Below are 112441 nucleotides of genomic sequence, written 5' to 3' on the forward strand. Positions count from 1 at the left end.
CGATGTTCTTGATGAAGGCCGACAGCACGGCGACGACGATAAGCAGCAGCGCGAGCTGGGTGTGCAGCGTATCGAGATTGGGAAAGAAGCGCTTGATCGCGGTATCGACGATGCCGGAGCGGGCGACGCCGGCGCTGACGACGAGCGCGCTGCCTACGATGATGACGATATCATCGCTGAAGCCGGAGAAGGCTTTGTCGAAGGGCACGAGGCCGACGGCAATCGCCAACACCAGCGCGCAGCAGGCGACGAGATCGTAGCGAAAGCGGTCCCAGATGAAGACCGCCATCATCAGGCCAATGACGCCGAAGGCGAGAATCTGCTGTGTTGTCATGCGTTTCCGGGAACTGGATCGGAAGCCGGGAGATTTCCCGGCCTTCGCGGATAACTGTGCCGCGCGCGATGTACTTCAATGGCTTAGGGCGCGCAAAAATTCATGCGCCGCGCAGCCGCTGGGTATCCTTCGCATTGAGATTTCGGTCGCGGCCGGTATATGGACGCTGATGGGCGGATCGCCCCGCCGAGGAGTGAGCATGGGCAATGAGACGCGCAAGGGCGCTGCGGGTAACAAGCGTCCGGATGAGAAGACACCCGATACGCTCGCGCTCCTGAAGGCGATCGCCGACAGCCCGCGACGCGATAACTCCAGCTATCATGACGCCATGGCGCAGGCGCGCCAGGCATTCGAGGCGGCGGAGGCAGCAATCGGTGGTCCCGTCAGGGTCAAGACTAAGATCAAGACCAAGCGCAACGGCGATTATGTCGTGAAGTGGACTTTCAAGCCGGCTAAATGATAGCCGTCAGGCAGAGCCTGGCGTGAAGCCGAAATAATAGACCACGGCCATGATCACGGCGACGGTGAAGATGATGGCGACGAACCGCGTCATGCCGCGGCGGGCTTTCTTTTCTGTGCTCTTCATACGGACCAAACCGATCGAGCAGCGATATGGTTCCGCATCTGGTTGTCGTCAGCGCTGAAGTTCGGCCAGCGCCCGGCGCAGCGGCAGGTCGGAAATCTGGATGAGACCGTTGAAGGGGATGTCCATGTCGAGCACCAGATAGATCGAGGCCGAGATCAGGAAGGCGGCGATGACGAACATCGAGACGACGATGATGTTTTTCGGCGCGCGGTAGCCGAAGCTCGCGAAGATCAGGATCAGCCATGTCGCCAGCATGGCGATCAGCGGCCGTGGGATAACGCCTTCGGATTGCTCGACGAGGACCCAGCGCTGCTCGACGATCCGCTGGTATTGCTGGCGCGCATTGTTCAGCAGCGCGATATGGCCGGGATCGTCGGGGGTGAGGAGGGACAGGCTGTTTCCCACTTCGTTGAGGGCGAACTCGGCGGCGGGGTCGCCCTTGACTAGCGGGTCGCTGGATGGGGGCACGTTGCCGAGCGCGATTTCGACATAGGTGGAAAGCCTGTGCTTGGTTTCGTTGGCTTCCAGCCCGTAGGTTCGAAGCGTCTGGTCGAAGAGGATGATCTCGGTGGCGAAGGCGTGGACGTTGCTGTCGATGCCCTCGAAGGTGTTCTTCGCCGAGTTGATCATCAGGCTGAAGACCAGCGAGGTCATGACCACGAAGATGTTGGCCACCAGCCGCACGACGGCGTTGGTCTCCTCCTGCCGATGGTGGCTCGGCAGCTTGTGATAGCTGAGCATGGTGCCGATAGAGGCGGCGATCAGGCAGGCGCAGATGAAGGCTGCCAAAAACACTTCCCGAGACATCCAGATCCTCCCGCCCGATCCTCTGCATGGGGCCGCGCCTTTCCGTCCAGACTAGATGGTTTGCGCGAATTTGCCAGCGGGCGATTTCCGCGCTGGACAAACGGGCGCGCGGGTATAGCTTCCGCGTCGGTATTTCATGTTGGAGATTGATTATGACCGATATCTTGAGCGTGCCGGTAAAGCTCGCCGATGGCCGCGAGACCACGCTGAACGAATACAAGGGCAAGGTCGTGCTTGTCGTCAACGTTGCCTCGAAATGCGGGCTGACGGCGCAGTATGAAGGGTTGGAGAAGCTCTACGAAGGCAAGCGCGAACGCGGCTTCGTGATCGCCGCCTTCCCGGCCAACAACTTCAAGGGCCAGGAACCGGGCACCGACGCCGAGATCGTCGAGTTCTGCACGCTGACCTATGATGTGAAGTTTCCGATCTTCTCGAAGATCTCGGTCAAGGGCGACGACCAGCATCCGCTCTACAAGCTGCTGACGGGCATGGACCTGCCGGCAACGGGCGAAGGCCCGATGCGCGAGAAGCTGGTCGATCGCGGTCTCGCGGAGGCCGGCGACAAGGGCGTTCTCTGGAACTTCGAGAAGTTCCTGGTCGGTCGCGACGGCAAGGTCGTCGCCCGCTTCGCACCTGACGTGACCGCAGACGACCAGCGGCTGGTGCAGGCGATCGACAAGGAACTGGCGGCCGGCTGATCTGATCAGGCGCGGCGGTGCCGGCGGCGAAATTCGCTCGGCGAGCACCGTTCGCGATCCTGGAACAGCCGCGAGAAATAAAAGGCGTCGTCGAGACCGATTGTGTGCGAGATCGCCTCGATCGCGAGGTCCGACGTCGTCAGCAGCTGCTTGGCATGGTCGATGCGCAGGCGCAGCTGGAAGGCCTTGGGCGAAAGCCCGTTCGCGGTCGCGAAGCGGCGGCGCAGCGTCGCCGGTGACAGGCCGAATTCAGAGGCGAGGGCGGTCATGTCGACCGGCTCGAACGCTCGCTGCTCCAGCGCTTCCACTACCCTCTCAATCGTCGCGTCCGTCTTGGTACTTGCGGCCGCGCGGGACGCCTGGCGGGCGGCCTCGATGACGATCCGATGAAGCGTCGCGGCCGATGCGGCGAGGCCGAGCGGATTGTCTTCGGCGAACTCGTCCTGCAGCGTGGTGAAGAGGTGTCGCATCTCGCGCGGGTTTTCGAGCGGCACCATTGGCGCTGCCTCGTCGATCAGGCGCTGGCGGAGCCACTCGTCGGCGAGGGTGCCTGAAAACAGCGCCCAGCGCTCGTCCCAGCTTTCGCCCGGATCGGGCCCATAGCCGTGCGTCATTCCAGCAGGGAGCCAGAAGAGTGCCGGGCCCGATATCTCAATCGTTCCCGCCTTGTCGCTCAGCAGCCAACCGTGCCCGCGCTCCACCATCACGACGGCATGTGTTGGCAGCCTGCGGTTCTTGAGCCGGCTGGTGACGCGCTGGCGGCCGAAGCCTGTCACGGCCAGGCTGGTGGCGCCTGATGGAGGCGAGCGATAGAGCGCGATCGTGGCGTCGATCATGAGCGAAAAGTCCAGCTTGTTCTTCCGTCCATGGTCTTCCTCCTCGGTGCAGGCGATAAAGCGTCAGGCTATTCGCTTGGGAGGTGATCGAAATGTCAAGTCTTGCTGTTCAATCCTGCAGTGCGCCGGCGATAGAGCTGTTTGCCGACGGCAAGCGCCTGTCGACCGCACCGAACCGCATGGGGCGGCTGGAGGCGACGGATCCCGGTATCGGGCTTGAGGCGATCCGCGAGCGCTATGAGCGGGACGGCTATGTCTGGCTGAAAGGGTTCCTGAAGCGGGATGACGTGCTGGCGTTTCGCGGCTGGGTGTTCTCGCATCTGGCGCGATCCGGGCTGATCGAGGCGGGGTCCGACCCGGCACTCGGGCTGGCGTCAAGCGTCGAGCCCGAGAAGCAGTTGGCCGACCGCATCCTGATGGCGCTGGTGCGCTCGGCGGCCTATGAGGGGTTTTGCGCGCAGCCTCGGCTGACCCGCTTCATGGACCAGTTCCTTGCCGGCATCTCTTATCTCCACAAGCGCAAGATCATGCGCTTCACGCGCCCCGGCACGCCGACGGCGACACCGGCGCATTACGATCTCGTCTATCTGCGCGGCGGAACGAGCCGGATCGTCACGGCCTGGATTCCGCTTGGCGATACGCCGGTCGACATGGGCGGGCTGGTCTATCTCGAGGGCTCGCATGCGATCGGCAAGCGGATGGAGGAGGCGTTTGCGGAAAAAAGCGCTGCGCTCACCGCGGAAGAGCGGATCAGCGCCTATAACAGGAACATGAGCGAGGGCGGCTGGGTGTCGAAGGATCTGCCTGGGATGGCCGAGCGCTTCGATACGCGCTGGCTGATCGCCGACTACGAGGCGGGCGACGTGGTACTGCACAGCCCCTACATGATCCACGCGGCGACCACCAACCGCAGCGCCGAACAACTGATCCGGCTTTCGACCGATATCCGCTTTCAAAACGTCGAGGACGAGATCGATGCGCGCTGGGCGAACCACTGGACGCTCGGCGACATGCTCTGAACGACGGCTTTGATGCGAAACGGGCGCGGCCTGGTGGCCGCGCCCGTTTTGTTTTTTAGTGCAGGGTGTTCTGCTTGTTTGCCTCGCGCTTTCGCTTTTTGGCGTTGCGGGCCAGCATGTTGAGCACCTCGACGAGCGCCGAGAAGGCCATGGCGGCGTAGACGTAGCCCTTGGGGACGTGGAAGCCCATGCCTTCGGCGATCAGCGTCGTGCCGATCATCATCAGGAAGCCGAGCGCCAGCATGACGATGGTCGGGTTCTTCTCGATGAAGTTGGCAAGCGGGGTCGCGGCAACCAGCATGACCGTGACGGCGGCGACAACCGCGATCACCATGATCGGCAGGTGCGGCGTCATGCCGACGGCGGTGATGATGCTGTCGACGGAGAAGACGAGGTCGAGAACCAGGATCTGGCCGATGACGGCGGTGAAACTGGCGACGACAGCAGCGGATGCCGCGTCGTTCTCATGGTCGACGGGGTCCACGGTGTGGTGGATTTCCTTGGTCGCCTTCCAGAGCAGGAAGAGACCACCGGCGATCAGGATCATGTCCTTCCACGAGAAGCCGTGGCCGAAGACTTCGAAGACCGGCGTCGTCAGCTTGACGATCCAGGCGACGGTGCCGAGCAGCGCCAGGCGCATGATCAGAGCCAGACCGATGCCGAGCTTGCGGGCCTTTTCGCGGGTTTCAGGTGGAAGCTTGTTGGTGAGGATGGAAATGAAGATGAGATTGTCGATCCCGAGGACCACTTCCATCACCACCAGGGTGACGAGGGCCACCCAGGCGGCCGGGTCCTGCACGAGCATCATGATGTCTTGCATCTATGTATATCCCTTTGCGCCACATTAGCGGTCGCTCGAATGTAACCGCGCGCCTCTGCTTGGCAAGCATGTCTTGGAAAGCGCGCAAGGGAGTATACGAAAGTCGGCGGGGTTTTATTCCATGGCCCAGGTCGTTTAAGCGGGACCGCTCCTGTGCCGGAACGGTCCTGATCCGGGGATGTCAGGCGTAGATCAGCCTTTGTTCGAGACCCCATAGGTCGCCATGAACATGCGCACGGCGCCATTGATGACGCGCTCGGCTTCCTGTTTCGATGGCGGCTTTTCCATGCTGCCGAAAAGCCTGAACTTGAAGAAGCTGCCGCTGGAGAGATCGAGGAACTGGGCGGCCGCAAGTTCGATGTCGCCGATATGAAGCTGGCCGGCCTCGACATAGCGAATGAGATAGTCGCGCAGGATGGTGCGCAGGTTTTCCGGGCCGTTGAAGAAGCGCTGACAGAGCGCCGGCATCCGGTCGCGCACACCGAGCACGGTGCGCATGGCGCTGATGACCTTCTCATCGGTCATATGGGCTATGAAATCCATGCCGAAATCATGGAGACCGGTTTCCACGTCCTCGCGCTCGGCAAGCGTGGAGCGCATAGCGGCAACGAAGGCGGCGCGTTCGCTCTCGATCATTGCGGCGAACAGCTCTTCCTTGTTGGCGAAGTATACGTAGAGCGTACCCTTCGAAACGCCGGCCTCGCGCGTGATGTCGTTCATGCTGGCGGCATCGAAGCCGTATTTCATGAACGCGCGGCGGGCACCGTCGAGAATTTGTTTGCGTTTTGCGGGGTCTTCACCCGCCGCCCATCTGCCTCCTGCAGATGTCGATTCCTCCACGGAAACGTCGGAAAAGTCTGTCATAGCTCCTTAACCATATTCGCACATGCGAATGTTTCGTTAACAAAATCGAACCGGGTGGTTCGATACATCTTGATATGAACGTAAAAAGGCTCTATGTCAACTAAACCGAACCGTTCAGTTCGATCAGTTTTACTCGATTTACCGGTATTCTCTCATGTCGTCCAGCCAGAACGCCAATGTCACCAGGATTGTCAGCAAGCCTGCGGAAGATGAGGCTCAAGAAGCAGCCGTAACCGCTGAAGCGCCGCGCACGCCGCAGACCGTGGCCGCCCCGGTCGAGACAGCGCCTGAGCAGAAGAAAAAGAAGCGCAGCCCCGTGCTCCCGATCCTCGGGCTCGCACTTCTGGCCGGCGCTGCCTATTTCGGCTACCAATGGTTCACGGTCGGTCGCTTCATGATCTCGACGGATGACGCCTATATCGAAGGCGATATCGCCACGATCTCTCCCAAGGTTACCGGCTACGTCGCCAAGGTGAACGTCGTCGCCAACCAGCAGGTCAAGGTCGGCGATACCTTGGCCACGCTCGACGACGGCGACTACAAGCTGGCGCTGGAGCAGGCGCAGGCCTCGCTCGACACCGAGAAGCTGTCGCTGCAGCGCATCGACGCGCAGATCGCCGGCGGCGAGGCTAGCCTCGACCAGGCCAAGGCGCAGAAGGTAGCGCTCGATGCCACCGTTCGCGGCGCGCAGATCACCCAGACCCGCGCCAGCGAGCTGCAGGCGAAGTCGGTCGGCACGACCGCATCGCTCGACACCGCCAATATCGCGCTCGACCAGGCAAAGGCCAATCTCGTCGGCGGTGACGCCGCGATCGCATCGGCCGAAGCCAATGTGACGCTGCTGCACGCACAGCGCCGCGAAGCCGAAGGCACGATCCGCCAGCTCGAGCTTGCCCGCGACAAGGCCGCCCGCGACCTGTCCTTCACGGTTCTGAAGGCGCCTTATGACGGCGTCGTCGGCAACCGCTCGGTTCAGGAAGGCGATCTGGTTTCGCCCGGCCAGCGCCTGATGGCGCTCGTTCCGGTCCGCCAGCTCTATATCGACGCGAACTTCAAGGAAACGCAGATCCAGCATCTGGTTCCGGGCTCCAAGGTCAATGTCCATGTGGACGCCTATGACGATCATGCGATCGTCGGCACGGTGGAATCGATCTCGCCGGCATCGGGCTCGGTGTTCTCGCTGCTGCCGCCTGAAAACGCGACGGGCAACTTCACCAAGATCATTCAGCGCGTACCGGTTCGCATTGCCCTGCCGCAGGACGCGCTCGACACGGGTCGCCTGCGCGCCGGCCTCAGCGTCGTTGTCGACGTCGACACGCGCACGGCGCCGGATGCCGCCAAGTAAGACGCCTCGGGCGTAACCTGGCCACGTAATAGACGAGGTAGGCCGATGGCCGCGAGCACAACAGCAGGATCGATGCCGGCCGCGCCGGCAGCCGACGCCATGGACCCCCGCAAACTCATCGCGTTTTTCGCGATGGTCGTGGGGATGTTCATGTCCATCCTGGACATTCAGATCGTGTCGGCGTCGCTGGCCGAAATCCAGGCCGGCCTCAGCGCCGGCACGGATGAAATCGGTTGGGTCCAGACATCGTACCTGATCGCGGAAGTCATCATGATTCCGCTGTCCGGCACGCTCGCGCGCATCATCTCGACGCGCTATCTGTTCGCCTTCTCGGCGGCCGGCTTCACTGCTGCCAGCGCGCTCTGCGCGACCGCGACGAATATCGACCAGATGATCGTCTACCGTGCGATCCAGGGCTTCATCGGCGGCGGCATGATCCCGTCGGTGTTTGCTGCTGCCTTCACCATCTTCCCGCCCTCCAAGCGCAGCATCGTCTCGCCGATCATCGGCCTGATCGCGACGCTGGCGCCGACCATCGGCCCGACGGTCGGTGGCTACCTCAGCCACGCCTTCTCCTGGCACTGGCTGTTCCTCGTCAACATCATTCCCGGCATCATCGTCACGATCGTGACGTGGAATTTCATCGATTTCGACAAGCCGGAATTCTCGCTGTTCAAGAAGTTCGACTGGTGGGGCCTGGTCTCGATGGGCGTCTTCCTCGGCGCGCTGGAATATGTGCTCGAAGAGGGCAACTCGAACGACTGGTTCAATGACCGCAACATCGTTCTTGGCGCCATCGCGTCGGCGATCGGCTGCGTGGTCTTCTTCTACCGCGCCTTCAAGGTGGATTTCCCCGTCGTTGATCTCAGGGCCTTCAGCAACCGAAACTTCGCGGTCGGCTCGCTGTTTTCCTTCGTCATGGGTATCGGCCTCTACGGCCTGACCTATATCTACCCGCTCTATCTCGGGCGCATCCGCGGCTACGATTCGCTGATGATCGGCGAAACCATGTTCGTTTCCGGTCTCGCCATGTTCTTCACCGCGCCGATCGCCGGCAAGCTGTCGGCGAAGATGGATCTACGCCTGATGATGGTGCTCGGCTTCGCGAGCTTCGCCGCCGGCACCTGGATCATGACCGGCGTGACCACGGATTGGGACTTCTACGAGCTCTTCATCCCGCAGATCCTGCGCGGTTTCGGCCTGATGATGTGCATGGTGCCGATCAACAATATCGCGCTCGGCACGATGCCGCCGGCGCGCATGCGCGGCGCTTCGGGCCTGTTCAACCTGACGCGTAACCTCGGTGGCGCCGTCGGTCTCGCGGTCATCAATACCGTGCTGACGAACCGCCAGGACGTGCACTACCAGCGCATCCGCGAGCATCTGGACTGGGGCAACCCTGTCGCGAGCGACCAGATCAACAACATGGCGTCGAAGTTCGACACCTATGGCATGGATGGCGCCTCGGTCGCGATCAAGCAGATGGTCGGTATGGTGACGAAGCAGGCGATGGTGATGTCGTTCAGCGATATCTTCGTCATCCTCACCGGACTTTTCGTGGCGATGATCCTCGGCATCGTGCTGATCGACAAGCCGGCGCCGCCGCAAGGCGGTGGCGGGGGTGGCGGCGGCCACTGACGGTTCACGACAGCTTCGACGAATTCTGGCGCCGGCTTGGGAAACCAAAGCCGGCGTTTTCGCGTATATGCGATGATATCACCGGGATCGACCGCGCTTCATGTTCAAAGCTTCCGCCAGATTCGTTGCACTTCTCACCTTTATGCTGTCCGTTGCCGTGAACCACGTGTTCGCAGCCAGTCCGTCCGCCGACGAGGCGCGCATCGATGTCGGCGGCTACAGGATGAACAGCCTTTATCTCAAGGCGCGGCGGCCGGATCTGCCGCCGATCGTGTTCATCCACGGCGCCAGCGCCAATCTACACGATCCGGTATTCTCGTTTCGCGACCGGCTGGAAGGGCGCGCCGATCTTCTGTTCGTCGATCGTCCCGGCCACGGGCGCTCGGATCGCGGCGATCAGGAAAATGCATTTCCCGACGGGCAGGCCGATGCCATCGCTGATGTCATGACGAAACGCGGTATCAAGAAGGCGATCATCGTCAGCCACTCGTTCGGAGGCGCGGTGGCGGCGAGCTTCGTGCTCAGGCATCCTGACCGGGTGCTCGGTCTCGTCTTTCTATCGCCCGCCGTCTACCCCTGGCCGGGCGGTATCGCCTGGTATTACTGTGCCGCGAAGGTGCCGGTGACAGGCGCGCTGTTCAGCACCATCGTCGTGCCGCCGGTGGGGCTTGCGATGATCGACAGCGCCACGCGCTCGGTTTTCGCGCCCAATCCTCGGCCGCCCGGCTATATCAAGGAGACGCGGGCGCTGCAGGCGCTTGGGCCAAAGGCGTTCCGCGACAACGCCATCGATGTCGCCAATCTCCTGGAATGGACGAAGCGCAATTCACAGCACTACGGCCGCATCCATGCGCCGACGGTGATCATTTCCGGCGATACCGACAGCGTCGTCTCGCCTGATATCCACGCACGCCATCTTGCCCGCGCCATCAAGGGTGCGCGGCTGCTGATGATCCATAACATGGGTCACAAGTCGGATTATGTCGCGCGGGATGTGGCCGTGGCGGCGATCGAAAGCGTCGCCGGCAGGCCGCGTGATCTGAAGCGTGCTGCAGTCAGGCTCGAAACCGAGATCGCCAACGATCACGAAAAATAGCAGTCATTTCAATACGCAGAACACGTCGCCAAAAAATCTGATTTACGTACATCAAAAATGGCGTTAAAGGTCTCGTCAGGAGGAGCGATGAGACCTACGGTTCACGATATTGCCGCAGCTGCGGGCGTCAGCCTTGCGACTGTCGATCGGGTGCTGAACCAGCGCCCCGGCGTCCGGCACGTGACGCGGGAGAAGGTCGAAACCGCCATTCGCGAGATCGGTTATGTGCGCGACGTCGCCGCCGCCAATCTCGCGAAGGGGCGGACTTATTCGTTCGTGTTCATCGTTCCCGCCAGCGACAATTCCTTCATGCACGGGCTGAACGCCGAGGTGATGGCCGCCGTTGCGCGCTCGCCGGTGGAGCGCACCGATATCCGCACGCTGGAGGTTCCGGCCTTCGATCCGGCAGCCCTTGCCGCCGCACTCGATGCGCTGCGCATGGAACGTCCCGCCGGCGTGGCGCTGGTCGCCACCGATGCGCCCGAGGTTCGCGATGCCGTCGATCGGCTGGTGCAGGACGGCATTCCCGTCGTCACCGTCGTGTCCGACCTCACCGGTTCGCAGCGCCATCATTATGCCGGCGTCGACAATATCGCGGCCGGCCGCACGGCGGCGCGGTTGCTCGGCCGTTTTCTCGGCGGTGCCAAGGGCGATGTCGCGGTTCTCGCCGGCTCCATGCTGGTGCGCGACCATCGCGAGCGGCTTGAAGGTTTCGCGGCCGTCATGGCGGAAGAGTTTCCCGGTCTCTCCGTCCTACCCGTCATCGAGGGACGCGACGATCCCGACATGGCGCATATGTTGGTTTCGGATGCGCTCTCCAAGCGTGACGGCATCATCGGCGTCTACAGCCTCGGCGCCGGCAATCGCGGCCTGATCCGGGCGCTGAAGGAGAAATCCGTCGACCGGGCGCTCACCGTCATCGCGCACGAGCTGACTGATCATACGCGCACGGCACTTCTCGACGGTACGATCGACGCAATCTTGAACCAGGATGCGGGCCACGAGGTGCGCAGCGCCATCCGCGTGTTGAAGGCCAAGGCCGACGGGCTTTCGGTCATCGACGCGCAGGAGCGCATCCGTCTCGATATCTTTCTGAAAGACAATCTGCCGTAACGGCAAAGGGAGAAACACATGTATCTGGGTCTCGATCTCGGAACCTCCGGCGTCAAAGCCATGCTGATCGATGGCGATCAGAAGATCATCGGCTCTGCCAATGGTTCGCTCGACGTGTCGCGTCCGCATCACGGCTGGTCGGAGCAGGAGCCTTCGCACTGGGTGCGGGCGACCGAGGAGGCGATCGCTGGGCTGAAGGCGAAGCATCCGAAGGAGCTTGCCGCAGTCAAGGGCATCGGACTTTCCGGCCAGATGCATGGCGCGACGCTGCTCGATGCCGACGACAAGGTGCTGCGGCCCTGCATTCTCTGGAACGACACGCGCAGCTATCTCGAGGCGGCAGCGCTCGATGCCGATCCGAAATTCCGCAAGCTCACCGGCAATATCGTTTTCCCGGGCTTCACCGCGCCGAAGCTCGCCTGGGTCGCCAAGCACGAGCCGGAGATTTTCGCCAAGGTCGCCAAGGTGCTGCTGCCGAAGGATTATCTCCGCCTGTGGCTGACCGGCGAGCACATTTCCGAAATGTCGGATTCGGCCGGCACCTCCTGGCTCGACACCGGCAAGCGCAAGTGGTCGTCCGAGCTCCTGGCCGCGACCGGCCTCGATGAAAAGCATATGCCAACGCTGGTCGAAGGCACGGAAGAGGGCGGCAAGCTGCGCGGCGAGCTGGCCTCGCAATGGGGCATCACCGGTTCCGTCGTCGTTGCCGGCGGGGCGGGCGACAACGCGGCTTCCGCCTGCGGCATGGGCACCGTCAGCCACGGCGCGGCCTTCGTCTCGCTTGGCACGTCGGGCGTGCTCTTCGCCGCCAACGGCTCCTATCTGCCGAAGCCCGAGAGCGCCGTTCACGCCTTCTGCCACGCGCTGCCCAACACCTGGCACCAGATGGGCGTCATCCTGTCCGCCACCGACGCGCTGAACTGGCACTCGCACGTGACGTCCAAGTCGGCGGCGGAGCTGACCGCCGAACTCGGCGAAACGCTGAAGGCGCCATCGGGCGTCACCTTCCTTCCCTATCTCTCCGGCGAGCGCACGCCGCACAACGACGCCGTCATCCGCGGCGCCTTCATCGGGCTCGAACATGAGAGCAGCCGCGCGGTCTTGACCCAGGCGGTGCTCGAAGGCGTGTCGTTTGCGATCCGCGACAATCTCGAGGCACTTCGCTCGGCCGGCACCGATATCGCCCGCGTCACCGCCATCGGCGGTGGCTCGCGCTCGCGCTACTGGCTGGCCTCGATCGCCACCGCGCTGGGCGTCCCCGTCGACCTGCCCGCCGACGGCGACTTCGGCGCCGCCTTCGGTGCCGCGCGTCTTGGGCTGATCGCGGCGACGGGGGCTGATCCGGTCGCGGTGTGCACGCCGCCTGAGACGGATGGGACGATCGAGCCGGTTGCGGCGCTGAGTGGGGCATATGAGGAGGCTTATAGCCGCTATCGTGCGCTCTATCCGGCGATCAAGGCTTTGGCGCATTGAGAGAAAATTCACCGGGAGGTGTCGCAAGGCCCCTCCCCAACCCCTCCCCACAAGGGGGGAGGGGCTTCGCGCCCCGCGCTCCCGCCTTCCGAGGTGAGGGGCGGTGCCACCAGCTTTCTCCCCCCTTGTGGGGGAGATGCCGGCAGGCAGAGGGGGCTTGAGCCACAGGCTCCACGCAACACCATCACCATCGAACCACACCCAAGGAGGAGTACCCCATGAGCACCGGATTTTTCGGCGACATCCAGAAGATCAAGTATGAAGGCCCGGACAGCACCAATCCGCTGGCCTTCCGCTATTACCAGCCGGACGAGATCGTTCTCGGCAAGCGGATGGAAGACCATCTGCGTTTCGCGGTCGCCTACTGGCACACGTTCACATGGCCGGGCGGCGACCCCTTTGGTGGGCAGACGTTCCTGCGTCCGTGGTTCGAAGACACGATGAAGGCTGCGAAGCTGAAGGCCGATGTGGCTTTCGAATTCTTCTCGCTGCTCGGCGCGCCGTACTATTGCTTCCACGATGCCGACGTGCGCCCCGAGGGCAAGAACTTCGCCGAGAACACCAAGAACCTGAACGAGATCGTCGACTACTTCGCCGAGAAGCAGGCCGCGACCGGCACCAAGCTGCTCTGGGGCACGGCGAACCTCTTCTCCAACCGCCGCTTCATGTCGGGTGCCGCAACCAATCCCGATCCCGATGTCTTCGCCTTCTCCGCCGCGACCGTGAAGACCTGCATGGACGCCACGATGAAGCTCGGCGGCGAGAACTACGTTCTGTGGGGCGGCCGCGAAGGCTATGAGACGCTGCTCAACACCGACCTCAAGCGCGAGCTCGACCAGATGGGCCGCTTCCTCAACCTGGTGGTCGAGTACAAGCACAAGATCGGCTTCAAGGGCCAGATCCTGATCGAGCCGAAGCCGCAGGAGCCGACCAAGCACCAGTACGACTACGATGTCGCCACCGTCTACGGCTTCCTGAAGAAGAACGGCCTCGAGAACGAAGTGAAGCTCAACATCGAGCAGGGCCACGCGATCCTCGCCGGCCATTCCTTCGAGCACGAGCTGGCGCTCGCAAACGCGCTCGGCATCTTCGGCTCGATCGACATGAACCGCAACGACTACCAGTCCGGCTGGGATACCGACCAGTTCCCGAACAACGTTCCTGAGATGGCGCTGGCTTACTACCAGGTTCTGGCAGGCGGCGGCTTCACCTCCGGCGGCACCAACTTCGACGCCAAGCTGCGCCGCCAGTCGCTCGATCCGGCCGATCTGCTGATCGGTCACATCGGCGGCATGGATTGCTGCGCCCGTGGCCTGAAGGCTGCCGCCAAGATGATCGAGGACAAGGCGCTGTCGCAGCCGCTGGCTAACCGCTATGCCGGCTGGGATTCTGCCGAAAGCCAGAAGATGCTGCGCGGCGAATATTCGCTGGAGCAGATCACGGCCCGCGTCGAGAGCCAGGACATCAACCCGCAGCCGAAGTCCGGCCAGCAGGAACTGCTCGAAAACGTCGTCAACCGCTACGTCTGATAGTCGGCGGATTGTTGAGACAAAAAGGCCGGGGAGCATTCGCTTCCCGGCTTTTTCCATTGCGCTATCGGCTCAGGCCTCAGAACACCTGGCGCAGGATGATGAACAGAACGAAGGCGATGGCGATGGAGGCGGGTAGCGTCAGGATCCAGGCCATCAGCATGTTGCGCACCGTCGACCATTGCAGGCCGGAGCCGTTCGCGGCCATCGTGCCGGCAACGCCGGACGACAGTACGTGGGTGGTCGAAACCGGCAGACCGAGATGGTCGGCGGCGCCGATGGTGACCATGGCGACGACTTCGGCGGCTGCCCCTTGGCCATAGGTCAGGTGGGTCTTGCCGATCTTTTCGCCGACGGTGATGACGATGCGCTTCCAGCCGACCATGGTGCCGAGGCCGAGTGCGATGGCGACGGCGATCTTGACCCAGAGCGGGATGAACTTGGTCGCGTTGTCGACCGCCTTGTGATAGGCGCTCACCGCCTGCAGATCGGCCGGCTCCATGGCGAGCAGCTTCTGCTTGTCGATCAGCTTCAGGGCCTCGCCGATCAGGTAGATGTCGTTGCGGACGTTGCTGACCAGATGCGTGGGCACGGCTTCGAGCGTCGGGAAGGCGGCGACTTCGGCGCTTGTGGCATGGATGAACTGCTGGAGCGCCGGCGTCGTTGCGTCCGTCCAGACCTTGTTCTTCACGGCATTGCTCACCTCGACGCGGAAATCGCCGGCGGCAGCACCCGGCTTCACATATTTGCCGAGCGCGGTTTCCACCTGGGCGGACGCGCTCTTGTAGGCTTCGAGATAGTTGACGTCAGGGGTGCGGTTGAGCGCGAAGGCGGTGGGAACGAGGCCGATCAGGATCAGCATGATCAGGCCCATGCCCTTCTGGCCGTCGTTCGATCCGTGGGCGAAGCTGACGCCGGTGCAAGTGAAGATCAGCAATCCGCGGATCCAGAGCGGCGGCGGGTTGTTGCCCTTCGGCTCCTCGTAGAGCGCCTTGTTGCGCACCAGCACCTTCATGACCAGAAGCAGGACCGCTGACAGGCCGAAGCCGATCAGCGGCGAGATCAGCAGCGACAGGCCGATATTGGTGGCCTGCGACCAGTCGACACCACTGGTGGCGCTACCCGCCGGCGCAAGAAACTGGTTGGCAAGGCCCACGCCGATGATTGAGCCGACCAGCGTGTGCGAGCTCGACGAGGGCAGGCCGAGGTACCAGGTGCCGAGATTCCAGAGGATGGCGGCGATCAAGAGCGCGAAGACCATGGCGAGGCCGGAACCGGAGCCGACCTGCAGGATGAGCTCGACCGGAAGCAACGCCAGGATGCCGAAGGCGACCGCGCCGCTCGACATCATGACGCCGAGGAAATTGAAGAAGCCCGACCAGATGACGGCGAGTTCGGCCGGCATGGAGCGGGTGTAGATGACTGTCGCGACGGCGTTGGCGGTGTCATGGAAACCGTTGACGAATTCGAAGCCGAGCGCGATGAGCAATGCCAGGCCGAGCATGATCCAGGGAACGGCGGCAACGCTGGTGAGATCGCGCCCGAGCGCGTAACCGACATAGCCGAGACCGGCGACAAGCAGGAGGATGATTGCTGGAAGGAACCACTTTTTCGAAGCCGACCCGTGCAGCGGATGGTTCTCGTGATCCCGGTGAATAGTCTCGTTGGTGATGTCAGCCATCTCAGTTCCTCTCTCAGAAGCCGTCCCTTCGAGTTATGCCTGCTGCGTGAACCTCTCATGACAATCGTCAACTCCCTGTGCCGGCATGGCACGCGATGTCGCATTGCGGCTGACCGCGATCTCGGCTCTATTGCGCATAGAAATCAGCATGCATTATCGGGAGGATTACATGAGCTTGCCTTTCCAACTTGCCGCCTGCGCCGAGATGATCTGGCGCGACCGACCGATCGAATGGCGGGCCTCCAGGCTGAAGGAGATGGGCTTCGGCGTCGGGCTGTGGAACTGGCCGGAGCATGATCTGAGCAAGCTTGAGGCGACGGGTGCTACCTTCAGCATCATGAACGGTTACCTCACCGGGCGGCTGACGGATGACGAGGGGGCGGCGGAGCTTTTGAAGACGGCGCGCGAGACGGCCAAGGTCGGCAAGCGTCTCGGCGTGCAACGCCTCAACCTGCACGGAACCGGGCTGGGCGAAGGCGGCCTGCCGGTGCAGCCGATCGAGGTGGTGACCGGTCAGATGTGGCTGAAGGCGCGCGACACGCTCGCGCGCATCGTCGACATGGCGGAAGAAGAGGGCGTGGTCTTCACGCTCGAAAACCTCAACCTTGATGTCGATCATCCGGGCGTGCCCTTCGGCCGCGCCGAGGACACGCTGGCGCTGGTCTCGAGCATCGATCACCCGCACCTGCGGCTCAATCTCGACCTCTACCACGCGCAGATCGGCGAGGGGAACCTGATCGAACTCTGCCGCAAGAGCCTGCCATGGATCGGCGAAATCCGGGTCGCCGACGTCCCCGGCCGCATGGAGCCGGGAACCGGCGAGGTGAACTGGAAAGGTATCGCGCGGGCCTTGAAGGCGATGGGCTATGCCGGGCCCGTCGGTATGGAGGCGTTTGCGTCGGGTGACCCCGAAGCGGCGCTTGTGGCGTTCCGCGAGGCGTTTACGGTTTAGCGGCGGCCTTTGCCCCTTGATCGGAGCGCGCAGGCACCTTTGCCATCAGGCCGATACCGAGCGCCTTCATGACGGATAGCGTCGTCTTCAGCGTCGGGTTGCCCTCGGCGCTGAAGGAACGATAGAGCTGCTCGCGGGAAAGCCCCGTCTCACTGGCAATCTGGGTCATGCCCTTGGCGCGCGCTACGACGCCCAGCGCATGGGCGATATAGCCGGCGTCCTCGGTCTCGAACGCTTCTTCTATGAAGACGGCAATTGCTTCGTCCGATGTCAGGTCATCGGCCGGATCGTAGTGGGTGAATTTCTCAGCCATTGTTTTCATTCCATTCGCTGAACAGCCGTTTTGCCTCTGCGATATCACGCTTCTGGCTGCCTTTGTCGCCACCGCAAAGCAGGATGATCAGCGTCTTGCCATCCTGTCTGAAGTAGATGCGGTAACCTGGTCCGTAATGTATCCTCAGTTCGCTGATCCCGTCCCCGACCGGATCGGCATCGCCGGCATGTCCAAAAGCCAGCCTATCCAGCCGTGAAGCGATCAACGCCCTGGCGCGCTCGTCTTTCAAGCGCGCCCGCCATTTTCGAAAGGTCTCGGACTGCCGCAGCTCGAACATGAGGCAATGTAGTTTTAGAACTACAATCCGTCAATGATCCGCGTTTGGCGAAGGCGGAGCCTACGGAATCAACCGGTCGGCCCGCAGCTGCTTGAACAGGTCGAAGAACGCGTCGTCGGTGGGCTGGTAGTCGAGGAAGTCCATGCGGCGGCTTTTCGACATGTCGGTGACCACCTCGATCGGCCGGCCGAGGTCGGCGTCGGTGTGCCAGGGCGAGGCCAGGCGGTTGAGATCAGGCTCGGCGAGGCCGTGGCGCTTGGCGATCTCGCGCCAGAGGTCAGCGTCGTCGGCCATCTGCTGTTCGAGCGGGCGGACCACGCCGTCGAAAGCTGCGGGCTCGATGCCGAACCACGCGGCGATCCGGCCCCACATCCAGCTCCAGCGGAAGACGTCGCCGTTGACGACGTTGAAGCCGTGGTTGGCGGCGGCTGGCGCCGTCGATGCCCATTCGATGTGGCGCGCCAGCAGGCGTGCGTCGGTCATATCGGTGAGGCTCTCCCACTGCGCGGCAACGCCGGGGAAGCGGAAGGGGCGGCCGGTTTCCTTGCAGATGCTGGCATAAACGGCGAGCGTGGTGCCCATGTTCATGGCGTTGCCCACCGCCTTGCCGACGATGGTGTGCGGACGGTGAACGCTCCAGGTGAAGCCGTCGCGGGCAGCCGCCGCAAAGACCTCGTCTTCCTGCGCGTAATAGAAATTATCGATGTCGAGACGGCCCTGTTCCTCGCGGAAGGGCGTCTGCGGCAGGCTGCCCTTGCCATAGGCTTCGAAGGGGCCGAGATAGTGCTTGAGGCCGGTGACCAGCGAGACATGGCGCACCGAGCCCGAGGGCCTGACGGCATCAAGCAGATTGCGGACCATGGCCGAATTCACGCGGATGTTCTCCGCTTCCGTCGGCTGCCGCAGCCAGGTGGAGATAACGATATGCGTGGGGGCGACATCGGCAAGTGCTGATTTGAGCGATGCGGATCGAGCAGGTCGGCGGCAAGCGGCTGCACGCCGGGCGCCTGTTGCGGCTTGCGCGCGAGGCCGAAGATTTGCCAGCCCTTGCCACTCAAGAGTTCCGCCGTGGCGCTGCCGACGATGCCGCTTGCGCCTGCGATCAATGCCTTTTTCAAATGCCTGTCTCCTGATGTTCTTCTGGACGTTTCTCGGGCTGTTTTTCCGCATGTAGCCATTTCGATCGTTTGCCGCTAGAAGGCACCCATTCGAGACATAGACACCCTGAGGTAACCACATGCGAGCCGGCTCACCCGATCACGAATGGCGCGAGGATTGCGCGCCGCGCCGCGTGCTGGAGATCTTTTCCAGCAAGTGGACGAGCATGATCCTGCATGTGCTGGACACGCGGCTCGACGGCTGCGCGCGCACCGGCGTGCTGCAACGCAGCCTTCCCGGCATATCGAAGAAGATGCTGACGCAGACGCTGCGCGACATGGAGGCGGACGGGCTGGTAATGCGCCGGGTCTACGGGACGGTGCCGCCGGCCGTGGATTACACGCTGACGCCGCTTGGGAAGCGGTTCGTGGAGCCGATCGAGTTGCTCTACGGCTGGGGGCGGGCCAATGCGGATGCGCTCGACAGCCTCGCTGAACGGCGGGCGGAGAAGGACTGAACCTGTCCTTGCCGCGCGTGGCTGCAGCCAGCTCTATACCAACATATAGGCCATTTCATACGTCGGTTGCCTGTCGGTCCGTTGGGGCCCGCGCTAGCTCTCAGGATGAGCATTCGCGCTCTCCTGCAACCGACAATCGAGAGGCCCCCATGTCCGATGATACCAATCACCAACGCCGCCGCTTCCTTGGCGCAGCCGCCTTCGCTGCTGCCGCTGTCGGCATCGCCGGCACTGTGCGTGCGCAGACTGCGGGAGCGGGAGGTGGCGCGCTTGCGTCGGTCAAGCCGGGTACGAATACGTCCTTTCCGGCGCTGAAGCGGGTCAAGACCGGCGTGCTCGATATCGGCTATGCGGAGCTTGGTCCGGCGACCGGACCCGCCGTGCTGTTGCTGCATGGCTGGCCCTACGACATCTACAGCTTTGTCGATGTCGCGCCGGTTCTTGCCGATGCCGGTTATCGCGTGCTCATTCCCTATCTGCGCGGCTACGGGACGACGCGGTTCCTGTCCTCGAAGACACCGCGCAATGGACAGCAGGCGGCGATCGCCGTCGACATGATCGACTTCATGAACGCGCTGAAGATCGAGCGCGCGGTTATCGGTGGTTATGATTGGGGCGGGCGGACGGCAAATATCATGGCGGCGCTCTGGCCGGAGCGCTGCAAGGCCATGGTCTCAGTCAGCGGCTATCTGATCGGCAGCCAGGCGATCAACGAGAAGCCGCTGCCGCCGAAGGCCGAACTCTCCTGGTGGTATCAGTTCTATTTCGCGACCGAACGCGGGCGCGCCGGCTATGATGCCAACAGGCATGATTTCGCCAAGCTCATCTGGACGCTGGCCTCGCCGCAATGGCATTTCGACGACGCCACCTTCGATCGCACGGCGAAAGCCTTCGAAAATCCGGATCATGTCGCCATCACCATTCATAATTACCGCTGGCGGCTCGATCTCGCCAAGGGCGAGAAAAAATACGATGCGCTGGAGCGCAAGCTCGCCAAGTTGCCCGATATCGGCGTGCCGACGATCACGATGGAAGGTGATGCCAACGGCGCGCCGCATCCCGATCCTGCCTCCTACGCCAAGAAATTCACTGGCAAATATGAGCATCGGACGATTACCGGCGGCATCGGTCACAATCTGCCGCAAGAGGCGCCGGCGGCCTTCGCCCAGGCGATCATCGATGCCGACCGGCTTGCGTGAGTGGCTGTCATGACAGGGAAAATCATGTTGCTTGCCGCCGCCACCGCTGTCGGCGCCACCGTCTTTGCAATCGGCTCGCTCGCCGGTGAAACGCCTGCCGTCAAGCCGGTCTCGCCGATCTACGGCGTCTCCCTTCCCGAGGGCTACCGGCAGTGGGAGTTGATCGCGCCGGCGCTCGAGGATGCGCCGCTGAACGAGCTGCGCGTGGTCGTCGGCAACGACATCGCCGTCAAGGCCTATCGCAATGGCACGCTTCCGTTTCCTGATGGAAGCGTGCTCGTCAAGCTCGCGTGGAAACGCACGCCATCGGCCGAGTTCGCGCCAGCCTCTGTTCCCGGCGCGGCAACCACGGTGCAGGTCATGGTCAAGGATGCGAAGAAATACGCCGCCTCCGGCGGCTGGGGATTTGGCCGGTTCATCAATGGCGTTCCAGCCGACCAGGCCCAGCACGAGACCTGTTTTGCCTGTCACGAGGCGCGCGTGAACAATCACGACTATGTCTTTACGCGCTATGCGCCGTAGCAGATATCGGGTTTTGCGCTAGCGTTTCGACCACTGCTTCGACGGTGCCGACACGGAGTTGCGCACCACCAAATCCGGCTGCAGCAGGATCTCGGTTTCCGCTGGATGGCCGTCGCCCAGAAACTCCAGCAGCAGGGCCATGGCCTGCTTGCCGATCGCGGTGCGCGGCTGGCGCACCGTCGTCAGCGGCGGCGACATGAAGACGGCCTGGGGGACGTCGTCGAAGCCGGTGACGGAGAAGTCGCGGGGGATGTCGTAGCCGCGGGCGTTGAGGCCGATCATCACGCCGATCGCCGTCTGGTCGTTGACGCACATGAAGGCCGTCGGCAGCGTGTCGCGCATGAAGAGCTGCTCGACGGCGTGGCGGCCGCTTTCGAGCGTGCCGTCGCCTTCGAGAATGATGCGCTGGCCTTTCGCGACGCCGGCCGCATCCAGTCCCTCGTCATAGCCCTGGCGGCGCCTGGAATAGGCAAGGCGCGTCTTGCTGTCGCCGATGAAAGCGATCTTTCGGTGGCCCTCGGCGAGCAGCAAGTCGACCGCCTTGCGCGCACCCTCGATATCGTCGACGCCGACATAGGGAATGCCGCCGTTGAAGACCGGCTCGAAGACGCCGACGCTGGGCGGCAATCTTGCCGTCATCGTCTGGTGGCCGAAGGGCAGGATGCCGGTGAAGAGAATCAATCCGGCGGCTTGGTTTGAATTTAGAAATTTGAGATATTCGAGGCCGCGCTGGGCGTCATTCTGCGTATGGCCGATGAGAATGCCGTAGCCATGGGCGCGGGCCTCGTTTTCCAGGCCGATCAGAATGTTGGAAAAGTTGGGGTCGCCGATGTCGGGAGCCACGACCAGGATCATGTTGGAACGGCCGAGACGCAGGCTGCGCGCCATGGCGTTCGTCGTGTATCCCGTGATCGCGATCGCCTGGTTGACCTTCAGCCGCGTCGAGTTGGCGACCTTCTCCGGCGTATGGATCGCCCGCGACACGGTCGCGATCGAAACCTCGGCGATCCGGGCGACATCCTCGATGGTTGCGGGCGTGGAATTCGACACTGCGTCCTGCCTTGGGGCTCAATTCGCGGCGACACTACACAGACTGAAGGATACGTCAAAGGGCGAAGCCAAGAGAACTTCGTGATACGATGATGTAAACCTTTACATCGCACATGTAAAGGTTTACACAAGGGTCAAGCGGGTGGGAGTCCGCAGGGGAGGACATCATGAGTTTGGAGACTGTCGAGGCTGCGCCGGTGGTGTTGTCGGCCCGGCGCATATGCAAATCCTTCAATGGGGTGCAGGTCCTCTTCAGCGTCAATTTCGAGCTGCGCGCCGGTGAAATCCATGCGCTGATGGGCGAAAACGGTGCGGGAAAGTCGACCCTCGTCAAGGTGATGTCCGGCTTCGAACAGCCGACCTCGGGCGAGATCGTTCTCGATGGCCAGCCAGTCGTGCTGCCGCCGAACGGCGCTGCCGAGGCGCTGGGCATCGTCATCATCCACCAGGAATTCAATCTCGCGGATCACCTGACTGTCGCCGAAAGCCTGTTTCTCGGCCGCGAGGTCACGCGCTTCGGCGTGCTCGATCGCAAGTTCATGCGCGCGGAAACCCGCAAGGCGCTCGATCTGCTCGGTTCGCATGTCGACGAGAACGCGCTGATCAGCACGCTCTCGATCGCCGACAAGCAGATGGTGGAGATCGCCAAGGCGATCAGCCGTGATGCGCGCGTCGTGTTCATGGACGAACCGACGGCGGTGCTGTCGCGCGAGGAGACCAACTTCCTGTTCAAGCAGGTGCGCAAGCTGCGCGACAAGGGTACCAGCTTCGTTTTCGTGTCGCACAAGCTCGACGAGGTCATGGAGCTGACCGACCGGGTCACCGTGCTGCGCGACGGGCAGTGGGTGAAGACGGCGCCGACGGCGATGCTCGACGGTGAATCGATCGCCCAGCTGATGGTCGGGCGCGAACTTTCCAGCCTCTATCCGACCAAGAGCGAGCCCGATGTCGACGAAGAGATCGTGTTGAAGGTCGAGGGCATCTCGACCGGCTATGTGCAGGATGCGAGCTTCGAGGTGCGCAAGGGCGAGATCATCGGTTTTTCCGGCATGATCGGCTCCGGCCGCACGGAGCTGATGGAGGCGATCGCCGGGCTGCGCGGCCGTACGGCCGGCGAGGTGGTCATCCGCGGCGAGAGTGTTGCCTCGGGCGATGTGCATTCGGCCAATCGCGCCGGCCTCGCCTACATGACCAAGGATCGCAAGCACAAGGGCCTGCTGCTCGGCTCCAACATGCTGGCCAACCTGACGCTGCAGTCGCTGGGGCAGCATTCGCGGCACGGCTATCTCAGCCCCAGCAGCGAGGCTGCGGCGCTGGCCAAGGCGCGGCGGCGCTTCGATATCCGTGTGCGCGACGCCAATATCGTGGCCGGGCGCATGTCTGGTGGCAACCAGCAGAAGCTGCTGCTTGCCAAGGTCATGGAGACCGACCCGGAAATCATCATCATCGACGAGCCGACGCGCGGCATCGATGTCGGCACCAAGCAGCAGATCTATCATTTCATCTCGGCGCTTGCGCGCGACGGTCGCTCGATCATCGTCGTCTCCTCGGAGATGCCCGAGGTGATCGGGCTGTGCACCCGGGTGGCGGTGATGCGCGAGGGGCGGATCGTCGGCGTGCTCGAGGGCGACGAGATTTCCGAGCAGGAGATTATGCGCTACGCGGCGGGCTTGAAGAAGAAGGCCGCCTGAGGCGGCCGCAAGAGACAAACCGCCGACGCGGCGGATTATCAGACAAAATGCCTGGAGGATGGCTTTGGATATGAGTGCGAACGACGAGACCAGTCAGATCAGACGGCGCTCCTGGCGAGATATCGATCTCAGGGCGGTCGCGCCGTTCGCGGCGCTTGCGTTGCTGCTTGTTGTCGGCGCGTTGGTCAATCCGAATTTCATCGGCATCACCAATCTCGCCAACGTTGCGACGCGCAGTGCCTTCATCGCCATCATCGCCGTCGGCGCCACCTTCGTCATCTCGTCGGGGGATCTCGATCTCTCGGTCGGGTCCATGGTTGCCTTCGTTGCCAGCCTGATGATCCTGTTGATGAATTCCGGCCTTATCGCCGATCCGGCCTTGATGCTGGCGGTTGCCGTCGTCTTCACCATCGTCGCCGGCGCGCTCTGTGGGTTGGCGAACGGGCTGATCACCACCGTCGGCAAGATCGAGCCGTTCATCGCCACGCTCGGCACCATGGGCATCTATCGCGGCCTGACGACCTGGCTCTCCCAGGGTGGGGCGATCACGCTGCGCTCGGCCGAGCAGCAGTCGCTCTATCGACCCGTCTATTTCGGCTCGATCGCCGGCGTGCCGGTGCCTATTATCGTCATCCTCGCGGTCACCGCGGTCGCTGCCTTCATTCTCTATCGCACGCGCTATGGCCGCCATGTCACGGCCGTCGGCTCGAACCGCGACGTGGCGCGCTATTCCGGCATCGCCGTCAACAAGGTGCGCACCATCGCCTTCGTCATTCAGGGGCTTTGCGTGGCGATTGCCGTGCTGCTTTACGTGCCGCGTCTCGGCTCGACCTCTGCGACAACCGGCATCCTGTGGGAGCTGCAAGCGATCACCGCCGTCGTCGTCGGCGGCACGGCGCTGAAAGGCGGGGCAGGGCGCGTCTGGGGCACGATCTGCGGCGCCTTCATTCTCGAGCTCGTCGGCAACATCATGCTGCTCTCGAACTTCATCTCGGAATATCTGATCGGCGCCATCCAGGGCTCGATCATCATCATCGCCATGCTCGTGCAGCGGTCGCTGGCGCGCAGGTAGCAAGGGATTGGCCGGGTCGGCGGGGCGCCCGGTCTGAAGGTTCGCAAGCCCTGGGGTTTAATGGGAGGAAAACAGACATGCGTAAGACACTATTCAGCTTGGCGGTCGTGACGGCGGCGCTGCTCGCCGGCGTCGCTCACTCGGCGGACAAGAAGACCATCGGCGTATCGATCCCGGCGGCCGACCACGGCTGGACCTCCGGCGTGGTGTTCCATGCCGAGCGCGTCGCCAAGCTTCTGATGGCCGAGCACCCTGACCTCACCGTCATCGTCAAGACCTCGCCGGATGCCGCAAGCCAGGCAAACGCCGTGCAGGATCTCGCGACACAGGGCATGGACGCGCTGGTCATCCTGCCGTCCGATCCGGATCCGCTCGTCAACGCCATCAAGGAAGTCAAGGACAAGGGCACCTTCGTGGCGCTGGTCGACCGTGCGCCGAGCACCAACGACGACAGCGTGCGTGACATCTACATCGCCGGCAACAACCCGGCGCTTGGCGAAGTCGCCGGCAAGTACATCAAGGAAACGACGCCGGACGCACAGGTCGTCGTCATCCGCGGTCTGCCGATCCCGATCGACCAGCAGCGCCAGGACGGCTTCGACAAGGGTATCGCCGGCTCCAACGTCAAGGTTCTCGACCGCCAGTTCGGCAACTGGAACCGCGACGACGCCTTCAAGGTGATGCAGGACTATCTCACCAAGTACCCGAAGATCGACGTGGTCTGGTGCCAGGACGACGACATGGCCGTCGGCGTGCTGCAGGCGATCGAGCAGGCCAAGCGCACCGACATCCAGTATGTCGTGGCCGGCGCCGGCTCCAAGGACATGGTCAAGAAGGTCATGGACGGCGACAAGCTGATCCCGGTCGACGTTCTCTATCCGCCGGCAATGGTTGGCACCGCCATGGAACTGACGGCCGCGTCGCTCTACGACCAGGTCCCGGTTCGCGGCACCTATATCCTCGACGCCACGCTGGTGACGAAGGACAATGCCAAGGACTTCTACTTCCCGGATTCGCCGTTCTGATCCTTGTGAACACGAGGCGCCCGCTCGAAAGGGCGGGCGTCTTTCATTGTGGCGGCAAGCCAGCCTTGGCGAGGTCGCCGACAAAGCGCTCGATGAAGGTTTCGCTCATCGCCGGCTTGAGGCCGAAGTAGAATTCACGCCTGGCATCATCAAGCGTCATGCCCGGCCGGAAGCTGTAGAGCTCGTCGATCGTCCGGCGTGCCTCCTCGATCTTGCCCTGCCGCCCCTGGATCGCCACCAGCGCCATCGCCGGCCAGAAGGTGACGTTCGGTGAGCGCATCGATGCGCGGGCGGCGTCGGCTGCCTCGTCAAGCTTGTCCATCTGGTAGTTCGCAAACGCCATCATGCTGTGAAAGGTCCAGAGATGCGGGTCGCGCGGACTGAGACGAAAGGCTTCGCTGAATTCGGGCATGCCCTCCTGCGGCCGGTCGGCGTAGCAGAGCGCCTGGCCGAGCGCGAAATGCGCCTGGGCAAAGCTGTGGTCCAGTTTCACCGCATGACGAAGATGGGCGATCCCGGCCTCCGTGGCGCCGTCGAGCGCAAGCGCCCTGCCGAGTGCGAGATGGGCCGCGGGCTCCTTCTGATCGAGCGTGATTGCGCGTTCGGCGAGTTCGATCGCCTCGCATATGCGCCCGGAACGCTCCTCCAGCGAGCCGTACCAGCCGAGCTGGATGTGGACGTAAGCGAGCCGCGCCTGCGCCTGCGCGAAACTCGGATCGATGGCGATCGCCTGCTCGAACAGCTGCTTTGCGGTGTTCAACTCGTCGATGGTGAAGCGGTAGAGATGCCAGAGGCCCTTCAGATAGATTTCCCAGGCGGTCATGTCGACGATCGAGCGGCCGCGCAGGGCCGCGAATTCGATGGCGCTCAATTCGGGCTCGATGGTTCCGGTGATCTCGGAGGCGATCTCGTCCTGGAGGTCGAAGATATCGGCCAGCATGCGGTCATAGCGTTCGGCCCAGAGCAGCGTACCCTCGCTTCCATCCAGAAGCTGCGCGGTGATGCGGATGCGCGTGTCGGAGCGGCGGACGCTGCCTTCGAGCACGTATTTGACGCCGAGATCCTCGGCGACCCGACGGGCATCGACGGCGCGGCCCTTGAAGCTGAAGGAGGAATTGCGGGCGGCAACCAGCAGCCAGCGACAGCGCGCCAGGGTGGCGATCAGCTCATCGGTGAAACCGTCGGAAAAATGCTCCTGCCCCTCGATGCTCGACATGTTGGCAAAGGGAAGCACGGCGATCGACGGACGCTTGCGCTCAGGCGGCTGCGTGGGGATCGCCCGCTCCGGGATTTCATCGTCGAGACTGTCCGTCTGGCCACCCGGCGGAAACCAGCGCCATACCCGGACGGTCTGCTCGATGTTCTTCAGCTTGCGATTTCCGAAGTCGGTGGCCTCGAAATCGAGCGCCGTGCCGATCTGGTCGCGCACCTGCTGCGACAGGCAGATGCCGCCGGCGGGCGCCAGCGCCTGCAGCCGCGCGGCAATGTTGACGCTCTCGCCGAAGATATCGCCATCCTCGGTCAGGACGTCGCCGACATGGATGCCGATGCGCCAGATCATCCGGCGGTCGGGCACGACATCGTGATTGCCGGCGAGAATGGCCTGTTGTATCTCCATCGCGCAGCGCAACGCGTCGACCACGCTGGAAAATTCCGCCAGCGTGCCGTCTCCGACGAACTTCACGACATGTCCGCGATGCCTGTTGATGGTGGGGACGATGGTTTCGGTGTTGTGGCGTTTCAGCGCCGCGAAGGTGCCCGCTTCGTCGAGGCCCATCAGCCGGGAGAAGCCGACAACATCCGCATCCAAGATTGCCGCCAGCCGCCTCGTCATGGACCACCCTCCTGGTCGACCAAGAGTAGCACGCGGTGGCGGGAAGTCCACAAAGATGCGCTGCCGCATGAGCGCCCGCGGAGCGGCGGTCAAGAAATGCGGTACGTACGTCTTGCGGGCTGGTGCCCGACATGGTTTAGTCGCAACCGCTAAATCTGGCCTGGGAGGGGGAGATTTGCATTCTCGCCAAAATCGGCTTGCAGAGTGCAAATCAAGTGCTAGAACTACACCAGAAACGTTTACGGTCATTATTCAGGGAGGAATTGACATGAAAACGATCAAGGGCCCAGGCTTGTTCCTCGGGCAGTTCGCGGGCGATGCCGCACCTTTCAACTCGTGGGATTCGATCACCAAGTGGGCAGCCGATATCGGCTACAAGGGCGTGCAGGTTCCGACCTGGGCGGGCCAGCTGATCGACCTCAAGAAGGCTGCATCATCCAAGGATTATTGCGACGAGTTCGCCGGTGTTGCGCGCCAGAACGGCGTCGAGATCACCGAACTCTCTACCCACTTGCAGGGCCAGCTGGTTGCCGTGCACCCGGCCTATGACGAAGCCTTCGACGGCTTCGCCGCACCCGAAGTGCGCGGCAATCCGAAGGCACGCCAGGAATGGGCTGTCGAGCAGGTGAAGATGGCGCTGACGGCGTCGAAGCACCTCGGCATCAAGGCGCATGCGACGTTTTCCGGCGCGCTCGCCTGGCCGTTCATCTATCCGTGGCCGCAGCGCCCGGCCGGTCTCGTCGAGACCGCTTTCGATGAACTCGCCAAGCGCTGGACGCCGATCCTCAATCACGCCGACGAAAATGGCGTCGACATCTGCTACGAGATCCATCCCGGCGAAGACCTGCATGACGGCGTCACCTTCGAGATGTTCCTCGAGCGCGTGAAGAACCATCCGCGCGCCAACATGCTCTACGATCCCTCGCACTACGTGCTGCAGTGCCTGGATTACCTCGACAACATCGACGTCTACAAAGACCGGATCAAGATGTTCCACGTCAAGGATGCCGAGTTCAACCCGACAGGTCGCCAGGGCGTCTATGGCGGTTACCAGGGCTGGGTCGAGCGCGCGGGCCGCTTCCGGTCGCTGGGCGACGGCCAGGTCGATTTCGGCGCGGTGTTCTCGAAGATGACGGCCAACAACTTCGATGGTTGGGCCGTGGTCGAATGGGAATGCGCGCTGAAGCATCCCGAGGACGGCGCGCGCGAGGGCGCCGAGTTCGTGAAGTCGCACATCATCCGCGTGACGGAGAAGGCCTTCGACGACTTCGCCGGCAGCGGCACGGACCAGGCGGCCAATCGGCGGATGCTGGGGATTTAAGCTGGGTTTAGTCTGGTAGGAGAGGTGGTGCCGTGTGGCCCCCTCATCCGACCCTTCGGGCCACCTTCTCCCCGCTGGGGAGAAGGGAAGGTCGAGCGAGCGGCCCGCCCCGAGTCTCTTCTCCCCAACGGGGAGAAGGTGCCGGCAGGCGGATGAGGGGGCCACACGGTAGAACCTCAAATCGAGCGCACCCACACACAAAAATTTGGAGGAACACATGGCAATCGAAGCATCAACGGAACACACGCGCGAGCCGCGCATCCGTCTCGGCATGGTCGGCGGTGGCGCCGGCGCTTTTATTGGCGCGGTGCACCGCATCGCGGCGCGTATCGACGACCAGTATGAGCTGATCGCCGGCGCGCTGTCGTCGACGCCGGAAAAGGCGATGGCCTCGGGCGCCGATCTCGGGCTCGATCCGACCCGCACCTATTCCAGCTATCGCGAGATGGCGATCCGCGAGGCGAAGCTGAAGAACGGCATCGAGGCGGTGTCGATCGTCACGCCGAACCACGTGCACTACGACGCCGCCAAGGAGTTCCTGCGTCGTGGCATCCACGTCATCTGCGACAAGCCGCTGACCTCGAACCTCGCGGACGCCAAGAAGCTGAAGAAGGTGGCCGACGAGAGCGGCGCGCTCTTCATCCTCACGCACAATTACACCGGCTATCCGATGGTGCGCCAGGCGCGCGAGATGATCGCCAATGGCGAACTCGGCGATATCCGCCTGGTGCAGGCCGAATATCCGCAGGACTGGCTGACCGAGGCCGTCGAGCAGCAGGGCGCCAAGCAGGCCGTGTGGCGCACCGATCCGGCGCAATCGGGTGCTGGCGGCTCCACCGGCGATATCGGCACGCATGCCTATAACCTCGCCACCTTCGTCTCCGGCCTCGAGCTCGACAGCCTTGCCGCCGATCTCGACAGCTTCGTCGAGGGCCGTCGTCTCGATGACAACGCGCATGTGATGCTGCGCTTCAAGGCCAAGGGCTCGGAAAAGCCGGCCAAGGGCATGCTCTGGTGCAGCCAGGTCGCGCCCGGCCACGAGAACGGCCTGAAGGTCCGCGTTTACGGCACCAAGGGTGGTCTGGAATGGGTGCAGGCCGATCCGAACTACCTCTGGTTCACGCCGTTCGGCGAACCGAAGCGCCTGATCACCCGCAACGGCGCCGGCTCCGGCGCAGCAGCAGCGCGCGTCTCGCGCATTCCATCGGGTCACCCGGAGGGCTATCTCGAGGCGTTTGCGACGATCTACACGGAAGCCGCGCATGCCATCAACGCCCACAAGAAGGGTAAGGCGGTCGACAAGGCCGTGGTCTATCCGACGGTGGATGACGGCGTGAAGGGCGTTGCCTTCGTGGATGCCTGCGTGGCGTCGTCGAAGCGCAATGGGGCTTGGGTTAAGGTGTAAGCCGTTAGGGTTTGGGCGAGGGGGTGTGCCGTGGGGCACCCCCTCTGTCCTGCCGGACATCTCCCCCACAAGGGGGGAGATCGACTCGTTGCGATGTTTACGCCAAACAATGAAGGTGGAACGAGCGGCTGCGCCCAGCCAATCTCCCCACTTGTGGGGGAGATGCCCGGCAGGGCAGAGGGGGGTATCCTCGCTCCGCCGCTCGCTTTTCAACCAATCAAGCCGCAACCACACCCTGCTTGCGCTTCATCATCGCATCGACGCTGAACGGACCAGCACCGGCGGCGACGATGTAGAGGAAGACGAAGCAGAAGAGGATGGCGGCGACGCCGCCGTTTTGGGCGGGGAAGAAGCTCTTCGACGCGTGGCCGATGAAATAGGCGAAGGCCATCAGGCCGGAGAGGACGAAGGCGGCGGCGCGGGTCTGAAAGCCGATCAGCACCAGGAAGCCGAGCGTCAGTTCAAGCAGGCCGGCAATCCAGGACATCGACCCGACATCGGGCACGCGCTCGGCAGCGGGGAAATGCAGGATCTTCTGCGTGCCGTAGCTGAAGAGAACGAGCGCGGAGACGATGCGCAGCAGGCTGAGCAGGGCCGGCTGCAAGAGGTGGATCGAAGCGAACATGGATGACCTTTCTCGTGAGGGAAGACTGTTTCCAGCCTTTAGCCACGGTCCGGGCAATGACAATTCACGAGTTTTGACATCAGCGTTATCGGCCGACTGCCGGCCTTCAGCGGCTCAGATGTAGAGTGCGGCCATCTTGCGCCAGGCGCTGGCGCGGTGGGCGCGGCCGTCCCAGACATGTAGCTGGTGGCCGACCTGCTTGTCCGACAGAAGCCGGCTCAGATAATGGTTGTTGTCGAGAAAGGGATCGGCATTGCCGATCGTCATGACGATCTCGACCTCGCGCAGCTTGTCCAGCTGCCAGCCGTGATGCAGCCCCGGCAGGAAATGCGTCGGGGTGTGGAAATAGACGGCGTTGTCGTAATATCCGTCAAGCAAGTCGCCGAAGGCTTCGACCTTCAGCGTCAGGTCGTAGCGTCCCGAGAATGCAACGAGCTTGCGGAACAGATGCGGGTGGCGGAAGACGAGGCTCGCTGCCTGGAAGGCGCCGAGGCTGCAGCCGTGCACGATGGTGCAGTCGTGCCCGTTTCTTGCGGCCATCAGCGGCAGGACTTCGTGGAGGATATAGTCCTCGAAGGCTTGATGGCGGTGGATGCGGTCGGCCGGATGGCGGTCGACGCCGTAGAAGGTCTCCGTGGCGAGGCCCTCGATGCAATAGAGCTGCAACTGGCCGGCTTCGAGCTTGTGGGCGAGGCTGGCGACAAGGCCGATCCGTTCATATTCCCAGAAACGGCCATCGCGCGTCGGAAACATCAGCACCTTGGCGCCGGCATGGCCGAACACCAACAGCTCCATCTCGCGATGCAGGCGCGGGCTATGCCAGCGCAGATATTCCCGGTTCATGAACCTTCAAAAAACCTCGCAGCTTTTCGCGCAGAGCAAAATTCTGTTCCGTCATTCCAGGATAGTCGAAATGTCCGGCGTCGAGGATGAAGATTTCATTATATTTTGACGGCGGTACCGCGTTGGCCACGGCGAACTGGCAGGGCGGGGCGACGGCCGGATCGAACAGGGCGACGGCCACCAGCATCGGCACCTTGATCCGGGTCGCTGCTGTTGCGGCATCGAACAGGCGCAGATGATCGAGCACGTCGGGATGGGTCTTTTGATAGGTCTGCACGGAATCGGCGCTGCCCACTGTCGGCAGCGTGAGCCACTGCTTACGGTCGCCGAAGGTGGGTACGATCAGGTGGCCGCGATCGATGCGGCTGTCGAAGGGGATCGCCAGCGCGCCCAGCCCGCCGCCGAAGCTGCCGCCGATATAGCCGATGCGGTTTGCGAGCCATGGATAGAGCGCCTGCAGCGTCGAGACGGCGATCCAGAGATCCTCGACGCAGCCGCCGATGACGTAGTCGTCGGGGTTGTCGATATTGTGCAGCACATGGCCGGGAGCCTCCGGCGGGATCGGCGCCTGCGCGCTCCGCGACATGCCGCGGGCGCAGGGGAAGAGGATGGCGGTCTGTTCCACCGGCAGGTCGAAATCCGGCGCATCGCGGCCGCCATATCCATGGCCGACCACCAGCCCGCGCCGCACCGGCGCGTCACGCGGCAGAAGCAGCCAGCCGCCGATCGTGACGTTGTCCGTCGAAGTGTAGGTGATATCGAGCACCTGCCAGGCGGGGTGGGTGAGATTGCTTTGCTTCAGCGTTGGCTGTGGGTCGATGGCGAGCGCGCGTTTGTACCGCTTCTGCCAGAACGCGTCGAAGCCTGGTGGAGCCTCTGGCGGGACGATGGCGCGCAGCGTGTCGAGCGTCATGCCGTAGGTGGGGTCGAAGGGGAAGGGGTGCGTCTTGGGGATGGTCATGGGGGAGTTGTTTCGTGGAAATGGGGGGATTGCAAGGCGGGGTGAGAGGTTGGAGAAAAAGTCCCCTCCCCAACCCCTCCCCACAAGGGGGAGGGGCTTGCTGGGCGCACTCGCGTCGCCGAACCGCAGCCTCTCAACAGCCGCGAGTGATATGAGGAAGCGCAAAGGATGCCACAGGATAGCCCCTCCCCCTTGTGGGGAGGGGTTGGGGAGGGGACTTTTTCTGAGAGGACGTGCGGGGGACTTCTTATGAGATGTCGCTAGGGACTTTACACCCCACCCGCCTTGATTTCACCTCACCACCTGCCTAGATTGCAGCCATCCGCAATACCAACAGGACGGTGCACCATGGATTTCAGCCCGATCGCAATGCCGCTTTGCCTTGCCATACGGGAAACCCATGTCCATGCCTGCATACATTACCCTTTCCAATCTTTCGTGGTCCACGCCTGACGGGCGGCCGCTTTTTTCCAATCTCGATCTGAGCTTCGGGGCTGAACGCGCCGGGCTGGTCGGCCGCAATGGCGTCGGCAAGACGACGCTTCTGAGGCTGATCACCGGTGAGTTTCAGCCGCAATCCGGCAACATCGCCGTCAGCGGGCGTCTCGGTGTTCTCCGCCAGACGGTGCAGGTGGATGCCGATGCCACGGTTGCCGATCTCTTCGGTGTCCGCGATGCGCTCGATGTCGTCGCGCGCGCGGTTCTCGGCGAAGCCTCGGCCGAGGAGGTCGCATCCGCCGACTGGACGCTGGAGACCCGCCTTGCCGATGCGCTTGATCGCATGGGTTTCTCGGCGGAGCCCGATACGCTGCTCACGTCGCTTTCGGGTGGCCAGCGCACGCGGGTCGGGCTGGCGGCGCTGATCTTCGGTGAACCGGATTTCCTCATCCTCGATGAGCCGACGAACAATCTCGATCGCGATGGCCGGGAGGCGGTGATTGCTCTCATCGAGAGCTGGCGCGGCGGCGCGCTTGTGGTCAGCCACGATCGCGCGCTGCTCGAACGGATGGATGCGATCGTCGAGCTGACGACGCTCGGCGCCAAGCGCTATGGCGGCAATTGGAGCGCGTTTCAGGCGCGCAAGGCGGTCGAGCTTGCGGCGGCCGAACATGACCTTGCGGATGCGGAAAAGCGTGTGGCGGATGTCGCCCGCAGCGCGCAACTCTCGGCCGAGCGGCAGGCGCGCAGCGACAAAGTCGGCGCCAAGAAGGCGGCGCGGGGCGATATGCCCCGTATCGTCGCCGGCGGCCTGAAGCGGGCGGCGGAGAACACGAAAGGAGACAAGGTCCGGCTCGGCGAGAAGCGGCGCGAGGAGGCGATGGAGGATGCCAGTGCGGCGCGCGAGCGCATCGAGATCCTGCAGCCCTTTTCGGCGAAGCTGGCGTCGACGCATCTGCCCGCGCCGCGGGTGGTGTTGCGGCTCGATGGCGTGACTGCCGGATACGAGGCGGATAGGCCCGTAATCACCGATCTCTCCTTCGCCATGACTGGGCCGGAGCGGGTGGCGGTCGAGGGGCCGAACGGTTCGGGCAAGACGACGCTGCTGTCGCTCGTCACCGGGCAAATCGCGCCCTGGGCGGGAACGGTCTCGGTGCCCGTGCGCCTTGCGGTCTTCGACCAGAGGGTCAGCCTGCTCGACCGGTCGCTATCGATTGCCGAGAACTTTCGCAGGCTCAATCCCGGTGCGAACGAGAATGCCTGCCGCGCGGCGCTGGCGCGGTTCATGTTCCGGGCCGATGCCGCCCTTCAGCAGGTTTCGACGCTGAGCGGCGGGCAGTTGCTGCGCGCCGGGTTGGCCTGCGTGCTGGGCGGTGCGGAACCGCCGCCGCTGCTTGTCCTCGATGAGCCGACCAACCATCTCGACATCGATTCCATCGCCGCCGTCGAGGCGGGGCTCGCCGCCTATGACGGTGCGCTCCTCGTCGTCAGCCACGACGCGGTGTTTCTCGAGCGGATCGGCATCACGCGGCGGCTGTTGCTGCCATCGGGGGAAAATGTGCTCTGAGAGCGCGCGTTCCTATCTGCAACGTTACAGATTTGACATTTCAAACCTATACGTAGAGTAGAGAGCAGCCGGAAGCGCGACGCAGCCGCCGGCCGAGTTTGGAGGATTTCAGTTTGACGATTGATGCGAAGACCCCCGCCGCGAAGATTGATGCCAAGGCCCTGGCCGCCCGCTTTCCCGGCGATTTCACCTTTGGCGTGGCGACGGCCGCCTTTCAGATCGAGGGCGCTTCGAAGGCCGATGGACGCAAGCCGTCGATCTGGGATGCCTTCTGCAACATGCCGGGCCGGGTCTTCAATCGTGACAATGGCGACGTCGCCTGCGATCACTATAACCGCCTCGACGAGGATCTCGATCTCATCAAGTCGCTCGGCGTCGAGGCCTATCGCTTCTCCATCGCCTGGCCGCGCATCATCCCTGATGGAGCCGGGCCGGTGAACGAGAAGGGGCTCGATTTCTACGATCGCCTCGTCGACGGCTGCAAGGCACGCGGTATCAAGACCTTCGCGACGCTCTATCACTGGGATCTGCCGCTGCTGCTAGCCGGCGATGGCGGCTGGACGGCGCGGTCTACGGCCTATGCCTATCAGCGTTATGCCAAGACGGTGATGTCGCGTCTCGGCGATCGTCTGGACAGCGTCGCGACCTTCAACGAGCCGTGGTGCATCGTCTGGCTCAGCCATCTCTACGGCATCCATGCGCCCGGCGAGCGCAACATGCAGGCAGCACTGCACGCCATGCACTATATGAACCTCGCCCATGGCCTCGGCGTCGAGGCGATCCGCTCGGAAGCGCCGAACGTGCCCGTTGGTCTGGTGCTCAACGCCATGTCGGTCATCCTGGGTTCCGACAGCGCTGCCGACCAGGCCGCCGGCGAGCGGGCGCACCAGCTCCACAACGGCGCCTTCTTCGATCCCGTCTTCAGGGGCGAATATCCGCAGCAGTTCCTGGAGGCGCTCGGCGATCGGATGCCTGTCGTCGAGGAGGGTGATCTTGCTGTTATCAGCCAGAAGCTCGACTGGTGGGGGCTCAATTATTACACGCCGCTGCGCGTCGCCGACGATCCCAAGAAGACCGGCGATTTCCCCTGGACGGTCGAGGCGCCCCGCGTCAGCGACGTCAAGACTGATATCGGCTGGGAGGTCTATGCGCCGGCGCTGAAGCATGTGGTGGAGGATCTCTATCGCCGCTACGATCTGCCGGAATGCTACATCACCGAGAACGGCGCCTGCGACAACACCGGCATCGAAGCGGGCGTGGTCGAGGACGGGATGCGGCTCGATTACTATATCCAGCACCTCGATGTCGTCGCCGACCTCATCAAGGACGGCTATCCGATGCGCGGCTATTTCGCCTGGAGCCTGATGGACAATTTCGAGTGGGCGGAGGGCTATCGCATGCGCTTCGGCCTCGTGCATGTCGATTACGACACGCAGGTGCGCACGGTGAAGACGAGCGGCAAGTGGTACTCGGAGCTCGCCGCGCAGTTCCCGAAGGGCAATCACAAGAGCGCCTGATCGCCTTCGTCATAATTGTCTATGCGGCAGGTAGATTTTTTCCTGCCGCATCGCACAAATAAAAAAACATCCCTGTCGGGTTTCAACCACTGGCGGCATAAGTTGCGGCAACAGGAAAGGCGAAACGTCTTTCTTTCCCGCCCGCAACGAAAGCCGCGTCCATGTCTCGCACCCGTGATTGTCTTCGAATGTGCCGCCCGATTGGCTAATCGGCGCGATAGCGGTTATAGAACCGCCAGTTTTTGAAGACCAACACTTGGCGAGCATGAAATGACACTCCAAAACCAGGCCCAACAAGACGCTGCCCCAGGCGCGTCCGGTGGCCATTCCGGGCGAGAGCGAGAGGGCGCGGCGGGGGCGATCCCGATGGTCGCCTTTGAAGGCGCCGGCAAGCGCTACGGGCCATCAGGCGAGGGCGGTTTCACCGCGGTCGAAAAGGTCGATCTCACCGTGGCGCGGGGCGCCATCACGGGCATCATCGGCCGCTCCGGCGCCGGCAAGTCGACGCTGATCCGCATGGTCAACGGGCTGGAGACGGCAACCTCGGGCAAGGTGCTCGTCGATGGCGTCGATGTCGGCGGGCTCAGCGAAGAGGGGCTTCGCGGCCTGCGCCGTCAGGTTGGCATGATCTTCCAGCACTTCAACCTTCTGTCCTCGCGCACCGCCTTCGACAATGTGGCGCTGCCGCTGGAGATCGCGGGTGTCGACAAGCAGACGATCCGCGCCAAGGTCGGGCCGTTGCTCGATCTCGTCGGTCTCGGTGACAAGGCGGGCAATTATCCCTCGGAGCTGTCGGGTGGACAGAAGCAGCGCGTCGGCATCGCCCGCGCGCTGGCGACCGATCCGAAGCTGCTGCTCTCCGACGAGGCCACCTCGGCGCTCGATCCGGAGACGACGCAGTCGATCCTCGAGCTCCTGAAGCGCATCAATGCCGAGCTCGGCCTTACCGTTCTCCTCATCACCCACGAGATGGAGGTGGTGAAAACCATCGCCAGCCACGTGGCGGTGATCGATGCCGGCCGGATCGTCGAGGCCGGCCGGACCTTCGACGTTTACACCAACCCGCAGCACCAGACGACGCGCACGCTGCTTGCCTCGGCGCTGAAGCTGCCGGAGTGGCTGCGTTCGGGCATCAAGGCGCAGCCATCAGCGGGCGACCGGGCGCTGGTGCGGCTGGTGTTCTTCGGCGAAACCGCCTTCAAGCCCTTGACCGGGCGGCTGGTCGCGGAGCTCGGCTCCGACGTCAATATTCTCGCCGGCGCGATCGAGGAGATCGGGGGCGAGCCCTTCGGTTCGCTCGTCGTTTCCTATTCCGCCGATCCTGACGTGATCGCGCGTGCCGACCGCTTCTATGCGGAAACCGGTCTCAAGACGGAGGTGCTCGGTTATGTCGCCTGATATGATCTATAACCTTCTCTCCAAGGCGCTGATGCAGACGCTGCAGATGGTGTTCGTCGCCGGTATCGTCGGCTCGATCATCGGCCTGCCGATCGGCGTGTTCCTGGCCACTTCGGGCAAGGGCGAGCTGTTTCCGGCGCCGAAGACCAACCGCGTGCTCGGGCTGATCGTCAACGCCGCGCGCTCGACGCCGTTCATCATCCTCGTCGTCGCCATCGTGCCGCTGACGCGCCTTCTGACGGGGACGTCGATCGGCACCTGGGCGGCGATCGTGCCGCTCACCATCGCCACCATCCCGTTCTTCGCCCGCCTGGTCGAATCCGCCATCCGCGAGATCGACAAGGGGCTGATCGAGGCTGCCCGCGCCATGGGCGCCACGCCGTTCCAGATCGTCTTCAAGGTGCTATTGCCGGAGGCGCGGCCGAGCATCCTGATGGCGCTGACGATGACCATCGTCAGCCTGATCGGCTACTCGGCCATGGTCGGCGCCGTCGGCGGCGGCGGGCTGGGCGACCTCGGCATCCGCTACGGCTACCAGCGCTTCAATCCCGAGATGATGGTGATTGTCGTGATCGTTCTGATCGTTCTCGTGCAGCTCGTCCAGAGCGCCGGCGACGGGCTCGCCCGCCGCTTCGACAAGCGCAACCGGAAAAACTGACCCTTTAACAACAAACCATAATTCAACACAGGAGACACCCATGAAGAAGTTCATCATCGCAGCCGCGCTCGCGGCCTTCGCGGCCGGATCGGCACTGGCCGAAGACATCAAGGTCGGCGTCACGCCGGGCGAGCACGCGCAGATCATGGAAAAGGTCGCCGAGATCGCCAAGACCAAGGGTCTCAACATCGAGATCGTCGAGTTCTCTGACTACGTCGTGCCGAACCAGGCTCTCAACGACGGCGACATCCAGGCCAACTCGTTCCAGCACCAGCCCTACCTCGACAACCAGATCGCCGACCGCAAGTTCGATCTCGTCAGCATCGGCACGACGATCACCACCCCGATGGGCGTCTATTCCAAGAAGGTGAAGAGCCTCGACGAGCTGAAGGAAGGCGCAACCGTCGCCATCCCGAACGACCCGACCAATGGCGGCCGCGCCCTGCTCGTTCTCGCCTCCAAGGGCCTGATCAAGTTCAAGGACAATCCTGGCGTCAAGGTCACCGTTGCCGACATCATCGAGAACCCGAAGAAGATCGACTTCGCTGAAATCGACGCCGCGCAGCTGCCGCGCTCGCTCGATGACGTCGATGCCGCCGTCATCAACACCAACTACGCCATGGAAGCCGGCCTGCATCCGAAGACCGACGCCATCGCCATCGAGAGCGAAAAGTCGCCCTACGCCAACGTGATCGTTGTCCGTACCGCCGACAAGGATGCGCCGTGGGCCAAGACGCTGGTCGAATCCTACCACGACGAAAGCATCCGCAAGTTCATCAACGAACAGTTCAAGGGCGCGCTGATCCCGTCCTGGTAAGAGCTGGTCTTATCCTTATTCGAGATGAAGCGGTCCGGCCTTGCCGGGCCGCTTTTTCGTTGGGGCGAATCGTCGGATGCCGTAGACCAGTGGGATGGACGCCAAACCGCTCTTTCTCTATGCGCTCTGCGGCAGCCAGCGGAAGGTCTCGACCAATCGCCGGCTGCTCACGACCATGCGCGATCACGCGCCGGATGGCGTGACGATCGAGATCTGTGATCTCATCGGTGATCTGCCGATTTTCAATCCCGATCTTGAAGGCGAGAACACGCCCGATATCGTCGAGCGGCTGGGCGCGAAGATGCGCGCGGCCGATGGCGTCATCGTCGCCTGTCCGGAATATGCGCACGGGCTGCCGGGCGGGCTGAAGAATGCGCTGGACTGGCTGGTGTCGCGCGACGAGGTGCCCTTCAAGCCCGTGATGATCGCGCATGCATCGCATCGCGGCGACTTCGCGCTGGGCCAGTTGACCGAGGTCTTGAAGACCATGTCGTTCGATATCGTCGAGGAAGCGCATCTGCGGATCGGGCTGCTCGGGAAGGACGATGCGTCGCAGGCGACGGTTCTCGATGCGGCTGTGCGAGACGGCGTTATTTTGAACGCGCTTGCAATATTCTGCACGCACGTTCGTGAGGATGCGCTTTATAAGTAGATTTGAATAATTTTATCCGATTGAAATGAAATGGTTTTTGTCGCTCTTGCGTTCATGCCGCAGATGCGAGAGTGCTTAATCGTTCAATCGCGTTTTAACCGTTTTTTGAAGGCTTCCCGGCAGTATTCGCCCACAGGGAGAATGCATGCCGTCGATCTTCAGCAAACGAAGCGCGATTCTGGGAGCTGGTCGCCACACAACCGTGGCCGGCGTCCTGTTTTCGTTTGCCGTCGTCGTCGCGGTCGTCACGATGATGGTGCTGAATGCGCTGGATCACGTGGCGCAGAAATCCAACGTGCTCGATGACGAGCGCTCGCGCGAAACCGTCTCCGGCGCGCTGCAGAATTTCGTAGCCCAACTCGGCGCCACCCTCAACGACTATGCCGCATGGGACGATGCCGCGACCAATGTCTACGCCACCGATGGCATGGACTGGACCGTGTCGAACTACGGCGAGATGTCGGTCAACAGCGCGCTGTTCGACATGGCAATCGTGATCGACGACGACAAGACGCCGATCATGGTCTATCGCGACGGCAAGCCGATGGACGGCTCGTTGCAGGAGTTCTTCTCGCCGGCACTCTGGGCGCTGTTCGACAAGGTGAAGTCCGCAGGCGCGCAAGAGCTGCCCGAGGCATCTGGCTTCATCAGCACGAAGTCCGGCATCGCCGTCGGCGGCGTGGCGCTGGTGCGCGAAAAGTCCGGCGCGCTCGCGGCCGCGCCCGGCAAGCACCGCTATCTCATCTTCATCCGCCATCTCGACGCCGCCAAGATCGACGATATCGGCAAGACCTATGTCATCGGCGGGCTGCGGCTCGTCCCTGGCGATCAGGCCGCCACCTATTCCGTGCCGATCGAGGATGCGCTTGGCGCGTCGCTCGGCAAGCTGATCTGGACGTCGCGCGCGCCTGGCGATGTCGGCTATGCCGATGTGCGCAGCCAGGTGGTGCGGGCTATCTGCCTTGTCGGCCTGTTCTTCGTCGTGCTTTTGATCATCGGCTGGCTGGCCGGGCGCAGGCTGAAGAGCGAGGAGATCATCGCGCGCGAGGATGCGTTGCGCGACCGGCTGAGCGGACTTCTGAACCGAGACGGCCTGCGCGTCTCCGTCGATGCGATGGTGACGCTTGCCCGGCAGTCTCAGGATAATGTCCAGCTTCTCTATCTCGACCTCGATGGGTTCAAGGAAGTCAACGATTCCTACGGTCACGGCACCGGCGACCAGCTGATCCGCGCGGTCGCGGCGGGGCTCAAGGTGCTTATCCCCGAGGGTGCCGTGCTTGCCCGCATCGGCGGCGACGAGTTCGCCATCGTCTTTGCCTCGCCGCAAGCGGATGCGGCTGCATTGCAGCTCTCGGAGCATATTCTGGATTTCCTGGCCGAACCGCTGGAAATCGGCCGCCGCGTGGTCGTCATCGGCGCCAGCATCGGGATTGCTGTTTCGCCCGCGGGCAGTGTCGATCGCGAGGAGCTGGTGCGGCGTGCCGATCTGGCCATGTACAAGGCCAAGGAAGCCGGCCGCGCCCGCATGACGCTCTACGATCCCGCCATGGATGCCGATCGCGAGGAGCGCAACGCGCTGGAACTCGATCTGCGCCAGGCGATCGAAGGCGGCGACCTGACGCTTGCCTACCAGCCGCTGATCGGCGCCGACAGCAACGAGATGGTCGGCGTGGAAGCTCTTGTACGCTGGAACCGCCCGGGCCATGGGCCGGTCTCGCCCGATGTGTTCATCCCGGTTGCCGAGACCAGCGGTCTCATCGAGGCGCTCGGCCTCTTCGTGCTGCGCAAGGCCTGCGAGACGGCCAAGCAATGGCCGGAGCTCAGGATCGCCGTCAACGTTTCTCCCGGCCAGTTCCGCAACCCCGCCTTCACCGATTACGTGCGCTACGTGCTGCGCCAGACGGAAATCGAGGCCAAGCGGGTGACGCTCGAGGTGACCGAGGGTTACATGATCCAGAACCCGAAGCGGACGCGTCAGGCGATCGAGCAGCTGAAGACGCTGGGCGTGAAGATCGCGCTCGACGATTTCGGCTCGGGCTTCTCGTCGATCGGCTATCTCCGCCAGTTCGGCTTCGACCGCATCAAGATCGACCGTTCGCTGATCATGGATATCGAGCACAGCGAGAGCCAGCGCGAGATGCTGAAGGCGACCGTGGCGCTTGCCAGCTCGCTCGATATTCCCGTCACCGCCGAAGGTATCGAGACGCCGGAGCAGGCCGATATCGCCTCGCAGTTCGGTTGCGATACGCTGCAGGGCTTCTACTTCAGCAAGCCCGTCTCCGCCGAGGACATCACCGAGCGGCTGATGGAAGCGCGTGCGCGCAAGACCAGCGGACGGCGCGTCAGCGCCGCCTGATCAATTCTCTATCCAAGCTTCAGAGCGATCCCGTCAGGTGCCGATGTGCTTCTGGCCGCGTTTCTTGGCCAGCGCGATCTGCAGCTGGCGCTGGCGGTAGCGCAGCCGGTCTTCCTCGGTGCGGCTGTCGTAGCAATGGCTGCAGGACACGCCTTCCTCGTATTTCTCCGAGGTGATCTCTTCCGCGGTGATCGGATTGCGGCAGGCGTGGCAGAGCTTGTGGTCGCCCTCCTTCAAGCCGTGCTCGACCGAGACGCGCTCGTCGAACACGAAGCAGGCGCCTTCCCAGAGGCTCTCTTCCTGCGGCACTTCCTCGAGATATTTCAAGATGCCGCCCTTGAGGTGGTAGACCTCGTCGAAGCCCTGCTCCTTCATGAAGGCGGTGGCCTTCTCGCAGCGTATGCCGCCGGTGCAGTACATGGCGATCTTCGGCTTGTTGTGCAGGCCGGTGTTGTTCTTCACCCAGTCCGGAAATTCGCGGAAGGTCTTGGTGTTCGGGTCGACGGCGCCCTTGAAGATGCCGATCGCGGTCTCGTAATCGTTACGGGTGTCGATGACGATCGTATCGGGATCGGAGATCAGCGCGTTCCAATCCTGCGGCGCGACATAGGTGCCGACGATCTTGTTGGGGTCGATGTTCTCGACGCCCATCGTCACGATCTCTTTCTTCAGCTTCACCTTCATGCGCACGAAAGGCATTTTCGACGCGCGGCTTTCCTTGTGCTCCAGGCGAGCGAATTCCGGCATGGCGCGCAGATAGCCAAGCACCGTCGCGATCCCCGCATCCGGCCCGGCGATGGTGCCGTTGATGCCCTCATGGGCGAGCAGCAGCGTGCCCTTGACGCCATTATCCTCGCACAGCTGTTGCAGCGGCGCGCGCAGGCTTTCGAAGTGCGGCACGGAAACGAAATGATAAAGGGCCGCGACGAGGAAAGGGCTCGTCGCCTGTTGGGTCGATGTGTCGGTCATGCGGCTGGAAATACAGCTTTCGGCGACCAAGCGCAATCGCCCGCAGGTACGGCGAGAGCCTTTCCTGGTTAGCTTGAAGCATTCTGCCGGAGCAGGTTTTCGTCGGGGCAAAGGCGATTGGCGAAGGGCATACCCCGGGTACGGTCGAGCCGATCGCCTTTGATCCTGGCCGAAAGATGCCCGGCCCTGCGGGTTGGCTGAAACGGGCCGCCTGATCGTTCGGCCGGCTTGGCCGTATGCTTTGGCTACGACGCGCGCCGGCCGAACGATCATCCGACTCCGTTTGAGCCAACAGAATGCTTCAATCTAACCAGGAAAGGCTCTGATATTCATCCGCCAAAGGCGATCCAGAGCATCTCGATGCGCATCGCCTCGTCATCCGCATCCGGGCCGAAGATGTGCTCGGCGCGATCCAGCGCATCGTGACGACCCTGCTGCTGGTGGAAGATGATGGCATAGAGCAGATGCGCGAGGTCGTCGGCATTCTCGAAATGGTGATGCTCGGTCTCGACCAGCTCGCACAGCAATTCGAGATCGTTGATGCGCCCGAGCAGATCGACCAGCGTGCTCGCTGCCTCGTATTTCGCGTTCATGGCGGTCGGCCATAGCGGATTGAGCAGCTTGTGATAGGCGCGGTAATCCTGCGTGCGCTTGCGCAGGGTGTGAAAGGCCTCGGCCGAGACATGCCCCTCGCAGGCGGCCAGCGCCTTGCGCGCCTTGCGCACCGTGGTGTCCCACCCATGCGCCAGAAGCCGCCCATGCCTGCGGTAGCCGCCCTTGAGGTTGACGTCTTGAACGGCCGCGATCGCCCGCTTCAGCGCCGAGATGGTGTCGGAGACCACCTTTTCGGGATCGCGGCGGGCGGCAATCAGCCGGTCGCGCCGGGCGGTGAGCGCCACGACGATGCGGCCGAGCGCCTCGGCCTCGTCGCTGTCGCGGGCGCGTTCGTGCAGATAGGTGGCGGTCTCGACGAGGGCCGCCGCATCTCGCAAAGAGGATAGCGAGCGGGCGATGCCGCGTAGCCTGATGTTCTCGCGGGCGGAAAATTTCGGCACGGCGCTGGAGACGAGACGGTAGAGCGAGCGCACCCGCTTCAGCCGCTTGCGCGCCTCATGGATCGCGTGGTCCGTTCCTTGAGGCCGCGTTTCGAGCACGTCGATCGCATGGCGCAGCTGGCGTCGCGCGAGCTTGTGAAACTGTGATTTGAAGGACCGGTCAGGCCGTATGCTGAAGGGCATGCCGGTCGTGCTCAAATTCGGTTGCCAATGCCTGATTTGAGTATCTGAAATCGCCGGTGACCTCGCGGCCGAGCCAGGCGGGAAGCGCTGGCCGTTCGGCTTCCGACCCCATCTCGACCTCGGCGATGACGAGGCCGCGGTGCTGGCCGGCGAAAACGTCGACCTCCCAGACGTAGCCCTCATAGGGCACGCGGTAGCGGGTCTTTTCGATGACGATGCCGATCGCCGCACCAAGCAGCTCTTCGGCGTCAGTGACCGGGATTTCATATTCGAATTCGTCGCGGGTCATCTTGCTGCGGCCGATCTTGGTGGTCAGCCGCGCGCTCTTTTTGTCGATGATGCGCACGCGTACCGAGCGATCGTCCATCGACGCGATATAGCCCTGTCTGAGGACAGACTTCGCCTCTGCGCCGGAGCGCCAGCCATCGCTGCGTACCAGGAACTTCCGCTCGATCTCTTTTGCCATGACCGATGAACCTCTTTGACGACGGCCGGTACGCTAGCGCAATTTAGCTGAGGTTGATACCCATTCCGTTCCAAAGATGGTTGCGGTCTCGACAAACTTTAGCGGTAGGTCTATTCCGTTGCCGGAATTAAATCGTTTCAAAGGAACCACGGCCATGGGCGAAAAGACAGAAAAACTCCTTTCCATCCTGAAACTGCAGCCCGTCGTGCCGGTCCTGATCGTCGACGACGTCAAGTCGGGCGTTTCGCTGGCGCGCGCTCTGGTCGCGGGTGGTTTGAAGGCGATCGAAATCACCATGCGCACGCCTGCAGCGCTGGACACAGTTCGCGCCGTGGCCGACGAGGTCGAGGGTGCCGAGGTCGGCGCCGGCACCATTCTCAATGCCAAGCATTGGGAAGCCGCGGTGGCCGCCGGCTCCAAGTTCATCGTCAGCCCGGGCACCACGCAGGAGCTGCTCGACGCGGCGCGCGCTTCCTCCGTGCCGCTTCTGCCGGGCGCCGCAACCGCCAGCGAAGTCATGGCGCTGCGTGAAGAAGGCTATCAGGTGCTGAAGTTCTTCCCGGCCGAGCGGGCCGGTGGTGCGGCCATGCTGAAGGCGTTCTCCTCGCCGCTCGCCGGCACGCTGTTCTGCCCGACCGGCGGTATCTCGCTGAAGAACGCGATGGATTACCTGTCGCTGCCCAACGTCATCTGCGTCGGCGGTTCCTGGGTTGCACCGAAGGAACTGATCGCATCAGGCGACTGGGCCGGCATCACCAAGCTCGCCGCTGAGGCGGCCGCGCTGAAGGGCTGAGGCGGCTTTCTGCATTCGGGAGGAAAACCCCTCCCCAACCCCTCCCACAAGGGGGAGGGGCTTAGTCGTGGCGGCGCCACGAGTCTCCTTCCCCCTTGTGGGGAAGGTGGCCGGCAGGCCGGAAGGGGTCTTTGCCCAACACACCCGCTACAGGCCAAGCGTTCTCCTCCTAACGCACCCGTTATTTGCAATCCCTCATTGCCGCTCCTATCTCCCCAACATCATCAAAAGGGAGACAATCAGGTATGTTCGACGCGAAAAAGCTTCTTGAGCAGTTTCTGGGATCGCAGATTCCAGGTGTCGGCGGCAGCGTTCGCGACCGAGCGGGCGGGGCGATCGAGATGGCCAAGAACAATCCGTGGAAGGCAGGCGCTCTGGCGACCGCCGTGCTCGGCACCAAGACCGGCCGCAATATCGCCGGCAATGTCGCGACGATCGGCGGGCTCGCGGCCGTCGCCGGCCTCGGTTATCTCGCCTACAAGAACTATCAGTCGGGAAAATCGCCTGAGGCAGCACCGCAGCCTGCCGCCACGACCGGCCAGCCGATCGCGCTGCCGCCGCAGGACTCGGCCTTCAGCCTGGAGGGGCCGCAACTCTCCAATGATTTCGCCCTGACGCTGATCCGCGCGATGATCGCCGCCGCCAAGGCCGATGGCCATATCGACGATGCCGAGCGCGCCAACATCATGGAAAAGGTGCGCGAAGTCGACCTCGGCTCGGAAGCCGAGGCCTTCCTGCGCAACGAACTCGCCAACCCCGTCGATATCGACGATCTGGTGGCAGCCGCGCGCACCGAGGAGCAGAAGGTCGAGCTATATACCGCGACGCGGCTGACCATCAATCCCGACACCCGCGCCGAACGCGGCTATCTCGACCTGCTCGCCGGCCGGCTTGGCCTGCCGGACGCGCTGCTCGACCATATCGACGCGACCGTATCGTCGGCCAAGGTCACGGCCTGAGCGGAATAAGGCTTGCCGTTTGACGATTGGCAAGCCTGCCATAACGGCCGGTTGCCTTTCGCCGGCGGCTGGCCTAAGCCCTTCTCCTCACCCGCAGGAGATTTTCGCGTGGCCGACCCCAGATCCGAACGCCGCTCGCCGGCGATTGCCGCTGCGATCATCCTCGTCTGCGCCGGGCTCGTCATCTATTTCCTGCCGTCGGTGGTGCTGTGGATCGGCAATTACTCGCCGACGCTGGCGATCGTCGTCGGGGTTTGTCTGGTGATGGCGTTTTTCGCGGTGTTCTGGCTGCGGGCGCGGTATCAGCGCAGGCGGGGTGGGTGAGGGTTTGGGCTTGAGTTAGGGGAGCCTTCACTTCGGTTGTGCCGTGTGGCCCCCTCATCCGACCCTTCGGGCCACCTTCTCCCCGCTGGGGCGAAGGGAAGATGGAGCGCGCGGCTCACTCCGAGTCCCTTCTCCCCTGCGGGGAGAAGGTGCCGGCAGGCGGATGAGGGGGCCTCACGGCATACCTTCACCAATCAACCTACCACCAATCAACCCTACCCGCCAAACCCCACACCCTGCAGCGACGCGCCGAGCAATAGCGCACCCATCACGATAACAAGCAGCGCGCCCAAGAGCTCGATGCCATTGCCCACCCAGGTCGAAACGCGTGAGCCGTGGCCGGCAAGGCGCATGGCGGTGCCTTTGGCGGTGACGGCAAGGGTGGCGAGGATGGCGACGGTGATGGCGGTGCCGAGGGACATGGCGAAGACCGAGAGAACGCCGCCGAGATAGAGGCCGTTCAGCAAGGAGAAGGTCAAGACCAGCAGCGCGCCGGAGCAGGGGCGCAGGCCGACGGCGACGATTGCCGACCATGCCTCGCGGATGCTGAATTTCTCCGCGCCGAGCATCGCCGGATCGGGCATGTGCGACTGGCCGCAGGTCTCGCAGGCCATGCCTGAAATGAACTTGTGGCCGGCCTTGGCGGCCTGGGTCTCGCCGAAGGCGTAAGAGCTGCTTTCGCCGCGCTGGTCTGCGTCCTGCCAGTCGAGCATCATGCTGACGGGCCCCGATGCCAGCGCTTCCTGCCTCGGCTGGAAAGCCGGGATGATGGTGCGCAGTTTGCGCAAGAGGAGCCACAGGCCGAAGAGGATGACCATGACGAAGCTTGCGATCTCCATCGCCTGCGTGGCCATGGTGAGCGTGATGCCCGAGCCGCGCAGCACCAGCCAGGCGCCGCCGACAAGCAGGATCGCAACCACCCCCTGAACGAAGGCCGAGACGAAGGAGATGGCGACGCCGCGCTTCAGCTCGATCTCGTTGGCGATCATGTAGGAGGAGATCACGGCCTTGCCGTGGCCGGGGCCGGCAGCGTGGAAGACGCCATACGCAAACGACAGGCCGACCAGCGTGCCGAGCTGCCATGGATCCTCGCGCATCGCCTTCAGCGCGTTGGTCAGCGCGCGGTAGAAGGCCTGCTGTTCGTGATTGATGTAGAGAAAGAGCGGTGCCAGCGGGCCGCCGGAGGGCTGGAAGCTCGGCTCCGCCGTGCCGATGCCGAGCGGCGATTGCGCGTGCGCGGCGGCAAGGCCGGTCACGAGAAGCAGACCGGCGGCGTAGAGCAGCAGCGTGGGCTTGCGCCTCAGCATGTGACGTCCAGCTTGGTGGCGAAGAGCTTCGACATGTTGGTGCCGGTCGGATCGTTGAAGAAGGCGTCGGTCAGCGATTGCTTGTTCTGCGAGATCACCTGGTCGGCATCGGGCCTGACCACCTGGTGCTTGCAGGCCTTGAAGGCGTCGCCGACGAGGATCATCTCCTTGTCGGTCGGAAAGTCGATCGAGGTGTAGAGCGTCGGATCGTAGACGCCGAAGGTGAGGTTGCCCTTGAGCGGCATCTTCTCGACCGGCTTGACGGCGAAGAACATCAGGAGCTGTCCGTCGCGGTAATCGACATGGATGATGTCGGGCTTCTGAACCGTGATGTTCTTCCCGTTCATCGTCAGGTTCATGTAGTAATCATAGTCGGCCAGTGAATCGCGGACCGTCTTGCCGACCTCGGCGAGTTCGTTCGGCTCCAGCTTCAAATCGGTGTTCTTGTCGAAATCCATGACGACCGAGGAGGTGAAGACCTCGTCGAAGCGCCAGACGTTGCGGAACTCCGCGACATTGCCGTCATCGCCGGCGACGACTTCAAGGCGGGCCTCCACGAAGATATGCGGATGCGCGAAGGCTGCGGCGGGCACCAGCGTCAGAAAGCCGGCCGTCAGGAAAGTCGATATCTTCATGCGTCCGCTAACTTCATCTCTAGAGTTCGGGCCAAGTTCGGTTGCCGGAAAGGCGATAAATCCGGGTGGGGCGGCCCAAATCAGTTGCTGCGATCTTGCCGGAAAATGGGACCGAATTGGGACCGGATTTCCTTGGGTTCGGCTTAGGGGTGCTTCTTGAACCAATTGTGAAGATAGTCGACGAAAATGCGCACCTTGGCCGGCAGGTAGCGGCGGTGCGGATAGACCGCGTAGATGCCGCGATCGGTGGCGATATAGTCGTTGAAGAGCGTCACCAGCTCGCCGCTCTCGATCGGCTTGCGGGCGATGAAATCGGGAATGAAGGCGATGCCGATGCCTGACAGTGCGGCGCGCAACGTCGCATGCGGGCTGTTGACCTCGATCGGGCCGGAGACGGCCACGGCAAACGAGGTGCCGTCGGGGTTCTGAAAGCGGATGCTGCCCTGGCTGCGCGAGTTGGTGTCAATGATGAAGGGCACGTTGGAGAGATCGGCGGGATTCTGCAATTGCGGATGCCGCTCCAGAAACTCCGGCGTGGCGCATAGATGGATGCGGAAATCCGAGATCTTGCGGGCGATCATGCCGGAGTCTTCAAGCTTCGTCACGCGGATCGCGACGTCGAAGCCCTCCTCGATCAGGTCGACGAAGCGGTCGTCGGCGGAGATTTCCAGCTGCAGATCAGGGTTCTCCCGGGCGAAATCGATCAGCGACTGGCCGACATCGGCGTCGACATAGGTGCGCGGCACCGAGATCTTCAGCTTGCCCTTCAGCTGTGCATTGTTCTCGCGCACGAGGTCGGCAAGGTTGTCGATCTCCTTCAGGATATCGGAAGCGGTGCGATAATAGGTGTGGCCGGCCTCGGTCATAGAGAACTGGCGGGTGGTGCGGTTCAACAGAAGCGCGCCAAGCTCATCCTCGAGCTCGCGGACATATTTCGACAGCAGCGCCTTGGAGCGGCCGGTCTTGCGGGCGGCAGCGGAAAAACCCTCGGCTTCGACGACGTCGATGAAGGCGCGGATGCGGGTGAGGGTGTCCATGAGTACAATCTATCCTGTCATTGGTCCGTCGGTTAGACCCATGACGAATGACAGGATTCTGTCAAGTTTTTCGATATGTTCGTCGTCTATTCGGCCTATCCTCTGGCCGACTCGGCGACGGGGAATGGTGACCGGTTTTTCCACCATGGCCTGAGAACGCGCGCGCAGCCCGTTGTTTGTATTCGGCTCGAGCAGGAAACGAAAATTGGGTGTTGGACCATCGAACGATGTCAGCGGGCACACGATGATTGATTCAAAATCGTCGCCGAGCCGATCGCTCTGTATAATGATTGCTGGACGAGGCTTCCCATAGTCGCCAGACAGAACGACTGCGAAAATATCGCCGCGCTTCATTCTTCCTCGATCCACTCCTCGTCGTTGAAGATCGAAACCGCATCGATCCACCGCATGGCATCTGCTTCGTCTTCGGGATCGAGTGCTGCAATCTGTGCGGCTATAAGCTTTCGGAATTCGGGATCACGCGTATCTAGGCCTGCGCTCCGCGTCTTGCGCACGAGCTCATCCATCTTATGCTGCTGCAAATCCTGCGTTTGCCTTGATGGGATGGGCATTGCGTATCCCTCGTTTTCACGCCCTGAATATAGTTGTTTGCGCCTTTCGCTGCAACGCCCGCCCGCATTTTCGTTTTTTTGCGCAACCCCAAAAAAACTCTTGATTATGACCGCGAATATTCTTATTTCGACCTCAGCCCAAAGTCGCACGTGCCCATGGGTGTCCGCCGAACCCTCGAATTGGTGAGGAAATCGGTAAGGTACCTGGAATTAACCCCTCCAGTCGCTATTCCGGCCAACCGGAAAATGCGAGGACGCCTGAAGCAACGACGGTGCGGGCCTTTTTGTTCTCTCCCTGCTTTCCATCAGCGGGGGTTACTGAAGAGGCACACCTTCATTGCCGGAAGTGCGGTAGGGAACCCCCTCCAATCCATGGCAGACAAAGCCGGATCCATGTCGCTTTCGCGGCGTTGATTCATCATTTGCGCATTCGAGCGCTTGCTAAGGTTCCGGGGTCTCCACCGGCTGGTTCCTATGCGAGTGATCGGCTGCCCTTTGTCCTCCGGTTTTTCCGGAGCTCTGGAATTGAAAAGGGAATCGATATGACCACTCAGCGCATCCGCGACTTTCTCGCAACCCGACGTCCCGACGGTCCCTGCCTCGTGGTCGACCTCGACATCGTGCGCGACAATTTCTCCGCTTTCCGTCACGCCATGCCTGACAGCGCCATCTACTATGCCGTCAAGGCAAACCCGGCTCCAGAAGTTCTGAAGCTGCTCGCCGACATGGGCTCCAACTTCGATTGCGCGTCCGTCGCCGAAATCGAAATGGCGCTCAACGCCGGTGCGACCGCTGCCCGTATCTCCTACGGCAACACGATCAAGAAGGAACGCGACGTTGCCCGCGCGCATGCGCTCGGCGTCAGCCTCTTTGCCGTCGACAGCCACGAGGAAGTTGAGAAGATCGCGCGTGCCGCTCCCGGCGCCCGCGTGTTCTGCCGCGTTCTGACCGATGGCGAAGGTGCCGAATGGCCGCTGTCGCGCAAGTTCGGCTGCGTGCCGCAGATGGCCGTCGACGTTCTCGTTTACGCGCATCAGTTGGGCCTTGAGTCCTACGGTGTGTCGTTCCACGTCGGTTCGCAGATGACCAAGGTCGATGCCTGGGATTCGGCTCTTGCCGATGCCAAGCGCGTCTTCGTCCAGCTGGCCAAGCAGGGCATCCACCTGCAGATGGTCAACATGGGCGGCGGCTTCCCGACCAAGTACCTGCGCGACGTTCCGTCGGCTGAAGCTTACGGCCGTGCGATCTACCAGAGCCTTCGTGACCACTTCGGCAACAACCTGCCGAAGACGATCATCGAGCCGGGCCGCGGCATGGTCGGCAACGCCGGCGTCATCAAGACGGAAGTCGTGCTGATCTCGAAGAAGTCCGACAACGACGCCGCTCGCTGGGTGTTCCTCGACATCGGCAAGTTCGGCGGTCTGGCCGAAACGATGGACGAAGCCATTCGTTACCCGATCCGCACCGAGCGCGACGGCGACGAAATGGAGCCCTGCGTCATCGCCGGCCCGACCTGCGACTCGGCTGACGTGCTTTACGAGAAGAATCTCTACCCGCTGCCGCTCACTCTCTCGATCGGCGACGAGATCCTGATCGAAGGCACCGGCGCCTACACGACCACCTATTCGGCGGTCGCGTTCAACGGCTTCGAGCCGCTGAAGGCCTACATCATCTGATACCGCCGGCCCCGTAGCCAGCCGGGGCGGCACCTTCACAATTCATATTCACCGCCGCTGATAACGGTTTTGGGTACGGGAGGCCACGATGGCCGCTGTTCTTGATTCTGTCCGCGCATTCTTTGCGCATTCCATTTTCACCATCGACGCCGAAAATGCCGGCGATGTCGTTGCGCGCGAGAATTTGCTCGATCGCGCCATGGGCCCGAACCGCCGTCGCAAGTCGTCGGAAAAGATCCGCCGCGGCCGCGTGCCGGCCGAAGGCCTGGCGCTGGTTGCGCGTGATCGCGACGGTCACGTCATCGGCACCGTGCGCCTGTGGAACGTCGAGGCCGGCGTCAATGCCGATGGCACGGCCATCGACGCGCTACTGCTTGGACCGCTGGCGGTCGACTCCAGCTTTGAGGGCAAGGGTGTCGGTTCGGCGCTGATGCGCGCCGCCATGCTGGAAGCCAAGACCCGTGGTCACGGCGCCATCCTGCTTGTGGGCGATGCCCCTTATTACGAGCGTTTCGGCTTCTTCGCCGCGAAGGCTCAGCATCTCGTCATGCCTGGTCCGTTCGAACGCTCGCGCTTTCTGGCGCTCGAGCTTGTCGAGGGCTGGCTTGACGGCGCGGCCGGCATGATCGTCCCGACGGGGCGGATGCTGGCCAGCGCGCCGATCCGCAGGGCGGCCTGACCGGCTAAGCCTCTCCCCTAAAGGGAGGGGCTTTTTTGTTTCATTTCCAGTTTCAGGAAATCAGTTTGAAGGGGCGCCGGAAGAGCCGGCGGACTATTTTCCCCTCTGTATTCGCTGCGCCCGTAGTTTGAGGGCGCTTACTTGACGACGCTTGCGTCGACCAACTGTGTCCCGGCAGTCTGAACGATATTGTCCGGTATGGCGGCGATGAAAAACATCGTGAAAGCATAGACCGCGAATATGGTCGCTGCGGCTGTGGCCTTAAGAATCATTCATGCACTCCTAGTTCTCTGGTATCTAATGTGAGCGCAAAAGTCGGCTTTCCCAAGAGTTTTCTGAACGCCAGATGAACAAAAAACTGTGACGGTAAATTTTAACGATATTTTAGCAACACTGCAGCTTCGCCTTTATGGGGAAGAAATTCACTTTTCGTTCTAATAAAATGCAGAAAAAACAATCATATGGATGAAAATATGGGCGAGAATCATCCCCATGGCGTAGGCGCGGCGCATCATGAACGCGTCATCGGGCAGGGAGCCGGGTTCATGAACCGGTTCGGTCTCCGTTCATAACTCGGCGCTCGATGACGGTCGCGAAAGGTCGAATCGCATGCCGTCAGGGCAGATGATTCGTCCGGGGACGCCAGATCGAGAGACGCTCCTGTCGGTCTGATGAAGCCGGAAAGCCTGAAACGATCGGGCAGGCGGACCAGCCTGACACCTACTACTCCATACCTCGACCGCCTGCCTTCTCCCTTTTTCACCGCCGTGGGCAGCCCACGCGCGGATATTCGTGCTGCCCGCCGATCGGATGACTTGCCGCTGGCGCGATTCCGTAGGAATGTATTTTAGTGATCACTAAAACGTGAGGGCGAACTTATGATGCGGTCTCTGCTTCTTTCCCTTTTCGCCGCCTGCCTGCTGTCGCTTGCCGGCGCGTCGACTTCCTTTGCAGCAATCAAGACGGTGACGGCGAAGCCGACCGCCGAGACGATGGCACCGGGAGAATCCGTGCTCTTCGACGACAAGAAATGTCCGGCGGGAATGATCGCGAAATTCACCAAAGCGCAAAAGCGGCCCTCAGTGTCACGCCGATGCGTGCATCAGTGACCTTGAGCCAAGCGCGATCATAAGGTTTCACATCCATGTGAGATTGAAGGGACGGGCGATGATTTGATCGGCTGCTCGTCATAGATAGTGGCGCATGATCAAGCGCCTCGCACTTCTCTTCGTCCTGTTGCTCACGCCAGCTTTCGCCTTCGCGCAGCAGCCGAATGCTGTCGCCACGCTGCTTGATGGCGGCGCGTCGCGCGAGGAGCTGCGGCCGCTAAAGGCTGTTGTCGTCGCCAGGGATGGCGAGATCATTGCCGAGCATGGCTATCGCGGCCATTCGACGCGTGAATCCGTCAACATCAAGTCGGCCTCCAAGTCGATCATCTCAAGCCTCGTCGGCATTGCCATTCAGAAGGGCCTGCTCGATGGGCCGGATCAGAAGATCGCGCCGATCCTGAAGGCCGACCTGCCTGACAATCCGGATCCAAGGCTTGGCGAGATCACCATCGGCAACCTGCTCTCGATGCAGGCGGGGCTCGGTCGCCTGTCCGGTCCCGATTACGGACGCTTCGTGTCGTCGCGCAACTGGGTGCGGTTCGCACTCGCGCAGCCGTTTGCCGATGAGCCGGGCGGGCAGATGCTCTATTCGACAGCGTCGACGCATCTGCTCTCGGCGATCCTGACAAAGGTCGGCGGGAAATCGACGCTCGCCTTGGCACGGGAGTGGCTGGCCCCCGTCGATGGCTTTCGTATCGGCGCATGGGAGCGGGATCCGCAGGGGATCTACCTCGGTGGCAATCAGATGGCGATGACCGCGCGCTCGCTGCTTGCCTTCGGCGAACTCTATCGCAATGGCGGCAAGGCTCCAGATGGCACGCAGGTCGTTCCCGCCGATTGGGTCGTCCAGTCCTGGCAGCACCGCACCAATTCGCGCTTCTCGGGCGATGACTACGGCTATGGCTGGTTCTCGCGGCAGATCGGCGGCGAGCAAGTGCATTTCGGCTGGGGCTATGGCGGCCAGATGCTCTATATCGTGCCCTCGCTGAAGCTCTCCGTCGTGATGACGTCAGATGAGAACGGCCCCTCGGCGAGAACCGGCTACCGCGATGCGCTGCACGGGCTTCTCTCCGAGATCATCGCCGCCGCGCGCCCTGTCTGAGCTGGCTTTTCGGCGCATTGATTAAAATGCGACCGAGCGTTCCAATCAAAACGCAATAGCGATCTCGTAACGTGTCCGCGCCGGTGGATTGGAGGCGCGTACATGATTTTGGATCTGCGGACGATCTACGTCGTCTCCGCCATGACGCTGCTGGTTCTCGGAAGCGCGCATATGGTGAGCTATTGGACCGGGCGGTTCGGCCGCTGGCCGGCTTGGTGGGGCGCCAGCTATCTGGTGCTCGGCGTCGGTACGCTGCTCGTCTGCCTGCGCAATTTCATTCCCTATGTGCTGTCGATCCAGCTGGGCAATGTGCTGACCATCGCCGGCTACCTGCTGTCGTTCTTCGCCATCCGCGTGCTCGCCGGCCGGCCGGTGTCGATGCTTGCCTGCGTGCTGGCGCTCGTCTGCATCAGCCTCCCGGTCGCGGCTCTGCCCTCCGGCGACATGTCGGTCTCGACGCGGCTGTTCTATGTCTCGGCCATCTGCTGCCTGTGCGATCTGGCGGTGCTGCGCGAGGGTATCGGCATCTACAGGCGCGAGAAGCTTTTCTCGGCGGGCCTGCTGGCATGGCTCTATCTGCCGACGGCGGCGATTTTCCTGGTGCGGAGCGTCATGGCGGCAACGGGGGAGATCGCGGGTCCCGACCCTTATGGCGCCACCGTCGCCCATAGCTGGATGGCGTCGACGGCGGTCATTTTCCTGGCGCTGCGCAGCATGCTGATCGTGCTGATGGCGGCCGAGCGCAACAGGAGCGAACTGATTGCGCTGGCGCATCATGATCCGCTGACGGGCGCGCTCAACCGTGGCGGGCTGGCGCAGCGGCTGCCGGTGCGCGGTGCCCACGCGTTGGCACTCCTGGTGGTCGATATCGATCACTTCAAGCAGCTGAACGACCAGCATGGCCATCCCATTGGAGACGATGTGCTCCGGCTGTTTTCAAGTGCGGCGCGCAGCGTGCTGCGGCCCGATGATCTCCTGTCACGCCACGGCGGCGACGAGTTTCTCGTGGTGCTGAAGAATACCGCCGAGGACGGAGCGATCGCCGTCGCCGAGCGGATGCGGTCGGCATTCTCGGAGCAGGTTTCGGCGATGACGCTGTTCGCGTCGCTTCCGACGCTCAGCATCGGCGTTGCCGCCTGCAGCGGTCCTAATATCGACTTCAAGAAGCTCCTGGAGCGGGCCGATACCGCGCTCTACGCTTCCAAGCGGCGAGGCCGCGACCGGGTCGAGGCGTCGCCGGCGCAGGAGCAGGCGGCTTAGCTCAGATATTCTGATCCATGCTCTCGGCGGGGATTTCGCTGGCCGAATGGATGCGCACCACCGCGGCCGGGACGCCCGCCACCGTGCAATGGGCCGGAACCGGCTTCACCACCACGCTGCCGGCCGCGACCTTGCTAAAGGCGCCGATCTCGATATTGCCGAGGATCTTTGCGCCTGCGCCGATCATCACGCCGCGGCGGATCTTCGGGTGGCGGTCTCCGGTTTCCTTGCCGGTGCCGCCGAGCGTGACGCCCTGCAGGATGGAGACCTCGTCCTCGATGACGGCGGTCTCGCCGATGACGATGCCGGAGCCGTGGTCGAGCATGATGCCGGAGCCGATCCTGGCGGCTGGATGGATATCCGGGCCGAAGACCAGCGAGGCGAGATTAGCAAGCCAGCTGGCGACCTCGACGCGGCCTTCGTTCCACAATTTGTGGGCGGCTCGATGAATCTGCAGGGCGTGAAAGCCCTTCAGGTTCAGCAGCGCATGCAGATAAGTCGTGCAAGCCGGATCGCGCTTGCGCACCGCCATAAGGTCGGCCTGGATCTCGGTCAGAATATCAGATGTCAGCGTCTCCTGGAGGAGCGCCGTCAGCGCCGCCGTATCGACATCGGCGCGAGAGAGGCGCGCGGCGAGCACGCGGGCGACGATTGTCGCGCTATCCGCAGCCTCGATCACCTGCGATGTCAAAAGAGGCCGCAACACCGGCTCGCGTTCGCACAGCGCCAGGGCTTCGGCGCGGATCAATACCCATGCCGAGGCATCGTTGGCGGCTGCGGTTTCGGCGATGGCGGTTCTGGTCTGCGACATCTGGTTAGGCTCTCTGTTTCACGCCAATTGTTTTCAAGCGTGTCTTATCCTGAAATCGGTGGCCAGTCTCGGGATATGTGTCTTAAAGCGTGTCGCGATCCTTCGGATTCGCTCGTCACGCTTTAAGTTTTTGTTCTGTCGCATGTCTGTGCCGCAAAACCGCTGCACACTTTTGCGCGACATGCTTTAGGCGGCGATATCGACCACGCCGCAATCGCCGGCTTCCGAAGCGAAGGCCAGCAGCTTGCCGTTCTTGCTCCAGCTCATGGCGGTGATCGCACCCTTCCCAGGGCGGCGGATCAGCGCTTCTTTGCTGTCGGCGAGGCGAACGGCGAGGATCATGCCGTCGATGAAGCCGATGGCGAGGATATCCTCGGCCGGGTGGAACTTGACCGAGGTCGCCATGATGTTGGCGCGGGTGCCGAGTTCGAGCGGCGCCTTGCCCATCGGACCGTCCTTGCCGGAGAACGGCCAGACGATGGCGGCCGGTGCGCCGGAAGAGGCGAGCCACTTGCCCTTGGCCGACCAGGAGAGCGACTTGACCTTGGCGGGGTAGCCGGTCATGCGCATGTGGCGGGCTTCAGAGCCGGGCTTGATGTCGAGCTTCCAACCGTGCAGCGCGTTTTCCTGCATTGTCGTAACGAGGAAGTTGCCATCCGGCGAGAAGGTGACGCCTGTGTGAGCGCCCTTCCATTCGAGATCGACGGGCTTGGCATCGCCCGCCACCCAATGCAGCGAGACGCCATTATAGCGGGCGGCGGCGACGCGCATGCCCTTGGGCGCGAAGGCGAGGCCTTCGACGGTGCGTTCCTCGGTGAATTCGCGGGTGTTGCCGTCAGAAAGGCGAACGATCGCGCTCTTGCCGTGGGAATAGGCGATGGCGCCCTGCGGGCCGGCGGCGAGCTGCGAGATCCACTTGCGCGGCGCATGCGCCATCTCGGTGACGCTGCCATCGGCGGCAATCCGCAGCACCTTGCCGTCTTCTCCGCCCGAGATCAGGCTTTCGCTATAGGGATCGCGGATGCAGGTGAGCATGCCCTGATGGGCTTCGGTGACCTTCTCCGAGCCATCCAGCCGGTGAAACGTGCCGGTGGCGCTGGCGAAGAAGGGGGTATCACCTAAAAATTCGACGGCCAGGATATGGCCGTCGATATCAAACGGGGCAACAGTCGGCATCAGGCAGAGGCCTCGCACGCCTTGAAGGAAGCTTCGAGCTTTTCGCGGTCAAGCTCGCGGCCGATGAAGACGAGACGGGTCTCGCGCTTCTCGCCGTCCTTCCAGGCGCGCTGATGGTCGCCTTCGATGATCATGTGCACGCCCTGAACGACATAGCGCTCGGCATCGCCCTTGAAGGCGATGATGCCCTTGAGGCGCAGGATGTTCGGGCCCTGCGTCTGGGTGATCTTCTGGATCCATGGGAAGAAACGGTCGGGATTCATCTCGCCGCCACGCAGCGAAACCGACTGCACTGTCACGTCATGGATCGGGGAGACGGCGCCGTGGTGATGGTGGTCGTGTCCATGATCATGGTGATGATGGTCATGCCCGTGGTCATGATCATGGTGGTGATGATCGTGATCATGGTCGTGCGCATGGTGATGGTGGCCATGGTCGTGGCCGCAATCGGGACCGCAGACATGGTCGGGGTGATCGTGGTCGAGGAAGTGCGGGTCGTTTTCCAGGGCGCGTTCCAGGTTGAAGGCGCCCTGGTCGAGCACGCGGGCGAGATCGACGCCGGAGCGGCTGGTCTTGTAGACGCGGGCCGACGGGTTGATGGCGCGCACGACGTCTTCGATCTGCGCCAGCTCTTCCGGGGTGACGAGGTCGGTCTTGTTGATCAGCACGACGTCGGCGAAGGCGATCTGGTCTTCGGCCTCGCGGCTGTCCTTCAGGCGCAGCGGCAGGTGCTTGGCATCGACGAGGGCGACCACGGCATCGAGCTCGGTCTTGGCGCGGACATCGTCATCCATGAAGAAGGTCTGGGCAACAGGCACCGGATCGGCAAGGCCCGTCGTCTCGACGATGATGCCATCGAAACGGCCAGGGCGGCGCATCAGGCCTTCGACGACGCGGATCAGGTCGCCGCGCACCGTGCAGCAGACGCAGCCATTGTTCATCTCGTAGATCTCTTCGTCGGATTCGACGATCAGATCATTGTCGATGCCGATCTCGCCGAACTCGTTGACGATGACGGCATACTTCTTGCCATGCGCTTCCGTCAGGATGCGATTCAACAGCGTCGTCTTGCCGGCGCCGAGGTAGCCGGTGAGAACGGTGACGGGGATGGGCTTGGGTTGCGTCTGGAGAGCGTCGGTCATGAGAACCTCGATAGGTGGGGGCTTGCTCGGGGTTTTCTCCCGGGCCTTTCAAATTCGTCGTCTCATATAAGGGGTGCGGCGCGGCAGTTCAAAGGGATTCGTATGTTATAAGATCACATTAGGGCGTGGAGGATGCGATCGCCGATTTCACGTCGGTCTTTGAAAAGTCGTTGCCGATGTAGAGCAGCGGGCAATCGAACTCCTTGGCGGTGGCATAAGAGAAGCAATCGCCGAAATTTAGGGAAGCCGGGTGAAAGCCTTTGCCCCATGCAGAATAAATATCAGAAACGAAGCGTGCCCGACCGTCGGTTACCGGGATGACCTCGCCGATTGACGCGTTAATGATATCCAGCAATTCCGGCAAACGGTTCGCCCGAAGCGCTACAATCTGAGCCTCCGCGAGCGTGCCGGCAGAGATGATCACCTTTTGAACGCTCGCCATTGCCTTTGAGCAGATATAGGCATCTTGCTCATCCTTGACGATCGCGATCAACGCTGACGTGTCGACCGCGATCATCCCGGCAATCCGTTTTCGTCGTAGAGGAAGTCTTGACTGTGGGCGGCATCAGTCTCGAAATTCGCCGGGCCTTTTTCGCGCCCTCGTTGCCTCACCCTGTCAAAGACCGCCATTCTTTCTTCGGGCGGTAAGGGCGATCTGGCAATCGGTAAGAGCTGGAGGGAAGGTTGCCCTTCCTCGGTGACAATGATGTCGGTGCCGTCTTGTGCAAGCTTTGCAATACGCGAAAATTCGCGCTCAGCCTCTTTCACGGAAATGCGCATGCGGGCCTCCTTGGTGAGCCACTGCGATCACAATCAATATGATGAAAAGCACCGGCCGATACAAGCGGCCCGCTATCTCAGCGCGTCGACGTCGAACGCGTCCACATCCTCCAACAATTCCACCAGGCCCTTCACCGCATGGGCCATCAGCGCCTCGCCCTTTGCGGCGGTCGCCTTGGCGGCGTTGCCGGCGACGCCTTGGATGCTGAGGTCGGACATCTTCCAGCCGAAGGCGTGTTGGCCGTAGGCGCGCAGGTGCTTGTAGCGGGCGGCGAAGTCGGATTGGCGGGAGGGGAAGTTTTCGGCTTTCGACATGTCCACCTTCTCCGGGTGCAGCGCCAACATCACCGAGGTCTCGATGTCGCCGCCGTGGATGTCGATCGCCTTTTCTTCCGGCGAGATCACGCCATCCGGGAGGCCGAAGCGGGTCCAGCTGGTGGCGACGGCGAGCATGTTGAAGCGCACACGGGCTTCTGTCGCGACAACAGTCATCAGCGGAGAATTGCCGCCATGAGCGTTGAGCATGACGAATTTGCGGATGCCCTGCCGCGAGAGTTTGCCGGCGATGCCGAGCCAGCGTTCGATCGCCTCGCCGTAGGATAGCGTTTGCGTTCCTGTCACATCCATATGCTCGATTGAGTAGCCGACTGATTCCGTCGGCAGGAAGGTCACGGGAAGCGTTTTGGGAAGCGCGGTTTTGAGCCTGCTAACGATGCCGTCGGCGATCAGCGTGTCGGTTTCGAAGGGAAGGTGGGGGCCGTGCTGTTCATGGGCGCCGAGCGGAAGGACAACGATGTGCCGGTCGCGCTCCGCACCAGAAAATTGCGGATCGTGGTCGTCGAACTCGGTCGCTGGCGCGTTCATCCGGCTAAGGCCTCTTGTTTATGACGAGATCATGCGCAATGTCATAACGCAACGATCTCAATGCTTAATGCATAAGCCTTTAAATCAAAATGGATTTGGAGGAAGGCTTAGGCGCCAAATGAAACTGTTGCCGTCCCTCACAACCTCAATTGGGTGCAGGGCGCGGCAAGATCAAAGGGACGGCAATGGGTAAGAAGCACAAGGACGGCAAGAAGCAGAAGTCGAAGAAGAAGGACCAGACCGAATATACGGTGGTCGATCTTTCGCCGGCTTTGACGCAGGCCGCCCGCTCGATGCGCACCGTGCTCTCCCGCAACCTTCTGGAGAGCGGGCTCTATGCCGGGCAGGATGGCGTCATCACCTCTCTCGCCGAAAGCGACGGCATGACGGCGGGCGCGCTGGCGCACAAGCTCGGCGTCAAGGCGCCGACCATGACCCGCACGATCGGCCGCATGGAGGCGCAGGGCTTTCTCGAGCGCAAGGCCGATGCCGACGACGCGCGCCTCACCAAGGTGTATCTGACCGATCTCGGCCGCGGCAGCGTTGCTGCCATCGAACAGGCAGCGACAGCCTGCGACCGGCTGGCGACGCTCGATTTTTCCGAGAAGGAAATCCGCAATCTGGTGCGGCTCCTGAAGGCGATCGACGGCAATCTGCAGGCCGATGCCATCGTGCTCGACGAGCCGGATGAAATCTGACGGTTTTGTGAAATTAGAAATTGCCTGCTCCGGTTTAATCTTTTAATTAAACATTTTAAGGACGCTCGGCTCACAGCTGGCCGGGTGCATATGTTCATCGCGCGTCACAGTCCTTCCGCGCGATCCGGGAGGCACAGTGGCGCAGAAGATCAAGCTTTCGACGATCGCCGAAACGCTCGGCATTTCCACCGCAACCGTATCCCTGGCGCTCCGCGACAGCCCGCTGGTCGCCGGCGCCACCCGCGACAAGATCAAGGAACAGGCGCGCGCGCTCGGCTATATCTACAATCGCCGCGCCGCCAGCCTGCGCACCTCGCGCTCGGGCATCATCGGCGTCGTCGTGCACGACATCATGAACCCCTTCTACGGGGAAATCCTGAAGGCGATCGAAAGCGAGCTCGACCGCAGCCGACACACTTTCATTCTCTCCAATCATTACGATTCCGTCGAGAAGCAGCGCACCTTCATAGAGACGCTGCTGCAGCTCGGCGGCGATGGCGTCATCATGTCGCCGGCGATCGGCACGCCGCCGGAGGATATGCAGCTTGCCGAGGATAACGGCATGCCCGCGATTCTCGTCGCCCGCTCGATGGACGGATCGGAGCTGCCGACCTATCGCGGCGACGACAGCTACGGCATCTCGCTTGCCACCAATCATCTGATCGGCCTCGGACATCGCTCGATCGCCATGATCGGCGGCACGGACCAGACCTCCACCGGCCGCGACCGCTACCAGGGCTATGTGAATGCGCTGCGCAAGGCGGAAATCGAGGTCGATCAGGGCCTGCGCATTCCGGGCCCCCGCTCGATGCAGGGCGGCTTCGAGGCGGCGGTGCATTTCCTGTCCCTGCCGCAGAAGCCCACGGCGGCCGTCTGCTGGAACGATCTGGTCGCCATCGGCCTGATGAACGGCATCGCCCGCGCCGGCCTTGTGCCCGGCACCGATATTTCCGTTACCGGCTATGACGATCTCGAGGAGGCGTCGATCTCGATGCCGGCGCTGACAACCGTGTGGAACGGCCAGGCCGAAGTCGGCCGGCTCGCCGCCCGCGCGCTTCTCGATCGCCTCGCCGGCAGCCACGAACCCGACGGCATCCATCTCATCAAGCCCGAGATGCGCATCCGCCAATCGACCAGCCCCTTCCGGCCCCGGTCATAATCCTCGCCCTTTATCCCAAGCTCCAAGGGCGCGCGACAAATCGAAGAGGAAAAGCAATGTCCCGTACCGCTGTTCTCGTTCCGGGGAAAATGCACGAGCGCGTTCTGGCGCGCCTGAAGCAAGGTTTTGACGTCATCGAGGCTGACGCCAAGTCGCTCGACGCCGAGACCGCAGGCCGCATTCGCGGTGTTGCCGTATCCGGCACCTTCTCCGCCGCCGATATCGATGCGCTGCCCAATCTGGAGCTGATCTCCAGCTTCGGCGTCGGCTATGACAATGTCGATGCCAAGCATGCCGCGACAAAGGGCGTGGTGGTCACCAACACCCCTGACGTCCTCAACGACGAAGTGGCCGACACCGCGATCGGGCTGCTGCTCAACACCATCCGCGAATTTCCGCGCGCCGAAAGCTGGCTGCGCGCCGGCAACTGGAAGCCGGGGCAGAGCTATCCGCTGTCGCGCTTCTCGCTGAAGGGCCGCCATGTCGGCTTCTACGGCCTCGGCCGCATCGGCCAGGAGATCGCCAAGCGGCTGGAGCCGTTCAAGGTGAAGATCAGCTACCACACCCGCTCGCGCAACGAGGCGCTGCCCTACGATCACTATCCGACGCTGGAAGGTCTCGCCGAAGCCGTCGATACGATGATCGCGATCGTCCCGAAGACGCCGCAGACGCATAAGACCGTTAATGCCGATATCCTGAAGGCGCTCGGGCCGGATGGCGTGTTCATCAATGTCGGGCGCGGCTGGACCGTCGATGAGGATGCGCTGATCGAGGCGCTGTCCTCGGGTGCGCTCGGTGCCGCCGGTCTCGACGTGTTTTATGACGAGCCGACGGTGCCGGCGGCGCTGATGGCGCTTCCCAACGCCGTGCTGTTGCCGCACATCGCCTCGGGCTCCGTTCCGACCCGCAATGCGATGGCCGATCTCGTGGTCGACAATCTGGTTGGTTGGTTCGATGCGCGCAAGCCGCTGACGCCGGTGGCGGAGACGCCCGTCAAGGGGTGATGGGTTTGGAGCGGTGCTTCCTGCGAGCCCGCTCACCTCTCCGCCCTCATTCTCGCCCTTGTGGCGGGAATCCAGCCGACGCGCGTCCGCGCGGCGAGAGACGCTTTTCTGACACAGCATGGGTTGGTTATTCACGGCGCAGACGCGCCGTGGCTGGATCCCCACCACAAGGGTGAGGATGAGGGAGTTTGGGGTTGCCGCTTGCGCACAACACTCGCCTAAGCCGTTTACCAAGCGCATCAGGAATGCGCTCCGTGTCCGTTTGCCTCCGGCTTGCCATGGTGTGTAAGATGCAGCGCCAGGATGCGGTGAAGTCATGCGAGGGGGAGGCGAGGTGGCGGATAGTTCGAGTGAGACGCAGCGCAAGCTGACGACGATCTTTTCGGCGGATGTGCAGGACTATACGCGGCTGATGGGCGTCGACGAGGAGGGGACGCTCGAGACGCTGAAGCGGTATCGCGACCGGATGTCCAGGCTGATCGAGGCGCATGGCGGGCGGGTGGTCAATACTTGGGGCGACGGGCTGATCGCCGAGTTTCCGAGCGTGGTCGAGGCGGTGCGCGCTGCCGTCGACGTGCAGAACGAGCTCGCGGGGCTGAATGCCGCCCGCCCAGCCGATGGGCGCATGCTGTTTCGCATCGGCATCAATCTTGGCGACGTGATCGTCGAGGGCAGCGATATCTATGGCGACGGCGTCAATATCGCCGCGCGGCTGCAGGCGCAGGCACCGGCCGGCGGCGTGGTGATTTCGAACACGGTTTACGACCAGGTGCGCAACAAGGTGGCGGTCGGGTTCGATTTTCTCGGGCCGCTTAACGTGAAGAACGTCGCCGAGGCGGTGCCGAGCTATGCCGTCAGGATCGGGGACGGTGCTGGCGATGCGGCGGAGTATGCGCGTGCCGCCGGGGCGCCGTCGGGAGCTGCGGCTCAATCTACAAGGCCGGGTCCGTTGTCCGGTGAGCGACTGGGTCCGTTGGCCGGAGTGTTGCCGGGTCAGAACGCGGGGCAATCGCCGGATCGGCGGCGGAACCTTGCGGTGCTCGGCGTCATCGCCGCAGCACTCGTCGTCATCAACACGCTGACATGGCACGGGGTCTTCTGGGCGGCATGGCCGCTCTTGGCGCTGGCCTATGTCGCGGCGATGCGCTGGGCGCATCTGCAGGAGCGCTACGACGCGCGGCTTGTGGCGCTCGCCATCTCGGCGCTCGGGCTGATCGGCATCAACCTTCTCTCCTGGCACGGCACCTTCTGGGCGATCTGGCCGCTTCTTGCCATTGCCGTCGTGGGCGGTCTGCGCTGGGCGCGGCGGGGTTAAAGCATGTCGCGCAAAAGTGTGCAGCGGTTTTGCGGCGACGACATGCGATAAAACAAGGACTTAAGTCTTCGCCTACGCCACCACCTTCGCGGCCTTGGCCGGCAGCTTGGTCGCGGCATAGTCGCGGACGGCGTCGCCGAAGGCGGTGAAGAGCTGGTTGGAGGGCTTGTCGGTTTCGGCCCAGTATTCGGGATGCCACTGTACGCCGACGGCAAAGGCTTCTGCGTCGATGACGGAGACGGCTTCGACGGTGCCGTCCTCGGCGACAGCTTCGACCGCAAGGCGGGGCGCTGTCTCGGCGATCGCCTGGCGGTGCAGCGAGTTCACCTTGATCTCGCCGGAGCCGACGATGCCTGCAATGCAGGAGCCTTCCCGGACATGCACGTTCTGGCGGATCGCGTACATGCCGTCGCGGTCGACATTATCTGGCTTGCGGTGGTCCCAGATACCCGGCTGGTTCTGGATCTCGCTGGCAAGCGTGCCGCCGAGCGCGACGTTCAGTTCCTGGATGCCGCGGCAGATGGCGAGCAGCGGAATGCCGCGGTCGATGGCGCGGCGGATGAGGGGCAGCGAGGTGGCGTCGCGGGCGGGGTCGAAGGGGCCGTCGGCCTCGGTCGCTTCCTTGCCGTAGCGCGCAGGGTGGACGTTGCTCGCCGAGCCGGAGACGAGGACGCCGTCGACGCGGTCGAGAATGGCGTCGATGTCGTAGCCTTCCTCGAAGGCCGGGATGATGAAGGCCATGACGCCGGAGGCGTTCAGCGCGGCGCGTACATATTGGTGCTGCACGGCATGCCAGGTGGCGCCGTCAAAGCTGCGGATATCGGCGGGAACGGCGACGATGGGCTTGGTCATTGTCTATCCTGAGGACGATCATCTCTTGCCAATGAGAGAAACCAGAACGGCTTTCCTGTCAACGTGTGCCTGATGTGCCCGGCCAAATTGCGGCAAGGCCATGTGCCGGCCTCGCTCCATCCATGACTAAGCCGCTGATTCCGATCGAAACACCGCACGCGCCATATTGGTGTCGTGATCCCAAAGACTAATAGGCCGGCGCTTGAATCACCTGCGTCCGCATGCTTAGCTTCCCGTCGTTCCGCGGGTGGGGAGAGTTTGGCCCTGCGGAACCAACAATGGGAGGTTTTTGATGGATCGTCGTTCATTCTTCAAGAAGGCAGGAACAGCGGGCGTCGGCGCCGTTGCTGCCTCGGCTCTGGCAGCACCCGCCATCGCCCAGGAAAATCCGAAGATCGCCTGGCGCATGACATCGTCGTTTCCGAAGAGCCTGGACACGATCTATGGCGCGGCCGACGATATCGCCAAGCATCTGGCCGCATCGACCGACGGCAACTTCACCATCCAGCCCTTTGCTGCGGGCGAGATCATTCCCGGCCTGCAGGCGGCCGATGCCGTCAGCGCAGGAACGGTGGAAGCGGCGCACACCTGCTCCTATTACTTCGTCGGCAAGGACCCGACCTACGCGATCGGCACCGCCATCCCCTTCGGGCTTAACGGGCGCCTCACCAATGCCTGGTTCTACGAGGGCAACGGCAACACGCTGATGAACGAATTCTACGCCACGCAGGGCATTTACGGCCTGCCGGCGGGCAATACCGGCGCCCAGATGGGCGGCTGGTTCCGCAAGGAAATCAACACGCTGGATGATCTGAAGGGCGTGAAGATGCGCATCGCCGGCCTTGCCGGCCAGGTGATCAGCAAGCTCGGCGTCATCCCTCAGCAGATCGCCGGCGGCGATATCTATCCGGCGCTGGAAAAGGGCACGATCGATGCGTCCGAGTTCGTCGGCCCCTATGACGACCTGAAGCTCGGCCTGCACAAGGTCGCGAAGTATTACTATTATCCCGGCTGGTGGGAGGGTGGCCCGACCGTGCATGCCTTCTTCAACCTGGAAAAGTGGAACAGCCTGCCGAAGCACTACCAGGCGGCACTCACCGATGCCTGCGCCTTTGCCAATACCAACATGATGGCGAAGTACGACATGAAGAACCCGCCGGCGCTGAAGCAGCTGGTCTCCGAGGGCGCGACGCTCAGGCCGTTCAGTCAGGAGATCATGGAAGCCTGCTTCCAGGCATCGCTTGGGATCTACGCCGAGATTTCGGCGTCCAATCCTTACTTCAAGAAGATCTACGAGGACCAGACGGCGTTCAAGCGCGATGCGTATCTATGGATGCAGCTGTCGGAATATACGTTCGATACATTCATGATGATCCAGCAGCGGGCTGGGAAGATTTAGCTCGAGTTTCCAGAAAAGACCCCGCCCCAAACCCCTCCCCACAAGGGGGAGGGGCTTAACGTGTTGCGCCGTTTTCGCTCACCGTTAGCCCCCTTTTTGCCAAGGCGTTGAGCCTAGGTTAGCCCCTCCCCCTTGTGGGGAGGGGTTGGGGAGGGGACTTTCTTATTGGCCTACTTGATCACCGGCGGCTGGCTCAAATCCGGCTGCGCGGGCTTCACCTGCGCCGGCGGTTGCCCCGGCAATCCATTCATCGGCGGCAGCGACAGGCCGGGCATGCCGGGTGGGGTGCCCATCGGCGGCAATCCAAGCCCGTTGCCGCCAAAGCCGGGGACCTCGATCTTGATCGTGTTGAGATCCACCTCCGGACCCTTCTTCAGCCAATAGGTCACCGATTGCGGCCAGAAGATCACGATGGCAACGAGGATGAGCTGCATGCCGACCCAGGGCAGGGCGCCCATGTAGATGTCGGAGGTCTTGACGCTGCGGTCGGCGATCGAGCGGAGATAGAAGAGCGCGAAGCCGAAGGGCGGGTGCATGAAGCTCGTCTGCATGTTGACGCAGATCAGGACGCCGAACCAGATCAGGTCGATGCCGAGCGCGGAGGCGACCGGGGCCAGCATCGGGATGACGATGAAGGCGATCTCGAAGAAATCGAGGAAGAAGGCGAGCACGAAGATGAAGATGTTGACGAAGATCAGGAAGCCCACCGGCCCGCCGGGTATGCCCGAGAGCATGTGCTCTATCCAGCGCGAGCCGTCCATGCCCTGAAAGACGAGGCTGAAGCAGGTGGAGCCGATCAGGATCATCACCACCATGGACGTGATGTGCATGGTGGAGCGCATCGCCTCCTGCATCAGCGGCCAGGTCAGGCGGCGATGCATGGCGGCGAGCGCCATGGCGCCGACGACGCCAAGCGCGCCGGCTTCGGTGGGGGTCGCGAGCCCCATGAAGATGGTGCCGAGGACGAGGAAGATCAGCACGATCGAGGGCACCATGCCCGACAGCACCTTGAAGAGCAGCGCCCAGGTGAAATCGCCGCGCACCTCCTTTGGCAGCGGCGGCACGGAGGCCGGCTTCACGATCGACAGGATCAGGATGTAGATCATGAAGATCGCCACCTGCAGGATCGAGGGGCCGATGGCGCCGAGATACATGTCGCCCACGGACTTGCCGAGCTGGTCGGCGAGAACGACGAGGACGAGCGAGGGCGGGATGACCTGGGTGATGGTGCCGGATGCGGCGATGACACCGGTGGCGAGCCTCGGGCTATAGCCGTAGCGCAGCATGATCGGCAGCGAGATGACGCCCATGGTGATGACGGAGGCGGCGACCGTTCCGGTGATGGCGCCGAGCACCGCGCCGACGAGGATGACGGCATAGGCGAGGCCGCCGGGGATGCGGCCGAAGAGCTTGCCCATGCCCTCGAGCAGATCTTCCGCCAGGCCGCAGCGCTCCAGGATGGCGCCCATGAAGGTGAAGAAGGGGATGGCGAGCAGGAGATCGTTGGAGACGATGCCGAAGAAGCGCAATGGGAGCGCCTGCAGGAAGGCCTCGCTGAAATGGCCGGTGGCGACGCCGATGATGCCGAAGAACAGGCCGACGGCGGCCAGCGAAAAGGCGACCGGGAAACCGTAGAGCATGAACAGGACCATGCCCACGAACATGGCCGGCGGAATGATGCCGAAATCGAACAATGGCTTTCCTCCCGGTCGCGGTTACTGCAGCGGCTTTTCGTATTTGGTCTCGACGACCAAATGACCCGTCAGCGCGGCGATGCGCTTGATCAGCTCGGAGAGACCCTGCAGCGTCAAAAGGCCGAAGCCCGCGACCAGGATGAGCTTGACCGGCCAGCGGATCAGCCCGCCGGCATTGGAGGAGACCTCGTGCTGGACATAGGAGAGCCAGAAGAAGGGCCAGCAGAGCCAGGTGAGGAAGATGCAGGCCGGAAGCAGGAAGACGATCAGGCCGATCGTATCGATCCACAGCCGCGCCCGGTCCGACACCGAGCCGTAGATCAGGTCGACGCGGACATGCTCGTTCATTCTGAGCGTGTGGGCGGCACCGAGCACGACCACGAAGGCGAAGAGATACCACTGGATCTCGAGCCAGCCGTTGGAGCTGTAGTTGAAGGTGTAGCGGATCAGCGCGTTGGCGGCGCTGATCAGGCAACAGAACAGCACCATATATTCGGACAGCTTGCCCATGAACTGGCTGACAGCATCGATCAGCCGGCTGGCGGCTAGAAAAACCGGCATGCCTTTCCCCCTCCTATTTCATGGGTTTTACCCCATGCTCTCCCACCTCAAGTGGTAGATCAGGGACCCTGAAATTGGAAGCGGAAAGCCCGGATGTTGGATTATAGTCTTATATCGCGGGCGAACCGCCAGCCGCACTTGCCGGCTGCAAAGACGACAACCTGTGGATGGGCCGCCTCATTGTGAAACATCCCCGTGAAGCTGCAAAAACTGCCGATTCCTGCTCTTGTTCTCGCTAAGATTGTAGAAAAATCAACAAAATGTGTGGGTGACCTGAAATCAATTTTTAAAGGGTTGGCGGTAGGGTGCTGCGGTACAGGGAAAATATTGGATGAAGCCAGATAGCCCGAGCAGGGTCCCTACGGATGTATATCTCTCGTTTGTGAGTTCCCTCTCGGGAAACCGCATGACGCTGCTCGCCGGTGTCATCGTTCACATCGCGACCTGCCTGGCCATTGCCTTCAAGACCGGCACCACCCTCTACCTCTGGCTTGCCGCGGGCTTTCTCCTCGTCTTCTGCGCACGCATGATCATTTTCCGCCAGTTCGACCGCGTCGACAAGCAGACGCTGACGCATGCCGGCATCGAGCATTGGGAGCGGATCCTGGTCGCGGGGGCTGCCTGCACGACGACGCTGCTCGGCATCTGCAGCGGCTATGCGATCTTCATGGTGCACGACAGCTTCTCGGAGCTCGCCAGCATCTCGGTGACGATGGCGACCATGGTCTCCGTCGTCGGGCGCAACTACGGGTCGCGCATGGCAGTCGACCTGCAGACCTTCTCCTGCTGCCTGCCGATGATCATCTGCAGCCTGATGGCGATGGATTTCTATCGCGGCATCCTGTCCATCTTCCTCGTTCCCTTCTGGCTGACCACCCGGGCAATGGCCAACGGCGTGCGCGAGTTTCTTTACGAGAACGTCATCGCGCGGCGCGAGATCACCTCGATCGCCGACCGGTTCGACACCGCGCTCAACAACATGCCGCACGGGCTTGTCATGGTGGACGCCGAAAACCGTATCCAGGTGGTGAACCGCAAGGCATGCGAACTCCTGAAGATCGGTGCGCCGGACCGGTTGAAGGACCGCGATCTCGGTGCCGTGCTGCGCTATGGCGCGCGCTACAATTTCATGGATTCCTCGCAGCCTGAGCTCATCCTCAGGCAGATGACGCATGTCGCCGAGGGCAAGCTGTCGCGCATGCTCATCCATTTTCCGGAAGACCTGTCGCTCGAGTTCTCCGCCAGCCGCCGCGCAGATGGCGGCGCCGTGCTGATCTTCGAGGATGTGTCGAGCCGCGTGAAGGCCGAGCAGAAGATCCTGCACATGGTGCGCTACGACGCACTGACGGGCCTGCCGAACCGCGAATATTTCAGCCACCTCGTCCAGGATTACCTGAACAAGCATCCGAAGAAGCGCGGCCCGCTCGGCTTCATGGTTCTCGACATCGACGAGTTCAAGCATGTCAACGACATGCGCGGCCACATCACCGGCGACCGGCTGCTCTGCGCCATTGCCAACCGCATCGAGGAGCGCTCGCGCAAGGCGATCGTCGGCCGCCTGATGGGCGACCAGTTCATCCTGTTCTTCCCGCACGCCAAGGATGCGGAAGCGATGGATGCGGAGATCCGCCGTGTGCATGCCGAAATCCAGGGGAATTACGAGGCCGACGACGTCACCTTCCTGGTGTCGCTCTCGGCCGGTTTCGCCATCCTCGAAAGCGATGCCTTCGCGATGGACGAATGGAGCATCAAGGCCGATCTCGCGCTGTTCGAGAGCAAGTCCAAGGAGCGCGGCGGGATTTCCGGCTTCGAGCGCGAGATGGACGGCCGCTATATCGAAAAGCAGAAGCTGAAGGCGGACCTGCGCGAGGCGGTGGCCGCCGGCGGGCTCAACATTGCCTACCAGCCGATGTTCAAGGCCGATGGCTCGCGCATCGAATGCGCCGAGGCGCTGGCGCGCTGGGTGCATCCGGAGAAGGGGGCCATTCCGCCGGATGTGTTCATTCGTCTTGCCGAGGACATGGGCATCATCTCCGATATCACGCGCTTCATCCTGATGAAGGCCTGCATGGATTGCATGACGTGGCCGGATCACATCGCGGTCTCCGTCAACCTTTCGGCGCGCGACCTGCGCGACAACGATATTCTCGCCGTCGTCTCGCAAGCGCTGAAGAATTCCGGCCTGAGCCCGGATCGGCTGCACCTCGAAATCACCGAGAGCTGCCTGATCGACGAGCCGGCTGCCGTGCGCGCCATCCTGGCGGAGCTGCGCAACAGCGGCATCACCATCGCGATCGACGATTTCGGCACCGGCTTCTCCAGCCTCAGCTACCTCGATACGCTGCCGCTCGACATCATCAAGATCGACCGCTCGTTCCTGCGCAATATCGTGGAGGACGGCCGTCGTCTGAAGCTTCTGCGCGGGACGGTCAACCTAGCCCGCGAACTTGGGCTCAAGATCGTCACCGAAGGTGTCGAGACCACCGAGCAGCTGGCGTTGCTCAACAAGTACCGGGCGACCGATCTCGTCCAGGGCTACGTCTTCTCGCCGCCAGTGCCGTCGCAGAACATCGCGCTGCTGCAGGAGGCGATTGGCCGCCGTACGCCGGTGCCGCGCCGCCGCAACAACGTCGCCTGATCCATCATCTCACCACTTCTGATCGCCGCTGACGCCGTCCGCTTTGCAACCGGGCGGCTTTTTAGTCATTTCTTAATGATTGCGGCACGTTAACCTTAGCAACTTAAATACGATTAAATTTATCTTAAAATCTTGCGTTCCGGGCCGTAATCGTATGATTAATAAGCCGTTAACGAACGGACGGGCAAAATGTCAGGATCACATTCCAACGTAAGTGATTTCAGCCGCAAGATTCTTGAAGTTCTCGATAATGTCGAATACCGCCGCGTTGAAAGCAACGAGGACCTGGCACAGGTGGAACGCCTGCGCTACAAGGCCTACAAGGCGCACGACGTGCTGGCGCTGGCCCCCAAGGGTCTGCTCGACGACAGCGATTTCGACAGCCATGCCTATGTTTTCGGACTGTACTATTATGGGGAGATGGTCAGCACCGTCCGGATCCATTATGTGACACCCGACCATCGGCTCAGCCAATCGGGCGGGGCATTCCCCTGGGCGATGGACGCGATGCTCGATGCAGGGCTGACGCTGATCGACCCGGCACGCTTCGCCGCCGATCCAGAGATGACGGCGGATCTCTCCTGGATCCCCTATCTCACGCTGCGTCCGTCGATCGTCGCCGCGGCCTATTTCCGCGCCAGCCGGGTGCTGCAGTTCTGCCGGCCGCCGCATGCCGCCTTCTACAAGCGCGTCTTCTATGCCGACACCATCGTGCCCGGCCAGCTGGCCAAGAACTACGGCATCGACATGACGCTGATGGCGACCAACGTGATCGAGGTCGGGCGCAAGCTTTTGACGCGCTATCCGTTCTTCATCTCCAGCGCCAGCGAACAGCGGATGATGTTCTCGCGCAACCCGAACGACACGCTGCCGCCGCTGACCATCATTCCGACGGCGCGCTTCGTGCCCGCGGGCCAGTTCGGCACCGATCTGCCGCTCTGAGGCAATCCAACACGATGCATGGGAACGCCGCGTGGCCGCGGCATTCTCATGCATTGCGCTTTTGAAGGCTTTGTGTAATTCCTCTAGCGGGACATTTGCGCGTGGGAGCGCGTGGATGAGAAAGTCATGCGGCCGCATCGTGATGCGGGCCGGGGTTTCAGGGAGATGACAAGCATGGCCGAGCACAATACCGGACCCGCCGAAGTCGGCGCGCCGATGGACTATCCAGCGCACGAGCAGACCTACAACATGTTCCTGGCGGCCGCGAAGTTCGGCACGCTGTTTCTGATCGCGCTGCTGCTCGGCATGACCGCCGGCTTCTTCGCCGGCGCCGGCCTGCTCGGCGGCATCGTGGTGCTGCTGATCGTCTTCATCGCCGGCCTCGTGCTGCTGCGCTAATCAGCCACCGACATCAGATCGACGTATCGAGAGCAGGGCGGGAATGCGTTTCCCGCCTTTGCGCGTGTATTTGCTTGCCAATTATTGCAACATGCGGTTTCATTCGTCATCGCGGCATCGTTCAAGTGCATTCCTTGCAAAGCAACTCGGTTTTGATGGGTGTCACAGATGGCTTTTACACATGGATCGTGAAGTCTCTATCTTCAGTGTCATTGCTGGGTGGGGCTTGAGCGCGCTTGTTTGCGTGGCGTTGCTTGCCGATGCCGGCATCAACCTGTTTGCGCCGCAGATGCTGGCGACCGATATGGCAGCATCGGGCTTCCCGCCCGAACTTGCGACCACGCTCGGGCTTATCATCCTTGTCTGCGTGGTGCTTTACGCCATTCCGGCAACGGCTGCGCTCGGCGCCGTCATGATAACGGGGTTTCTCGGCGGAGCGATCAGCATTCACTTCCGGCTCGGCGAGATATTCTCGCCGCCGCAGCTGATATGTCTGATGCTCGGCGTGCTGGCGTGGGGTGGCCTCTATCTGCGCGATGCGCGGATCCGGAACATCATGCCGATCCGCCTTTGAGGCTGTGTACAGTCGGGCTTCAGTCGCGCTGCAGCACGCGGCGCGGGGCCGTCAGTTCCCAGCGCAGGCCTTCCGGGCGGAAGTCGACGTGGACGCTGCCGCTGAAGGCGGCGGCGGCGTGGTTCTTGATGACTGTCGTGCCGAAGCCGGAGCGCTCGGGTGCTGTGACAGGCGGGCCGTTTCGCTCGTCCCAGACGACGCGCAGCATCTCTTCGGTGTGCTCGTCTTCCTGGATGCTCTGCCAGTAAAGCCGGACGCGGCCCTGAGGGACCGAGAGCGCACCGTACTTGATCGAGTTGGTGGCGAGCTCATGCAGGGTGAGGCCGAGGTTCTGCACGGCCTCGGGCTTCAGCATGAAATCGGTGCCGGTCACCTCGATCTGCTGCAGGGCGTGCGGGAAGGCTTCGAGGTGGATATCGATGACGCGGCGCAGCGATGCGCCTGCCCATTGCTCGCTGGTCAGAAGCTGGATGGAGCGCGCCAACCCCTCGAGGCGATCGGCGACGGCAGCCTGGTATTCCTCGACCGAGCTAGCCTGCCGGGCGATCTGGCGCATCATCGCCTGGGCGAGCGCAAGCAGGTTCTTGGTGCGGTGGACGAGTTCGTTCATGACGAAATGCAGCCGGTCTTCCGTCTGGCTGCGGTCGAAGGAGGCGTTGGAGAGCGCCACGGCCACGCGGTTGGCCTCGATCACGCTGGTTTCGATCGGCGCGACGATGTGGCCTTCGCCCATGCGGTTGGCCATATCGGCGATGGCGCGGATGGTGGTGCGCACCTGGCGGGCAACGATATAGGCGCCGAAGATGGCGACCAAAAGCAGCGCGATGCCGCCGATGATCAGGAACCGCCAAGTCGTGAGGATCGAGGCCTGGGCGGTGGCGACCGGTCCCCAGACCACGGCCTTCCACGACCAGCCGGGGATCTGCGCATAGCCGAGCAAGGCCTTCGGCATGATGACGCTGTCTTCGTAGACGCCGCTTGAATTGATCAGCTCAGGGAGGATGCGGGGGTCGAAAGGCCTGCCGAAGGCGAGATTGGTGGCGCCGGCGGAGGCGACCACATGGCCGCTCTGATCGAGGATCGCCGCCGACCAATCGGCCGCCAATCCTTCCGTCGAGACCATCTTGGCGAGGTCCTTTGCATTCTGCGTGATGATCAGCGCGGCGACGTCGCCGATCTTGACGGGCATGGCGACGTTATAGACCCACTCGCTGCTGGTGCGGCCCATGAAGACGTCGGATGCCTCGATGCGGCCCGAGCGTATCACCGATTCGACAGATGGCATGTTGCCCACCTTGCCGAGCGGCGTGCCGTAATCGACGCGGGTGTTGAGCAGCAGCTGGCCCGATTTGTCCACCGCCAGCACATAGAGCGTATCGGCGCGCATCGCGGTTTCGGTGCGGTTGTGGAAGGCGGCGAAATCGTCGTGCTCGAGTTCGGGGGAGGTCGAGAGCAGCCGCAGCGTTGTCGCCATGTCCTGCAGCTGGCGGTCGACGGTGCGGGCAAGGGCGGTGGCGTCCTGCGCGGTCTCGCGCTTCAGGATCGAACGCTGGCTGTCTTCCAGCTGGCCAAGCAGCAGCGCCACCAACGCGAAGATGGGGAGCGCCACGGCAACGGCCATCGCGATCAGGTAGGTACCTATCGATGCCTTGGGGAAAAACCGCAGGCTACGCTTCATCGGCACCGGCATCGCTCGCAGGGCAAGAGGATGGGCGGGGACGCACGTTTCCAACCGGGAACAGCAAAGACTTCAATCACGACATCCGCCCTCAACGCGCCTTTTTACTCCCAATAGCCTGCTATCGACCCAGGGCATGTTAGGGGCAGGGGGAAATGGTTGCAACACACTAAAACATGCCCAAGGGCATTTGTCGGAAAGTGTGCTTTAGGGTGTCAGAGGAAGCGGGTGGGCCGGAAGGGCGTGAGCATCGGATCGTTCTCGCCCTGCAAAATCTCGCTGGAGGCGAGCATCCCGGCGAGCGGCGTCAGCGTCACGCCGGAGTGCATGACGGCGATATAGAGGCCGTCGCAGACATCGCCGATAACAGGAAAACCGTCCTTCGGCGTCGGGCGGTAGCCGACGGTGAAGAAGTCCATGGCGAGCGACTGGCTGTCGGCAAGTGAGGCCTTCACCTTGGCGAACAGGGCTTGCGCCGTCGCATGCTGGTCTTCGCCCGGCTGGGCGCCGCCGAAATCGCTGCCGGCGATGATGCGGCCTTCAGCGGTCTGGCGCATGTGCAGTTCCGGCGCCATGACGAGGCCGTTCAATAGCCTTGCATGCGGGCGGGAGTGGACGATGAGGCCGGCGGGCGTTTCGATCTGAAGCGTGATGCCGATGCTTGCGGTCAAGGGTGCGGTACCGGCGCCGGATGCGAGCGCGACATGGTCGGCCTCCATCACGCCCGCCGAGGTGACCACGCCGGAGATACGCTCGCCGGTGCGCAGCAGCCCGCGCACGGCGGCGTCGATCACGGTCGCGCCGCGCGTCTTGGCATCGGCGAGCATCATGCGGGCAGCGGCGACAGGCTCGACGGCGCCTTCCTCGGCAACGACCACGGCATGTTCGGGATGATTGGCGAGATGAGGCTCGCGCTTACGGATCGCATCGCCATCGACGCGTTCTATGCCGTAGCCCCAGGCGCCATGCTCGGCGATGAAAGCTTCCAGCCGCTCCGGCGGCAGGTCCCATGAGAGGCTGCCGCACCATTCGAGCGGCAGGCCGGGCAGCTCGCCAGCCAATCTCTTCCACTCGGCCATAGAGCGGCGGCGGAAGCGATAATAGAATTCGGGATTGCCCCAGCTGGCGTTGATCCAGGAGAAGGAGCAGGGGGTGGCGACGCCGCCATTGTCCTCGGCGACGACGGTGACCTTGGCGCCGTCGCGGGCCAGATGCCAGGCGATGGAGGCGCCGATGATGCCGGCGCCGACGACGATCACATGCGGTTTGGCAGCCATCGTCGTCCTCCGAAGTTAGGTTTGATCAGCCGGCGGCGCTGACGCGGGCGAGGCCGTCCTTGGCAGGCTGGTATTTCGGGCTGAGGCCGATGGCGTGGCGATAGGAGCGGGCAGCCTTCTGCTTGTCGCCGCGGCGCTCGTAGACCAGCGCCTGGTTGGCCCAGCTCTCGGCGATGTTGCCGTTCAGCTCGATCGCGTGGTTGAAGTCGGCGAAGGCGTTGTCGTCGTCGTTGAGCGCGATGTAGGAGATGCCGCGGCCGTTATAGGGCTCCGGCGAGTTCGGCGACAGCGAGATCGCCTTGGAGAAATCGTCGATCGCCTTGTCCTGCTGGTTGCGCTTCTGGAAGATCAGGCCGCGATTGTGGTAGGCGCGGCCGTCGGTGGTGCCGTTCTGGATCGCCTTGTTGAAATCGTTGAAGGCGGCATCGTCCTGGCCGGCGGTGCGGTAGACGTTGCCGCGACCGATCAGAGCCACGTCGTAGTTCGGGTTGATCTGCAGCGCCGCGTTGTAATCCTGGATCGCCTGCTGCTGCTGGCCCATGTTGCGGTAAACGAGCGCGCGGTTGGCGTAGGCCTGGTAGAACTTCGGATTGATCTGCAGGGCGGTGTTGAAATCGTTCAGCGCCGCGCGGAAATCGCCGCCGCGACCATAGGCGGAACCGCGAACGTTGTAGCCTTCGGGATCACGCGGGTTGGCGTTGATGACCGACGTCAGCGATGCGATGTTTTCCTGCGAGCCCTGGGCCTTGTCGATGCGGATGACGGCATCGGAAGTGCTGTTCGTGGTGCAGCCGGCGAGGCCGAGAGCGGCGACCAGCGCCAGCACGGGCAGGGCGGTCATTTTCGTCGACGAACGCAAGGATCGGGCATTCAACATCGTATCAGCCATGCGGGCTCGTTTTCCCCATTACGGCCGGCCGGTCTTGAGACGGGCAGGCTAAGCAGCAAACAAAAAAGGCGGTGGCGACCAGATCGCCCCCGCCAACATGCATCTGAAAACGTCGAAATAACGACGGGAACGCCTTAGCGCGAGGAAGAAGCTCCACGCGACGGAGCAACGCCGCTTTCGCGCTGAAGGCGCTTGCGGGCCAGCTTGCGAACGCGACGAACAGCTTCGGCCTTTTCGCGAGCGCGCTTTTCCGAAGGCTTTTCGTAGTAGTCGCGCATCTTCATTTCGCGGAAAATGCCTTCGCGCTGCATTTTCTTCTTGAGAGCGCGGAGAGCCTGGTCAACATTGTTGTCGCGGACGAGTACCTGCACGAGAATCACGTTCCTTTGGTTCGGTTGATGCCTGGGTCATCCCAATGACAGAGGCAAAAAATGTTCATTCCGCGCGGCAGCGCCTCGCGATTGGTGTGCGGGATAGCAGATCACTTGGCTGAAGTCCATATGGATCAGCGGGTTTCAGCCGAAAAAACCCTGCAATCCAGGCTCGCATTGGCGCAAAAGGTATTTTCCCCCTCGCATCGCGCCACAAGTGCCCCATGCGACGCCCGAAAGCCCCGTGGCGGCAGGGCTTGGCGGCTAATTCCGGTTCGTTCCTTGCATCGGCTGTCGTTTGCACTATAATTGCGCCATCGACTATTGCTTGTGACCTTTGTCAAAGAGCCCAATCGCTCCGTCAGATCTCCTCTCAAAATCGATCATGCCCGGCACGCAATTGTCGGGAAATGCCTCGCATTGGAAGTGATCATTGGTATCGCTGCGAGGATCGGCTTTTTGCCGGTCGCCTCAGGATTTCGATCCTCCGGCGCAGCAGTACAGACCGTTTCGGGGCCTTGGTCTCGATTGTCGAAATTGCCGGCGGCGATTTCGGCACCACTTAGCCGGCATCCTCGATGCCAGACACGAAACCGCGACGATTGCCGTCAAGACATCCCGGCCTCGCTTATGGCGCCAAGGGCGGGAAACAGTTTTCGGCTCGTCACAAACCGGCAATTCGTTGCCGCAAGAAAGGAATACAATTTGCAGGTTCTCGTCAGGGATAACAATGTCGACCAGGCGCTCCGCGTCCTGAAGAAGAAGATGCAGCGCGAAGGTCTCTTCCGCGAATTCAAGGCGCGCAGCGCCTATGAAAAGCCGTCGGAAAAGCGCGTGCGCGAAAAGGCAGAAGCCGTTCGCCGCCAGCGCAAGCTGACCCGCAAGAAGCTGCAGCGCGAAGGCCTGCTTCCTGCACCGAAGAAGGCCGTGCGTCCGGCCCGCTAAAGGCTGGCCCAACGCTTAGATGTAGAGAGCACAGATGACTTCAGACAATGAATTCTTCAATCAGGCCAAGCTCTCGTCTCGCGATAAGGCTGTCGTGACCGACACGACGGCCCGTGCGATCATTTCAGCCGAGGCCGCGGCTCGCGAATTGAAGACGGAGAAGCTCAAGGCTCTCCGCCTGCAACGCGCTGCCGAGGCCCCGCCTGAGGCCGAACCCGTGAAGAAAAAGCGGGCAACGTCCAAGACGGCGTCCTCCTGATCTTGGTGCCCCCGATCGGGCACGCGTCATTCCTCCCCGACAATCGGTTGATTGTGCACATCGGCATCGGGCCCCTTTGGGTCTGTGTCGCCGACCTGTGGTTTATTCCTCTGTTCTAAAATGACCCGGACTTCTTGGTAGGCTTACCTCCGGTTAAGTGCGATTCAACGTGCGATGGCACTTTTGCGCCGCGTGCTCGTTTTTGAGCATGCTGTACGTTCAAGAGATAAAGCGTCTCCTGAGGTGCCGGGATGGAAACTTCGGCATCACCACCGCGCTCGTGCTGCCTATTCTCGTCGGTGTGGCGGGGCTGGCGGTCGATACCGCAAACCTCTCCCTGTCGCAGCGTCAATTGCAGGAAGCGACGGATGCATCGGCGCTTGCAGTCTCGACCGCGCTTATGAAGGGAACCGCCGACGAGACATCAGGCAAGACGCTGGGGCTCGATTTTCTCTCCGGCCAGGTGGCCAGCATTGCCGGCAGCACGGCGGCTGCGGCCGCGAAGAATGCGGGCACGGTCTCGATCACGACGACGACCACTTCGTCCGGAAAAAGCTTCGTGGTAGGCGTGGCCGCCTCGATGCCGGTGACGCTGACGCCGCTCAGCGCTCTCATCGCCGGCAATACGAAGACCGTGTCGGCCGCCAGCAAGAGCACCAGCGGCACGGGAACGACGAAGAACGGAATCTCGATCGAGGTGCTTCTCGATGCATCGACCTCGATGTCCGAGGATACGACAACACAGAACGGCACGAAGTGCGCGATCTACCTGCTCGGCATCTGCATCGGCACGCAGCCTGCCTATTACACCAAGATCGACGCGCTGAAGATCGCCGCGGGCAAGCTGTTCGATTCGCTCGACAAGTACGATCCGAACGCTCGCTATGTCCGCAGCGGCGCGATTTCCTATACCAGCAGTATCAAGGGACAATCGCCGATGGCCTGGGGCACGACGAGCGCCCGGGGTCACGTAAGCGGCATAACGATCGAAAAGAACAATGGGACGGACGCCACGGCGGCGATGAAGGCGGCGAACGCCAACATCGCCAAGAATCAATATGGCACCGACACGGAAAGCGTCGAGCAGAAAAAGAGGGACAATACCAATTCCGACCGCATAATCATCTTGATGACCGACGGCGACATGACCGGGGATACCGGCAGCTGGGTGAGCAAGCTCGACCAATCGGTGCGCGACGAATGCACGAACGCCAAGGCGGCCGGCATCAAGATCTATACGGTGGCGTTCATGGCACCGGACAAGGGCAAGGCGCTCTTGAAATTCTGCGCCTCCACCGATGCCAATTATTACGAGCCGAACACGATGGATGCGCTGACGGCGGCGTTCAGCTCCATCGGCGAGGCGGCGACGAAGACGATGAGCCGGCTGACGAACTGAGAAACGGAAACGGCTCGCCGCTCCTTTCCGGAGAGGCGAGCCGCTGCATCGTCACATCATTATATAGCTCAGAATTCCTGGGCGGTCGGGCGCAGGACGATCTCGTTGATGTCGACATCGTCAGGCTGTGAAATGGCGTAGGCGATGGCACGGGCGACGGCGCTTGCCGGAATGGCCATCTTGTAGAAATCGAGCACGGTCGATTGCGCGGTGCCCGTGGTGTTGTGCTTGAGATCGCTGTCGACGGCGCCGGGCTCGATCGAGGTGACGCGAACCTTGAAGCCGACTTCCTGGCGCAGGCCGTCGGAAATGGCGCGGACGGCGAACTTGGTGCCGGAATAGACGGTGCCACCAGGCGCGAAGACCTTGATGCCGGCAACCGAGCTCAGGTTGATGATGTGGCCGCGGCTCTTTTCCAGGAAGAAGGGCAGGGCGGCGGCGATGCCATAGAGCGTGCCCTTGATGTTGACGTCGATCATCGCGTCCCATTCCTCGGTGTTGACCTCGGCCATCGGACGGATCGGCATGATGCCGGCATTGTTGATCAGCACATCCAGCGTGCCGAAATCGGCGATCACGGCGTCGGTGACCTGCTTGACCTGGTTCTTGTCGACGACGTCGAGCTGGTAGGCGCGGGCTTCGCCGCCGGCCTTGGTGATTTCGGCGACGACGTCATCCAGCTTGTCCTTGCGGCGGGCGGCGATCGCGACGCGGGCGCCGTTGGCTGCCAGATAGCGCGCGGTTTCAGCGCCGAGGCCGGTGCTGCCACCGGTGATGAGTACGACTTTACCCTTGATGTTCTCACTCATGATCGTTCTCCTTGTTTCAGCCAGACTGTGTCGGCCTTCGATGAGGGGATCATGCACTCGGCAGCGATATTTCAGAAATTTATTTGTTTGATCCTAGATATTCACCGTGCATTATAACTGCATGCGATACGACCTCAATCTGCTGCCCGTCTTTGTGACCCTGATGGAAGAGCGCAATGTCACGCGCGCCGCCGACCGCCTGGGCATTACCCAGCCGGCGCTCTCCAATGCGCTGGCGCGGCTGCGCGTCGTCATGCGCGATCCGCTTTTCGTGCGCGAGCGCTATGGGATGCAGCCGACGCAGATGGCGCTGGAGCTGGCGCCTGTCATCGCCACCGCGCTGGCGGCAATCGATGGGGCGGTGCTCGGGCAACAGGAGTTCGATCCCGCGGAGGCCGATCTCTCCTTCACCATCGCGCCCAACAGCTATGTCGAATATGTGCTGATGCCCGCCATCGTCGCCAAGCTGCGCGAGACGGCGCCGGGGATCAGGCTTCGGCTGACGCCCTATGGCAACGACCTCATCGAGACCGGTGTCATGTCGGGCACGACGGCGATGGTGCTCGGCCGCATCGTCGAGCCGCCGGACAATCTGGTGGTGCAGCATCTGATGGATGAAGGGCTCGCCTGTGTGATCAGGGTCGATCATCCAGAGGTCTCCGATAGCCTGTCGAAGGAGCAGTACGAGCGTATGCGGCATGTGAATGTCGTGCCCCATGGCCGCTTGCGCGTAGGGCTGTTCCAGGCGCTGGAGCAACGCGGGCTACGGCGCGAGGTGGCGGTGTCGGTGACGCATTTCCTGGCCGTGCCGGAGATGATCGCGGTCACCGACTATTGCGCGACGCTGCCGAGGCTGATCTGCCGGCACCTGGCGGCCGACCCCAGGCTGAAGATCGTGCCGGCGCCCGTCGATCTCGGCAGCTTCCCAGTCGATCTCGCCTGGCACGTCCGCCACCGCAACGACCCGGCCCACCGCTGGCTGCGCTCGCTGATTGCGGATGTGGCGCGCGAGGTTTCGGAGGTGCGGTGGACGCCGGGAGGGTGAGGGGAGTGGCCGGCTTGAGGGCGCAGACGGCTCTGTGCGGAAATCGACTGCCGTGCGTTCAGTCCAGTTCCTGCGCAAGACCGATCAACAGCCCGCCCGGACCCCTGATGTAGCAGAGCCGATAGGCGTCCTTGTACTGCACCAGTTCGCCTTCGAGCCAGGCGCCGCGTTTGCCGAGGCGTTCGAGCGTGTCATCGATGTCATCGACGGCGAACATGACGCGGAGATAGCCGAGAGCGTTGACCGGGGCGTCGCGGTGATCGGCGATGATTTCAGGCGAGATGAAGCGGGAGAGTTCGAGGCGGCTGTGGCCATCCGGCGTGCGCATCATGGCGATCTCGACTTGCTGGTCGCAGAGCCCGGTGATGCGTCCGGCCCACTCGCCCTCGACCATGGTCCTGCCCTCGAGTTCGAGGCCGAGTTCGCGGAAGAAATCGATCGTCTCATCGAGATCGTCGACGACGATGCCGACATTGTCCATGCGCTTGACTGCCACGCGTCCGGTCTCCTTCATGCGAACCGAAGTGCTGATTTCGCCCGCGCCTTGGCGGCCACTTCCTCGCGGTCGCGCGGCGGTTGAGAGGTCTCCAGCGTGTCCAGGAGCTCTCGGGCGCAGGCCGCGATCGACGAAACGGCGGCCTCGAAGGCTTCCTCGTTGCGTTTGGACGGCTTGTTGGTGCCGCTCAGCTTGCGCACGAACTGGAGCGCCGCATCATGGATTTCCGCGTCCGTTGCCGGCGGGTCGAAATTGAACAGGGGTTTGATGTTCCGGCACATGCCTTGCCTCCCTTTCTCGTCATGCCGGCCCGGTTGGCTGCGGCGTGAGCTATAAGGGAAGCTAGGCGAGGGGGCGGCGATTGCAACCGCAAGCGATGTCAGTCGCTTATGGATAAAGATAGTAGCGCGTCCAGTCCTTGCGGGCGATGATCGCGCCGCGCTTGAAGGCGAAGGCGACGATGGACAGGTGGTCGGGGCTTGTCGTGCAGGCATAGGACAGGCGATACCAATCGCCGTTGCGGCGGAACACCGCGCCATCGGCATCGACATGCACCGCCGTGCGCTTGGGATGCGAGAAGGTGTAGGAGATGACCTTGTCTGCCTGCAGGCGATCCATCGCCTCGATGTCGCAACGCTGGTCGAGTTGATCTGCCGGGGTGAGCTTCTTAATCTGGGTGATCGTTCTGCCGTCGAGCGCGAGCGCGTTGGTCGAAAGGGCCGAGATCGCGAAAAGGGCGAGGCCCATCTGGGGGAGTAGCTTTGCCATGCGGCGCGACTAGCACGCGCTTCAAAGCCCGATCAAGGGCGGAGCCGGACGTTTGTGCCCAGATCACGACATTGCTATTTCGGTGTCATCTCGTTCGTCCGGTCAAGTTCATCCGTCGCATCCGCCGCAATCGCGCGCGTGTCAAAACAAAAGCGCATCGGCGTCGCAAAAGAAACGTTGTGCCGCATTTCGATTTGCGATTTGTATGGCCGACGACAGGGGATTTTCCCCGCAAGGAGATGAAGGCGGATGCGCAGATATTCGGTTTTTGCCGTGGCACGTGAGGCTCTGAGGGGCCACAAGGGCTGGGACAAGCAATGGACGTCGCCGGAGCCGCGCGCCGAATACGACGTCATCATCATCGGTGGCGGCGGACATGGCCTGGGCGCGGCCTATTATCTGGCCAAGGAGCACGGCATCACCAATGTCGCGGTGCTCGAAAAGGGCTGGCTCGGCGGCGGCAATACCGGCCGTAACACGACCATCATCCGCTCGAACTATCTCTATGAAGAGAGCATGCACATCTATGAGCATTCGATGAAGCTCTGGGAGAACCTCTCGCAGGATCTCAACTACAATGTCATGTACTCGCCGCGCGGCGTGATGATGCTGTCGCACAATGTGCACGACCAGCAGTCCTTCAAGCGCCATATCCATGCCAACCGTCTCTACGGCATCGACAATGAATGGCTGACGCCGGAACAGGCCAAGGCTTATTGTCCGCCGCTCGATATCTCCGCCAGCGCTCGCTATCCGATCAATGGCGCTGCCCTGCAGCGCCGCGGCGGCACGGCGCGCCACGATGCGGTTGCCTGGGGCTATGCGCGTGCGGCGTCCGATCGCGGCGTCCACATCATCCAGAACTGCGAAGTGACCGGCATCCGCCGCGGCCCCGACGGGCGCGTCACCGGTGTCGAGACATCGCGCGGCTTCATCGGCGCCAAGAAGGTCGGTGTCTCTGCCGCCGGCCACACGACTACGGTCATGAAAATGGCCGATGTGCGCGTGCCGCTGCAATCGAGCCCGCTGCAGGCGCTGGTATCGGAACCGCTGAAGCCGATCTTCCCCTGCGTGGTCATGTCCAACACGGTGCATGCCTATATCTCGCAGTCCGACAAGGGCGAGCTCGTCATCGGCGCCGGCACCGACCAGTACAATTCCTACAGCCAGACCGGCGGCCTGCAGATCATCACGCATACGCTCGATGCCATCTGCGAGCTCTTCCCGATGTTCCGCCGCGTCAAGATGATGCGCCAGTGGGGCGGTATCGTCGACAACACGCCGGATCGTTCTGCCATCCAGTCGAAGACGCCGGTTCCGGGGCTCTACGTCAACTGCGGCTGGGGCACCGGCGGCTTCAAGGCGACGCCGGGCTCGGCCAATCTCTTCGCGCACCTCATTGCCCGCGACGAGGCGCACAAGTTCAATGCCGGCCTGACGCTGGACCGCTTCCGCACCGGCCGTCTGATCGACGAAGCCGCCGCCGCAGCCGTCGCGCACTGACACGAGGACATCATGCTTCTTATCTATTGCCCATACTGTCAGGAAGAGCGCTCCGAGCTCGAATTCCGCGGCGCCGGCGATGCGCATATCGCCCGCCCGACCAATATCGCCGAGATCTCCGACGAACAGTTCGAGGAGTTCTTCTTCCTGCGCGACAACCCGAAGGGGCTGATCTTCGAACGCTGGCGCCACCAGCACGGATGCGGCCGCTTCTTCAACGCGGCGCGCGACACGATCAGCGACAAATTCATCATGACGTACAAGGCCGGCGAGCCGAAGCCCGATATCGGTGCTGCGGCTGCGCCCCATGCTCCCGTCGAGACGTATGAGCAGCTCGAAGGAGAAGCGAAATGAGCGCTGCGAACCGTATTTCAGGCAAGGGCCGCCTGACGCCCGCCAAGACCGCGCGCTTCACCTTCGACGGCAAGACCTATACGGCGCTTGAGGGTGACACCGTCGCCTCGGCGCTGATTGCCAACAACATCCATCTGGTCGGCCGCTCGTTCAAGTATCACCGCCCGCGCGGCATCCTGTCATCCGGTGCCGAGGAGCCGAACGCGCTGATCGACGTGTCGCGTGACGCCGCCCGCAAGCAGCCGAACGTGCGCGCCACGGTGCAGGAAGTGTTCGACGGCATGATCGTCGAATCGCAGAACCGCTTCCCGTCGCTCTCCTTCGATATCGGCGGCATCAACAACCTGCTCTCGCCCTTCTTCGCGGCCGGCTTCTACTACAAGACTTTCATGTGGCCGAAGGCCGCCTGGAAGAGCCTCTATGAGCCGATTATCCGCCGCGCGGCCGGCCTCGGCGTTGCGCCGAAGGAAGCCGATCCGGATCACTATGCCGGCCGCTACGCGCATTGCGACGTGCTCGTCGTCGGCGCCGGCGTGGCCGGTCTTTCGGCTGCACTGGCCGCGGCGCAGACCGGCGCCAAGGTCATCCTCTGCGACGAGCAGGCCGATGTCGGCGGCGCGCTGCGCTACGATAGCGGCGTGACGATCGACGGCCTTTCCGGCTACGAGTGGGCGCAGAAGACGGTTGCGGCTCTGAAGGCGATGGACAATGTGCAGGTGCTGACCCGCACCACCGCATTCGGCTATTACAACCACAATTTCGTCGGCCTTGCCGAGCGCGTGACCGACCATATCGCCAACCCGAGCCGCCACCTGCCGCGCGAGCGTCTGTGGCAGCTGCGTGCCAAGCGCGTCATCCTCGCCAATGGCGCCATCGAGCGCCACATGGTGTTCCCGAACAACGACCGTCCGGGCATCATGCTCGCGTCCGCCGCGCGCATGTACCTCAACCAGTACGGCGTTGCCGTCGGCCAGAAGGTCGGCGTCTATACCGCGCACGACTCGGCCTATGAGGCGGCCTTCGACCTGAAGCGCGCGGGCGTCGAGATCGCGGCGATCGTGGATTGCCGGCAGACGCCGGGTGCGGCCGTGTTGGCCGAGGCCCGTTCGCTCGGCATCGATGTTCTCTCTGGCCAGTCGGTTATCAACACATCCGGCAAGCTGCGCATCTCGTCGATGACCGTTGCCCGCAACGGCGGCGGCTCGCCGCGCAAGATCGCGGTCGATGCGCTGCTCGTTTCGGCCGGCTGGACGCCTTCCGTGCACCTGTTCTCGCAGTCGCGCGGCAAGGTGAAGTTCGAGCCGGAAACGCAGCGCTTCCTGCCCGGCACCTATGCCCAGGATTGCCTCTCCGTCGGCGCCTGCAACGGCACCGACGACCTGCAGCGCACGATCGAGGAATCGTTGGCTGCGGGCGAGCTGATGGCGCAGGCCGCCGGCAAGGCGTCCGCCGGCAAGATCAGCATCTCGGCCGAGCAGGCGCATCAGTGGACCGGCGGGATGATCGGTGCGGCCGAAGGGGCGGGTCCGGAGACCAGCGCCAAGGCGTTCATCGATTTCCAGCACGACGTCTGCGCCAAGGATATCCGCCTTGCCGTGCGCGAGGGGATGCACTCGATCGAGCACATCAAGCGCTTCACCACCAACGGCATGGCGTCCGACCAGGGCAAGCTCTCCAACATGCACGGTCTGGCGATTGCCGCCGAGATGCTGGGCAAGGAGATCCCGCAGGTCGGCCTCACCACCTTCCGCGCGCCCTATACGCCGGTGACCTACGGCACGCTGATCGCGCATTCGCGTGGCGAGCTGTTCGATCCGACGCGCAAGACGCCGCTGCACCAGTGGGAAGAAGCCCAGGGCGCCGTGTTCGAGGATGTCGGAAACTGGAAGCGCGCGTGGTTCTACCCGCGCGCCGGCGAGACGATGCACCAGGCGGTGGCGCGCGAATGCAAGACGGCGCGCGATGTGGCCGGCGTGTTCGATGCCTCGACGCTCGGCAAGATCGAGGTCGTAGGGCCCGATGCCGCCGAGTTCATGAACCTGATGTATACCAACGCCTGGGACACGCTGAAGCCGGGCAAGTGCCGCTACGGCATCATGACCCGCGACGATGGCTTCGTTTATGACGACGGCGTCGTCGGGCGTCTGGCCGACGATCGCTTCCACGTGACGACGACGACGGGCGGCGCACCGCGCGTCTTGAACCACATGGAAGACTATCTGCAGACCGAATTCCCGCATCTGAAGGTGTGGCTGACGTCTGTGACCGAGCAGTGGGCGGTCATCGCCGTGCAGGGTCCGAAGGCGCGCGAGATCATCGCGCCGCTGGTGGACGGCGTCGATATCTCCAACGAGGCCTTCCCGCATATGAGCGTTGCCGAGTGCACGGTCATGGGCGTTCCGGCCCGTCTCTTCCGCGTGTCGTTCACCGGCGAGACCGGCTTTGAAATCAACGTGCCGGCCGATTACGGCCAGTCGGTTCTCGAAGCCGTCTGGGCCAATGCCGAGCCGCTTGGCGCCTGCGTCTACGGCACGGAGACGATGCACGTTCTTCGCGCCGAGAAGGGCTATATCATTGTCGGCCAGGACACGGATGGCACCGTCACCCCTGACGATGCCGGCCTCAACTGGGCGGTCTCGAAGAAGAAGACCGACTTCGTCGGCATTCGCGGCCTGAAGCGGCCGGATCTCGTCAAGGAAGGCCGCAAGCAGCTGGTCGGCCTCGTCACCAAGGATCCGACGCTGGTGCTCGAAGAGGGCGCGCAGGTCGTCGCCAACCCGAACGAGCCGAAGCCGATGACGATGCTGGGTCACGTCACCTCCTCCTACTGGTCGGAAAACCTCGGAAAGTCGATCGCGTTCGCGCTGGTCGCCGGTGGCCGCAAGCGGATGGGCGAGACGCTCTACGTGCCAATGCCCGACAAGACGATCGCGGTCGAGGTGACGGATATGGTGTTCTTTGACAAGGAAGGAGGCCGCATCAATGGCTGATACGGCAGTTCGCACATCCGTTCTCACGGGCAAGCAGGGCGGCTCCGCCAGCGTACGGCTGACGGCAGCACCTCACGCCACGCGCGTGGCACTGCGTGCGCCGGCGGAATCGCTTTCGGCTATCTCCTCTGCGCTAGGCGTCACCGTTCCCGACGCGCCGAAGACCTTGGGCCGCAAGGGCGGCCGCGCCGCACTCTGGCTCGGGCCGGACGAATGGCTGGTCATCGACGAAAGCGGCGCCGACATGATGGGCGCGCTGAAGGACGTGGGCGTCGTGCATTCGGCAACCGATGTCTCGCACCGCAACGTCGCGATCATCGTCTCCGGCCCGGGCGCCGAAACGACGATCTCCACCGGCTGCCCGCAGGACCTGTCGCTCGAAGCCTTCCCCGTCGGCGCCTGCTCGCGCACGCTGTTCGGCAAAGCCGAGATCGTGCTCTTCCGCACCGAGGAGGATACGTTCCGGGTGGAATGCTGGCGATCCTTCGCGGACTTCGTCTTCGGCCTGCTCGCCGAGGGCGCCGAGGATGCGGGGCACTGAGCTTCGCCGTGTTGTGATTATGCGATCGGGGACGGTGCCAGCGCGCCGTCCCCGATTTGGTTTTGGTTATGCCCAAGGCCCTGAGGACCGACAGGCGACGCCAACCGCATCAGCAATTGATAACGTCGACGTAGCCAGTCGATGCCATCGCCAGCATCACTTTCGCCGATCTTTCAAGGCTTGCGATGAGATCGGCTTGGTCAGATCGACGTCCTTCCGAATCTTCAGGTCGCTATCCTTCAAAGCGCCGGCACCACGCACGGTGACGGTTTTTCCGGTCTTTGCGTCGCGAACGATAACAGCCGATTGTGCCGAGGATTTTGCCATGTGCTCAGTATAGTCGATCCGCGTGGAAAAGGCGACTTCAGCTTTTGGGTGTGTTTCAGGTGAATGCTCGCTAGGGTTGGCTACTCGCCCGGCTGATCGCGATGCTTGCGCCATTCGCGTTCGTGCAGCAGGAAGGCGATATAGGCGAGGGCCGCGATGATGGCGGGCAGGCCGAATGAGATGAAGAATAAGGCGCCAGTATTCATGGTCTGAGCCCTTTCAACGTTCTGGCCAGAGAATTTAATAGCGCGGCGACAAAAGCCAATCTGCAAAGCAGCTGGCTCAAGGCTCGGCGGGCTTTGCCTTAGCTGATCTACTCGCCCGGCTCGTTATGATGACGCTTGATGTCCCACATGTGCAAGCGCATGGCGATGTAGCCGAGTACGATCACGACTGCCGGTGTGACGACAAAAGCAAATGTCCAATCGCTCATCGATCGATCCCATTCAGAACGTGTCTTATCGGTAGACTACTACTCGCCCGGCTGATCGCGATGCTTGCGCCACTCGCGCTCGTGCCACAGAACCGCAGCATAGGCGAGGATGGCGATAATGGCCGGGAGGCCGAATGAGATGAAGAATAAGGCACCAGTATTCATGGTCTGAGCCCCTTCAGCGTTCTTCTCGCCAAAGAATGTAATATCGCGGCGAGCAAAAGCCAACCTGCGAAGTAGCTGGCAAGCCACCAGCTATATATCTGAATGAAATTGCCGATCCCGTAGAGCACGCCGGCGATCGGCGTGACGATGCCGACGGTGAAACAGGCGGTGGATGCCCGGTCCAGCGCGTTGGCCAGGAGCTTGATCTGTTCATTCTCAACCAAGCTCATCGCCGCCCTCCGCGCGCTATATGGCCCCGCCTAATGGTCCTCCGGCCGATCCTTCGGGTCGAATTGGATGATCGTCGTCCAGCGTGCCGTCAGCGCCGGCTTGCGTTCGTTTTCGATCTCGATGGTGACGTCGTAGGTGGTCATCAGCATGCCGCCGCCGCGGAAGCGGGCTTCGGCCAGCACGAAGTGGCCGCGGATGCGGGCGCCGGATTTGACCGGGGCGACGAAGCGGACGGTGTCGAAGCCGTAGTTGATGCCCATGGTCTGCTCGCGCACCTTGGGCAGGCAGTCGTAGTTCATCGCCGACAGCAGCGAGAGCGTCAGGAAGCCATGGGCGATCGTACCGCCAAAGGGGCTGTCGGCGGCGCGGGCCGGATCGACATGGATGAACTGGTGGTCGTGGGTGGCGTCGGCGAAGGCATTGATCATCGTCTGATCGACGACGATCCAATCAGAAAGGCCGGCTTCCGTGCCGACCAGCCCGCGGACATCCGCGAGCGAGATTTCCTTGACCATCAATTCCTCTTGAAAAAAGCTGCTTCGAAAAGACTTACAATGGCTTCGTGACAATTACGACAAGGATATTAGTACAACTTACGGGCGCGTCAATTTCCTACAAGAAAAGAAACGGATCGGGCCGGTACGCGCGCCTGGTTCTGCGGCTCGGAGCCTTCATTTTCGTCAACCTGACGCCATGTAGCATCGGCGGGCAGCGAAAACGTCTGTTCGGATTGGGCACGGTTGAAGAGGAGTGCCAGCCTGATCTGTTTGCCGGTTTTTGCGTCGTCGGTTTCAAGGATCATGCCGAGCGTGGCGAAGTCAGGTGTCTCCCAATCCGAGACGCTCATCGGCTGGCCTGAGGGCGCGATCCACGTGACGTCGCCGTCGCCCTTGAAGAAGGCGAATTGCGAGAAGACGCTGAAGCGCTTGCGTAGCTTTAAGACGAAGGCGGTGTGGGCGATCAGATCTTCGTCGAGGGAGGCCCAGTCGACCCAAGTGATGGCGTTGTCCTGGCAATAGGCATTGTTGTTGCCGCGCTGGCTGCGTCCGCCTTCGTCGCCTGCCGTCAGCATCACGGTGCCGCGCGTCGCGAATAGCGTGGAGATGAGGGCCTTCAGGTCGGCGCGGCGGCGGGCGATGATCGCGGGATCGCTGGTCTCGCCCTCAGTGCCGTTGTTCCAGGAGTGGTTCTCGTTGTGGCCGTCGCGGTTGTCCTCGCCGTTGGCCTCGTTGTGCTTGCCGGCGTAGGAGACGAGGTCGTTGAGCGTGAAGCCGTCATGGGCGGCGAGGAAGTTGACGCTGCGGGTGGCGGTGGCGTTGTTGCGGGCGAAGATGTCGGAGGAGCCTGATAGTGCCGATGCCAGCGCGCCGGTCTTGTAGTGGTCGCCGCGCCAGTAGCATCTGAGGTCGTCGCGGGCGCGGTCGTTCCATTCGAGGAAGGGGGCGGGGAAGTTGCCGAGCTGGTAGCCGCCGGGGCCGATATCCCAGGGTTCGGCGATCATGATGCGGTCGCGCAGGACGTCGTCTTCCAGCATTCCCTTCAGTGTTTCGCCGTGTGCCTCGAAGCCCGTGGCGGTGCGGCCGATGATCGGCGCGAGGTCGAAGCGGAAGCCGTCGATGCCGGCGTGGAGAACGAAATGGCGGAGCGTGTCGATAATCAGCTGCCTGACATAGGGGTGGTCGCAGGCGACCGTGTTGCCGGTGCCGGTGTCGTTGACGAGCGTGCCGGGTTGGCCGGGGACGTGGCGCAGCATGGAGCGGTTGTCTAGGCCGCGCATGGAGAGCGTCGGGCCGAAGCGGTCGCTCTCGCCGGTGTGGTTGAAGACGAGGTCGAGGATGACGCCGATGCCCTGCTCGTGGAGCTTGGCGACGGTGTCGCGCAACTCGGCGATGCCGCCGGGGGCGAGGCGCGGGTCGAGCGCCATGAAAACGACGGGGTTGTAGCCCCAGCCGTTGGTGAGGCCAAGCGGGGGAAGGTGGCGCTCGTCGATCCAGGCGGTGATGGGCATCAACTCGATGGCGTCGACGCCGATGCGCTTCAGGTGGGCGATGATCGAGGGGTGGGCGAGGGCCGCGATGGTGCCGCGCTGTGCTTCCGGCACATCCGGGTGCAGCATGGTGAAGGGGCGGACCGCGACCTCGTAGATAAAGCCGCCGGGTCGGAAGACGGGGGCCGCGGGCTTGATGGCGGTGTCGCGGGTGACGATCGCTCGGGGGACGAGGTGTTGCGTGTCGGCGCCGAATTTCGAGAGCAGCGGGTCGTAGCGGAAGGGGCGGTCGAGCTCTTTCGCGTAGGGGTCGACCAGGAGTTTGGCGGGGTCGAACCAGAGGCCGTCGTCGGGGGCGTAGGTGCCTTCGGCGCGGTAGCCGTAGCGGGCGCCGGGCGCGATGCCTTCGACGAAGAGGTGGTGGAGGTCGTCTTCGCCTCGGGTCATCGGCAGGCGGTCGGTCTCGCGGCCGGTCTGGTCGAAGAGGCAGAGGTGGAGCTTCGTGGCCTCGCTTGAGCGGACGACGAAGGTGGCGCCTGTGGCGGTGAGGGTTACGCCGGAAGCGAAGGGCATGGGGTGCTAGGTCCTTGTTCCGGGGGGATGTTTGATGGGGATGGGTTTTGTGAGGTTGACGTCGTGCCGCGTGGCCCCCTCATCCGCCCTACGGGCACCTTCTCCCCGTTGGGGAGAAGGGGAGGTTGGCGCGAGTGGCCTGCTCCGAGTCTCTTCTCCCCAACGGGGAGAAGGTGGCGGCAGCCGGATGAGGGGGCTGCACGCGCTGACGTTTCCATTAACTCAGGTAATCACCGAAGGGGCGTCGCGGCCGGTGCGGGACTTGATGTCGGCGATGGTTTCGGCGGCGGCGATGAGGTTGGCCAGCGCTTCCTGGGTCTCGATGTTGTGGCGGCTGGAATCGGGCTCGTAGCGCTCGATGTAGACGCGCAGCGTGGCGCCGGAGGTGCCGGTGCCCGACAGGCGGAAGACCACGCGGGAGCCGCCCTCGAACATGATGCGAATGCCCTGGTGTTCGCTCACCGACTTGTCGACCGGATCGTGATAGGCGAAATCGTCTGCCTTTTCGACCTTGAGCGGGCCGAAGGTCTTGCCAGGGAGGCTGGAGAGCTGGGCGCGGAGATTGTCCACCAGGCCGTTGGCGGCTTCGGTGTCGACGCCTTCATAGTCGTGGCGCGAATAGTAGTTGCGGCCGTAGGTCTGCCAGTGCTGAGTGACGATGTCCTGAACGCTCTCGCCGCGCACGGCCAGGATGTTCAGCCACATCAGGACCGCCCAGAGGCCGTCCTTCTCGCGCACGTGGTTGGAGCCGGTGCCGGCGCTCTCTTCGCCACAGATCGTCGCCATGTTGGCGTCGAGCAGGTTGCCGAAGAATTTCCAGCCGGTCGGCGTTTCGTACATGCCGATGCCGCGCTTTTCAGCGACGCGGTCAGCCGCGCCCGAGGTCGGCATGGAACGCGCGATGCCGGTCAGGCCGCCGGAATAGCCGGGGGCGAGATTGGCGTTGGCGGCGATGATCGCCAGGCTGTCGGAAGGGGTGACGAAGATGCCGCGGCCGATGATCAGGTTGCGGTCGCCGTCGCCGTCGGATGCCGCGCCGAAATCAGGGGCGTCGTCGCCCATCATCTCGTCGTAGAGTTCCTTGCAGTGAACCGGGTTCGGGTCCGGATGATGGCCGCCGAAATCGGGCAGCGGCATGAAGTTGCGGACCGAGCCGGAAGGCGCGCCGAGGCGGTTTTCGAAGATTTCCTTGGCGTAGGGGCCGGTGACGGCGCTCATCGCATCAAACGCGATGCGGAAGCCGAGGCTGATCAGGTTGCGGATGGCGCCGAAGTCGAACAGCTCTTCCATCAGCGCCGTGTAGTCCTCTACGGAGTCCAAGACCGAAAGCAGCATGCCGCCGGGCAGCTCGTCCTTGCCGATACGGTCCAGATTGACGTCGGGGAAATCGGCGATCTTGTAGGTGTCGATCACCTTGGTGCGCGCATAGATCGCGTCGGTGATCTTTTCCGGCGCCGGGCCGCCATTGCTGATGTTGTACTTGATGCCGAAGTCTTCGGTCGGGCCGCCCGGGTTATGGCTGGCGGAGAGAATGATGCCGCCGAAGGCCTTGTACTTGCGGATCACGTGCGAGGCAGCCGGCGTCGAGAGGATGCCGCCCTTGCCGACGATGACCTTGCCGAAGCCATTGGCGGCGGCCATCTTGATCGCCTTCTGGATGACTTCCTTGTTGTAGTAGCGTCCGTCGCCGCCGATGACGAGGGTCTTGCCCTGAAATCCTTCCAGCGAATCGAAAATCGACTGGATGAAGTTTTCCGCGTAGTTCGGCTGCTGGAATACCGGGACCTTCTTACGCAGTCCCGACGTGCCGGGCTTCTGATCCTGATAGGGGGTGGTGGATACGGACTTGTTCATTTTCTGTCACTTGCCTTTCGGGGCGAGGCTTGAATAGAGGGCAGCATAGCGCTCGGCGCTTTTCTCCCACGAAACATCCGATTTCATGCCCTGCTTTTGCAATTGGGTCCAGACCTTTTGATCGGTATAGAGATGTAGCGCACGGCGGATTGCCTGCAACAGACCGGAAGCGGTCACCGGAGAGAATTGTATCCCGGTTGCCACTTTGGCTGCAAGTGCGGCGTGATTGGCATCGATGACGGTATCGGCAAGGCCGCCCGTGTGGGCGACGATCGGCACGCAACCATAGCGCAGGCCATAGAGCTGCGTCAGGCCGCAGGGCTCGAAGCGCGAGGGGATGATGATGGCGTCGGAGCCTGCCTGCATCAGGTGCGACATCGGCTCGTTGTAGCCGATCGAAACGCCGATGCGGCCGGGATGGCGGGCGGAGGCGGCGAGCAGCGAGCCCTCGAGCGCCGGATCGCCGGAGCCCAGAATGGCAAGCTTGCCGCCCATGGCGACGATCTCGTCGGCGCAGGCGGCGATCAGGTCCATGCCCTTTTGCCAGGTGAGACGGCTGATGATGCAGAAAATCGGCGCGTTGTCGTCGTGCAGGCCGAAGAATTCCTGGACGGCGGCGCGGTTGGCGGCGCGGTTCTTCAGCGTCGCGCCGGTGTAATGCGTCTGCAGCACGGCGTCGGTGGCGGGGTCCCAGACCTCGTGGTCGATGCCGTTGACGATGCCGTGCAGCGCCTCGATGCGGCTGGCGATGACCCCTTCGAGCCCCATGCCGAATTCGGAGGTCAGGATCTCGCCGGCATAGGAGGGGCTGACGGTGGTGATCGCGTGCGCGGTCTTCAGGCCACCCTTCAGGAAACCGATATTGCCGTAATATTCCAGCGCTTCCACCGAGAAGGCCTGCGGGGGTAAGCGCAGGCCGGAGAATATCTCGGCGCTGAACTGGCCCTGGAAGGCGATGTTGTGGATGGTGAGGATGCTCGGGAGTTCCGGCGTCGGGTAAAAGCGCATGTAGACCGGCGTCATCGCCGCCTGCCAGTCATGCGCATGGACGACGTCTGGCTTCCAGCCGGGCATCAGGCCGGCAGCGATCTCGGCGCCGGCAAGCGAGAGCGCGGCAAAGCGGCGCCAGTTGTCGTGGTAGTCCTTGCCGGTTGCGTCGAGATAGGGGCCGCCAGAGCGGTCGTAATAGGCTGGCGCGTCGAGGACGAGGATATCCAGCCCCTCGTGATTGACCTCCAGAACCGTTGCCGGTTCGCCCAAGAGATCGTCGAAGCGCATGCGCACGACGGGGTCGCGGATGACCTTCATCACCGCGGGATAGCCGGGCATCAGCGTCTTGGTTTCGATGCCGAAGCGCTTCAGCGCGATCGGCAGGGCGCCGGCCACATCGGCCAGGCCCCCTGTCTTTATCAATGGGAAGACTTCGGACGAAACCGAAAGAACTTTCATCGCTTATATATCCAGCTTGTCGATCATCGGCTGCGTGATGAGGCAGATCCCGCCCTCGGAGCGGCGGAAACGCTTGGCGTCGAGAACCGGGTCGTCACCGACAACAAGACCTTCCGGAATGACGACGCCGTGGTCGATCACGACATTCGTCAGCTGCGCGTGGCGGCCGATCTTGACGCTCGGGAGCACGACGGCGCCCTCAAGCTTCGAGTAGGAATTGGCGCGCACACCGGTGAAGAGCAGGCTGTTGTTCAGCGTGGCACCGGAGATGATGCAATCGCCGGCGATGACCGAGGAGGTCGCCGAGCCGCGGCGGTTCTCATCGTCGTGGACGAACTTCGCCGGTGGCGAGATCTCGGCATAGGTCCAGATCGGCCAGGACTTGTCGTAGATGTCGAGTTCGGGAACGATCGCCGTCAGGTCGATATTGGCCTGCCAGTAGGCATCGATGGTTCCGACGTCGCGCCAGTACGGCTCGCGCTCGAAATCGGAGCGCACGCAGGAATTGGCGAAGCGGTGGGCGACGGCCTTACCGTTCTTGACGATGTAAGGGATGATGTCCTTGCCGAAGTCGCGGCTGGAATTCGGGTCGGCGGCGTCGCGGCGCAGTTCCTCGATCAGGAACTTGGTGCGGAAGACGTAGATGCCCATCGAGGCGAAGGCGCTGTCCGGCTTGCCGGGGATGGCCGGCGGATCGGCGGGCTTTTCGACGAAATCGATGATGCGGTCGGTCTCATCGACATGCACGACGCCGAAGCCCACGGCCTCCATGCGCGGCACTTCGAGGCAGCCGATGGTGACGTCGGCGCCGCTGTCGACATGCTGCTGCAGCATGTATTCGTAGTCCATCTTGTAGACGTGGTCGCCGGCGAGGATGACCATGTATTCGACGCCGTAGTCCTGGATGATGTCGATGTTCTGGTAGACCGCGTCGGCGGTGCCTTCATACCACTGCGTCTCGGAAACGCGCTGGGAGGCCGGCAGGATGTCAAAGCTCTCGTTGCGCTCGGGGCGGAAGAAGTTCCAGCCGCGCTGCATGTGGCGGATCAGCGAGTGCGCCTTGTATTGGGTGGCGACGCCGATGCGGCGGATACCGGAGTTCAGCGCGTTGGACAGCGCGAAATCGATGATGCGCGACTTGCCGCCGAAATAGACCGCGGGCTTGGCGCGTCGGTCGGTGAGTTCCTTCAGACGGCTCCCCCGGCCGCCGGCGAGAACATAGGCCATTGCATCGCGGGCAAGTGGCTGAATGCGTTTTTCTACCATTGTCTTCCTCCCACCAGTCTCAAGTCTCAGGTTCAAGCATGATAACCGCCAAAGGCGGCAAGGTCAGTGATGCAACGATGGTGCCGCCGGCGTTGACCGCCTGGACACGACCGCCATTGCCTTTGCCGCTGCCGCCATAGATGTCGGCATCGGTATTCAGGATTTCGCGCCAGCGGCCTTCGGTGGGCAGCCTGACGGCGTAGTTCTCGCGGTATACCGGCGTCATGTTGCAGATGACGGCGACCGGCTTTTCACCCGGCGACTTGCGCAGCCACGCGAAGACCGAATTCTCGTGGTCGTCGGCCACCAGCCATTCGAAGCCTTCGCCCTCGCAATCGCGGGCGTGCAGCGCCGGCTTGCTGCGGTAGGTGAAGTTGAGGTCGCGCACCAGGCGGCGCATGCCCTCGTGCATGCGGTACTGAAGCAGGTTCCAGTCGAGCGAGCCGGCCTCGTTCCATTCGCTCCACTGGGCGAATTCCTGGCCCATGAAGAGAAGCTTCTTGCCGGGATAGCCCCACATCAGCGCGTAGTAGGCACGCAGATTGGCGAACTTCTGCCAGTCGTCGCCGGGCATCTTGGCGATCAGCGAGCCCTTGCCGTGCACCACCTCGTCGTGGGACAGCGGCAGCACGAAGTTTTCCGAATAGGCGTAGAGCAGGCCGAAGGTGAGCTCGTTGTGATGATGCTTGCGATGCACCGGCTCGCGGCTCATGTAGCTCAGCGTGTCGTGCATGAAGCCCATGTTCCACTTGAAGCCGAAGCCGAGGCCACCTTCATGCACCGGCTGCGAGACCTTGGGCCATGATGTCGATTCCTCGGCGATGGTCATGACGCCGGGGTGCTCGGCATAGATGCGGGTGTTCATGTTCTGCAGGAAGCGGACGGCCTCGAGGTTCTCGTTGCCGCCATATTCGTTGGGGATCCACTCGCCGTGCTTGCGGGAGTAATCGAGGTAGAGCATCGACGCGACGGCATCGACGCGCAGGCCGTCGAGATGGAATTTTTCCGACCAGTAGAGCGCGTTGTTGACCAGATAGGACACGACCTCGGTGCGGCCGAAATTGTAGATCGCCGTGTTCCAATCGGGGTGGAAGCCCTTGCGCGGGTCCTCGTGCTCGTAAAGCGCGGTGCCGTCGAACCAGCCCAGCCCATGCGCGTCGGTCGGGAAATGCGCCGGCACCCAATCGAGGATGACGCCGATGCCGACCTTGTGGGCGCCGTTGACGAAGCGGGCGAAACCCTCCGGCTCGCCGAAGCGGGCGGTGGGGGCATAGAGGCCCGTCGTCTGATAACCCCAGGACGGATCGTAGGGGTGCTCGGTGATCGGCAGGAACTCGATATGGGTGAAGCCCATGTCGACGCAGTAGGGGATCAGGCGGGCGGCGAGCTCGTCCCAGGAGAGGAACGTACCATCGTCGCGGCGTTGCCAGGAGCCTGCATGCACCTCGTAGATAGAGATCGGCTGGCGGCGCTTGTCGATTTCGCTCCAGTGCTTGAGGTGGGCTTCGTCCTCCCACTCCTGCAGAAGTTCAGGCGTGGTGACCGAGGCGTTCTTCGGGCGCAGCTCGCTGCGGCGCGCGAAGGGGTCGGCCTTGAGCGGCAAGAGCACGCCGTCCTGGCCACGGATCTCGAACTTGTAGGCGACGCCTGTCGGAACATCAGGGGCGAAGATTTCCCAGATGCCGGCGCCTGATCGAAGCCGCATGACGTGGCGGCGGCCATCCCAATTGTTGAAATCGCCGACGACGGAGACGCGCTGCGCATTCGGCGCCCAGACGGCGAAGTGGATGCCTTGCGCGCCCTCGTGCTTGATCCAGTGCGCGCCCATCTTGTCGAAGAGGCGGAGATCCGAGCCTTCGCGGGCGTAATAATCGTCCATCGGCCCGAGAACGGGGCCGAAGCTGTAGGGGTCGGTGACGGCCCATTCGGCATCGCCACGGCGGGCGCGATAGCGCACCGGCACCTGCTTGTTGACCGAGATGGTGCCGGCGAAGAAGCCATCGGGATGCTGGAGCGCCAGATCGCCGATCGCGGTGCCGTCGAGCGACATCGCGGTGACCTCTTCGGCGCCGGGAATGAAGCATCGGGCAACGTAAACGCTGCCCGATTTGTGGACACCCAGAACGGCAAACGGATTGGAATGCGCGCCAGCAAGGATTGCCGCTATTTCATCTGCCGAAATTTCCCAGGGAAGCTTGACTTCAGGGGTCGCCTTCGGCGTTTTCATCCGGCTCTCCAGATTTCCTTGGCATACTGCCGGATCGTGCGGTCCGACGAGAACCAGCCCATGCGGGCGGTGTTGCGGATGGTCTTTTCGCTCCAGGCGGCCTTGTCGTTCCAGAGGTCGTCGACTTCGCGCTGGGCCTGGGCGTAGGCGTCGAAATCGGCGGCTACCATGAACCAATCGTGCGAATAGATGCCCTCGATCAGCTCGGAATAGCGGTTGCGGTCATCCGGCGAGAAGACGCCGGAGCCGATGGCCGAGAGCGCCTGCGACAGCTCGTGCGAGGCCTCGATGATGGCGCGCGGATTGTGGCCGTCGGTGCGCAGGTTGGCGACCTCATCGGCGCGCAGGCCGAAGATCTTGATATTGTCCTCGCCGACATTGTCGCGCATTTCGACATTGGCGCCATCGAGCGTGCCGATGGTGAGCGCGCCGTTCAGACCGAACTTCATGTTGCCGGTGCCCGACGCTTCCATGCCGGCGGTCGAGATCTGCTCGGAGAGGTCGGCGGCCGGAACCATGACCTCGGCGAGCGAGACGTTGTAGTTCGGCACGAAGACGACCTTGAGCAGGCCGCGCACGGCCGGGTCGTTGTTGATGGTGCGGGCAACGTCGTTGATCAGCTTGATGATCAGCTTGGCGTTGTGATAGCTCGGCGCCGCCTTGCCGGCGAACAGCTTTACGCGCGGCACCCAATCCAGTTCGGGACGCGAGCGGATCTGGTCGTAGAGCGCGACCGCTTCGATGACATTCAGGAGCTGGCGCTTGTATTCGTGGATGCGCTTGATCTGGATATCGAACATCGCCGACGGATCGATCTTCACGCCCATGCGCGATGCAACCAGATTGGCGAGCGCCACCTTGTTGTTGCGCTTGACGGCCGCGAACTTCTCCTGGAAGGCGCTGTCGGTGGCGAACTTGTCGAGCGCACGCAGCTTTTCGGCGTCATCGAGGAAATCGTCGCCGATCGCTTCGCGGATCAGGCCCGTCAGGCCCGGATTGCACTGCTGCAGCCAGCGGCGCGGGGTGATGCCGTTGGTCTTGTTGTTGATGCGGTCGGGATAGAGCTTGTGCAGGTCGGCGAAGACGGTGACCTTCATCAGGTCGGTGTGCAGCGCCGAGACGCCGTTGATCGAATGCGAGCCGACGAAGGCGAGGTTGCCCATGCGCACCCGGCGGCTGCCGGCTTCCTCGATCAGCGAGATCGAGCGGATCTCGGTGTCGGAGAAGTTCTTGGTCTTGCGGGCCTCGAGCAGAACCTTGGCGTTGATCGCGTAGATGATCTGCATGTGGCGCGGCAGGAGACGCTCGAACAATGGTACCGGCCAGCTTTCCAGCGCTTCGGGCAGAAGCGTGTGGTTGGTGTAGGCGATGGTTCCGCGGGTGATGTCCCAGGCCTGGTCGAACTCCAGCCCGTGCACGTCGCAGAGCAGGCGCATCAGTTCGGCGATGGAGACGGCCGGGTGGGTGTCGTTCAGCTGGATCGCCACCTTGTCGGGCAGCGAGGTGAAATCGTCATACTGCTGCAGATGGCGGCGCAGGATGTCCTGCAGCGAGGCGGACAAGAAGAAGAACTCCTGGCGCAGGCGCAGCTCCTGGCCGGCGGGCGTCGCGTCCGCCGGGTAGAGAACGCGGGTCAGGCTTTCGGCCTTGTTGCTCTCGCGCAGCGCGCCGATATGGTCGCCGGCGTTGAAGGCGTCGAGCAGGATCGGGTCGATCGGCTGGGCCGACCAGAGGCGCAGCGTGTTGACGCGCTTGCCGCGCCAGCCGACGACGGGCGTGTCGAAGGCGGCGGCGATGACGCGCTCGGCCGGCTTCCAGACATAGCGCGGTTCGCCATCGGCGCCGTTGGCGACATCGACCGAGCCGCCGAAGCCGATTTCATAGGCGCTCTCGCGGCGTTCGAATTCCCATGGGTTGCCGTGGGCGAGCCAGCTTTCCGGCAGCTCCACCTGCCAGCCATCGGCCATCTGCTGGCGGAACAGGCCGTGGACATAGCGGATGCCGTAGCCATAGGCGGGCACGTCGACGGTCGCCATGCTTTCCATGAAACAGGCGGCGAGACGGCCGAGACCGCCATTGCCGAGCGCTGCGTCCGGCTCGAGGCCTGCGATAACGGCGACATCGACGCCGAGCGAAGCGAGCGCGTCACGTACCTCTTCCATCAGGCCGAGGTTGGACACGGCATCGCGCATCAGGCGGCCGATGAGGAATTCGAGGGATAGATAATAAACGCGCTTGGCGCCTGTGGCGTAGACCTTGCGGGTGCTCTCCATCCACTTGTCGATGATGCGGTCGCGGATGACGAGGATCGTGGCCGTCAGCCAGTCATGCGGCTTGGCGACCTTGGCATCCTTGCCGATGCGGTAGGTCAGACGCTCGATGATTTCTTCTGCGAGAATTTCCGGCTTGGAACTGCGCGGTGCGGGAGAGGGGATGGTGGGCTTCGAAACGGGGGTCATCGTCAGGGCTCGCCAATTCTGTTTTGGTTTCAGTAGGTTATACGTACTTCAATCGATTTACTCACGCACTAGCGATGCAGTTTATGCACCGTTACAACGCACTTGCAACAAGGGAAAACCAGCAAACGGAAAAATTGACGCAGGGCACCCGTGGACGACGGAAAGAACTTGATTTTTATCGGCTTTCTGATTTTGATAGACGCGATTGCACAACAACGAAAAGCCGCTCCGGTTTGTTCCGGAGCGGCTTTTTTGTTTCTGTGATTGCGCGATCAGTTGATCAGGCGGGTCGTCTGGTTGGCGGCCTTGGCGCCGATCTTCTTGAAGGCGGCGAGGAGGTCAGCCATGCTTTCCGCCTGGAAGTAATGCGAGGCGTCGGTCGCGCAATTCTTCAGAAGCTTCTGCCCGGTTATCGGAGCCATGAAGGCAACAGTGAAGATTTCGATGCCCTTGGCTTTGGCGGCGTCACAGGTGGCTTTTGTCGCCGTGTCATAGGAGCGTCCGCCCCATTTGTCGTCGTTGTTGTCGCCATCCGTCATGAAGACGATGTATTTCTTCGGGATCTGCTTCGTCTTTGCGTAGTGTATCGCATCTTCGCTGTCGTTTCCGGCGCTGTTCTTGGCCGTCAAGGAGGTGAATGCCGTGTTCATGGCGTCGCTTGAGTTCGTCCCGCCGTCCGCGTCGAGCGCGTTGACGTAGCCTGTAACAGCGCTGGTACCCCAGGCAAGCTTACTGGCGGCATATTCCTTGATATCGTAAGATACCGCACCCGTGCGTGCGTAGATGTGCGTCGGATCGGCAGTCTCAAGCTGAGTCGTCAGACTGCCAACGGCCAGTTTTAACGCCTCGATCTTCGAGTAATAGTTGGTCTGCGTTCCTGTGCATGTTTTAGGCTGATACCAGGTGCCGCAAGAGTAGGTGTACGTGGTTGTAGGTTGCGTTGCGTTGACCGTCGTCGTTGCGTAGTCCATCGAGCCGGACTTATCCAGCGCAAGGAACATCGAGACAGAACCTTGCGTCTCGGAATAGCCACCGGCCGTCTGGCTCGATACGCCGATCGTCGTCGTTTTGAAGCCGGCGACCTGGGCCAGTCCGCTGAATTGCATCGTGTAGTTAGACGATATGTTGACGTTGTAGCTGGTCGCGGCACCTGATGTTGTTTTTGTCGCCGTGACGGCCGTGGCGTTCTTCAGAGCGGTCGTATCGGAGAGATAGTTCGCCATCTGGCCGGCGATAAAATCCTTGGCGAAAGCGGCAGCCCCTGATGTGTCGATCTTGCCGTCGGCCAGCGCCGACGCGGTGGCCAGCGCGGCGGAATCGGCCGCTTCCTGCAGCTGCCGTTTCGACATGGCCGCATTGGCTATATCGATAGCCAGGCTCCCCGCGCCGAACAAGACCGGAATCACGAACGCCGTCGTGATCGCGAAATTTCCGTCCCGATTGGACATCAATCGAGAAACGCCATTCATCATAAATAGCAAGGTGTTCATCATGCTCACCCGAGTAGTTGCTTTTGACAATGTGGCAGTCATGCGCCCAATTCATTGAGCTTGTTTTGACGGGTTTGCTTCAATTTTAATGGAATGTTGCTTTCCAACACGATTTCGGGCGGGGCTCGACTTTGCGCCAAACTGCGTCCGGCGGTGTTGCTTTCATGCATCATCATTGCGTCACGCGAGGTGGTCATCCCCGACGTTTCACGACGCCAAAAAGCCGCCCCGGATCGGTTCGGGGGCGGCCTTTTCGAGCGATGAAATCGATGTTACTGCGTCAGGCGAACATAGGTGGTGTCCGAGCCGCTGCAGTCGGCGCTGACGGTGTAGAAGAAGTCCTGAGTGGGACCGCCGCCGCCGTCTTCCCATGCGTGGCTCTGCTTGGATGCGCAACCGAAATAGGCTTCCAGCGGATAGGCCGTGCCCTTCTGGAGCTGCTTGCCGTCGACATAGAGCGAGTCCATCTGGTTAGGGTTGTCCGTGCGCAAGGTGCTGTCATAGACCTTGCTTGATGCTTGGTTAGTGGCCGTACATATGACTGTTTGCTTGGAGCCGGATGCCTTTCCGCTGTATCCGGTTGGGCAATAGTCCTTCTTGATCTCCATCTTCAGGATCAGCTTGGTGTAGTTGCCGAGGTCGATGGTTCCCGTCGCCGGATCCATTGTCATGGTGCCCTTGCCATCCTCGAGCAAAGTGGTGGGCTGGTAGACGATGGTCGCCAAGGTCGTCTCGGCGGTGCTGCCGGGGCGGACGACCATGACGGAGATCTTCTTGTACCAGAAGCCCTTTGCATAGGTCGGGTCGAACGTGATCTTCGTGGGCTTCACCGGGGCGATGGCGGCTGCGTTCACGCCAATAGGAATCGAGTTGTAATTGGCGATCTTCATCAGCGATGTGTCGACCGCCGCATTCAGGGCAACCTTGAACGTCCGGCCATCGGCGGTCATGCTCGACGTGACATTGCTCGGCATCTGCGCGGAATAGCCCTTGAGGAAGGCCTGGGCCTTGGTGGTGGCTGCGGCCAGATTGGTGCCGTCGAAAATCTTGCCGCCTTCCAGCGCGGTTGCGTCGGCAATTTCCTGAAGGTTGGTCCTTTGGGTGGATGCATTGGAAAAGTCGATCGCGACGCCTGCAGCCAGCAGCAGCGGGGTGGCGATCAACGCCGTCACCATGGCGAAGTTGCCGCCACGGTCGTTCGAGAAACGGGCGATCGTGGTCTTAAGCAGGGACAAGGCGCGCATCATGTTCACCGAGATGGTTTTCAAAAGTATGCGACTATCCTTGGATCATCTTCATTTAGGTCAACTTTATGAGTCTGATCTAATTTTAGCGAATTGTCGCTTTATCGTGCGCTTCGGCTTGATATCGGCCGCCGGACCTAGTTCGCCGGCCCTACTTCACCGGAATGACATCAACCGCCTGAACCGCCCGCTGGCCGCCGTAGCTCTTCAGCACGCCGATGACGGGGGCGACGTCGGAGTAGTCGCGGCCGTAGCCGACGACGATGTGGTCGGTGCCGGCGGGAATGTTGTTGGTAGGGTCGAGTTCCACCCAGCCGGTCGTCTCGCCGCACCAGACGCGCACCCAGGCATGCATGGCGTCGGCGCCTTCCAGCCGCTCCTTGCCCGGCGGCGGGATGGTGCGCAGGAAGCCGGAGACGTAGCCTGCGGGAATGCCGAGGCTGCGCAGCGCCTGGATCATCACATGGCTGAAATCCTGGCAGACGCCGCGCTTCAGCCGGAAGGCCTCGATCGGCGTGGTGTCGACGTTGGTCGCCTCGGCGTCGTAGGTGAAGTCCTTGTGGATCGCGGCGCAAAGGGCGGTCGCGATTTCAAGCACCGTCAGCCGGGGCTGGACGACGCCTTGGGCGTATTCCGAGATTATGGGCGTCTCGATCAGGCGCGGGCTGTTGCCGAGGAAATGATGCGGGGAGCCGGGCTTCAGCGACCAGACGCACGCGATCTCTTCCGGCAGATCGGCGAGCACGGGCGAGAAATCGGCCGTGATCGAGTGGCTCTCGACCTGAACGCGGGCGTGCATGCGGATGTCGAGCTTCTCATGGGGCGCGCGGACCATGAAGGAGGTCGCTGGGTGCTCGAAGAAATCGGTGAAATTCGACTGCTCGTCCGGCGTCGGCGACACCTTGATGGAGCCTGCGATCAGGCGCTGGCGATCGGGCAGCGACAGAGGTAGCAGGCGCATGATGTGGCGGGCGCCGGAGGCCGGCCAATCGTAGCTATAGCCCATGTGCAGCGACAGATCGTAGAGCACGTAATCACCCCAGATAGGTTTGCGCGAGGAGATCGGAGAGGTTCTCGAGCTCGCGTTCGAGGCTGCGATAGACGTCGTCGGTCATCGTCTCGGGCGTCATGACGGCGAGGCCGGAGCGCAGGCGCATGGATTCGCGGTAGAAGGGCGACATCTGGCCGTTGCTGAGCGCATTCGGCAGCTGCTCGACCTCGCGCAGGATCTCGTTCAGCTGGAATAGGATCGAGCGCGGGTTGAGCGGGTCGAGCGCCAGAAGGTCGGTGACGGTCAGCCGCGCCGTGTTGACGTTGTAGCGGCGGCGATGGGTCATGACGCTGTCGCCGATTTCGAGCAGCATGTCGAGCGCGCCATCGGGCGCTTCGGGGCCGGACATGTGGCCGAGCAGGCGGGTCATGTGCAGCGCGCGCTCGATATGGCGGCCGAGCGACAGGAAGCGCCAGCCGGTGAAGCGATACATGTTTTCATGCACGAGACCGGCGAAGCCCGCGAGCTTGCGCAACAGGATGGTCATCGCATGGCTGGCGTCGTCGCCCGGCGACACTGTCGCGTGGAAGCGGCGGGCGGTCTTGGCGAGATCGGTCAGCGCCAGCCAGCCATCCGGCGAGAAGCGGTCGCGAATGTTGCTTGCCGAATAGACGGCGCTGTCGATGTTGCGCAGCAGCGTGTCGGGCACCGCGTCCTCGGTGTCGATATCGACGGCGGCGAGATAGGCGCTGACATCGGCCAGCAGCGGCTGGCTCGGATCGGCGGCCTCGGCGAAGCGGGCGTGCCAGGCGCGCAGGATGCGCAGCGCCCCTTCGGCGCGCTCGATATAGCGGCCGAGCCAGAAGAGATTGTCGGCGGCGCGGCTGGGCAGGCTGCCCGGCATGTTGCGGGTGAAGCTCGCCTCGGTGGGGAGCAGCGTGTGGCGCTCGACGGGTTTGTCACTGACGATCCAGACATCGGCGGCCGCACCACCCGATTGCATCGCGATCGCCGCCACGTCGTCGCCGGCGCCGATGCGGGCGAAGCCGCCGGGCATGATCTGCCAGCCATTCTTTGTGCGGGCGGCGAAGACGCGCAGCGACATCGGCCGCGGCACCAGCTTGCCGTTCACCCAGCTTGGCGTGGTCGAGAGAGTCACGGCTTCCTGGCCGACGAGCTTGGGGCCATCGGTGTTCAGCCAGTCTCCGATGGAATCGCGGGCGGTGGCGCGCAGCGCCGAGCCGAGCACGGATTCGCCATTGTCGTCGAAGAAGGGCGCGCGCGAATAGGCCGGGCCGATGACCATCTTCTCGATGTTCTGGGCGACATGGTCGCGTTCGCTCTTCTGGCCGCACCACCAGGTGGCGATCGACGGCATCTTCAGCTCCTGGCCAAAGAGGCGGCGGCAGATGGTGGGCATGAAGGCGAGCAGCGCGCGCGTCTCGATGATGCCGCTTCCGAGCGCATTGACGATGGTGACGCTTTCGGCGCGCAGCGCTTCCACGAGACCCGGCGTGCCGATGTGCGAGGTCTGGTTGAGCTCGAGCGGATCGGCATAGGCGGAATCGAGGCGGCGCCAGAGCACGGTGATCGGCTTCAGGCCGGAGACGGTGCGCACCATCACCTTGCCGTTGACGACGGTCAGGTCCTCGCCCTCGAGCAGCATGAAGCCGAGATAGCGGGCAATATAGGCGTGTTCGTAATAAGTCTCGTTGGCGGGGCCGGGGGTCAAGACGGCGATGCGGTCGTCGCCGCTGTGCTTCATGCCCTGCAGCGCATCGCGGAATGCGCCGAAGAAGGAGGCGAGGCGGTGCACCGGGGTTTCGGCGTAGATATCGGAGAAGGCGCGGGTGGTGGCCACCCGGTTTTCCAGCGCGAAGCCGGCGCCTGATGGGGCCTGGGTGCGGTCTGCCAGAACCCACCAGTTGCCATCGGGGCCGCGGCCGACCTCAAAGGCGCAGAAATGCAGATAGTGGCCGCCGGCCGGCTTGACGCCGACGAGCGGGCGCTGGAACTCCGGATTGGAGGCGATCAGCGCCGGCGGCAGCACGCCATCCTCGACCAGCCTGTTGTCGCCATAGATATCGGCGACGATCGCTTCGAGCAGGTCGGCGCGCTGGACGAGGCCTTCCGACAGGCTCTCCCATTCGCGTTCGTCGATCAAAACGGGGATCGGCGAGAGCGGCCAGGAGCGCTCGGCGCTGCCGGTGCTGCCATAGGCGCGGTAGAAGACGCCGGCGTCGCGCAGATAGCGATCGGCGCGGGCGAAGCGCTCGGTCAGGTCCTTTTCCGGCATGCCGCTCAGATGCGCCATGAAGCGCTGCCAGACCGGGCGGATCGCGCCGTTCTGGTCGACCATCTCGTCAGCGACGCCAGGCGGCGGGCGATAGCCGAGCACCGCCTCGTTGCCGATGCGCTCGCTCTTCTGCTGCCGCAGCTCTCTTGCCGGTTTCTTGCCCATGAACCCCTAGTCTAATGCGTCTAAATGCCTGCCGGCCGTCTCAGATCCAGCGTCAGCGGGAACTCCGGCGATCCGGTCTCGATCGCGGGGATATAGCCGCCCGATGTATGCCCCCATGGCTCGAATCGCGCCAGACGCCTGGCTTCGGCTTCGTTACCATTCACCGGGAAGGTGTCATAGTTACGCCCGCCCGGATGGGCAACATGATAGATGCAGCCGCCGATCGAACGCTTCGACCATGTATCATAAATGTCGAAGGTGAGCGGCGTGTTGACCGGCAGCAGCGGGTGCAATCCCGACGCCGGCTGCCATGCCTTGAAGCGAACGCCGGCGACCGAGACGCCGGCAGTGCCCGTCGGCGTCAGCGGCACGGTGCGGCCGTTGCAGGTGACGGTGTAGCGGGAAGAATTGCTGGTCTCGAGCCTGACCTGCAGACGCTCGACGGAGCTGTCGACATAGCGCACGGTGCCGCCGATCGCGCCTTCCTCGCCCATGACGTTCCAGGGCTCCAGCGCCTGCCGCAACTCCAGCTTCGAGCCCTCGTATTCGACCTCGCCGCAGAAGGGGAAACGGAATTCGAGCTGCGCCTTGAACCATTCCGGGCTGAGGTCGAAGCCGTTCTGCTTGAGATCGGCAAGCACGTCCTGGAAATCGGCCCACACGAAGTGCGGCAGCATGAAGCGGTCGTGCAGCGTGGTGCCCCAGCGCACGAAACGGCCATCGGCGGGGTTCTGCCAGAAACGGGCGATGAGGGCGCGCACCAGAAGCTGCTGGGCGAGCGACATGCGCGCATTCGGCGGCATTTCGAAACCGCGGAACTCGACGAGACCGAGGCGGCCGGTCGGGCCGTCGGGCGAAAACAGCTTGTCGATGCAGATTTCGGCGCGGTGGGTGTTGCCGGTGACGTCGATCAGCAGGTTGCGGAACAGGCGGTCGGTGATCCAGGGCAGGGGCGTGACGCCCTTGCCGGGCGCGGGGATCTGGGCGAGCGCCGTTTCCAGCTCGTAGAGGCTGTCGTGGCGGGCCTCGTCGATGCGCGGCGCCTGGCTGGTCGGGCCGATGAACATGCCCGAGAACATGTAGGAGAGCGAGGGATGGCGCTGCCAGTGCAGCACCAGGCTCTTCAGCAGGTCGGGACGGCGGAGAAACGGGCTGTCGCCGGGATTGGCGCCGCCGACCACCACATGGTTGCCGCCGCCGGTGCCGGTGTGGCGGCCGTCGATCATGAACTTGTCGGCGCCGAGCCGCGACTGGCGGGCCTCCTCGTAGACGACGCTGGTGATCGCCACGCAGTCCTGCCAGTTGGAGGCCGGGTGGATGTTGACCTCGATGACGCCGGGGTCGGGGGCGACGCGGATGACGTTGATGCGCTCGTCCTGCGGTGGCGAGTAACCCTCGATATGGACGGGCAGGCCGAGTTCGGCGGCGGCGTTTTCGGCAGCCGCGATCAGCTCGAGATAATCCTCGATGCGCTCGACCGGCGGCATGAAGACGCAAAGGCGGCCGTCGCGCGGCTCCACCGAGATCGCGGTGCGCACGGCGCCGCCGATCTCGCCCAGCGTCTGCTCGACGCGGCTCTGGCCGACCTCTTCGCTGTGGCGCGAGGCTTCCGGCATGGCGCGGCCCGAGGGCACGAAGACATCGGGCAGCGGCCTGCGGGGAATGGATGGGTCGGCGGGGTGGATATAGGGGAAGCGGGCGGGCGGTACGTAGGGCAGCGTGCCGAGCGGCAGGCGGTAGCCGACGGGGCTGTCGCCGGGCACAAGGAAGATCTTGCCGCGCCGCGTCTTCCACCGCTCGCTCATCCAGCGCTGGCCGGATGCCTGGGCGTTCCAGGCCTGGACGGGGAGGATGTAGCCGGTCGGCGTCGTCAGGCCGCGCTCGAAGACGCGGGCGATGCGGTTGCGCTCTTCCGGGTCCTTCAGCTTGGAATTGGAGGGATCGACATTGTCGGGCAGGCTGCCTTCCTTGAGGATCCATTCGGCCGGGTCCTCGTAGGCCGGCAGCACCATGTCGGTGTCGATCGCCAGTTCGCGAGCGATGGCGCCGAGGAGGTTGGCGGCGTCGCCGGCCGCGACGCCGGTGTCCTTGCCTTCGCCGGCGATGAGCTCGGGATTGCGCCAGATCGGCTTGCCGTCCTTGCGCCAATAGAGCGAGAAGGTCCAGCGCGGCAGGCTTTCGCCGGGATACCACTTGCCCTGGCCGTAATGCAGGAAGCCGCCGGGGGCGAAGCGCTCGCGCAGCTTGCGGATCAGGATATCGGCCTTTTCGCGCTTGGTCGGGCCGACGGCCTCGGTGTTCCATTCGGCGGATTCGAAATCGTCGATCGAGACGAAGGTCGGCTCGCCACCCATGGTAAGGCGGACGTCTTCGGCCTGCAGAATGCTGTCGACCTTGGCGCCGAGCGCGTTGAGTTCGTCCCAGCTGTCGTCGGAAAACGGCTTGGTGATGCGCGGATGCTCGGCGACGCGCGTGACCTTCATGTCGAAGGCGAATTCGGTGTTGGCGTGGCCGTAGAGCGCGCCGGAGATCGGGGCGGCGTTGCTATAGTGCGGCGTGGCGGCAAGGGGGATGTGGCTTTCGCCGGTCAACAGGCCCGAGGTCGGATCGAGCCCGATCCAGCCGGCGCCGGGGATATAGACTTCCGCCCAGGCATGCAGATCGGTGAAATCGACCTCGGTGCCGGAGGGGCCGTCGAGCGCCTTCAGATCGGGTGTGAGCTGGATGAGATAGCCGGAAACGAAGCGGGCGGCGAAGCCCAGATTGCGGAGGATTTCGACCAGGAGCCAGCTACTGTCGCGGCACGAGCCGAGCGCCAGCTTCAGCGTCTCCTCCGGCGACTGCACGCCGGGCTCCATGCGGATGACGTATTCGACGTCGTTCTTCAGCCGGGCATTGAGGCCTACGATGAAATCGGTGGTCCGCATCGGCGTGCGGTCGATGCCCGAGAGATAGGCTGCCAGCGCAGGCTCCACCGGCTGCGGCTGCATGTAGATCTTCAGATCGTCCCTGATCTCCTCGGGATAGGAGAAGGGCCAGATTTCGGCGCTCTCCTCGATGAAGAAATCGAAGGGGTTGTAAACTGTCATGTCGGCGACGAGATCGACCTCGATCTTGAACTCGGTTACCGGGTCGGGGAAGACGTAGCGGGCCAGATAATTGCCGTAGGGATCCTGCTGCAGGTTCACGAAATGGTTCGCCGGCGACACCTTCAGCGAATGGCTGATCACCCGCGTCTTGGAATGCGACGCAGGCTTGAGGCGGATGATCTGTGGCCCGAGGCGGACCGGCTTGTCGTATTTGTAATGCGTCAGGTGATAGATGCTGGCTTTGATCGACATGGACTGCCTTATCCGCGGCCGTATCGTTGTACGGCATTTGCTGTTCCCAGGTGCAGTGTGTGCAATGCAGCGAGAGAATGCAAGGTAGGGATGGGTGGTTCAAGGTGAGTGGTGTGGGTGGGGCTGGATTGTGTGCTGTTTTACCGCGTGGCCCCCTCATCCGACCCTTCGGGCCACCTTCTCCCCGCAGGGGAGAAGGGGAGGTTGGCGCGAGCGGCCGGCCACGAGTCCCTTCTACCCAACGGGGAGAAGGTGCCGGCAGGCGGATGAGGGGGCTCCGGGCTCCGCCGAAATTTAACTCGCATAAAGCCTACAGCCGCCCAAACCTCACCGTCGCCCTGAGCCCCCTGCCACCAATCCCCGCCTCCAGTGCCAGCGTCGCACCAAACAACCCGCAAATCTCCTCGACGATCGGCAAGCCCAATCCAGCGCCGGGGGCGCCGGATTGGTCGGCGCGGGAGAAGCGGCGGCGGACGGCGGCGAGCTGGTCGGGCGGGATGCCGGGGCCGTTGTCTTC

108 protein-coding genes and 1 pseudogene (2 of these 109 only partly in view) are annotated in these 112441 nt (G+C 62.8%); 51 read left to right on the forward strand and 58 right to left on the reverse strand.

Annotation, left to right across the window (positions count from 1 at the left end; genetic code table 11):
- A protein-coding gene (locus QTL96_RS25340; RefSeq protein WP_209215375.1) for an SLC13 family permease crosses the window boundary here: on the reverse strand, window positions 1–334 show its 5' end (the start). The gene continues 1436 nt to the left of window position 1, outside the view; 334 of the gene's 1770 nt are visible here — the first part of the coding sequence; its start codon is at window positions 332–334; the stop codon falls past the left edge of the window.
- A 199-nt stretch (window positions 335–533) separates the two neighbouring features.
- Between QTL96_RS25340 and QTL96_RS25345 the strand changes: the two genes are divergently transcribed.
- On the forward strand, window positions 534–794 hold the full coding sequence (locus QTL96_RS25345; protein ID WP_289729663.1) for a hypothetical protein: 261 nt from the start codon (window positions 534–536) through the stop codon (window positions 792–794).
- Between the two features lie 174 nt (window positions 795–968).
- On the opposite strand, the gene QTL96_RS25350 is transcribed toward QTL96_RS25345, so the two are convergent.
- Window positions 969–1727, reverse strand: coding sequence for a DUF4239 domain-containing protein (locus tag QTL96_RS25350; RefSeq protein WP_026283632.1), 759 nt, complete (start codon window positions 1725–1727; stop codon window positions 969–971).
- Between the two features lie 152 nt (window positions 1728–1879).
- Between QTL96_RS25350 and QTL96_RS25355 the strand changes: the two genes are divergently transcribed.
- Window positions 1880–2425, forward strand: a complete 546-nt coding sequence (locus tag QTL96_RS25355) for a glutathione peroxidase (protein ID WP_289729664.1) — start codon at window positions 1880–1882, stop codon at window positions 2423–2425.
- A gap of 5 nt (window positions 2426–2430) precedes the next feature.
- Here QTL96_RS25355 and QTL96_RS25360 read toward each other — a convergent pair whose 3' ends face one another.
- On the reverse strand, window positions 2431–3261 hold the full coding sequence (locus QTL96_RS25360) for an AraC family transcriptional regulator (protein WP_289729665.1): 831 nt from the start codon (window positions 3259–3261) through the stop codon (window positions 2431–2433).
- Window positions 3262–3353: 92 nt separating this feature from the next.
- On the opposite strand from QTL96_RS25360, the gene QTL96_RS25365 reads away from it, so the two are divergent.
- Complete coding sequence (locus tag QTL96_RS25365; RefSeq protein WP_289729666.1) at window positions 3354–4280, forward strand: phytanoyl-CoA dioxygenase family protein; 927 nt, start codon at window positions 3354–3356, stop codon at window positions 4278–4280.
- A gap of 55 nt (window positions 4281–4335) precedes the next feature.
- Here the strand turns inward: QTL96_RS25365 and QTL96_RS25370 are convergent, their stop codons facing one another.
- Window positions 4336–5100: a TerC family protein gene (locus tag QTL96_RS25370; RefSeq protein WP_018901987.1), complete on the reverse strand. Its 765-nt coding sequence runs from the start codon at window positions 5098–5100 to the stop codon at window positions 4336–4338.
- Window positions 5101–5292: 192 nt separating this feature from the next.
- Window positions 5293–5964: a TetR/AcrR family transcriptional regulator gene (locus QTL96_RS25375; RefSeq protein WP_289729667.1), complete on the reverse strand. Its 672-nt coding sequence runs from the start codon at window positions 5962–5964 to the stop codon at window positions 5293–5295.
- Between the two features lie 154 nt (window positions 5965–6118).
- On the opposite strand from QTL96_RS25375, the gene QTL96_RS25380 reads away from it, so the two are divergent.
- The 6 genes from QTL96_RS25380 to xylA all read left to right on the forward strand — a co-directional run bounded on the left by QTL96_RS25380 (window position 6119) and on the right by xylA (window position 14158).
- On the forward strand, window positions 6119–7309 hold the full coding sequence (locus QTL96_RS25380) for an HlyD family secretion protein (protein WP_113009209.1): 1191 nt from the start codon (window positions 6119–6121) through the stop codon (window positions 7307–7309).
- A gap of 45 nt (window positions 7310–7354) precedes the next feature.
- A complete protein-coding gene (locus QTL96_RS25385; protein ID WP_289729668.1) occupies window positions 7355–8947 on the forward strand; it encodes a DHA2 family efflux MFS transporter permease subunit in 1593 nt (530 codons plus the stop codon).
- Between the two features lie 142 nt (window positions 8948–9089).
- Window positions 9090–10043: an alpha/beta hydrolase gene (locus QTL96_RS25390; RefSeq protein WP_289729850.1), complete on the forward strand. Its 954-nt coding sequence runs from the start codon at window positions 9090–9092 to the stop codon at window positions 10041–10043.
- 87 nt (window positions 10044–10130) lie between these two features.
- Complete coding sequence (locus tag QTL96_RS25395; RefSeq protein ID WP_289729669.1) at window positions 10131–11156, forward strand: LacI family DNA-binding transcriptional regulator; 1026 nt, start codon at window positions 10131–10133, stop codon at window positions 11154–11156.
- 18 nt (window positions 11157–11174) lie between these two features.
- Window positions 11175–12629: a xylulokinase gene (gene xylB, locus QTL96_RS25400; protein WP_289729670.1), complete on the forward strand. Its 1455-nt coding sequence runs from the start codon at window positions 11175–11177 to the stop codon at window positions 12627–12629.
- A gap of 218 nt (window positions 12630–12847) precedes the next feature.
- The gene (gene xylA / locus QTL96_RS25405) at window positions 12848–14158 is read left to right on the forward strand and encodes a xylose isomerase (protein WP_047509719.1); all 1311 of its coding nucleotides are present in this window, start codon (window positions 12848–12850) and stop codon (window positions 14156–14158) included.
- Between the two features lie 79 nt (window positions 14159–14237).
- Here xylA and QTL96_RS25410 read toward each other — a convergent pair whose 3' ends face one another.
- Window positions 14238–15839: an inorganic phosphate transporter gene (locus QTL96_RS25410; RefSeq protein WP_289729671.1), complete on the reverse strand. Its 1602-nt coding sequence runs from the start codon at window positions 15837–15839 to the stop codon at window positions 14238–14240.
- Between the two features lie 169 nt (window positions 15840–16008).
- Here QTL96_RS25410 and QTL96_RS25415 point away from each other — a divergent pair, with 169 nt between their 5' ends.
- On the forward strand, window positions 16009–16791 hold the full coding sequence (locus tag QTL96_RS25415) for a TIM barrel protein (RefSeq protein ID WP_289729672.1): 783 nt from the start codon (window positions 16009–16011) through the stop codon (window positions 16789–16791).
- On the opposite strand, the gene QTL96_RS25420 is transcribed toward QTL96_RS25415, so the two are convergent.
- The 3 genes and pseudogenes from QTL96_RS25420 to QTL96_RS25430 form a co-directional block, all read right to left on the reverse strand.
- Entirely contained in the window at window positions 16781–17104 is a 324-nt protein-coding gene (locus tag QTL96_RS25420) for an addiction module antidote protein (protein WP_289729673.1), read from the reverse strand. The two genes, QTL96_RS25415 and QTL96_RS25420, sit on opposite strands and share 11 nt — an antisense overlap.
- Window positions 17097–17402, reverse strand: a complete 306-nt coding sequence (locus tag QTL96_RS25425) for a type II toxin-antitoxin system RelE/ParE family toxin (RefSeq protein ID WP_289729674.1) — start codon at window positions 17400–17402, stop codon at window positions 17097–17099. The genes QTL96_RS25420 and QTL96_RS25425 overlap by 8 nt, the downstream gene beginning before the upstream one ends.
- A gap of 60 nt (window positions 17403–17462) precedes the next feature.
- Window positions 17463–18520: pseudogene (locus tag QTL96_RS25430) on the reverse strand (SDR family oxidoreductase).
- A 119-nt stretch (window positions 18521–18639) separates the two neighbouring features.
- Here QTL96_RS25430 and QTL96_RS25435 point away from each other — a divergent pair.
- From QTL96_RS25435 to QTL96_RS25445, 3 genes are all read left to right on the forward strand, one after another.
- Window positions 18640–19017 carry a helix-turn-helix domain-containing protein gene (locus QTL96_RS25435; RefSeq protein WP_289729675.1) on the forward strand — a complete coding sequence of 126 codons (378 nt, stop codon included), beginning with the start codon at window positions 18640–18642 and terminating at the stop codon, window positions 19015–19017.
- A gap of 149 nt (window positions 19018–19166) precedes the next feature.
- A complete protein-coding gene (locus QTL96_RS25440) occupies window positions 19167–20216 on the forward strand; it encodes an alpha/beta hydrolase (RefSeq protein WP_289729676.1) in 1050 nt (349 codons plus the stop codon).
- A 24-nt stretch (window positions 20217–20240) separates the two neighbouring features.
- A complete protein-coding gene (locus tag QTL96_RS25445; RefSeq protein ID WP_289729851.1) occupies window positions 20241–20738 on the forward strand; it encodes a cytochrome P460 family protein in 498 nt (165 codons plus the stop codon).
- 18 nt (window positions 20739–20756) lie between these two features.
- On the opposite strand, the gene QTL96_RS25450 is transcribed toward QTL96_RS25445, so the two are convergent.
- Window positions 20757–21788 carry a LacI family DNA-binding transcriptional regulator gene (locus QTL96_RS25450; RefSeq protein WP_112532929.1) on the reverse strand — a complete coding sequence of 344 codons (1032 nt, stop codon included), beginning with the start codon at window positions 21786–21788 and terminating at the stop codon, window positions 20757–20759.
- A gap of 167 nt (window positions 21789–21955) precedes the next feature.
- On the opposite strand from QTL96_RS25450, the gene QTL96_RS25455 reads away from it, so the two are divergent.
- The 3 genes from QTL96_RS25455 (at window position 21956) to QTL96_RS25465 (ending at window position 25576) form a co-directional block, all read left to right on the forward strand.
- The gene (locus QTL96_RS25455) at window positions 21956–23479 is read left to right on the forward strand and encodes a sugar ABC transporter ATP-binding protein (protein WP_289729677.1); all 1524 of its coding nucleotides are present in this window, start codon (window positions 21956–21958) and stop codon (window positions 23477–23479) included.
- A 70-nt stretch (window positions 23480–23549) separates the two neighbouring features.
- Window positions 23550–24551 (forward strand): ABC transporter permease, encoded by a 1002-nt coding sequence (locus tag QTL96_RS25460; RefSeq protein WP_018901969.1) that lies wholly within the window; start codon window positions 23550–23552, stop codon window positions 24549–24551.
- A 77-nt stretch (window positions 24552–24628) separates the two neighbouring features.
- Window positions 24629–25576 carry a substrate-binding domain-containing protein gene (locus QTL96_RS25465; RefSeq protein ID WP_018901968.1) on the forward strand — a complete coding sequence of 316 codons (948 nt, stop codon included), beginning with the start codon at window positions 24629–24631 and terminating at the stop codon, window positions 25574–25576.
- A 43-nt stretch (window positions 25577–25619) separates the two neighbouring features.
- Here QTL96_RS25465 and QTL96_RS25470 read toward each other — a convergent pair whose 3' ends face one another.
- The gene (locus QTL96_RS25470; RefSeq protein ID WP_289729678.1) at window positions 25620–27410 is read right to left on the reverse strand and encodes an adenylate/guanylate cyclase domain-containing protein; all 1791 of its coding nucleotides are present in this window, start codon (window positions 27408–27410) and stop codon (window positions 25620–25622) included.
- Window positions 27411–27678: 268 nt separating this feature from the next.
- Here QTL96_RS25470 and QTL96_RS25475 point away from each other — a divergent pair, with 268 nt between their 5' ends.
- On the forward strand, window positions 27679–28731 hold the full coding sequence (locus QTL96_RS25475) for a sugar phosphate isomerase/epimerase (RefSeq protein WP_289729679.1): 1053 nt from the start codon (window positions 27679–27681) through the stop codon (window positions 28729–28731).
- A 217-nt stretch (window positions 28732–28948) separates the two neighbouring features.
- Window positions 28949–30136 carry a Gfo/Idh/MocA family oxidoreductase gene (locus QTL96_RS25480; RefSeq protein ID WP_113200738.1) on the forward strand — a complete coding sequence of 396 codons (1188 nt, stop codon included), beginning with the start codon at window positions 28949–28951 and terminating at the stop codon, window positions 30134–30136.
- Window positions 30137–30353: 217 nt separating this feature from the next.
- On the opposite strand, the gene QTL96_RS25485 is transcribed toward QTL96_RS25480, so the two are convergent.
- From QTL96_RS25485 to QTL96_RS25495, 3 genes are all read right to left on the reverse strand, one after another.
- Window positions 30354–30761 (reverse strand): DoxX family protein, encoded by a 408-nt coding sequence (locus QTL96_RS25485; protein WP_018901964.1) that lies wholly within the window; start codon window positions 30759–30761, stop codon window positions 30354–30356.
- Between the two features lie 114 nt (window positions 30762–30875).
- Window positions 30876–31604 carry an alpha/beta hydrolase-fold protein gene (locus QTL96_RS25490; protein WP_289729680.1) on the reverse strand — a complete coding sequence of 243 codons (729 nt, stop codon included), beginning with the start codon at window positions 31602–31604 and terminating at the stop codon, window positions 30876–30878.
- Complete coding sequence (locus QTL96_RS25495; protein WP_289729681.1) at window positions 31576–32565, reverse strand: acetylxylan esterase; 990 nt, start codon at window positions 32563–32565, stop codon at window positions 31576–31578. The genes QTL96_RS25490 and QTL96_RS25495 overlap by 29 nt, the downstream gene beginning before the upstream one ends.
- A 406-nt stretch (window positions 32566–32971) precedes the next feature.
- On the opposite strand from QTL96_RS25495, the gene QTL96_RS25500 reads away from it, so the two are divergent.
- The 7 genes from QTL96_RS25500 (at window position 32972) to QTL96_RS25530 (ending at window position 41968) form a co-directional block, all read left to right on the forward strand.
- Entirely contained in the window at window positions 32972–34570 is a 1599-nt protein-coding gene (locus QTL96_RS25500; RefSeq protein WP_289729852.1) for an ABC-F family ATP-binding cassette domain-containing protein, read from the forward strand.
- Window positions 34571–34683: 113 nt separating this feature from the next.
- On the forward strand, window positions 34684–36087 hold the full coding sequence (locus tag QTL96_RS25505; protein ID WP_289729682.1) for a GH1 family beta-glucosidase: 1404 nt from the start codon (window positions 34684–34686) through the stop codon (window positions 36085–36087).
- A gap of 366 nt (window positions 36088–36453) precedes the next feature.
- Window positions 36454–37485 (forward strand): methionine ABC transporter ATP-binding protein, encoded by a 1032-nt coding sequence (locus QTL96_RS25510; protein ID WP_289729853.1) that lies wholly within the window; start codon window positions 36454–36456, stop codon window positions 37483–37485.
- Window positions 37475–38143 (forward strand): methionine ABC transporter permease, encoded by a 669-nt coding sequence (locus QTL96_RS25515; RefSeq protein ID WP_113009228.1) that lies wholly within the window; start codon window positions 37475–37477, stop codon window positions 38141–38143. Before QTL96_RS25510 ends, QTL96_RS25515 begins: the two co-directional genes overlap by 11 nt.
- 40 nt (window positions 38144–38183) lie before the next feature.
- Window positions 38184–38960: a MetQ/NlpA family ABC transporter substrate-binding protein gene (locus QTL96_RS25520; RefSeq protein WP_113009229.1), complete on the forward strand. Its 777-nt coding sequence runs from the start codon at window positions 38184–38186 to the stop codon at window positions 38958–38960.
- A gap of 94 nt (window positions 38961–39054) precedes the next feature.
- Window positions 39055–39612 (forward strand): NADPH-dependent FMN reductase, encoded by a 558-nt coding sequence (locus QTL96_RS25525; RefSeq protein ID WP_289729683.1) that lies wholly within the window; start codon window positions 39055–39057, stop codon window positions 39610–39612.
- Between the two features lie 145 nt (window positions 39613–39757).
- On the forward strand, window positions 39758–41968 hold the full coding sequence (locus QTL96_RS25530; RefSeq protein ID WP_289729684.1) for an EAL domain-containing protein: 2211 nt from the start codon (window positions 39758–39760) through the stop codon (window positions 41966–41968).
- Between the two features lie 33 nt (window positions 41969–42001).
- Here QTL96_RS25530 and QTL96_RS25535 read toward each other — a convergent pair whose 3' ends face one another.
- The 3 genes from QTL96_RS25535 to QTL96_RS25545 form a co-directional block, all read right to left on the reverse strand.
- Window positions 42002–42937 carry a rhodanese-related sulfurtransferase gene (locus QTL96_RS25535; RefSeq protein ID WP_026283627.1) on the reverse strand — a complete coding sequence of 312 codons (936 nt, stop codon included), beginning with the start codon at window positions 42935–42937 and terminating at the stop codon, window positions 42002–42004.
- Window positions 42938–43266: 329 nt separating this feature from the next.
- On the reverse strand, window positions 43267–44175 hold the full coding sequence (locus QTL96_RS25540) for a CHAD domain-containing protein (RefSeq protein WP_289729685.1): 909 nt from the start codon (window positions 44173–44175) through the stop codon (window positions 43267–43269).
- On the reverse strand, window positions 44153–44641 hold the full coding sequence (locus QTL96_RS25545; RefSeq protein ID WP_289729686.1) for a CYTH domain-containing protein: 489 nt from the start codon (window positions 44639–44641) through the stop codon (window positions 44153–44155). Before QTL96_RS25545 ends, QTL96_RS25540 begins: the two co-directional genes overlap by 23 nt.
- 154 nt (window positions 44642–44795) lie before the next feature.
- On the opposite strand from QTL96_RS25545, the gene QTL96_RS25550 reads away from it, so the two are divergent.
- The 3 genes from QTL96_RS25550 (at window position 44796) to QTL96_RS25560 (ending at window position 46717) form a co-directional block, all read left to right on the forward strand.
- Window positions 44796–45434, forward strand: coding sequence for a 2-dehydro-3-deoxy-phosphogluconate aldolase (locus tag QTL96_RS25550; RefSeq protein WP_289729687.1), 639 nt, complete (start codon window positions 44796–44798; stop codon window positions 45432–45434).
- Window positions 45435–45679: 245 nt separating this feature from the next.
- The gene (locus tag QTL96_RS25555; RefSeq protein ID WP_289729688.1) at window positions 45680–46393 is read left to right on the forward strand and encodes a tellurite resistance TerB family protein; all 714 of its coding nucleotides are present in this window, start codon (window positions 45680–45682) and stop codon (window positions 46391–46393) included.
- A 108-nt stretch (window positions 46394–46501) separates the two neighbouring features.
- On the forward strand, window positions 46502–46717 hold the full coding sequence (locus QTL96_RS25560) for a hypothetical protein (protein ID WP_112945739.1): 216 nt from the start codon (window positions 46502–46504) through the stop codon (window positions 46715–46717).
- A 215-nt stretch (window positions 46718–46932) separates the two neighbouring features.
- Here QTL96_RS25560 and QTL96_RS25565 read toward each other — a convergent pair whose 3' ends face one another.
- The 5 genes from QTL96_RS25565 to QTL96_RS25585 all read right to left on the reverse strand — a co-directional run bounded on the left by QTL96_RS25565 (window position 46933) and on the right by QTL96_RS25585 (window position 50223).
- Window positions 46933–48024, reverse strand: a complete 1092-nt coding sequence (locus QTL96_RS25565; RefSeq protein WP_289729689.1) for a nickel/cobalt transporter — start codon at window positions 48022–48024, stop codon at window positions 46933–46935.
- Window positions 48018–48659: a DUF1007 family protein gene (locus QTL96_RS25570; protein ID WP_047509668.1), complete on the reverse strand. Its 642-nt coding sequence runs from the start codon at window positions 48657–48659 to the stop codon at window positions 48018–48020. The genes QTL96_RS25565 and QTL96_RS25570 overlap by 7 nt, the downstream gene beginning before the upstream one ends.
- 143 nt (window positions 48660–48802) lie before the next feature.
- Entirely contained in the window at window positions 48803–49696 is an 894-nt protein-coding gene (locus QTL96_RS25575) for a LysR family transcriptional regulator (RefSeq protein WP_018901946.1), read from the reverse strand.
- 9 nt (window positions 49697–49705) lie between these two features.
- Window positions 49706–50050, reverse strand: a complete 345-nt coding sequence (locus tag QTL96_RS25580) for a type II toxin-antitoxin system PemK/MazF family toxin (RefSeq protein WP_289729690.1) — start codon at window positions 50048–50050, stop codon at window positions 49706–49708.
- Window positions 50047–50223, reverse strand: a complete 177-nt coding sequence (locus QTL96_RS25585) for a hypothetical protein (RefSeq protein ID WP_162724949.1) — start codon at window positions 50221–50223, stop codon at window positions 50047–50049. Before QTL96_RS25585 ends, QTL96_RS25580 begins: the two co-directional genes overlap by 4 nt.
- A gap of 587 nt (window positions 50224–50810) precedes the next feature.
- On the opposite strand from QTL96_RS25585, the gene odc2 reads away from it, so the two are divergent.
- Window positions 50811–51944, forward strand: a complete 1134-nt coding sequence (odc2, locus tag QTL96_RS25590; protein ID WP_289729691.1) for an ornithine/lysine decarboxylase — start codon at window positions 50811–50813, stop codon at window positions 51942–51944.
- An 88-nt stretch (window positions 51945–52032) separates the two neighbouring features.
- Complete coding sequence (locus tag QTL96_RS25595) at window positions 52033–52623, forward strand: N-acetyltransferase (RefSeq protein WP_111564899.1); 591 nt, start codon at window positions 52033–52035, stop codon at window positions 52621–52623.
- 137 nt (window positions 52624–52760) lie between these two features.
- On the opposite strand, the gene QTL96_RS25600 is transcribed toward QTL96_RS25595, so the two are convergent.
- On the reverse strand, window positions 52761–52895 hold the full coding sequence (locus QTL96_RS25600; protein WP_018901941.1) for a hypothetical protein: 135 nt from the start codon (window positions 52893–52895) through the stop codon (window positions 52761–52763).
- Window positions 52896–53504: 609 nt separating this feature from the next.
- Here QTL96_RS25600 and QTL96_RS25605 point away from each other — a divergent pair.
- The 3 genes from QTL96_RS25605 (at window position 53505) to QTL96_RS25615 (ending at window position 56094) form a co-directional block, all read left to right on the forward strand.
- A complete protein-coding gene (locus QTL96_RS25605) occupies window positions 53505–53732 on the forward strand; it encodes a DUF6719 family protein (protein WP_289729692.1) in 228 nt (75 codons plus the stop codon).
- A gap of 94 nt (window positions 53733–53826) precedes the next feature.
- Window positions 53827–54834 (forward strand): serine hydrolase, encoded by a 1008-nt coding sequence (locus QTL96_RS25610; RefSeq protein WP_289729693.1) that lies wholly within the window; start codon window positions 53827–53829, stop codon window positions 54832–54834.
- Window positions 54835–54936: 102 nt separating this feature from the next.
- Entirely contained in the window at window positions 54937–56094 is a 1158-nt protein-coding gene (locus tag QTL96_RS25615; RefSeq protein WP_289729694.1) for a GGDEF domain-containing protein, read from the forward strand.
- 1 nt (window position 56095) lies between these two features.
- On the opposite strand, the gene cysE is transcribed toward QTL96_RS25615, so the two are convergent.
- The 6 genes from cysE to QTL96_RS25645 form a co-directional block, all read right to left on the reverse strand.
- Window positions 56096–56905 carry a serine O-acetyltransferase gene (gene cysE, locus QTL96_RS25620; RefSeq protein ID WP_289729695.1) on the reverse strand — a complete coding sequence of 270 codons (810 nt, stop codon included), beginning with the start codon at window positions 56903–56905 and terminating at the stop codon, window positions 56096–56098.
- A gap of 186 nt (window positions 56906–57091) precedes the next feature.
- Entirely contained in the window at window positions 57092–58081 is a 990-nt protein-coding gene (locus QTL96_RS25625; RefSeq protein ID WP_289729696.1) for a WD40 repeat domain-containing protein, read from the reverse strand.
- Window positions 58081–59223: a GTP-binding protein gene (locus QTL96_RS25630; RefSeq protein WP_209235602.1), complete on the reverse strand. Its 1143-nt coding sequence runs from the start codon at window positions 59221–59223 to the stop codon at window positions 58081–58083. The genes QTL96_RS25625 and QTL96_RS25630 overlap by 1 nt, the downstream gene beginning before the upstream one ends.
- A 118-nt stretch (window positions 59224–59341) precedes the next feature.
- The gene (locus QTL96_RS25635; protein ID WP_289729697.1) at window positions 59342–59740 is read right to left on the reverse strand and encodes a type II toxin-antitoxin system VapC family toxin; all 399 of its coding nucleotides are present in this window, start codon (window positions 59738–59740) and stop codon (window positions 59342–59344) included.
- Window positions 59737–60003 carry a type II toxin-antitoxin system prevent-host-death family antitoxin gene (locus QTL96_RS25640; RefSeq protein WP_289729698.1) on the reverse strand — a complete coding sequence of 89 codons (267 nt, stop codon included), beginning with the start codon at window positions 60001–60003 and terminating at the stop codon, window positions 59737–59739. The genes QTL96_RS25635 and QTL96_RS25640 overlap by 4 nt, the downstream gene beginning before the upstream one ends.
- Before the next feature lie 72 nt (window positions 60004–60075).
- Window positions 60076–60867 carry a creatininase family protein gene (locus tag QTL96_RS25645; RefSeq protein ID WP_289729699.1) on the reverse strand — a complete coding sequence of 264 codons (792 nt, stop codon included), beginning with the start codon at window positions 60865–60867 and terminating at the stop codon, window positions 60076–60078.
- A 185-nt stretch (window positions 60868–61052) separates the two neighbouring features.
- On the opposite strand from QTL96_RS25645, the gene QTL96_RS25650 reads away from it, so the two are divergent.
- The 4 genes from QTL96_RS25650 (at window position 61053) to QTL96_RS25665 (ending at window position 65043) form a co-directional block, all read left to right on the forward strand.
- Window positions 61053–61565 carry a MarR family winged helix-turn-helix transcriptional regulator gene (locus tag QTL96_RS25650; protein WP_026283624.1) on the forward strand — a complete coding sequence of 171 codons (513 nt, stop codon included), beginning with the start codon at window positions 61053–61055 and terminating at the stop codon, window positions 61563–61565.
- A 136-nt stretch (window positions 61566–61701) separates the two neighbouring features.
- Entirely contained in the window at window positions 61702–62724 is a 1023-nt protein-coding gene (locus QTL96_RS25655; protein ID WP_289729700.1) for a LacI family DNA-binding transcriptional regulator, read from the forward strand.
- A gap of 56 nt (window positions 62725–62780) precedes the next feature.
- Window positions 62781–63728: a 2-hydroxyacid dehydrogenase gene (locus QTL96_RS25660; RefSeq protein ID WP_289729701.1), complete on the forward strand. Its 948-nt coding sequence runs from the start codon at window positions 62781–62783 to the stop codon at window positions 63726–63728.
- 316 nt (window positions 63729–64044) lie between these two features.
- Window positions 64045–65043 (forward strand): adenylate/guanylate cyclase domain-containing protein, encoded by a 999-nt coding sequence (locus QTL96_RS25665; RefSeq protein WP_289729702.1) that lies wholly within the window; start codon window positions 64045–64047, stop codon window positions 65041–65043.
- Between the two features lie 72 nt (window positions 65044–65115).
- On the opposite strand, the gene QTL96_RS25670 is transcribed toward QTL96_RS25665, so the two are convergent.
- Window positions 65116–65895, reverse strand: coding sequence for a gamma-glutamyl-gamma-aminobutyrate hydrolase family protein (locus QTL96_RS25670; protein WP_289729703.1), 780 nt, complete (start codon window positions 65893–65895; stop codon window positions 65116–65118).
- A 292-nt stretch (window positions 65896–66187) separates the two neighbouring features.
- On the opposite strand from QTL96_RS25670, the gene QTL96_RS25675 reads away from it, so the two are divergent.
- Complete coding sequence (locus QTL96_RS25675; protein ID WP_018901926.1) at window positions 66188–67294, forward strand: TRAP transporter substrate-binding protein; 1107 nt, start codon at window positions 66188–66190, stop codon at window positions 67292–67294.
- A 170-nt stretch (window positions 67295–67464) separates the two neighbouring features.
- On the opposite strand, the gene QTL96_RS25680 is transcribed toward QTL96_RS25675, so the two are convergent.
- Window positions 67465–68988: a TRAP transporter large permease subunit gene (locus QTL96_RS25680; RefSeq protein ID WP_289729704.1), complete on the reverse strand. Its 1524-nt coding sequence runs from the start codon at window positions 68986–68988 to the stop codon at window positions 67465–67467.
- A gap of 21 nt (window positions 68989–69009) precedes the next feature.
- Window positions 69010–69549: a TRAP transporter small permease subunit gene (locus QTL96_RS25685; protein WP_018899834.1), complete on the reverse strand. Its 540-nt coding sequence runs from the start codon at window positions 69547–69549 to the stop codon at window positions 69010–69012.
- A 195-nt stretch (window positions 69550–69744) separates the two neighbouring features.
- On the opposite strand from QTL96_RS25685, the gene QTL96_RS25690 reads away from it, so the two are divergent.
- The 5 genes from QTL96_RS25690 (at window position 69745) to QTL96_RS25710 (ending at window position 74102) form a co-directional block, all read left to right on the forward strand.
- A complete protein-coding gene (locus QTL96_RS25690) occupies window positions 69745–69894 on the forward strand; it encodes a hypothetical protein (protein WP_162725206.1) in 150 nt (49 codons plus the stop codon).
- Window positions 69881–72187: an EAL domain-containing protein gene (locus tag QTL96_RS25695; RefSeq protein ID WP_113009249.1), complete on the forward strand. Its 2307-nt coding sequence runs from the start codon at window positions 69881–69883 to the stop codon at window positions 72185–72187. Before QTL96_RS25690 ends, QTL96_RS25695 begins: the two co-directional genes overlap by 14 nt.
- A gap of 189 nt (window positions 72188–72376) precedes the next feature.
- A complete protein-coding gene (locus QTL96_RS25700; RefSeq protein WP_113009250.1) occupies window positions 72377–73129 on the forward strand; it encodes a hypothetical protein in 753 nt (250 codons plus the stop codon).
- A gap of 174 nt (window positions 73130–73303) precedes the next feature.
- A complete protein-coding gene (locus tag QTL96_RS25705; protein ID WP_018899831.1) occupies window positions 73304–73528 on the forward strand; it encodes an aa3-type cytochrome c oxidase subunit IV in 225 nt (74 codons plus the stop codon).
- Window positions 73529–73754: 226 nt separating this feature from the next.
- Window positions 73755–74102 (forward strand): DoxX family protein, encoded by a 348-nt coding sequence (locus tag QTL96_RS25710; RefSeq protein WP_354669147.1) that lies wholly within the window; start codon window positions 73755–73757, stop codon window positions 74100–74102.
- A 19-nt stretch (window positions 74103–74121) separates the two neighbouring features.
- Here QTL96_RS25710 and QTL96_RS25715 read toward each other — a convergent pair whose 3' ends face one another.
- From QTL96_RS25715 to rpsU (QTL96_RS25730), 4 genes are all read right to left on the reverse strand, one after another.
- Window positions 74122–75780 (reverse strand): sensor histidine kinase, encoded by a 1659-nt coding sequence (locus QTL96_RS25715; RefSeq protein WP_289729706.1) that lies wholly within the window; start codon window positions 75778–75780, stop codon window positions 74122–74124.
- Window positions 75781–75995: 215 nt separating this feature from the next.
- The gene (locus QTL96_RS25720) at window positions 75996–77057 is read right to left on the reverse strand and encodes an FAD-dependent oxidoreductase (protein ID WP_289729707.1); all 1062 of its coding nucleotides are present in this window, start codon (window positions 77055–77057) and stop codon (window positions 75996–75998) included.
- A 25-nt stretch (window positions 77058–77082) separates the two neighbouring features.
- The gene (locus QTL96_RS25725; protein ID WP_113197885.1) at window positions 77083–77946 is read right to left on the reverse strand and encodes a tetratricopeptide repeat protein; all 864 of its coding nucleotides are present in this window, start codon (window positions 77944–77946) and stop codon (window positions 77083–77085) included.
- Window positions 77947–78080: 134 nt separating this feature from the next.
- Complete coding sequence (gene rpsU, locus QTL96_RS25730) at window positions 78081–78326, reverse strand: 30S ribosomal protein S21 (protein WP_113009254.1); 246 nt, start codon at window positions 78324–78326, stop codon at window positions 78081–78083.
- Between the two features lie 696 nt (window positions 78327–79022).
- Here rpsU (QTL96_RS25730) and rpsU (QTL96_RS25735) point away from each other — a divergent pair.
- The 3 genes from rpsU (QTL96_RS25735) to QTL96_RS25745 all read left to right on the forward strand — a co-directional run bounded on the left by rpsU (QTL96_RS25735) (window position 79023) and on the right by QTL96_RS25745 (window position 80920).
- Complete coding sequence (gene rpsU / locus QTL96_RS25735) at window positions 79023–79262, forward strand: 30S ribosomal protein S21 (protein WP_018899825.1); 240 nt, start codon at window positions 79023–79025, stop codon at window positions 79260–79262.
- A gap of 34 nt (window positions 79263–79296) precedes the next feature.
- Window positions 79297–79521: a hypothetical protein gene (locus QTL96_RS25740; protein WP_112982644.1), complete on the forward strand. Its 225-nt coding sequence runs from the start codon at window positions 79297–79299 to the stop codon at window positions 79519–79521.
- Window positions 79522–79729: 208 nt separating this feature from the next.
- Window positions 79730–80920 (forward strand): TadE/TadG family type IV pilus assembly protein, encoded by a 1191-nt coding sequence (locus QTL96_RS25745; protein WP_289729708.1) that lies wholly within the window; start codon window positions 79730–79732, stop codon window positions 80918–80920.
- A gap of 68 nt (window positions 80921–80988) precedes the next feature.
- Here the strand turns inward: QTL96_RS25745 and QTL96_RS25750 are convergent, their stop codons facing one another.
- Window positions 80989–81729 carry an SDR family oxidoreductase gene (locus QTL96_RS25750; RefSeq protein ID WP_289729709.1) on the reverse strand — a complete coding sequence of 247 codons (741 nt, stop codon included), beginning with the start codon at window positions 81727–81729 and terminating at the stop codon, window positions 80989–80991.
- Window positions 81730–81850: 121 nt separating this feature from the next.
- Here QTL96_RS25750 and QTL96_RS25755 point away from each other — a divergent pair, with 121 nt between their 5' ends.
- Window positions 81851–82774 carry a LysR substrate-binding domain-containing protein gene (locus QTL96_RS25755; protein WP_289729710.1) on the forward strand — a complete coding sequence of 308 codons (924 nt, stop codon included), beginning with the start codon at window positions 81851–81853 and terminating at the stop codon, window positions 82772–82774.
- 58 nt (window positions 82775–82832) lie between these two features.
- On the opposite strand, the gene QTL96_RS25760 is transcribed toward QTL96_RS25755, so the two are convergent.
- From QTL96_RS25760 to QTL96_RS25770, 3 genes are all read right to left on the reverse strand, one after another.
- Complete coding sequence (locus QTL96_RS25760) at window positions 82833–83270, reverse strand: VOC family protein (RefSeq protein WP_289729711.1); 438 nt, start codon at window positions 83268–83270, stop codon at window positions 82833–82835.
- A gap of 14 nt (window positions 83271–83284) precedes the next feature.
- Window positions 83285–83551: a DUF2277 domain-containing protein gene (locus tag QTL96_RS25765; RefSeq protein WP_047509622.1), complete on the reverse strand. Its 267-nt coding sequence runs from the start codon at window positions 83549–83551 to the stop codon at window positions 83285–83287.
- 106 nt (window positions 83552–83657) lie between these two features.
- A complete protein-coding gene (locus QTL96_RS25770; protein ID WP_112942849.1) occupies window positions 83658–84038 on the reverse strand; it encodes a DUF930 domain-containing protein in 381 nt (126 codons plus the stop codon).
- A gap of 249 nt (window positions 84039–84287) precedes the next feature.
- Here QTL96_RS25770 and QTL96_RS25775 point away from each other — a divergent pair, with 249 nt between their 5' ends.
- The 4 genes from QTL96_RS25775 to QTL96_RS25790 are packed head-to-tail and all read left to right on the forward strand — an operon-like array spanning window position 84288 to window position 89426.
- Complete coding sequence (locus tag QTL96_RS25775; protein ID WP_016557052.1) at window positions 84288–85541, forward strand: sarcosine oxidase subunit beta family protein; 1254 nt, start codon at window positions 84288–84290, stop codon at window positions 85539–85541.
- Window positions 85542–85553: 12 nt separating this feature from the next.
- The gene (locus QTL96_RS25780; RefSeq protein WP_016557053.1) at window positions 85554–85895 is read left to right on the forward strand and encodes a sarcosine oxidase subunit delta; all 342 of its coding nucleotides are present in this window, start codon (window positions 85554–85556) and stop codon (window positions 85893–85895) included.
- Complete coding sequence (locus tag QTL96_RS25785) at window positions 85892–88885, forward strand: sarcosine oxidase subunit alpha (RefSeq protein ID WP_289729712.1); 2994 nt, start codon at window positions 85892–85894, stop codon at window positions 88883–88885. Before QTL96_RS25780 ends, QTL96_RS25785 begins: the two co-directional genes overlap by 4 nt.
- Window positions 88878–89426, forward strand: coding sequence for a sarcosine oxidase subunit gamma (locus tag QTL96_RS25790; protein ID WP_289729713.1), 549 nt, complete (start codon window positions 88878–88880; stop codon window positions 89424–89426). Before QTL96_RS25785 ends, QTL96_RS25790 begins: the two co-directional genes overlap by 8 nt.
- A gap of 156 nt (window positions 89427–89582) precedes the next feature.
- Here QTL96_RS25790 and QTL96_RS25795 read toward each other — a convergent pair whose 3' ends face one another.
- The 18 genes from QTL96_RS25795 to QTL96_RS25880 form a co-directional block, all read right to left on the reverse strand.
- The gene (locus QTL96_RS25795) at window positions 89583–89867 is read right to left on the reverse strand and encodes a hypothetical protein (RefSeq protein ID WP_289729714.1); all 285 of its coding nucleotides are present in this window, start codon (window positions 89865–89867) and stop codon (window positions 89583–89585) included.
- A complete protein-coding gene (locus QTL96_RS25800) occupies window positions 89834–89959 on the reverse strand; it encodes a hypothetical protein (protein ID WP_289729715.1) in 126 nt (41 codons plus the stop codon). Before QTL96_RS25800 ends, QTL96_RS25795 begins: the two co-directional genes overlap by 34 nt.
- Before the next feature lie 266 nt (window positions 89960–90225).
- Window positions 90226–90351, reverse strand: a complete 126-nt coding sequence (locus QTL96_RS25805) for a hypothetical protein (RefSeq protein ID WP_289729716.1) — start codon at window positions 90349–90351, stop codon at window positions 90226–90228.
- Complete coding sequence (locus QTL96_RS25810) at window positions 90348–90581, reverse strand: hypothetical protein (protein ID WP_113009263.1); 234 nt, start codon at window positions 90579–90581, stop codon at window positions 90348–90350. Before QTL96_RS25810 ends, QTL96_RS25805 begins: the two co-directional genes overlap by 4 nt.
- 30 nt (window positions 90582–90611) lie before the next feature.
- Window positions 90612–91097 (reverse strand): MaoC family dehydratase, encoded by a 486-nt coding sequence (locus tag QTL96_RS25815; RefSeq protein ID WP_289729717.1) that lies wholly within the window; start codon window positions 91095–91097, stop codon window positions 90612–90614.
- A gap of 89 nt (window positions 91098–91186) precedes the next feature.
- The gene (gene glgX, locus QTL96_RS25820; RefSeq protein WP_289729718.1) at window positions 91187–93142 is read right to left on the reverse strand and encodes a glycogen debranching protein GlgX; all 1956 of its coding nucleotides are present in this window, start codon (window positions 93140–93142) and stop codon (window positions 91187–91189) included.
- A 222-nt stretch (window positions 93143–93364) separates the two neighbouring features.
- Complete coding sequence (locus QTL96_RS25825; RefSeq protein WP_289729719.1) at window positions 93365–94996, reverse strand: alpha-D-glucose phosphate-specific phosphoglucomutase; 1632 nt, start codon at window positions 94994–94996, stop codon at window positions 93365–93367.
- Window positions 94997–95002: 6 nt separating this feature from the next.
- Entirely contained in the window at window positions 95003–96445 is a 1443-nt protein-coding gene (gene glgA, locus QTL96_RS25830; RefSeq protein WP_111563427.1) for a glycogen synthase GlgA, read from the reverse strand.
- A 3-nt stretch (window positions 96446–96448) separates the two neighbouring features.
- Entirely contained in the window at window positions 96449–97711 is a 1263-nt protein-coding gene (gene glgC, locus QTL96_RS25835) for a glucose-1-phosphate adenylyltransferase (protein WP_289729720.1), read from the reverse strand.
- A gap of 19 nt (window positions 97712–97730) precedes the next feature.
- Complete coding sequence (gene glgB, locus QTL96_RS25840; protein WP_047509602.1) at window positions 97731–99938, reverse strand: 1,4-alpha-glucan branching protein GlgB; 2208 nt, start codon at window positions 99936–99938, stop codon at window positions 97731–97733.
- Complete coding sequence (locus QTL96_RS25845) at window positions 99935–102397, reverse strand: glycogen/starch/alpha-glucan phosphorylase (protein ID WP_289729721.1); 2463 nt, start codon at window positions 102395–102397, stop codon at window positions 99935–99937. The genes glgB and QTL96_RS25845 overlap by 4 nt, the downstream gene beginning before the upstream one ends.
- Before the next feature lie 272 nt (window positions 102398–102669).
- Window positions 102670–103887 carry a pilus assembly protein TadG-related protein gene (locus tag QTL96_RS25850; protein WP_289729722.1) on the reverse strand — a complete coding sequence of 406 codons (1218 nt, stop codon included), beginning with the start codon at window positions 103885–103887 and terminating at the stop codon, window positions 102670–102672.
- A 38-nt stretch (window positions 103888–103925) separates the two neighbouring features.
- Window positions 103926–104084 (reverse strand): hypothetical protein, encoded by a 159-nt coding sequence (locus tag QTL96_RS25855; protein WP_289729723.1) that lies wholly within the window; start codon window positions 104082–104084, stop codon window positions 103926–103928.
- Window positions 104085–104159: 75 nt separating this feature from the next.
- Window positions 104160–105131, reverse strand: coding sequence for a TadE/TadG family type IV pilus assembly protein (locus tag QTL96_RS25860; RefSeq protein ID WP_289729724.1), 972 nt, complete (start codon window positions 105129–105131; stop codon window positions 104160–104162).
- 151 nt (window positions 105132–105282) lie between these two features.
- Window positions 105283–106161 (reverse strand): transglutaminase family protein, encoded by an 879-nt coding sequence (locus QTL96_RS25865; RefSeq protein ID WP_289729725.1) that lies wholly within the window; start codon window positions 106159–106161, stop codon window positions 105283–105285.
- Window positions 106162–106165: 4 nt separating this feature from the next.
- Window positions 106166–108583 carry a circularly permuted type 2 ATP-grasp protein gene (locus QTL96_RS25870; RefSeq protein ID WP_289729726.1) on the reverse strand — a complete coding sequence of 806 codons (2418 nt, stop codon included), beginning with the start codon at window positions 108581–108583 and terminating at the stop codon, window positions 106166–106168.
- A 20-nt stretch (window positions 108584–108603) separates the two neighbouring features.
- A complete protein-coding gene (locus QTL96_RS25875) occupies window positions 108604–111924 on the reverse strand; it encodes a transglutaminase family protein (protein ID WP_289729727.1) in 3321 nt (1106 codons plus the stop codon).
- A 310-nt stretch (window positions 111925–112234) separates the two neighbouring features.
- On the reverse strand, window positions 112235–112441 hold the final stretch of the coding sequence (locus QTL96_RS25880; RefSeq protein WP_289729728.1) for a sensor histidine kinase. It continues 1173 nt past the right edge of the window; 207 of the gene's 1380 nt are visible here — the last part of the coding sequence; the start codon falls outside the window, past its right edge — the gene reads right to left on this strand; it ends in the stop codon at window positions 112235–112237.

The organism is Rhizobium sp. S163, from assembly GCF_030380805.1.
GTDB lineage: Bacteria > Pseudomonadota > Alphaproteobacteria > Rhizobiales > Rhizobiaceae > Rhizobium.

Excerpts from the sequence above, each read along its gene's own strand:
- QTL96_RS25395 (WP_289729669.1), top strand. The coding sequence starts at position 10,131 with ATGAGACCTACGGTTCACGATATTGCCGCAGCTGCGGGCGTCAGCCTT.
- QTL96_RS25815 (WP_289729717.1), bottom strand. The coding sequence starts at position 91,097 with ATGGTCAAGGAAATCTCGCTCGCGGATGTCCGCGGGCTGGTCGGCACG.
- QTL96_RS25625 (WP_289729696.1), bottom strand. The coding sequence starts at position 58,081 with ATGCCGACTGTTGCCCCGTTTGATATCGACGGCCATATCCTGGCCGTC.
- QTL96_RS25415 (WP_289729672.1), top strand. The coding sequence starts at position 16,009 with ATGAGCTTGCCTTTCCAACTTGCCGCCTGCGCCGAGATGATCTGGCGC.
- QTL96_RS25480 (WP_113200738.1), top strand. The coding sequence starts at position 28,949 with ATGGCAATCGAAGCATCAACGGAACACACGCGCGAGCCGCGCATCCGT.
- QTL96_RS25420 (WP_289729673.1), bottom strand. The coding sequence starts at position 17,104 with ATGGCTGAGAAATTCACCCACTACGATCCGGCCGATGACCTGACATCG.
- QTL96_RS25855 (WP_289729723.1), bottom strand. The coding sequence starts at position 104,084 with ATGACCACCTCGCGTGACGCAATGATGATGCATGAAAGCAACACCGCC.
- QTL96_RS25515 (WP_113009228.1), top strand. The coding sequence starts at position 37,475 with ATGTCGCCTGATATGATCTATAACCTTCTCTCCAAGGCGCTGATGCAG.
- QTL96_RS25765 (WP_047509622.1), bottom strand. The coding sequence starts at position 83,551 with ATGTGCCGGAACATCAAACCCCTGTTCAATTTCGACCCGCCGGCAACG.
- QTL96_RS25570 (WP_047509668.1), bottom strand. The coding sequence starts at position 48,659 with ATGAAGATATCGACTTTCCTGACGGCCGGCTTTCTGACGCTGGTGCCC.
- xylB (WP_289729670.1), top strand. The coding sequence starts at position 11,175 with ATGTATCTGGGTCTCGATCTCGGAACCTCCGGCGTCAAAGCCATGCTG.
- QTL96_RS25790 (WP_289729713.1), top strand. The coding sequence starts at position 88,878 with ATGGCTGATACGGCAGTTCGCACATCCGTTCTCACGGGCAAGCAGGGC.
- QTL96_RS25370 (WP_018901987.1), bottom strand. The coding sequence starts at position 5,100 with ATGCAAGACATCATGATGCTCGTGCAGGACCCGGCCGCCTGGGTGGCC.
- QTL96_RS25630 (WP_209235602.1), bottom strand. The coding sequence starts at position 59,223 with ATGACCGACGCTCTCCAGACGCAACCCAAGCCCATCCCCGTCACCGTT.
- QTL96_RS25525 (WP_289729683.1), top strand. The coding sequence starts at position 39,055 with ATGGACGCCAAACCGCTCTTTCTCTATGCGCTCTGCGGCAGCCAGCGG.
- QTL96_RS25500 (WP_289729852.1), top strand. The coding sequence starts at position 32,972 with ATGCCTGCATACATTACCCTTTCCAATCTTTCGTGGTCCACGCCTGAC.
- QTL96_RS25435 (WP_289729675.1), top strand. The coding sequence starts at position 18,640 with ATGCGAGCCGGCTCACCCGATCACGAATGGCGCGAGGATTGCGCGCCG.
- QTL96_RS25825 (WP_289729719.1), bottom strand. The coding sequence starts at position 94,996 with ATGAACAAGTCCGTATCCACCACCCCCTATCAGGATCAGAAGCCCGGC.
- QTL96_RS25465 (WP_018901968.1), top strand. The coding sequence starts at position 24,629 with ATGCGTAAGACACTATTCAGCTTGGCGGTCGTGACGGCGGCGCTGCTC.
- QTL96_RS25510 (WP_289729853.1), top strand. The coding sequence starts at position 36,454 with ATGGTCGCCTTTGAAGGCGCCGGCAAGCGCTACGGGCCATCAGGCGAG.
- QTL96_RS25385 (WP_289729668.1), top strand. The coding sequence starts at position 7,355 with ATGGCCGCGAGCACAACAGCAGGATCGATGCCGGCCGCGCCGGCAGCC.
- QTL96_RS25700 (WP_113009250.1), top strand. The coding sequence starts at position 72,377 with ATGTCAGGATCACATTCCAACGTAAGTGATTTCAGCCGCAAGATTCTT.
- QTL96_RS25800 (WP_289729715.1), bottom strand. The coding sequence starts at position 89,959 with ATGAATACTGGCGCCTTATTCTTCATCTCATTCGGCCTGCCCGCCATC.
- QTL96_RS25535 (WP_026283627.1), bottom strand. The coding sequence starts at position 42,937 with ATGACCGACACATCGACCCAACAGGCGACGAGCCCTTTCCTCGTCGCG.
- QTL96_RS25390 (WP_289729850.1), top strand. The coding sequence starts at position 9,090 with ATGCTGTCCGTTGCCGTGAACCACGTGTTCGCAGCCAGTCCGTCCGCC.
- glgC (WP_289729720.1), bottom strand. The coding sequence starts at position 97,711 with ATGGTAGAAAAACGCATTCAGCCACTTGCCCGCGATGCAATGGCCTAT.
- xylA (WP_047509719.1), top strand. The coding sequence starts at position 12,848 with ATGAGCACCGGATTTTTCGGCGACATCCAGAAGATCAAGTATGAAGGC.
- QTL96_RS25490 (WP_289729680.1), bottom strand. The coding sequence starts at position 31,604 with ATGAACCGGGAATATCTGCGCTGGCATAGCCCGCGCCTGCATCGCGAG.
- glgX (WP_289729718.1), bottom strand. The coding sequence starts at position 93,142 with ATGCCCTTCGCTTCCGGCGTAACCCTCACCGCCACAGGCGCCACCTTC.
- QTL96_RS25780 (WP_016557053.1), top strand. The coding sequence starts at position 85,554 with ATGCTTCTTATCTATTGCCCATACTGTCAGGAAGAGCGCTCCGAGCTC.
- QTL96_RS25575 (WP_018901946.1), bottom strand. The coding sequence starts at position 49,696 with ATGGACACCCTCACCCGCATCCGCGCCTTCATCGACGTCGTCGAAGCC.
- QTL96_RS25720 (WP_289729707.1), bottom strand. The coding sequence starts at position 77,057 with ATGGCTGCCAAACCGCATGTGATCGTCGTCGGCGCCGGCATCATCGGC.
- QTL96_RS25595 (WP_111564899.1), top strand. The coding sequence starts at position 52,033 with ATGGCCGCTGTTCTTGATTCTGTCCGCGCATTCTTTGCGCATTCCATT.
- QTL96_RS25845 (WP_289729721.1), bottom strand. The coding sequence starts at position 102,397 with ATGACCCCCGTTTCGAAGCCCACCATCCCCTCTCCCGCACCGCGCAGT.
- QTL96_RS25725 (WP_113197885.1), bottom strand. The coding sequence starts at position 77,946 with ATGGCTGATACGATGTTGAATGCCCGATCCTTGCGTTCGTCGACGAAA.
- QTL96_RS25475 (WP_289729679.1), top strand. The coding sequence starts at position 27,679 with ATGAAAACGATCAAGGGCCCAGGCTTGTTCCTCGGGCAGTTCGCGGGC.
- QTL96_RS25640 (WP_289729698.1), bottom strand. The coding sequence starts at position 60,003 with ATGCGCATTTCCGTGAAAGAGGCTGAGCGCGAATTTTCGCGTATTGCA.
- QTL96_RS25540 (WP_289729685.1), bottom strand. The coding sequence starts at position 44,175 with ATGCCCTTCAGCATACGGCCTGACCGGTCCTTCAAATCACAGTTTCAC.
- QTL96_RS25565 (WP_289729689.1), bottom strand. The coding sequence starts at position 48,024 with ATGCTGAGGCGCAAGCCCACGCTGCTGCTCTACGCCGCCGGTCTGCTT.
- QTL96_RS25850 (WP_289729722.1), bottom strand. The coding sequence starts at position 103,887 with ATGAACACCTTGCTATTTATGATGAATGGCGTTTCTCGATTGATGTCC.
- QTL96_RS25665 (WP_289729702.1), top strand. The coding sequence starts at position 64,045 with ATGCGAGGGGGAGGCGAGGTGGCGGATAGTTCGAGTGAGACGCAGCGC.
- QTL96_RS25805 (WP_289729716.1), bottom strand. The coding sequence starts at position 90,351 with ATGAATACTGGTGCCTTATTCTTCATCTCATTCGGCCTCCCGGCCATT.
- QTL96_RS25485 (WP_018901964.1), bottom strand. The coding sequence starts at position 30,761 with ATGTTCGCTTCGATCCACCTCTTGCAGCCGGCCCTGCTCAGCCTGCTG.
- QTL96_RS25650 (WP_026283624.1), top strand. The coding sequence starts at position 61,053 with ATGGGTAAGAAGCACAAGGACGGCAAGAAGCAGAAGTCGAAGAAGAAG.
- glgB (WP_047509602.1), bottom strand. The coding sequence starts at position 99,938 with ATGAAAACGCCGAAGGCGACCCCTGAAGTCAAGCTTCCCTGGGAAATT.
- QTL96_RS25580 (WP_289729690.1), bottom strand. The coding sequence starts at position 50,050 with ATGAAGCGCGGCGATATTTTCGCAGTCGTTCTGTCTGGCGACTATGGG.
- QTL96_RS25410 (WP_289729671.1), bottom strand. The coding sequence starts at position 15,839 with ATGGCTGACATCACCAACGAGACTATTCACCGGGATCACGAGAACCAT.
- QTL96_RS25530 (WP_289729684.1), top strand. The coding sequence starts at position 39,758 with ATGCCGTCGATCTTCAGCAAACGAAGCGCGATTCTGGGAGCTGGTCGC.
- QTL96_RS25685 (WP_018899834.1), bottom strand. The coding sequence starts at position 69,549 with ATGCCGGTTTTTCTAGCCGCCAGCCGGCTGATCGATGCTGTCAGCCAG.
- QTL96_RS25785 (WP_289729712.1), top strand. The coding sequence starts at position 85,892 with ATGAGCGCTGCGAACCGTATTTCAGGCAAGGGCCGCCTGACGCCCGCC.
- QTL96_RS25455 (WP_289729677.1), top strand. The coding sequence starts at position 21,956 with ATGAGTTTGGAGACTGTCGAGGCTGCGCCGGTGGTGTTGTCGGCCCGG.
- QTL96_RS25360 (WP_289729665.1), bottom strand. The coding sequence starts at position 3,261 with ATGATCGACGCCACGATCGCGCTCTATCGCTCGCCTCCATCAGGCGCC.
- QTL96_RS25600 (WP_018901941.1), bottom strand. The coding sequence starts at position 52,895 with ATGATTCTTAAGGCCACAGCCGCAGCGACCATATTCGCGGTCTATGCT.
- QTL96_RS25770 (WP_112942849.1), bottom strand. The coding sequence starts at position 84,038 with ATGGCAAAGCTACTCCCCCAGATGGGCCTCGCCCTTTTCGCGATCTCG.
- QTL96_RS25860 (WP_289729724.1), bottom strand. The coding sequence starts at position 105,131 with ATGCGCGCCTTGTCCCTGCTTAAGACCACGATCGCCCGTTTCTCGAAC.
- QTL96_RS25375 (WP_289729667.1), bottom strand. The coding sequence starts at position 5,964 with ATGACAGACTTTTCCGACGTTTCCGTGGAGGAATCGACATCTGCAGGA.
- QTL96_RS25550 (WP_289729687.1), top strand. The coding sequence starts at position 44,796 with ATGGGCGAAAAGACAGAAAAACTCCTTTCCATCCTGAAACTGCAGCCC.
- QTL96_RS25695 (WP_113009249.1), top strand. The coding sequence starts at position 69,881 with ATGAAGCCAGATAGCCCGAGCAGGGTCCCTACGGATGTATATCTCTCG.
- QTL96_RS25875 (WP_289729727.1), bottom strand. The coding sequence starts at position 111,924 with ATGTCGATCAAAGCCAGCATCTATCACCTGACGCATTACAAATACGAC.
- odc2 (WP_289729691.1), top strand. The coding sequence starts at position 50,811 with ATGACCACTCAGCGCATCCGCGACTTTCTCGCAACCCGACGTCCCGAC.
- QTL96_RS25670 (WP_289729703.1), bottom strand. The coding sequence starts at position 65,895 with ATGACCAAGCCCATCGTCGCCGTTCCCGCCGATATCCGCAGCTTTGAC.
- QTL96_RS25775 (WP_016557052.1), top strand. The coding sequence starts at position 84,288 with ATGCGCAGATATTCGGTTTTTGCCGTGGCACGTGAGGCTCTGAGGGGC.
- QTL96_RS25715 (WP_289729706.1), bottom strand. The coding sequence starts at position 75,780 with ATGAAGCGTAGCCTGCGGTTTTTCCCCAAGGCATCGATAGGTACCTAC.
- QTL96_RS25605 (WP_289729692.1), top strand. The coding sequence starts at position 53,505 with ATGCGGTCTCTGCTTCTTTCCCTTTTCGCCGCCTGCCTGCTGTCGCTT.
- QTL96_RS25470 (WP_289729678.1), bottom strand. The coding sequence starts at position 27,410 with ATGACGAGGCGGCTGGCGGCAATCTTGGATGCGGATGTTGTCGGCTTC.
- QTL96_RS25810 (WP_113009263.1), bottom strand. The coding sequence starts at position 90,581 with ATGAGCTTGGTTGAGAATGAACAGATCAAGCTCCTGGCCAACGCGCTG.
- QTL96_RS25555 (WP_289729688.1), top strand. The coding sequence starts at position 45,680 with ATGTTCGACGCGAAAAAGCTTCTTGAGCAGTTTCTGGGATCGCAGATT.
- QTL96_RS25645 (WP_289729699.1), bottom strand. The coding sequence starts at position 60,867 with ATGAACGCGCCAGCGACCGAGTTCGACGACCACGATCCGCAATTTTCT.
- QTL96_RS25355 (WP_289729664.1), top strand. The coding sequence starts at position 1,880 with ATGACCGATATCTTGAGCGTGCCGGTAAAGCTCGCCGATGGCCGCGAG.
- QTL96_RS25545 (WP_289729686.1), bottom strand. The coding sequence starts at position 44,641 with ATGGCAAAAGAGATCGAGCGGAAGTTCCTGGTACGCAGCGATGGCTGG.
- QTL96_RS25350 (WP_026283632.1), bottom strand. The coding sequence starts at position 1,727 with ATGTCTCGGGAAGTGTTTTTGGCAGCCTTCATCTGCGCCTGCCTGATC.
- QTL96_RS25495 (WP_289729681.1), bottom strand. The coding sequence starts at position 32,565 with ATGACCATCCCCAAGACGCACCCCTTCCCCTTCGACCCCACCTACGGC.
- QTL96_RS25520 (WP_113009229.1), top strand. The coding sequence starts at position 38,184 with ATGAAGAAGTTCATCATCGCAGCCGCGCTCGCGGCCTTCGCGGCCGGA.
- QTL96_RS25635 (WP_289729697.1), bottom strand. The coding sequence starts at position 59,740 with ATGATCGCGGTCGACACGTCAGCGTTGATCGCGATCGTCAAGGATGAG.
- QTL96_RS25705 (WP_018899831.1), top strand. The coding sequence starts at position 73,304 with ATGGCCGAGCACAATACCGGACCCGCCGAAGTCGGCGCGCCGATGGAC.
- QTL96_RS25755 (WP_289729710.1), top strand. The coding sequence starts at position 81,851 with ATGCGATACGACCTCAATCTGCTGCCCGTCTTTGTGACCCTGATGGAA.
- QTL96_RS25795 (WP_289729714.1), bottom strand. The coding sequence starts at position 89,867 with ATGGCGCAAGCATCGCGATCAGCCGGGCGAGTAGCCAACCCTAGCGAG.
- QTL96_RS25740 (WP_112982644.1), top strand. The coding sequence starts at position 79,297 with ATGACTTCAGACAATGAATTCTTCAATCAGGCCAAGCTCTCGTCTCGC.
- cysE (WP_289729695.1), bottom strand. The coding sequence starts at position 56,905 with ATGTCGCAGACCAGAACCGCCATCGCCGAAACCGCAGCCGCCAACGAT.
- QTL96_RS25585 (WP_162724949.1), bottom strand. The coding sequence starts at position 50,223 with ATGGATGAGCTCGTGCGCAAGACGCGGAGCGCAGGCCTAGATACGCGT.
- QTL96_RS25460 (WP_018901969.1), top strand. The coding sequence starts at position 23,550 with ATGAGTGCGAACGACGAGACCAGTCAGATCAGACGGCGCTCCTGGCGA.
- QTL96_RS25610 (WP_289729693.1), top strand. The coding sequence starts at position 53,827 with ATGATCAAGCGCCTCGCACTTCTCTTCGTCCTGTTGCTCACGCCAGCT.
- QTL96_RS25440 (WP_289729676.1), top strand. The coding sequence starts at position 19,167 with ATGTCCGATGATACCAATCACCAACGCCGCCGCTTCCTTGGCGCAGCC.
- glgA (WP_111563427.1), bottom strand. The coding sequence starts at position 96,445 with ATGAAAGTTCTTTCGGTTTCGTCCGAAGTCTTCCCATTGATAAAGACA.
- QTL96_RS25365 (WP_289729666.1), top strand. The coding sequence starts at position 3,354 with ATGTCAAGTCTTGCTGTTCAATCCTGCAGTGCGCCGGCGATAGAGCTG.
- QTL96_RS25425 (WP_289729674.1), bottom strand. The coding sequence starts at position 17,402 with ATGTTCGAGCTGCGGCAGTCCGAGACCTTTCGAAAATGGCGGGCGCGC.
- QTL96_RS25445 (WP_289729851.1), top strand. The coding sequence starts at position 20,241 with ATGTTGCTTGCCGCCGCCACCGCTGTCGGCGCCACCGTCTTTGCAATC.
- QTL96_RS25750 (WP_289729709.1), bottom strand. The coding sequence starts at position 81,729 with ATGAGTGAGAACATCAAGGGTAAAGTCGTACTCATCACCGGTGGCAGC.
- QTL96_RS25870 (WP_289729726.1), bottom strand. The coding sequence starts at position 108,583 with ATGGGCAAGAAACCGGCAAGAGAGCTGCGGCAGCAGAAGAGCGAGCGC.
- QTL96_RS25745 (WP_289729708.1), top strand. The coding sequence starts at position 79,730 with ATGCTGTACGTTCAAGAGATAAAGCGTCTCCTGAGGTGCCGGGATGGA.
- QTL96_RS25660 (WP_289729701.1), top strand. The coding sequence starts at position 62,781 with ATGTCCCGTACCGCTGTTCTCGTTCCGGGGAAAATGCACGAGCGCGTT.
- QTL96_RS25345 (WP_289729663.1), top strand. The coding sequence starts at position 534 with ATGGGCAATGAGACGCGCAAGGGCGCTGCGGGTAACAAGCGTCCGGAT.
- QTL96_RS25380 (WP_113009209.1), top strand. The coding sequence starts at position 6,119 with ATGTCGTCCAGCCAGAACGCCAATGTCACCAGGATTGTCAGCAAGCCT.
- QTL96_RS25675 (WP_018901926.1), top strand. The coding sequence starts at position 66,188 with ATGGATCGTCGTTCATTCTTCAAGAAGGCAGGAACAGCGGGCGTCGGC.
- QTL96_RS25615 (WP_289729694.1), top strand. The coding sequence starts at position 54,937 with ATGATTTTGGATCTGCGGACGATCTACGTCGTCTCCGCCATGACGCTG.